Consider the following 87708-nt stretch of genomic DNA (forward strand, 5'->3'; position numbering starts at 1 on the left):
GCGAAGGGGATGCCGCCCCCAAACGCCCACGACGACACCAGCTTCCCCCGCTCACTCCCAACCTTTTCATGGCGGCAGCCCCTCCGCCGTTCACGCTGGCCTGTGCCCGACAAACGCCAGAGCCTCACACATGGATTGTTATACGGGTGATCCGTGCTCGGCGTCGCCCGTCCGCGGCATGTCGGTTCATGACGAGAAATGATGGTCGCGACGGGTCGAGCGGGAGAAGTATCAGGATTAGCTGTGGACCAATCGGCTCATCTGCGGAAGGGAAATGAACTTAGGTTTGTTTTAGAACCGGAGCGATTTGGCCAGGTGTTACATTGAGTCGGGCTTTGGACCGAGGGGGTTCGTCATGACAGCCCGTACTCGTGCGTTGGGTGCCGGTATGGTCGCGCTCTCTGTGATCGTGGGTGGCTGCGGCAGTTCCGCCAAAACCTCAAAAGGAACCGTATCGACAGCTACCTCAACCACTCGCTCGACCACCACGACGAGCACAACCACATCGACAGCTTCAGAGACAACACTCGTAGCCGGGGGAAACACTGGCGTGAACTTCACGGTCGACGGTACGTACAAGGGCCAAACCGTTACTGGCCCGGTTCATAGCGGCTCTCTGCGATGCACCCCGATCACGACCGGAGCCAAGCAAGGCGTGCAACTTACCTGGGGCGGGACTGTGAACGGGACGGGCCAGATCTCCGGCGATCTCATGTTCGTTGGCGGCCAACCATCAATCGCATTTGGTGACTCGCATTCGCAGGGCGAAGCCAGTGTTGTGATCAAGGGGGACTACGCGAACCGGTACGGGGCCTCGTCGGCTCTGGGTTCGGGAACCGCGAGCGCGAATGGCACCACCTCGGGCACTATCGATGCGGAACTCGACGGCGGAAGCGCAGGCATGATTCACCTGAAGGGTACCTGGACTTGCTGACCTCTGAGTTCGGCCTCGTCTCATAGAAGAAGTTCGATCGATGGTCCGCTCCAAGCGGTCGCGCCACGAAAACGTGAGCGCATCTGATTATGGATCGCGCCAACCAGGGCGCTCGCAGCCGGCGTTCGGTATCCGGACGGCCTGTCTGCCGTCATGGGTTTCAGTCGCTGCGAGGAGTTCGGTAGACCCCGTCCGCGATCTCCCGCAGAACATCCGCTTGTCTCAATACATTGCCGCGTCAACTTCCGAGACCGATTGTTCAGAGGAGAGCCCGGGCAACGCATACCGTGCCCGGGCTCGAGCCGGACCGCGAGCTAGTGGGTCGTGTTCTGGAAGCAGGCGATGTCGTACTCGGACACCGCGTGCGGGCTGTTTGAGTTGAGCGTCGACGGAGTGCCTGGGTTACCGGCGTAGTGATTGCCGGCGTTGCCGACCGGGTTGAACGGCGAGCCATTCGCGTTCACCGCGTTGCCGTTCTTCGTCGTATACACCGAGCATGTCACCACACCGACCGAGCCGGGCTGGCCGGGTCCGTTCGGGCTCGGAGTCGCTGATGCGACCCCGACCGCCAGAGGCGCGACTGATGCAATGCCGCCGAGAACAAATCCTGCGAGAAGTCGTTTCACTCCGGTCCCTCCTTTGTGGACTTTGCCCTATTTGTACGGGCGAAGGCGGCAAAGGGATTGCCGTTACTTGGTTTCGCCATCCCGAGGTACGAAATCGGCCCAACTAGGCGATCCGCTCGCCGGAGCCCGTCGCCGTCGCCGTCACGGCAGGGTCTACTTTTGCGGCGTGCCATGGTGGGGTTGGGTACTGACGGCGTCCGGCGCGACGTTTGTGATAGCGCTCACGTTCCGAAAGCAGCTCCTCTACCTGGTCAGGGTCGCAAAGGCGTGCGCCACCGACGATCGGCTGCCACGCCCGCTCCGGTGGGTGCTGGGAGTGGCGCTGGTCATCAAGGCCGTCCCGGTCCCCGACTTCGGGATCGACGAGGTCCTGCTGATCGTTGTCGGCATCCTTCTGGTAACCCTCTACCGCCCCACGTTCCGGGCAATCCTCGAAGAGTCTCGACGGGAGCCGCCGCCTTCCGAGTAGTCAAGGCACGCGCCGGAAGAAGACGGCGTTGGAACCGGCGAGGAGACGCGTCACCTAGGCCCTGGCGGAACCTTCACGGGTTAGCCATGGCCCAAAGACCGGGCGTGCCAGAAACGCCGCTGTGGGTCGCCCCAACTCACAGTGGAGTTCCCGTGCGCGGACCAGCGCCTCCTCGTCGTCAAAAGCCGTCACGCGTTCGACCTTCCAATCGGAACGCCCGGGCTGACCCCACACCACCAGCCAGGGGGCCGCGTCTGAACGCATCGGCGCCGCGTCAATCTCCACGTGGGTCAGCGTACGCTGCCGGCCTCTGATTAGGGCTCGTTCGTGGCATTGTGCCGCTCAACTAGCGGGCCGGGGCGGCCGACACAAGGTCCGTGGATATCAGGCGGCTCCGGGCGGCCGTGCGCGTCATTCTGACCGTCGCACTCGTCGCGCTCCCTTTCGCGTCTGCGCGGTCGCGCTCGGTTGGACCAGTGTCGCTGGCGTCCAGCGTCGACCCGCAGACGAACTTCTGGCTGGTCTCCCCGACGGGCGGGGTGTGGGCGTTCGGAACGGCGGCTGCCTACGGATCGCTCGACGGCGTCCACCTCAACCGGCCGATCGTAGACATGGCGCCCACACCCGACGGCAGGGGGTACTGGCTCGTCGCCTCCGACGGCGGCATCTTCACCTTCGGCGACGCCCCCTTCTACGGCTCCACCGGCAACATCCATCTCAACAAGCCGATCGTCAACATGGCGCCCACACCCGACGGCAAGGGGTACTGGCTCGTCGCCTCCGACGGCGGCATCTTCACCTTCGGCGACGCCCCCTTCTACGGCTCGGCGGGATCAAGCCCGACGCCGGACCCGGCCGAGAAGCTCGTCCCGTCTCCGGACAATGCCGGCTACTGGTTGTTCGACCAGAACGGGACCGCTAGGGCCTTCGGCGAAGCCTCGGGCAGTCCGCCGACCCAGGCGCTGATGTTTCGCCAGGTGACGCCGGGCGACAAGGCAGTGCTCTTCGCGTTTGCCCAGCTTGGCAAGCCTTACATCTGGGGCGGAAACGGCCCCGTAGGTTACGACTGCAGCGGCTTAACGCTCGCCTCGTGGGAGCACGGCGCCGGAATCGGGTTCGCCCGAGTGGCGAACGACCAATACCACACCGCCGGTGTGCCAGTCGCGCTGTCCGACCTCCAGGCCGGCGACCTGGTCTTCTGGGGATCCAGCCAATCCGATTGGACCTCCGTATACCACGCCGCCCTGTTCGTCGGAGGGGGCCAGATCGTCGAGTCCACCGGCACCCACGTCCAGTTGAACTCGCTCGACCAATGGGGCGAGTCCGACCTGATGCCCAACGGCCGCCGGCCATAGCCGCAGGCCAGATGTAGATGATTTGAACGTGGTACTCCTCAGACCCTGGCTTCAAGGATGAGATTCATCGGAGTCTCGGCAGCCCGGCGGAATTGGCTGAACCCGGCGTCTTTAAAGACCTGACGCAAGCGTGCTTCGCCGGCTTGGGCACCGAGACCGAGCCCGACATCTTGGGAAAGTGAGTTAGGGGTGCAGATCGCGGATGACACCGTGTAGAACAGTGCGGACATGGGATTGTCCGCAATGTTCGTCGGCTTGTCGTCGAGAGCGAAGGGTTCGACTAGTAGCACGGTCCCGTCAGCGTTGAGGTGCTCGCGGGCGTAGCTGGCTATGCCGATGGGATCGCCCATGTCGTGCAGGCAATCGAAGAAGCAGACCAGATCGAAGTTTCCTGGGTAGCCCTTGGCGTCAGCCACCTCAAAGCTGGTCCGCTCGGCCACACCGGCCTCCGCCGCGCGTTTGCGGGCGGTGTCTATCGACGAGGGGTGATAGTCGAAGCCAGAAATCGTCGAGTTCGGGTAGGCCTTCGCCATAACCACCGCGGATGCACCGTGGCCGCAGCCAATGTCGGCGACAGACGCACCGGCTTTCAGTTTGGCATCAACCCCATCCAGCGCTGGTATCCAATCAGTCGGCAAGTAGGCGCGATAACCGGTGCGGAAGAACCATTCGGTGCCCGAGAATAGGCAAGGGTGATGGTCACCCCAGGCCATGGCCCCGTTGCTGCGGAAGGCGTCGGCGATCTTGGCGTGGTCGATTGATATCGACAAGAAGGCGTTCATTCCTCGCGCCACAAAGACAGGCGAGGAGTCGTCCGCCAACGCGGCGATTCCCTCAGGTGAAAGCGAGTAAGTGCTGTTCGAAGGGTCCAGCTCGAGTAATCCGGCGGCGGCCTGACCGTCGGCCCATTCTCGGACCAGACGCGGGTGACAATTTGTGGCGGCGGCCAGAGAATCCGCGGTTCGCGGAACTCCGTCCGCCAGCGCTCGGTAGAAGCCCAACTCGTCTCCGAGCCATACGCCGAAGCACAGCGCTCCGCCGGTCATGAATCCGGCCATTCGGCCCATGAACTCGCCCAGCTTCGCCTCATCGATGCTTCCAGGCATCATCCCTCCCTTTAGTGGAGCCGGTCCTACCCTTTGGGGTCTAGCCAATCTCGCTTTCGGATCACCGTGGCCAAATTCTGGACGATCGACTACCAGGCACATACTCCGCGCGATCCGGGCGCTCTACGATCCTGGCCCCGAATGCAAAATGGCGACATCAGTTGATTCTCCAAGGCGGGTTCTTTCGGTTTTGGCCGCCACGGAAAAGGCACAACTGGTGACCGTCTGGATCGCGTAAACGCGCCTCTCTCCACAGCCAAGGCATGTCAGTCGGCTCCTGGTCAAAGGTCACTCCCTGCGTCCGGAGTCGCTCACACAACGCGTCAAGGTCAGCCGACTCGAAATAGATGGTCACGCTGCTACCTGGGGGAGGAGATGCACTCAACTCCACTGAGAAGGTCGAGTCCCCGTCAGGGCACTCGAAGCGCAAGTACCGGTCGTTGCGGACAATCAGACGCAGCCCGAGCGTCAGGTAGAACTTCTGAGCTCGCTCGAGGTCGGTCGATCCGATCGTCACCTGATTGAGATCCATGAAGAGATTCGAGCACAAGGCGGTTCGAAGCCGGGCCCTCAGCTCACGTGGTCAAAGGTCCCTCTCGTCCCATAGCGAGAGTCTGACACCCACAACCCCGACGTAGCCCTCCAGTGTGATCCAGTACAGAACAGGCGAGCTGTCACCACCCTGGCAGGGCAGATGGTAGGGGCCTCCGACGACCTGAGTCGGGATCAGGGCTAGGGTCGGCGAGTATGACGAGTTGGTCCAACTGGGCCGGCAACCAGCGCGCCGACGGCGTGACCGTCATTGAGCCGCGGGACACCGAGGAAGTCGCCAAGGCCGTGCGGGAAGCCGCCGAACGGGGTCAGAAGGTGAAACCCATCGGCGCCGGCCACTCTTTTTCCGGGATCGGCAAGCCCAAGGATGTGCAGCTGCTCCTCGACAACATCACCGGCCTCCGCCATGTCGACCGCGACACCGGGACCGTCACCGTCGAGGCCGGAACCAGGCTCCACCGGCTGAACGAGCTGCTCGCCGGCGAGGGTCTCGCCATGACCAACCTCGGCGACATCGAAGTGCAGAGCATCTCCGGCGCAGTGTCGACTGGAACGCACGGAACAGGCAGGGATTTCGGCGGCATCGCCACGCAGATCGTCGGCCTCGAGATGATTCTGGCGGACGGTTCTGTGGTCACGTGCTCGCCCGACGAGCGCCCCGAGCTCTGGTCTGCCGCCCGCGTCGGTCTGGGAGCCCTCGGAGTGATCACCGCGGTCACGTTGAGGACGGTCCCCCTGTTCGCCATCACAGCCGAAGAAGGCCCGATGCCGCTCGACGAGCTGCTCGGACGGTTCGATGAGCTGACCGAGGAGTACGACCACTTCGAGGCGTACTGGTTTCCGCACACCAGCTCGACCCTTACCAAGCGCAACACGCGCAGGCCGCTCCATCAAGGTCTCGACCCACTGTCCGGGTGGAAGGAATGGCTCGACGACGAGTTCCTCTCCAACACCGTCTTCGGCTGGACGATCGCGCTCGGCAAGCGACGCAAGTCTCTAATCCGGCCGCTCAACCGGATCGCCTCGAAGGCACTGGGGACAAGGGTGTTCACCGATCTGTCCTACAAAGTGTTCACCTCACCACGCCGGGTTCGATTCTGCGAGATGGAGCTTGCCGTACCGAGGGCGAGCGCAGTCGAATCAATTCAAACTGTCGTCAAGGCGATCGAAGCCAGCGGAATGGACATCTCGTTCCCGGTCGAGCTGCGGGTGGCTGCGGCCGACGACATCCCGTTGTCGACCGCCTCCGCACGCGAGTCGGCCTACCTGGCGTTCCACCTTCCCGCCGGGGAGGACTACACCGCGTACTTCGGTCTGGTCGCGTCCGCGCTGGACGAGTTCGAACCCCGCCCCCACTGGGGAAAGCTCCATGAAATGGACGCCGAAGTTCTCCGCTGCCGGTACCCGCGGTTCGACGAGTTCGTGGCGCTGAGAGACTCAGTCGACCCGCGGGGCGTGTTCACCAACGACTACCTCAACGGGGTGCTCGGAGCGCCGCCGGACCGGTGACATGAAAGGCGAGTGACTGGAGGCGATCACTGCTCCGACATGATCGCGTTGAACTCGGCTTTCGGATCGCGTGAGACCTGACCGTCAACGGTTATCTCCGCGTGGTGCAGCTCGCCGGTGAAACGGAAGGGCGCCTCGTAACCGTCTCCGATCGCCGGCCCCTGCTCCCACCCGCAGGTCAGCCCGCCGCCAGTGATGCTGTAACGCGAGAAGGCGGTTCGTTCGATGCGCCCTTCGGCGACGCGAACTCCGTCGACCGACAGGCGTCCGTGCCCGCCACAGTGAAACGAGCTGGATTCCAGCGGCTCGAATTCGAACGACAACGCGTGCCGGCCCTCGCGTAGCACCGCGCTGGACTCGATCACGTGCCGCTCGGCGCCGAGGAAGTTGTTGACATAACGGGGGCGGCCTTCGAGCAGATGGAGGCTCCACCCGCCCAATGCTGTCCCCATCGCGAGCATCACGCCCTCGGCCCCACCATCCGGAACGGTGACGTGCACGGTCAATACGTGGGCCCGGTTGCGCATGTTGACCACCTGTAGCTCCGGGACGATCGCTCCGTCGGGCCATATCAACTGTCGCTGGCGATCCGGCGGTTGGTGCCGGGGATCGACCAATGCATCGAGCAACCTGTTGTCGAGCGGGAGCACCTTGTGCCTCTCGGCTTCCTGCCACCAAATGTCGACCATCTCAGCAAGACGATCAGGCTCGGCCTCGGCCAGGTCGCGGGTCTCTGCGGGATCGTCGACGATGTTGAAAAGCTCCCACTGGTCCTCGTCGAACGACGCGTCCGGGTCGAGTCCCTCTCCGTATAGATCGACGAACGGATGAAACGTCACCGCCTTCCAACCTCGGTGGTAGATGCCCCGGCTGCCGAACATCTCGAAGTACTGAGTCGCGTGAACCCCATCAGACGACGGGTCGTCCAGCACCGGAACGAGGCTCACACCTTCGATAGGCGACTGCGCGATGCCAGATATCTCCGGAGGCGCGTCGATCCCGATGAGGTCGAGGACCGTCGGTGCGATGTCGATCGCATGGGCGAACTGCCGGCGGATGCTGCCGTCCGACGGCAAGCGAGCGGGCCAGGAAACGATGCACGGATCGGCTATACCTCCCTGATGGACTTCCCGCTTCCAGCGCTTGAACGGTGTGTTGCCGGCCATGGTCCATCCCCACGGGTAGTTGTTGTGCGCGGTGGGACCACCGAGCTCGTCGATTCGGGCGCGTAACTCCTCGGGCCCAGCCGGGGCGGCGTTCCAAGTCCTGACATCGTTGATCGAGCCGAGCGCGCCGCCCTCGGCGCTCGCTCCGTTGTCCGAGACAACTATGACGAGGGTGTTGTCCCACTCGCCGAGCGTCCGCACGAACTCGAGCACGCGACCGATCTGCGCGTCCGCGTGCGAAAGAAACCCCGCGAAGCACTCCATGAACCGGGCAGCGACCCGCCGATCGTCGTCGCCGAGCGAGTCCCATGCCGGCACCCAGTGAGGGCGCCGCGACATCGGCACGGACGCATCGAAGAGGCCGAGCTCGATCTGGCGTTTGAAGGTACGTTCACGCCACTGGTCCCATCCCGAGTCGAAGCTGCCCGCATACCGGTCGATCCACGGCCTCGGCGCCTGATGCGGCGAGTGGCACGCCCCGGTCGCGAAGTAAAGGAAAAAGGGAACGTCGGGGGCTGCGGATCGGATCTCCCCCAGGTAACGGATCGCCCGGTCGGCCAAGTCCTCGGTGAGGTGGTAGCCGTCAGCAATCGACCTCGGCGGTTCCACCGCGTGGTTGTCCTGGAACAGCGAGGGAACGAACTGGTGGGTCTCGCCCCCGTGAAATCCATACCACCGCTGGAACCCGCGCGCGCACGGCCAGGTGTCGCGAGGAGCGGCTTGGTGGGTTTCCCTGTCAGGAGTGAGGTGCCACTTGCCGACAGCCACGGGCGCGTAGCCGTGCCAGGCGAGCATCTCGGAGAGCAGGCCGTTCGACCTCGGGATGCGCCCCCAGTATCCCGGGAAGCCGGTCGACAGCTCGGCTATACGTCCCATCCCGTTCGAGTGATGGTTCCTGCCGGTTAACAAGCAAGCCCGCGTCGGAGAGCACAGCGAGGTGGTGTGGAAGCTCGAGAACCTCAACCCCGTCGCGGCCAGCGAATCCAACACGGGAGTGTCGATGTCGGAGCCGTAACACCCCAGCTGCGCGAAACCGACGTCATCGAGCACGATGATGACCACGTTGGGCGCCCCCGCGGGCAGCTCGGGTTCAGGCGGCCACCACGGCTTCGATTGCCGCCAGGTACGCCCGATCAATCCGCCGAATCCAGGTTCGCTCATCGCACGAGTATGTCCACCCGGTTCGGCCGACCGCGACATCAAACGGGTCGGAATGCCCCGGATGGGACAAATCCGTCAAACAGCTATAGAGTCTTGGCGCTCGAAGAGTTGTTGAGAGGCCGGTACTTGCTGAAGGTGAAGACGATCCTGGCGGGGACCGGAACCTTGGGATTCGCGTTCGCGCTATGGGTCACGGTTCTCTCCCCGGGGGCACAGTCTCAGTCCGCGCCGACCGTGTCGCTCGTCCAATCGACGTGGTTCTGGCAGGGTGAAGCGTCACCCCCGGGCGGGGTCAGTCTTCCTCAAACCGTCCCGGACCCCGCCGTCCCCTCCGGTGATCTGGCCGTCGGCGGACCCGAAGTGCAGGGTCAGGCGCCGGCGGAAACCTACTTGGAGTTCGACGTGAGCTCGATTCCTCAGGGTTCGACGATCTCGTCGTTCAAGATCTCGCTTCCTGTGGACCCCTCCGCCCAAAGCCTGGTGCCGGCCGGCACCGTTCCTCCCATCGTCGCCTGTTCGCCGCAGCAACCTTGGCCAGCGGCTCCGGGTCCCCAGCCCTACGGTCAGAAGCCGGCCGATCACTGCGATCCAGGCGCGCCGAAAGTATCGAGTGGTGACGGAGGCAAGACGTATACGGTCGACATCGCTTCAATCGCGTCCGCCTGGGTCGCCAACGGTCAGAACTTCGGCGTCGCCATCACCGATGATCCGTCGAACACTTCGACCGCTTATCAAGTCGTGTTCGGGCCGTCCTCGGCGGTAGAGAAGATCCAAGCCACCGTCGATTACTCCCCGCCGCCCTCGGGACTTGGCGGGAGTTCCATCGGGAATGAAACCCCTGCCGTGGTGAACGGCCCGTCGCCGGAGGGTCCTTCGGGGGTTGCAGCTCCATCGGTGCCGGCCTCCCCGATACTCCCCGCCACGGGAACCGGGGGCACACCGCCGGCGACTGCAACGCCGCCGGTCGCATCAACTCTTCCTTCCGCGACGACTCCGCAGCGGGTCAAGTCCGCGGCGGCCTCACACCACACCGCGACAAGCACGCCGCCCGCGGGTTTCTGGATAGTGGCCGCCCTCCTGGCTGCGCTGGTCGGCGTGTGCATGCTGGAGCTTCGGCGGCCTCCCGAGATGTCGCTCGCGACCACCGAGCGGGGCGTCGGAAAGTTGCTGTCGCACCTCGCCGCCCGGCAAGAAGACGGCCCGGCACAGGCGGATGGCGGGCCTTGAAGTCAGGAGACCTGGAGACAATGACCAACATGTTTGAGCGGCCGCGCCGCCGGAACGTAATCGCAGGGGTGGCAGCGCTCGGCCTGCTGTGCACCTCGTGCGGGCTGGCCTCAGGGTCCGCCGGCGACCTGAGCCGCTCCCTTACCGCTGGCGGGGGGGCCGGTGCATCGTCGATCGGCCCCGGCGGGGGATCCTCCTCGGGAGGCGGAACGGCTGCCGGTTCGGCATCGGCTAGCGGGGCCGCAGCTGCGAACGGAAGTTCAGCTGCGGGCGGCGGCACCGCGGCCGGCGGGTCGGGCGCGGCAGGAGCGAGTGGTGGCGGGGCCGCCACGGCAGGAGGCACCGGCGGCGGCGCGGCCGGCGGAGGAGCGGCAGCGGGCCAGGCGGCCTTCGAGACGATTGGCATCCGCAACGGGGTGATCTACTTGGGGCTTCACGCGCCCGAGACGGGGGCTGCGCCCATTCCCCTGCAGGCGTTCGCCACCGGCGTGAAGCTGTTCTGGGAGAACCACACGGTCTTCGGGCACCAGGTAGTCATGCAGTTCGCCGACGACCAGTACAACCCGTCGGTGGCTCGGCAGGTGTGCGAGTCGATGTCCCGCCAGGACCTGTTCGTCATAGGCGGGGCGGGCACCGATCAGATCCAAGCGTGCGGAACCGACCCGGTCCTTGCAAGCACCCATACGCCCTACTTCTCGGCGGGCGTCACGACCAACGGACTGAACGGATTGCCGTACTACTTCGCGCTCAGCCAGAGCTACGCGGCACAGTCCGCCAACGTCTTTGCGATGGCGAGCCAGCTCTACGGAGCTGACGTCAACCAAAAGTGGGCAATCGTCACGGAGAACACGCCCAACTTCGACGACACGACGAATGCGATCGTCCAGGTCCTTAGAAGCAAGGGGATCAGCTACTGCGACCCCAAGACCACGAGACCGCCGAAGTACTACAGCGACTCCGACGTGAGCCACTACACGAGCGCGATCCAGTCGTGTGGGGCCAAGGTGGTGTACCTCGACGTCGACCCGAACTTCTGGATCGCCATGGTCCGTGACGCTTCGACATCGCTGTTCACCCCCGACTGGGTCGGACCGGGAATCACCAACGGCGAGGACCTCGTGGCCACCCCGGTGTGCGGAGAGCAACCGAACATCAAGGCCGCGTTCTTGTCGCCCTACATGGGCCTGGACCGCCAGCCGGCGGACTTCAGCGGCCAGAGCAACCCAGCTCCCGATGCGCCCGCGGCCGAACGCGACATCGAGCTCCTCATCTACGGCGTGTCGCAGGTGGTCTACAACGCGATGCTCTCGGTCGGGAGCTTCGCCAACCTCACGAGGGACAACCTGATCGCCGCCATGTCGAGATTCTCGGCCGGCTACGGCCAGCAGCTCACCGTGTTCCCGACCGTGAACATGGCGGCGGGGCAGGGCCATTTCGGTGGTACTGGCATGTGGGAGCTGCAGCTGAGCTGCGCCCAGAGCCAATACGTCACCGCGGGAAGGCTGTAGGTAAGGGCGTTGATCGCATCGGTGGGAAGTTCGGTCGGCGTCCCTCTAGTCGCGGGGATACGCGACGGTTGCGTGTACGGGCTCGTCGCGTGCGGGCTGGTGCTCATCTACAAGTCCAACCAGATATTCAACTTCGCCCAGGCCGAATTCGGGTCGGTCGCCGCGTTCATCGCCCTCGCCTTCATCAAGGGTCTGGGCCCGTTCCCCAAGGTGCCCTACGGTCTCGCTCTCGCCTTCGGGATCATCGCCGGAGCGCTGACCGGACTCATAACCGAGCGGCTGGTGATCAGACCCCTGTTCACGGCCTCAAGGGCGGTGCTGCTCGTGGCCACCGCCGGCGTCGCCCTGCTCCTGATCAGCCTCGAAGCGGTGATTCTCGGGACAGAGAACCTGCACGTGTTCCCTCCGCTGGGGGCCCGTCACCACTTCGCTCTGTTCGGGAAGGTTGGGGGAGCCCACTCATTCACCTACGGCTTCACGGACATCGACCTCTTGATCGGGCTTCTCGCCATCGCGGTCCTCGGGGTGTGGTTCTTCAGGAGCAGGTGGGGCAAGAGCGTCCTCGCGGTGAGCCAAGACGTTTCAGCAGCGCGCGCTGTCGGAATCAACGTGAGCAAGGTTTCGGCGCTCACCTGGCTGATCGCCGGGCTCGTCGGAGGGGTGGCCGGGGTTCTTTATGCCCCTGCCAAAGGCGCGATACCTCCGGGCTTCATGACTGGTATCGGGGAGATCGGCCCGCTCGTATTCGGATTCATCGCCGCGGTCATCGGGGGGATGACCAGCCTTCCGGGAGCCTTCGTGGGCGGGGTGGTGGTGGGTATCGTCGGAGACTTCGCGCAGAAGTACGTTCCCACCTCGGTGCCTGGAGCAGAGCAGGTCGTGCTCGCTTCGATCCTGCTGATCGTACTCGTCGCCCGACCGACCGGACTCTTGGGCAGGGGAGTCTGATGGCCTTTCGGGTTGCTGCTCCTGCGCCCTCGTTATTGGCGCCGAAGGCCGCGGGCTTTACGGCGCGTGCGCTCGCCTGGGCGGCGGTTGTGGCGGCGGTTCTGATCGCCGGGTTGTCGGGAGCGAATACCGCGGCGTACGCGACCACTGCCGCGGTGTACGTGCTTATCGGCCTGTCACTGAACGTCATACTCGGCTACACCGGTCAGCTGTCTCTCGGCCATCAAGGACTCATGGGCTCCGGGGCACTCTTCGCCGCCTACATGTCGACCAAGCACGGCACTCCGTTCCCCGCTGCGGTAGCGATCGGTGGCGTTGCGGCGGCAGCCGTGGCCCTGCTCATCGGCTTCGCCGCGCTGCGGATACGCGGTCTATACCTAGCTCTGGTCACCTTGGTCGTCGGCATCACGTTGCAAGGTTCTCTTTTCGAGGTGCCTGCCCTCACCGGAGGAGGGGCGGGCGAAGCCGCCAACCGGCCCTCGGTTCTCTCGTCCAACGACCGGTACTACTTCGTCTGCGTCGCAGTCGTCGTCGCGGTGATGTACCTGGATAGCCGCCTGGTCGCATCGAAGGTCGGGCGGGCGTTCGCGGCGATCAAGGAGGACGAGAGGGTGGCGTCCGCCTTCGGAGTGAACGTCATGGGATACAAGCTGCTGGCGTTCGTCATCTCCGGGCTCGTGGCTGGAGTGGCCGGCGGGCTGTTCGCATTCTCCACTCAGCAGTTCAACGGAAACGACTTCTCCTTCCTTCTCGCGCTCACTTTCGTTCTGATGACGGTTGTCGGTGGCGCAGGCTCGCGTGCGGGCGTTGCGATCGGGTCGATCTTGTTCGCGGTCTTGCACACGTTCCTGGCGAACTTTTTCCTGTTCAAGGACTTCGCAGGGCTCTTCTCGACCAGTCTGCACAACAACATCCTGCAGTTCGGTCCTGACCTGATCAGCGCGTTGCTACTGCTGATCACGTTCGCCATAAATCCTCAAGGTCTCGCCCAGCAGATCGACCCGATTGTGCGCTGGATGACCGGTGGCCCTCTCCGGTTCCGTTCGCGCTCCGCCGTCCAGGGTCGGGAGGTCGTGAATGCCCGTCCTTGAAGTCCGGGATCTATCCATTCGCTTCGGAGGCCTCCGCGCCCTCGACTCGCTGTCGATGGTCGTCGACGAGTGGGAAATAGTCGGGCTGATCGGTCCCAACGGCGCTGGCAAGACGACCGCCTTCAACTGCATCACCGGTTTCTACCGCCCCGATACGGGCAAGGTGATTCACCGCGGCCGCGACGTCACCGGAATGAGTCCTCACCAGCGCGTCGCCCTCGGGTTCGGGCGCACCTTCCAGAACGTCGGGATGATCAAGAGCGCGACCGCACTCGACAACCTCAAGGCCGCCCAACACATCCACGCCGGCTACTCGGCGCTGTCAGGGATTCTGGGCACACCGGAGGCCGCCGAGGACGAGCGCGAACTGACCTTCAAGGCCGAAGCCATGCTCGAATTCCTCGGCCTCGGGGAGATCCGCGACTCTGTCGTCTCGAGCCTCCCGTACGGGCAGCTGAAGCTTCTGGAACTCGGCTGCGCCCTCTCCACCGACCCGGACGTTCTTCTCCTCGATGAGCCTTCGAGCGGGATGGGCCCGGAGGAAGCAGCCGATCTTGGGCGGCGTCTCCTTGAACTCCGGGAGCAAGTGGGGCTCACCATGCTGCTGATCGAGCATCACGTGCCGCTCGTCAGCGCAGTTTGCGACTACGTGTATGTGCTCAACTTCGGAAGCCTTCTCGCAGAAGGAGTGCCGGCCGAGATCCAACGCCACCCGCAGGTAGTGGAGGCCTATCTCGGCGGTTCGGCACGGCAAAAGAAGACGCCCACGGCCGCCCCCGACGACACCGTCGAGATGCCGAATCCGACCGAGGCGTCGGCATGAGCCTGCTGGAAGTGGATGACCTTCGCGTCGGGTACGGGGCCTTGCCGGTCCTGCACGGCATTAGTTTCTCTATCGAAGAGGGAACGACGGCGGTGCTGCTCGGTCTGAACGGCGCCGGTAAGACGACCACGGTCAACACCATCGCCGGGTTGTTGCGGTCGTGGTCGGGTGACATCCGTTTCGAGGGAAGATCCGTCACCCGGATGAACACGGACGAGATCGTGAAGGCGGGGATCTCGTTGTCGATGGAAGGCCGCCACGTCTTCTCCGGACTGACGGTTCGCGACAACCTCGAGCTCGGTTCGTGGACATCCAGGGATCGAATGCGCGAGACGATGGAGAAGGTTTTCGCCTACTTCCCCCGCCTGGAGGAACGGGCCGGGCAGGTCGCAGGGACTCTTTCGGGCGGCGAGCAGCAGATGCTTGCGATAGGCCGCGCGCTGATGGCCCGTCCGAGGCTGCTTCTAATCGACGAGGCATCACTGGGGCTGTCACCGTTGATGGCCGAGACGGTCTTCCAGGTGGTGGAGCAGATCAACACGGACGGCACCACGGTGATGCTCGTCGAGCAGAACGTGGGCGCCCTCGAATACGCAGACCGAGCGCTGGTGATGGAGAAGGGAACCTTGACTTTCGACGGGCTCCCCGAACGATTGGCCTCCGAGTCTTATCTCGAAGAGGTCTACCTCGGAGACGTCGCGGAGGCCGGGGCGGCCAGGAGCAAATGACAGGAGGAGCCGCATGAGCACCGATGAGCAGACCTCAACGGAGCACGAGCTGAGAGCCGGCGCCGCGATGCGACGCGCTCAGACGGGGATCCGCGGAGCCGCGGGCCGAGTGCTGGGCAGCGGCGGTAGCCGCCTGGGCCTGGTCGTCATTGCCATCGGGTTGGTGGTGATCGGAGTCGGCTGGAACGGCGCCGCGGGATCCGGCGGCGAGGTCAACCACGTACCGGTCGTCCAAGCTCAGCTTCCCTGGTTGCTGTCCGGCGGCTTTCTGGGTCTGGGGATCATTGTCCTCGGGGCGGCGATGGTCGTCGCCAACGCCTACCGCGAGTCCGAGGCTCGCCTGGCGGCGCGATTCGAACAACTTCTCGATGTGCTAGAGCGCTCGCCGGCCGCGACGGGCCCGGCAGCTGCCGCCTCCCGCCCGCGCGACGACGACCTTGTAGTTGCCGGCTCCGCGTCCTTCCATCGCCCCGACTGCCGCCTCGTGAAGGGCCGATCCGAGGCACGTCTCATCGACGTCGCGACGGCTTTGGATCTCGGGCTTACCCCATGCCGCATCTGCAAACCGGTCGGTGCGCAGCACGACTCGGCTGCGGCACGCCAGTACTCTGAGTCGACTCGAGGTTCGTGACGCGGTTCACCCGATCTTGACCTGCGTCGGGAGCTTGGCGAATCCGCGCACGTTGATCGAATGCACTCTTTCGGAGTTTTCCTCGTCGACGCAATAATCGGAGACCCTGCGTGCGAGCGCCTCGAGAGCTATCCGGCCCTCCAACCGAGCGAGCGGCGCTCCTAGGCAGAAATGACGGCCCGAACCGAAGCTGATCAGCTTCGAAGTATTCCGGTACGGGTCGTAGAGGTCAGGGTCGGGAAACGCTGCGGCGTCACGGTTGGCGGACCCGATCAGGAGCAGGACGGGTGCACCGTCCGGCACCGAGCTGCCAGCGAGTTCTACGTCCCCGGTCGCTACCCGGACGAGCATCTGGGTGGAGTTGTCAAAGCGCACCGTCTCCTCGACCCAGAGTGGAGCGTCACTGGGCTCGGCAAGTAACCGGGCTTTGACGTCGGGGAACCGCGAAGCCCAGAACCAGGCGTTGGCCAGCATCTTGGTCGTGGTCTCGTTCCCGGCGACAACCATCAGCAGCAGGAAGGACGTGACTTCCTCGTCGCTCAACCGGTCGCCCTCGACGTCAGCCTGGGTCAGCGCAGAGGTCAGGTCGTCGGCAGGTCGTGTCCGCCGATCGGCGATCAGCTCGGAGAAGTAGGTGATGAGCTTGATCGCAGCCTCGATGCCCGCCGGCGGGACATCGGTAACGCCTTTATCGCGGTGGACGAGCAGGTCGGCGAGGCGACGGAGCTCGGTCCTGTCGGTTTCGGGGACGCCGAGCATCGCCGAGATCACTTCCATCGGAAGTAGGCCGGCGAAGTCCGCGACGAAGTCGAACTCGCCGCCGGACTTCGATAGGGCTGCATCGAGATGCCGTTCCGCCAGGAGCCGGATGCTGGGCTCCAGGTCTGCCGCGCGACGTGGGGTGAATCCTTTTGACACGAGCGCACGCATTCGGGTGTGCTTCGGCGGATCCATGGCCAGAAAGGACATGCTCTTGTGTGCATCGGGGCCGTAGGCGATCGGGTCCAAGGACACACCGAACCTGCTCGACAGCTGGGCGGTGTTGCGGAAGCCGGCCGCAACGTCGGAGTGCCGGGATATCGCCCAGAACCCGCGTTCTTCGTTGTGGTACAGGGGTGCCTCATCCCTGAGGCGCGCGTAGGTCGGATACGGGTCTTCGTGGATCTGGTAGTCGTACGGGTCGTATCGGAGGGGCTCGCTCATAACTACTGTGGACCCCTGTCTATCAACAAAGGGGGATGCGGGTGGCCGCCGTTGGTGTTGTGGGCCTTGGCGAGATAGGCGGAAGCGTCGCTTCCGCGCTGGCCGCGGCGGGTCACGACGTATGTGTCTGTGACGTCCGTCCGGAAGCGTCGGCCAAGCTCTCGGACAGGTGCCGGGTGGTTGACGACCCGGCGGAGCTCGGTCGGTCGGTCGACGTCGTCATCGTCGCGGTCGTCGACGACGATCAGGTCCGAGCGGTGCTCCTCGGACCTTTGGGTGCGCTAACGACGATGCGCCGCGGGTCGACTGTGATCGTCGTGTCGACGGTTAGCATGGCGGCCTTGCGTGACGTCGCCGAAGCCGGGCGGCCCGGCGGGGTGGCCGTCGTGGATTGCGGCGTGAGCGGTGGCCCGTCCGCAGCAGCGGCGGGAAAGTTCGTCTCGATGGTCGGTGGCGATGATGGCGCTGTAGCGCGGGTCCTGCCGGTCATCGATTCGTTCAGCTCGCTTGTGGTTCGAATGGGCCCGCTGGGTTCGGGGCTGAAGGCAAAGCTGGCGCGCAACGTGGTGCAGTACGGATCGTGGCTGGCTGCTTACGAGGCCCAGAGGATCGCGGAAGCCGCCGGCATAGATCTTCAGAATCTCGCGCGGGTGATCAAAGAGAGCGATCGCATGATCGGGGGCGCTTCGGCGCTCATGTTCAGGGACACGGTGGCGCCCTTCGGACCGGGCGACGATGAGCGACTGGTCGGCGCCATGCGGTCGGCCGCTGCGTTGGCCCACAAGGACCTCGACGCCGCGCTGGATCTCGCGTGGGAGCTCGAGTTGGAGTGCCCGCTGACCGAGCTCGCCGAGTCGAACATCGGATCGGTCTTCGGAGTCGAACCTTGAGCGAACCTGACGCGGTGGGCCGGCGCCCACCCTCCGCGGATCGCGAAGCCGGCATGGCAAAGATGCACGAGGTGTACGGGTTCAGCGCGGATCCGGAACAGGCCCGGGGGACTTCGTCGCGTACACGGTCGACCATCTTTTCGGGGACGTGTGGTGCAGGCCGGGCTTGGACGTCCCCGCCCGGCGCCTCATCACTGTTGGCGTTCTCGCCGCGCAGGGACACGAGGACCTCCTCGAAGTTCAGTTCGCAGCTGCTCTGAGCAACGGTGAGATGGACGAGAGCACGCTTCGAGAGATCGTCCTGCAAGTCACGCATTACGTCGGTTGGGCGCTCGGCGCGAAGGCGAACAACGCTGCGGAACGAGCGATAGCGCGCCGCGCGTGAGCCGGCGAGCACTTCGGCGTCTCAGCTCGGGTAGACGAGAACACCCCGGATGTTGCGACCCGCCCTCATGTCTTCGTAGCCCTCGTTGATCCCGTCGAGGGGGTAGCGCCGCGTCACCATGCCTTCGAGGTCCAGTTGACCAGCCTGGTACAGCTGGGACAGCAAGGGGATGTCGACTCGCGGGTTGGCGGACCCGTACAGACACCCGAGGATCTCTTTCTCCATGAACACCAGATCGATCATGCTCAACTTGACGTCGACCTCGAACGCGCTGTGAACGTTGGTCATCACGGCTCTGCCTCGTTTGGCCACCAACGACATCAAGGGGGCCACGAGGTCTCCCCGGCCGACGCCCATGGTTGCGACGAGCTTGTGGCACATCCGCCCTTGGGTCTCTTGTTGGATGAGCGGGAACGCCTCCTCGATCGACGCCACGGTGTGAGTGGCGCCGAAGCGCCGGGCGGCCTCCCATTTCTCGGTCTGTGGCTCGACGGCGAAGATTCGCCGAGCGCCGGCTAACCGGGCCCCTTGGACCGCCGCCGACCCGAGTCCGCCGATTCCGACGATGGCGACGTCCTCGCCCGGTTGGACTTGCGCCCGGTGGACCGCGGAGCCCCATCCGGTCGTGAACCCGCAACCCAGGAGCGCAGCAAGGTCGAGGGGGATATAGGGATCGATCTTGATGAACGAGGCTTCGTTGCCCACGGTCCAGTGAGCGAAAGTGCCGACCATGCACATTGCCCGGAGATCCTGATCCCCGAGGTGATGGCGCGCTGTGCCATCGGATATCTGCCAGCCGTCGGCGATGAACGCCCCGAGATCGCAGAGGTTTTGGTGGCCGGCGCTGCAGGATGGGCACCGACCGCAGGCCGGTAGGAAGCTGGTGACCACGTGGTCGCCGGGGGCGAGATCGCGGACCCCGGGGCCGACAGCCTCGACCACCCCGGCGCCCTCATGCCCACCGACCATCGGAAGCGGCATCGGTGTGTCACCGGTCACGATGTGCTCCTCGGAGTGGCACATCCCCGATGCCGCCAGCCGTACGAGGACCTCACCCTGCCTGGGAGGGTCGAGTTCGATCCGTTCGATCTTCCAGTCGGTCCCCGGTTCCCAGAGAACCGCCGCGTCAGTCTGCACGTATGACTCCTCCCCCGGTGGAGCTCTCCGGCTCCAGTCAACCCGGATTGCCGCGCGCAGACCATATCGAACAGCCACTTCGGCCGTATCTTTGGCGCATGTGCCGGAACATCACGACCCTCAGAGGCCTCGAGCCGCCAGCAACCACCGAAGAGATCCGCGCGGCCGCTCTGCAATACGTCCGAAAGGTCAGCGGTGTTCAGACAGTGACGCCCCGAACGGCCGAAGCCGTAGATCGGGCAGTGGATCAGGTTGCGAGCGCAACGGCGGAGCTTCTGATGCAGCTTCCGCCGCGCCAGGTGCCTCCGGCCACCACCCCACCTCTTCGCCGGCTGGCCCAGAGATCCGGCCAGTAGCCCACAGATCCGGCCAGTAGATCGAGCCACTGGATCGATCAGGCCGTCCGCAGTTTCATCCTTAGGGCCGAGGCGCAAACCATCCTGAGATCGATGACACCGAGGCGCGGTCGGCGCACGCTTACACCAGTTGCGTCCTCGACCCCCGGAGGAATCATGAACCCCCACCCCACATCGACGGTCTCGCCGCTGGTTCTCCACGGCCGAATTGCGTTTGCGTCGTTCAGGCCAGGATCTGTGATCATCGACGGAGTCCTCGAGCCGGAGACGTCATATCCAGTCGATGGAGTCTTCTCCCTTCATGCCCGGCTCCCCTACTCCGCCTGGGCCGTGGCCGCCGCGGGCCTCGTCGAGACCTGGGCTGCCGCGGACGCGCCGATCGAACTCCGTTTCCGGTACTCGCACAGAAGGCAGCAGGTGCGAATCACCGACGGAGTGTCGTTCGTACTGTTTGACCTCCGGTCGGCTCCGGTTTTGCAGATAGGCGACGGCAGCGAATTTCGGCCGCCGATATGCGCGTGACGATGACAAACTGACCTTCGTGCCGGTCCCGCTGCCCTCTCTGGACGCGACCAACCTCTCTGTACCCGACGCGGCAGAGGTAGCGATCGTCAGCCGGGCAGTCGCCACCGCGGCGGCGCCGCCAGGCGGGCTGACCGAAACTCAGCAGCTACTTGTTCGCTCGGTGCTGCTGGCCATGACCGGGCATCCTGCCGCCCTGGACCAGCCTCCTGTCACTGCACCAGAGCTTGCCGCTGCTCTGCGGAACAGAAACGAGGCGTACCGGTCTCGGATCGTGCAGATCATGACCCTGGTCGGGCTTGTCCTTAGGCCCATCCCACAGGACGTGGCGGATCGGATAGCGGAGTACGCCGCGGAATTGTCGGTCGACGAAGGGATGGTTGAGGTCGCGCGGCAGTTCGCCGCTGGCAGCTTGGGTCTGGCGGCCTTCGACTTCAAACGCAACGGGTACACCGCGGGGTGGAGCTCCGAGGACGCCGCCAACCTTCACACCACGGTGGAGATCTCCGACGCCTGGGACTTCGACTTGAACGACCCCGATCTTGCAGCCCGCTGGCGTGCCATGGAGAAACTCCCGGAGGAGTCGCTCGGACGCCGGGTGACCGACTTCTACCGAGCACGGGGGTTCAACTACCCCGGACTCGCCGGCTCCGCTCCGCCGCTTCTCGCTCAGCACGACTGGGTGCACGTTCTCGCCGACTACGGAACGACCGTCGAGTCCGAACTCGAAGTTTTCGCGTTCATTGCCCGCGCCAACGACGACCCCAGGGGATTCTCCCTCCTCGCAATGGTCGTGTCCCTATTCGAGACCGGATACCTGCGATCGGGCGCCGGGCTCTTCGAGTCTTCGCCCGGTCATCTCTCCCGGACGGGGATGGCCGAACGGGTTGCCGACGCCATGTACCGAGGAGCGAAATGCTCGGGCAGCGTCGACTTCCTCGGACTCGACTGGTTCGAACTCGCAGATCTGCCGGTCGAGGACGCCTGCAGGCATTTCGGAGTGCTACCGAAGTCAGCCGAAGCTTTGAAGGCCGGGGCAGTCGGGCCCTGGGAGACGGGGGGAATCAGCCCGTTCCAGGTCCGGGCGGGCAAGATGTTGGCCGAATCCGACGGGCGCCCCTACGAACCATTCGGGGCGCGAGTGGCCGAAGTCACCTAACGAGCCGGATCAATCTCGGTGGTGTCTGCGGGTCGGCTCACGCCCGGGGGGCTGCGTCGGGCGGGGCAGTCGAGTTCGAGGAGGCAACGAACGGCGTTCGACGGCGTCGCTTGAAAGGCTTAGCTCCTCGTCGTAGTGCCAGATGGAAAGATCGTCGCCAGAGAGCAGTTCGTAAGACGCGTTTCCCTCGGAAAGGCTCACTTTTATCCGCCTACCCCTATAGGTGATCCGAAAATGAAGCGCCAGCAGGCTGTCGGGTAGACGCGGATGGAACACAATCCGGTTCTCCTCTATCCGTAGGCCTCCGAGACCCTCGACAAGCGCCACCCAGGAGCCCGCGAGCGATGCCATGTGCAGACCATCTCGGGTGTTGTGCTCCAGATCCATCAAGTCGACGAGAGCAGCTTCTCCGACGTAGTCGTAGGCAAGGCCAAGATGCTCGGTCTCCGCCGCCATGACAGCTTGGGTGCACGCGGACAGAGAGGAGTCTCGGACAGTGAGACGCTCGTAGTAGGCAAAGTTGCGCACCTTGTCCTCTGCCGTGAAGAAGTCCCCCCTCAGGTGCATCGCGAGCACTAGGTCGGCCTGCTTGGCGACTTGCTTGCGGTACAGATCGAAGTACGGGAAGTGCAGCAGAAGCGGGTACTGATCCGCGGTGGTGGCGGCGAAGTCCCAAACTTGGTGGTCGGTGAATCCGTCGGCCTGAGGATGCACCCCAAGCGTCTGATCGTAAGGGATGAACACGTCGGCGGCGGCGTCCCGCCACGAGGCGACCTCCTCGTCGGTGACGCCAAGCTTGCCGGCGCTCCCTGGATGACGCATGCAGGCGTCGGCCGCGGCGATGAGGTTCTGCTGCGCCATCAGATTGGTGTAGATGTTGTTGTCTGCGATGGCGCTGTACTCGTCGGGACCGGTGACTCCGTCGATCCGGAAGGTTCCGTCCATGTGATGGTGCCCGACCGTTCGCCAAAGCCTGGCAGTCTCGACCAGAAGTTCTACGCCGATCTCAGCTTCGAACTCGTCGTCCCCGGTGACGCGCACGTAGCGGACAACGGAGTGGGCAATATCAGCTCCGATATGGAACGCGGCGGTGCCGGCAGGCCAGTACGCCGAGCACTCGGCCCCGTTGATCGTCCGCCACGGGAACGCCGCACCCGATAAGCGAAGCTGCTGGGCCCGCTCCCGCGCAGCAGGCAGTGTGGCGTGACGCCACCTGAGCGAGTCCGCCACGGCTTCGGGGCGGGATAGACCCAACAGGCTGTGAACGTAGATCTCGGTGTCCCAGAACGCATGGCCCTCGTATCCGGTTCCGGTGAGCCCTTTGGCTGCGATCGGCCTGCGCTCGGCCCGCGCGGCAGCCTGGAGGATATGAAACATGGCGAACCGGACCGCTTGTTGAACCTCTGAGTCACCGTCTATCTCGACGTCCGCCCCCGACCAGAAGTCGTCGAGGAACTCGCGCTGTCCCTTGAGGAGGCCCTCCCAGCCGGTCCGGCTTGCAGCCTGCACGGCGCCACGCGCCTGGTCGTGCAAGGCGGGTTCGGACCGCTCCGCGGACCACCCGTAAGCCAGCATCTTCGTGACGACGAGGCTCTCGGACGACTGCAGGGTCGTCATCACGTTGGTCCTGGCGACGTCATCGATGGCCTCGGAAGTGACCTCCGTGTCGTCGGGGCCGGCGACGCTATGGTCCATTGTCGCCACCACGAGCAGGCCGCTTCGACGAACCCGATGAGCCAGCAAGGCCGACGAGCCCATTGCGAGCGCAGCGTGCGACTCCAGAGGCTGGTCGAGGATCGCCGAAACCCGCGGGTCCTCGGCCGGTCTTGCCGGCATGGCCTCGTTGGCAACAAGCTCGGACTGAACCACTATCTGAACCGAACGGTCGAGCGGCGTCACCTCATATCTGATGGCGGCCACCGAACGCTGAACGAGTGACACGAGCCGCGTCGAGGTCACCTGCACCCGCGCGCCGGACGGGCTGCGCCACTCGACCTCCCGGTGGAGGAACCCTCCCCTCAGATCGAGGACCCTGCGGTGGCTCAGCAGCTCGCCGTATCGAACGTCGAACGGTTCGTCGTCTACGAGCAGCCGGATCACTTTGCCATTGGTTACGTTGACCATGGTCTGCCCGGACTCGGGGTTTCCGTAGCCGGCTTCGGCGTACGGGAGGGGGCGCAGCTCGTAAACCGAGTTGAGGTAGGTGCCGGGCAGGCCGTAGGGCTCTCCCTCGTCGAGGTTCCCTCGCATTCCGATGTGGCCGTTGGACAAAGCGAACACCGATTCGGTCTGAGCCAGAACGCTCAGGTCGAGCGAGGATTCGGTTACCGACCAGGGGTCGACCGCGAAGGCAGGATGGGCAAACACAGCTAACCGATCAGCTCGGCGAGATCCGTGACCACGATGTCCGCACCGTGAGCGGCAAGTGCGTTCGACTGACCTACCCGATCCACCCCGACCACCAAGCCGAATCTGCCCGCGCGTCCCGCCTCGACTCCCGCCAGCGCGTCCTCGAATACCGCCGCGGCGGAAGGATCCACGCCGAGCCCCCGGGCCGCCGCCAGGTAGGTGTCCGGAGCCGGCTTGCCCGCCAAGTGGTCGCGTTCCGCGACGATTCCGTCGACCACCTCGTCGAACATTCCCTCCAGACCCCCGACCCTGAGCACTTCTGACGTGTTGGCACTGGAGGATACGACCGCCGTGGCCAACTGCCGGCGGCGGACTTCCTGCAGGAAACGAAGTGATCCGGGATACACAGTCACCCCCCGCTCCTTGATCAGATGCAACACCAGATCATTCTTCCGATTAGACAGCCCGTAGATGGTCTCGGTTCCCGCCGGATCCTGCGGTTTTCCCTCTGGTAGGTCGATCCCGCGAGAACGCAAGAACTCGCGAGTCCCGTCGAGCCGGGGTCGCCCGTCGACGTACTGGTCGTAGTCGATGACCGAGTCGAACGGGACGAAGGGCTCGTTGTTGTTAGTCGCACGCTTGCCCAGGTATTCGTCGAACATCTGCTTCCAGGCAGCTGCGTGAAGCTCGGCGGTGCTGGTCAGGACCCCATCCATGTCGAACAGGCAGGCCGTGATGCGTCGGGGCAGACGGACGGGCACAATGCGAGACTATGGCGGTCAATCCTCGCTCGCGCTCCCAACTGAACTCCCGTTCGAACGTTCCGGTGTCTGCAGACTCGCGTGAAGCACTAATCCTCGACAGGATCAAGGCGATACCTCAAGGATTCGTTCGCACCTACGGTGACATCTACCCGACGGCTCCGCGGCTGGTGGGCCGTGTGCTGGCAGCCACCACCGAGGATCTGCCATGGCATCGGGTGGTCCGAGCAAACGGGTCAGTCGCGAAGGGTTCGAGGCAGCTGAGGTTGCTCCGGCAGGAAGGAGTCCCGCTGCGGGGAGACCGTGTCGACCTCGCTCAGGCTCGGATGCCGTACTAAGCGGACCGGAAGCCCCGGTGACTTAGCTGCTCGCAGACCGATATGGAGTACTCCTCGTAGTACTTCTCGCGTCCGTGACGCTGGGCGACGACGTGCTCAGGGTCGTCTCGCCAAGCATCCTGATGTTCCCGCGTCTCGAAGGTGATGATTGACACGCGTTCACCGTCGGGAGCGGTGAACGTCTTCAAATCCACGAATCCCGGCATCGCGCGGGCTCGCGACTCCATCCGGGCGGCTTCTTCGCCGTATCCGAGTTGGTCCGCATCGGGCCGGAGCCTCGAACGAAAAATGGTCACGATGCGGCTGGCGCCTGCGGGTTGCATGCGACCAGATTGCCGGAGCCCGGAGGTGAGCGACGACTCAATACGCCGCCGCCTGCATCGGGGTTACAGCTGCCCGAGGTAGAAGCGGGTGCCCTGGTCGTCCTCGCACTCGGCGCTGATCCCGTAAGGCTGTTGCTCGGGATCGGTCGATTGCCCACCGAGGGCACGCACCCGGCCAACCGCACGCTGGATGTCGTCCACCCGGTACATGGGCATGATGAAACTCCGTTCGTGTCCCCCGCTCAGGCCGGTCATGGGCACGGGACCTTCGGCGCCCCAGCCGTCCTCGACCCGTCCAGGGCGCCACCGCCAACCGAGCACCGAACCGTAGAAGTCCCTCGCCGCTGATGAATCGGGCACGTACATGGTGATGTACGCCAGGTCGCCCGGTCGCCCGCTTTCGGGAGGCGGCGGGTCCCCAGCCCGTCCAACTCCCCCGGGCGGCTCGAACAGCGCGAACTCGAGACCCTGGTTGTCCCTGCACATCGCCGTCGGGCCCCATGGCTCGTTGACCGGCTCCGCGGCGGAACCCCCCGAAGCCCGAACCGCTTCGAGAGTGGGTCCGAGGTCAGCGACGGCGTAGCAGAGGAACAGCGTCGGGTCGGGATGGCGAGGGTCGATGCCGTGAGGGAGCGAGAGCCCCCGCACCGCCCACCCCCACGTTCCGTCGTTGGGCTCGAACTCCCAGCCGAGCACCTCGGAGAAGAACCGCGATGCGCGTTCGGCGTCGCGAACCCAAAGCGACGCGTACCCGACGTCGCCGTGCCTGATGCGAACGTAAGTACGAGGCGCCGAGGGCTCGGTCGAGATCAGCCACCTGTGCCCGAACGGATCTCGGATTACTCCGTTTCGTCCGTAGTCGTAATCGAGAACGTCACGTTCCAAGCTGGCGCCGGCGTCGACCGCCCGCGAGACCACTTCGTCGACGTTCGGAACACTGGCGTAGATGGTCACGGGGACTCCGCCCGCCGGTGATGGGGCCACGACACCGATCTCGGGGTATTCCTCGGAGAGCATCAGCAGGCCGCCGTTCGGGATCTCCAGCTCCGCGTGGCCGATACGGCCGTCCGGCATGACAATCGGCGAGCCGCGCAGGCGCGCACCAAGCGCCTCGCGATACCAGTCGATAGCGCGCTGCGCCCCAGCGACCGCGAGGTAAGGGAGGACCCGGACCTCCCCAGTTACAACGGCGGGGGACGGCGCAACTTCGACGTCTTCAAGGGTGAGATCTGACACGGTGACTCCTTTCGGGAGGTCGAACGCCTTCAAGAGGCGGGAACGGAGACGGTCGGAAAACTCCGGATCCGGAAGCTGAGCTTCGGACGGCACTCGGAGGGCATCGAAGGGGTCAGCCATCGCAGTCCTCCTGTTCGTAAACGCGGCGAAAGGCCGCCTTGGCACGGATGAGCAGCGTCTCAGTGGCATGGACCGTGCGGCCGAGCTCGCTTGCTATTTCAGGGACTGGCAGGTCGTCGAGGTAGCGAAGCGTGAGGGCCGCTTTCTGGAAGGGAGCGAGCTTGTCGAGCACCGACCGAGCTCTCATCGCCTCCATACGGACGTCCCAAGGATCTACGGCTTCAACCGTTCCGAATTCGTCGGCCAACGCACGCAGGCCGCGATCCTTCCGGCTCTCTCTGCGCCAATAGTCGACAAGCTTGTGCCGGGCCACGCCGATCGCCCAGGGCACGCCGATGGGCGTGGCGGGCTCTTTTCTCGCCACATCGACAGCCGTCAGGAATACCTCAGAAGTGATCTCCTCGGCGATCGACCGGCTCGGGCAACGCGCCGAGAGGTAGCCGTAGACGTGGGGCAAGGCGTTGTCGTAGAAGGCGATGAAGTCCTCCCTCGAATGGTCGCTTGCCGGCATCTGCTGGCTCACATCCCCTAAATCGTTCGGGGGAACCCGATTCCGACGCTCCGCCGGGAACTTTTTTTGACTTCTTTGATCGAGAGCACGAGGGAAATGATCGCTCAGACCCGGTTCTTGCTGATCCCGCCGCTTAGCAGACCTCCCGACCCTCCTTCCTTTTCGCCCTCTACGGTCGATAACCCTTCAGTTCTGGCCGATTTGCGCCGACACGTCGATCTGGACGGGTCCGCGTGAAGGAGACAACGGTGGACGATTCCGCATCGGCGGAGGACGATTTTGCATTGACGGTGGACGATTCCGCATCGGCCGTGCTGGTTATTGACGATGAGCCATCGATCGTTCGGCTTCTGCGAGTGCTTCTGGAAGCCGACGGTTTCGTTGTCTTCGAGGCGATGACCGGCCCGATGGGGCTGGGGTTGATCCCGGTCGTCGAGCCGAAGGCAGTCGTCCTGGATGTGATGATGCCCGGGATGGACGGGGTCGAGGTGTGTTCTCACATAACCGAGGAGTTCCCGGACCTTCCGGTGGTCATCCTCACCGGTCGCGACGATCGTGAGCTCGAGGAGCGCTGCATGGCTGCCGGCGCGAAGCGCTTCATGACAAAGCCGGTTCTGCCGGGGCAGCTCACCCGGGTTCTGAACGATGTCCTCGCGCCGGATGGGGACCGATCGCGAGGTCCTGCGGCCGTCGACTGAATAGGGTGCGAGCATGCGCATCCTCGAACACCCCGATTGGGTTCGACGGCTGAACTACTTCGGCGACGCCGTAGGGAACCCAGCTCGCATCGTCGGCCTTGACGCGCGCGAGATGCTGGACGTTGCCAGCTCGGCCTGCGGCCTAACCGATCTGGGCGAAGACGAATGGCCGGGCTGGACCGAGACCTACGAACGGCAGATCGCCTCGATCAACGCCGACTCGAATCTGCATCTGCTCGGTCGCGTCCTCACGCGGAGCGAGGTGCTGCGCGTTCTCGAGACGTGGCTGCGCCTTCAGCAGCTCTGGAAGGAGCACCCGTCGACCGGCACCACCGCGATCAGAGAGCCCGTCTTCGTCGTGGGACCTCCGCGTACCGGAACGACCATCCTGCTCGAGCTTTTGGCGCTCGACCCGCAACTCCGAGCCCCGCTGGCCTACGAGGCTCTCTACCCGTTGAAGCAGAGCGGCAGCATCGAGACCCGTCTCAAACTGTCCGAGTCTGAGCAGGAGCTGTGGGCCGACATTCATCCACCGTTCATGGCGATGCACGAGCTCGCCAGCGGTCTCCCCTGCGAGTGCGTGCACTTCCTGATGTACGACTTCTCCGGGCCGTACTGGGGGATGCTTTACGACACGCCGTCCTTCATGGGTTGGCAGCTGGAGCATCTCGAGACGCTTGGACGCGTGTACCGGCTTCATCGTCGAATGCTTCAGACCTTCCAGCATGAGACTCCTGACGCTCGCCCGCGTCGATGGCTGCTGAAGTCACCGTTTCACGTGTCGACCCTTCCCGCGCTGTTCGCCGAGTACCCGGATGCGAAGGTCATCCACACCCACCGCGACCCGCAGAAGTTCCTCCCCTCGTTGATCAGCATTCTCTCAGCGGTGCGTTTCATGCGCAGCGATGCTGTGGACGTTGGCGCGCTAGCAGGCGCGATGGAAGCCATGTACAAGATGTTCCTTGAAGGCACTATCCACGCGAGGGAAAACGCCGAGATCCCCGACAAGCAAATCGTCGACTCGCACTTCATCGAGCTGATGTCCGACCCCGTGAGCGCCTTACGCCGGATCTATGGCGAACTGCAGCTGGATTGGCCCGACAATCACGAGCAAGTCGTAAAGGACTACCTCGTCAACAAACCCAAGGACAAACATGGGGCTCACGCGTACTCATTACCTGACGTGGGACTCGAGCGGGAATCAGTGAGGCGAAGCTTCGCGCCCTACGTCGCCCACTACGGAATCGCAGAGGAATGACGCCTCAGAAGTCCGCAAGGTCGACCACTTGCGCGTCGGGAGTTTCGATCGGGCCGGCTGGGAGCATGTAGCGCCAGAACACGAGCCCAAATGGCCTGCCTTCCGTGTCAAGCCAATTCGGCGCGCCGGGATCCCGGTGCGACAGAACGATTCGAAACGTCCCGTCGGGTTCGACGTGGGTTTGAGCGCGATTGAGCGATACCTGGCGATGTGCGTAGTCGTAAGTCTGCAAATGCCGGTTCCAAAGGGACACGTTGGCGCAACGACACTCAGGCCAGCGACCGGTCATCAGCAGTGCCTGATCCGGACCGAGGAAATACGGAGCCATGCTGTAAGCGGCATCGGCCGCCGCAAGGGCATGATCACCGGGGGATACCGGCGGCGGGAAGACGTTGATCTCTCGGGAGACAAAGGCGGGCTGTTCACCCTCACCGGGTCTGGTCTGCTCCAGAGATCTGGACCTGACATAGCGCTCCACCCGCCGAAATCCTGCTGCGACAGAGGCATCGTTGGGCGCCGGCAAGGGCGTTGGGCTGTCCAGGAGATCGATGCGAAGGGCCAGGTCCGGAATCGGGGGCACAGCCGCTGAGGCCTCCTGCTCGAAATAATGGCGGGTCGTCACGCGCGTGGCATCGTCGTCCAGACCGATCCAGTTGCGGTCTCTTCTCGGCCCGCCGAGAAAGACCTCGAACCGACCTTCGGCGTCAATGTCGAACTCGGTGTCGTTGAGCACCCCCGCCGTTCGCTTGGGGAAGGCGCCGCCGACCCCGCCGGCCTCGACCGTGAAGGACACGTACACCGCACCGGCCGTCCGTCCGGTCACCCGATAGGCGAACCCAGGCGACACCGCGGCGTCGAAATATATGGCATCCGCGTTGTCGCCGAGGCTTTTCCGGGTCGACGTGACTATCTGTCGAAAGACCGGCTGGCTCGGGTCGTCCTCGAAATGGCCAACGAACCCGCCTTCCAGCAGATGGGCCACGACCCTGAGCCCTCCGGCCACATCGTCCGGGGACGACAGCCCCCACTCGAGGCCGCAGAATCGGTCGGCCACCTCTCGCATAGTGGAAAGCAACTCGTCGAAAGCTGCCCGGGCCTCGCTCACGCGGTTGGCGCTCAGGAAGAGCCGGGCGAGTCTTGACCGGGGTGATGGTCCTTCCAAGCCTTCATCCAGGCCATGACCATCTCCCCGAATTCAGCGGGGTTGTAGATGTCCTCCTCTTCCGAGAAAAGCCCATCGCCGGCATAGATCAACCGGGTCCAGTTCACGGCTCGGTACTCCTTGCCGTCCCCGGGGTCGGTCATAACGTTGGCGATCTGTCCGACTATCACCCCGTTCTCGGCGTCGATCACGTGCCAATCCCATGGATACGACTGCATCTGGTTGATCGGCCAGCGTGCCATTTCAGGGACGATCCATTCACGAACGGCTTTCTTGCCGTGGAACTCGCCGTAGTGATGCTCGACGTAGTGAACGTCGTCTGTGAAACAGTCGAGGAAGACTTCCCAATTCCCAGTTCGTCCGGCCTCGGCGGCTGCTGACCGATAGTGGTCGAAGGCCGCTTCGATATCCCCTCTGGTGTACGTCACGATCGAGAAGATACTCGGCGCCCGTAGGGTCTACCTCTCGCGCACTTCATTTCTGGTGATCCCACCAGATCGGGTGCCACCCGCTGAGAGCATCTCTCCCCCGATTGCGGGCATACTTGTCGCGTGAAGCGCCGCCTCAACGCGTCGCAGGTCGCCGAGCTAGCCGAACTGCTCGAAGAAGCCCCGGTTCGGGCCGGCGTAGTCGACCAAGTCCTCCAAGCGGCCGAGGAGCGAAGAGGAATGACCCCTAGGCTGGATGAAGACCGCAGGGAGCAGGAGGGTCCGGGCTAGCGCTTCAAGAAAGATCGAGCCTACGATTCGGGACCGATGGCTCTCGCGCTGCGGAGATCCAATCGGCTGATTGTGGGTCTCATTGGTGCCCAGGCGATGAACGCCGCGTTCGACACCGTTGCGCTGTACCCCGTGGCTCGATCATCCAAATGGGGCGTCGGTCTAAGCGTTGGGCCAGCGAGCATCTCGACCACCTCGGATTCCCAGATCAGCTCCGATTCGTCTTCCCGATAGTCAAGGCGAGTTCGGCACTCGGCCTCGCCGTCGGACTTCGGTCCCGAGCCGTAGGGAGGTTGACGGCCGCTTCGATCGTCGCCTACTTCATCATCGGTCTCGGCTTCCACGCCCGAGCCAAGGACGCAGCGACCGAATACGCCCCGGCGGTCGGCATGCTCTTGTGGTCGTACTTGGTGCTGCGTGCCTTCGGATCCGATGCAAGCTCCGACTGAACCTTCGGCGATCGCCAAAGGAAGCGATCTTCGAGTGGTTCCGTTCATCCCCGCGGCCGTCCTGACGCTTGTCACGGGCGGGATCATGATGACTGCCGGATACATCTTCGCCACCGACGGGTGGGCGCTGGCTGGACCAATCATGATTCCATCGGGTCCGCTCATCTCCGTAGCCTTCGCTCTCGCGAGACGACCCAGAAGACCTGCACGGTCTTCTGACATGAAGGTCCGAGTCCGACACATCGCGTCGATCGCCCTCGGGCTGCCCTCTCCGGGAGGCGATGTGACGTTGACGGTGACACTGCTGATCACCATCGTCACCCTCCTTGCTGGGGCAGTGATGGTCGTCGCCGGTTACGCCACCGCAGCGTGGAATCTCGCGATCGCGCCGCCGCTGATTGTGGCGAGCGGATTGATCATCACAGGAGCGTTCGTCATCGCCGATAGAGCGGATCGCTCAGGCAATCGTGATCAAGATCGGAGCGAACGGATTAAGGAGGAATAGTGGGCCAGCTGACCGGGAAAGTGGCGATCATCACGGGTGGGGCGCGGGGACAAGGAGCAGCCGAGGGTCGTCTTTTTGTCGCCGAGGGAGCGACGGTCTACCTAACTGATGTCCTCGCTGACGAGGGCGCCAAGACTGCCGCCGATGTCGGAGCGATCTTTTTCGAACATGACGTTGCCTCGCGTGACGCCTGGGTGACGGTCGTGCAGCAGGTCCTCAGCGACCAGGGTCACATCGACGTCTTGGTGAACAACGCCGGGATTCTGGAATGGAAGAACCTGGCCGACACATCGCTCGACACGTGGGATCGGATCGTCGCGGTGAACCAGACCGGGGTGTTCCTTGGCATGCAGGCTGTGGCTCCGCAGATGATCAAGCAAAAGTCCGGATCTATCATCAACCTGTCATCGATCGCTGGGCTCAGGAGTTCAGGGGCGTGCTTCGCCTACGGGGCGACGAAGTGGGCGGTCCGGGGCATGACCAAGAGTGCCGCCCAGGAACTTGGGCCTCATGGGATCAGGGTCAACTCCATCCATCCGGGCATCATTGACACACCGATGATGGCGGGGGTGCCCCTCGATCAGCTGACCGCCAACGTGCCGCTGGGGCGCTATGCCGCCGCCGATGAAGTGGCCAAGCTGGCGTTGTGGCTGGCGTCCGACGAAAGCGCCTACGCGAACGGGGCGGAGTGGGTGCTCGACGGAGGATTCACGGCCTAAGCCTCTCCACATCCGAACAGCACGCTAAAGCTTGGTCACGTTGTCGAAGGATCCCTCGATGTGGTGGCATGAGAGGGCGTGGGTGCTGCCTCGCTGTCCTCCGTAGCGCCATTCATCGCCGCGGTTGTTCCGACGCGGGCCCAGATGGCGGCGACCCTGGGATTCCACATCATCCTGGCCTGCCTGGGGATCGCCTTGCCGTCCATCGTGTTGCTGGCCGAGTTCGTCGGCTTGCGCCGGCGGGACGAGACAGCGATGAGGTTGGCACGTCGGTGGTCTCAGGCCATGGGCGTGCTGATCGCAGTCGGCGCGGTCACTGGGACCGTGCTGTCGTTCGAGATGGGCCTGTTGTGGCCGGGCCTGATGCGCCGGTATGGAGCCGTGCTCGGATTCCCCTTCGGGGTCGAGGGTGTGTTCTTCTTCCTGGAGGCGATCTTCGCTGGGGTCTACCTTTACGGCTGGCGGCGCCTGCCCGGGTGGGCGCATTTTTGGAGCGGGATCCCCATCGCCGTGAGCGGGATCTTCGGAGCGATGTCGGTTATCGCGGTGAACGCCTGGATGAACCAGCCGGGCGGATTCATCGAGCGTGCCGGCAAGGTTGTTTCGGTCAGACCGTGGCAGGTGTTCTTCAACCACGCGGCTCTCTATGAGATGCCCCACATGATCCTGGCCGCCTACATGGTCTCGGGGTTCCTCGTCGCGGGTGTGTATGCCGCCGGCGTGCTGCGCGGCCGCCGCGACCGCTACCACTACACCGGGTTCGCCCTGGGGTTCGTGCCGGCCGCCGTGTTGACCCCATTCCAGATCTTCGTAGGCGACACTGCGGCGAGGGCAATCGCCCGTGACCAGCCGGTCAAGTTCGCCGCAATGGAGTACGTAGCGCGCACCGGAAGGAACGTGCCGGAGTGGTTGGGCGGGGTGTACACCGGGGGTCATGTCTATGGGGGCTTGAAGATTCCGGACCTGGACTCGCTGCTCGTGGGCTTCGGGCCGGGCACCAAAGTCGTCGGCTGGGACACCGTCCGTGCCGCATATCGCCCCCCCGTCGCGTGGTTGATCCACCTGTGCTTCGACGCCATGGTGGGAATCGGCTTCCTGCTGCTGCTCGCCGGGTTGTGGTCCGCTTATGAGTGGTGGCGGCGACGGCGTCTACCCCCGCACAGGCTGTTCTGGTGGGTCGGTGCGATCAGCGGATTGGCCGCCATCGTGGCCATGGAGGCGGGCTGGGTCGTAACCGAGGTCGGTCGCCAGCCGTGGGTGGTCTACCGGCGGCAGACGACCGACGCAGCGGCCACAACCAATGGAGGCGTGCTCGTCAGTTTGAGCATCGTGGTCGTCCTCTATGCGTTGCTCGGCGCGGCGACGATCCTGATTTTGAGGACTCTGGCTCGGAGATGGCGTCGAGGTGACCTGGAGGAAGGCGCGGTGCCCTACGGCCCGTCGCCCGCTCCCGTTCTCGACCGAACGGAGATCGTCTGATGGCCGCGGACGCGGTGGGTGGGATCCTTCTAGCTGGGATCGCGTTGTACGCGATCTTGGGTGGAGCCGACTTCGGCGGCGGTCTGTGGGATCTCTTGGCCGGCGGGGACCGGCGAGGGTGGGCTCCGCGGCGCCTGATCGACGATTCGATCACGCCGGTATGGGAAGCAAACCACGTCTGGTTGGTCTTCGACCTGGTCATCTTCTGGACTGCGTTTCCCAGCGCCTTCGCCGACGTCATGAACACCGCCGCGCTGCCGTTGTGGCTAGCAGTAGGCGGCATCGTGCTGCGCGGATCGGGGTTCGCGTTTCGCAAGGAGGTCTCCCGCCTGAGTCTGGTCCGAGCGACCGGCGCCATCTTCGCTCTCTCGTCGTTGATGACCCCGTTCTTCATGGGAACCGTGATCGGGGCCATAGCCAGCGGCAGCGTCCACGCAAACGCGAACCACGCGAGCCTCTACGCCTGGACGAATACCACTTCGCTGTTGGCGGGCTTCTTGTTCGTCGCGGCTTGTGGCTACCTGGCTGCCGTCTACCTGACCGGCGAGGCCGCCCGCCGCGCTGACGACAAGTTGCGGGTCTACTTCTCACGTCGGTCCCAAGCTGCTGGGCTCGTGGCCGGAGCCCTTTCGCTGGGCCTCCTGGCCGAGTTGCACAGCTCGAATCGGGCGCTCTACAGACACCTAACTGGACGGGCGCTTCCCCTCGTGATCCTTTCGGGAGTGTGCGGTCTCGCCGTCATCGGTCTGTTGATGATTCCGCGAATGAGGCTGTGGGCACCTCGGGCGGTCGCCGCCCTCGGAGTTGCAGCCGTCATCTGGGGTTGGGGAGTCGCGCAGTATCCGGCGCTGCTTCCGGGCACGACGGTCACCTTGAGCAACGCCGGCGCACCGCACGCCGTTCTCGTTGCGCTGATAGTTCTGTTCGGCGCGGCCGTCGTCCTGATCGGTCCCCCGTTCGCCCTGCTCTTCAACCTGCAAGGCCGCCGCCTGCTGAGCTCTGACGAACCACCCCTTCTTTCGACCACTGACCCGCACGCGATGCAAGATCCTCAGTGAGCCCGGTGCCCGGCTCTACTCGTAATGAAGCGCTTCGACTACGGGGACGTGTGCGTTCCTCCATGCCGGTAGGAGCGACGCCACAGTAACGAGCAGGAGAGCGATCGGACCCCAGATGACCAGCGTGGCGAAGTCGAAGATGAGCGGATCTTTGAAACCAATGATGATTGGAAGAATCCAGTAGAAGCCTATGGCCGATATGACTGCACCACCGACGGATAGTGCGATCCCGATCAGCCCGGCTCCGGCGCCTTCGGCGAGCGTCATGCTTGCAAGCTGGTTGGGTTCCATTCCGACGGCCGCGAAGAGCCCCAGTTCTCGTCGCCGTTGTACCCCTACGAGGAGCATGGTCGAGAGCACGGCGACGAAGGCGACGATGGTCAGGCTCCGCTGTATCGAGTCGAATGCGGTGAGCTGTTGGCCGACTCCTTTTGAGATCGACCTGGCCAACTGGTGTGGCGTGTCGACGATGAGATCAGAGGCCAGGTGTGCCTCCCGAACATTTTGAGCAAGCTGCACCGGTGTGACCCCGGCAATGGGGATCAACCCGACGCTTTGAGGAGGTTGGTCGCCGTACAGGCGCTGGAATAGCCAGAGCGGCACGGTGACCGTGTTGCCGTTGACATTTCCGTCCTCCCATACTCCGCCCACGATCACCGACGCGAGTCCGGTCGGCGTGTCCAAGACGAGGTTCGAGCCGGGTCGCAGGTGACGCTTGCGAGCCAGCGCAGGTCCTACCAGGACCTGTCCGCCTTGGAATGCGCCGAGTGACCTGGTTCCCAGGATCAACGGAGCGTTGAGCCATGGATGGTCATAGGCCGACACTCCTACCAAGTCATCTGCGTTATGCCCGCTGAGTTCGAAGAACGCCCGGTCGATGCTTGCGGTTCCCGGAACCTTTGAGAGCTCTGCGACGAGTGAGGGGGGCGGTTTGGCGTCGAGGTTGAAGGTGTTGTTGGTCCCGACCGTCGATACCGCCACCTCTTGGGCATGTCCGGTAGTGAGACCGTGGGTGATGGCCTGGTCGGCCGCTTGATGGGTGCTCGATATCACGAACGCGGTGGCGACAGCCGCGCCAACCGCTACCGCCATGACACCGCAGCGGCGTGGGTCGCGGGCGAGGTTGGCCGCGCCCAGCGAGAGGGTCCCGTTCCACCTGCGAAGCAGTCCAGCCCCGAATCTCGCAACGACGGCCGCAAAGGAGCCGCTGGCGACGAGGTACCCGACGATGGCGATGAGCACCCCTATCGGGGCCACGCTTGCCTGCCATGGCTGGAGCGCTCCTTGGCGTTGGGCGATCCAGCAGATCAGCAAACCAAGCCCGCTCACGACCAGAAAGAGCATCCCGCGGGTGAGGTTCGGTCGGGTTTCGCTCTCATTGCGCCGCTCCCGCATGGATAGCTCGGCCGCCACGTCGATGCGAACCGACCGTCGAGCGGCCATCAGGGCGGCGATCGCCCCGACGGCGGCCCCGATCGCGCAGCCGATCACGAATGCCCCCAGTGTCATATGAACACCGATCGCGACGCCCACGTACGGTCGAGTGAAACTGGAGAGACTGTCGGTCAGGGGATGGGCCAGGAGGAAGCCGCCCAAGCAACCCAGCAGTCCGCCCGCCAACCCGATGACAGCGCCCTCGGTCATCGCTCCACCGATAACGGTCTGGGTCGTGCCTCCCAAGGCTGCGACTATGGCGAGTTCCGTTCGCCGCTCCTCCGCGCTGAGGGAGAGAATGTTGAACACCAATACGGCTCCAACGCCGAGCGCGAACAGGCCGAGCAAGGTGAAGATCGGCAAGAACGAGCTCGACGCAACCGAAACCCCCGGAGGAGGGTCATTTGCTTTGAGGACCCCATTCCAGTTGCCGACGTTCCGCTTCAGCGTTTGTGACAGGTCCGCCAGATTCACGCCGCGTGCCGGCAGCACATAGATGGCGTCGAGACCGTGGGGTCGATCGAAGAGACGCTGGGCCAGCGGCAGGCCGAGGAGTGCAACATTTCCATGATTGAAACTGTCGAGCGGACTGTGGGGCGGAGCGGCGACAACCGGACTGCTGCCGAGATCGGTCCGTATCGTCGCGTTCGGTCCGAGCCTTTCGGCGAGCGTCGAGCTGATGAGGACTCTGCCTTGGTTATCGAAGGCTGCCAGAGCTGGCTGCGAACAGCCAAAGTTCCCTGCCAGCGCCTGTATCCGACAGTCGACACCTAGAACAAGGGTCGTGACGGAACGTCCTCGGTCGCCATCACTGAGGGTCACCGCCTCGACGACGGGGACGGCCCCCGAAACACCCGGGGTCGCTTGGACAACGTTCACGACTGACTCCATCAAGCCGCCGCGCGACGTCGCCCCTACAACCCGCAGAGGCGCCGGTCCTGCCAAGCGGTTGCCGAAGGATCTCAGGGAACTCGAAACGCTCGAGGTCAAGACGACGACCGAAACGCCCAGCGAAACTCCAGCCGCGACGCAGACGACCGCAAGAACTAACCGCAACGGGTGCGAACGAAGCCGCCGCAGATTCAGCCAGCGGACGGCTCGGAACATGTCAGGGCGCCTAGGGCTTGACCGAGACTCGGCGCCGTGCGGGCCGCCGGGCTTCGAGATGACCATCCTTCAAGGTCAGGACCCGGTGTGCCCGGCCAGCCGCGTCGGGGTTGTGGGTCACCATCACCAGCGCGCTGCCCTCGCCAGCCACCCGGTCCGAAAGCATGTCGAGTATCTCCTCCCCGGTCGTGGAGTCGAGGTTGCCCGTCGGTTCGTCGGCCAGGATTAGTCGCGGATGGTTAACCAACGCACGAGCGATCGCGGCTCTCTGCATCTCCCCGCCGGATAGTTCCGACGGGCGATGGTCCAGCCTGGCGGTCAGCCCAACCGCCGCGATCGCGTCCCTCACTGTCGTTCCGACCGCGCGCCTGCCGTCGAGCACCAACGGCAGCGAGACGTTCTCTTCGACCGAGAGGGTCGGAATCAGATGAAAGAACTGGAACACGAACCCCACGTACCGTCGCCGCAGCCGAGCACGATCGGCGGCCGACAGCGTTGAGACATCCCTCCCGGCTAACCACACCCGACCCTTGTCGGGGCGATCCAACCCACCCGCGAGATTCAAGAGGGTCGACTTGCCAGAACCGCTGGGACCCACCAGCCCGATGAATTCCCCCTCGGCCACCTCGAGCTCCACATCCTCGAGCGCGACAACCACCTCACGCCCGCGTTGAAACCTCTTGGAAACCCCCTCTAGGCGAAGCACGCAGCCCGACTCTCCCAGCGGCACCGGGCAAAGGTTATCTTTCCGACAAATCGCCCGTCATACGAATTAGTCGGGCTGCCCCGATCAGTGGTCCCGGTAGAGGTCGCCGACTTCGAACGGCTCTACCGCTCGATTACCAGCTTGATGGCTGGTTCCAGCCAACTTCGGTGTGCCTGCTCCCAGTCGACGACGGTCGTCGGAATTGACATCGGGCTGACCTTTCCCTCGGCCACGAGGTCGAGAACCGCGGGAAGGTAGCGACGGGAGTCTGCTCGTGACACGTGGAATGTCACCCCTTTCGTGTACATGTCGAGCAAGGGGACCGGCGTCGTTGGCGTGAAGTGGATGGCAATCCCGGTGCAGACGCCATAGTCGTCGGTTGAGCGCAGCGTGCAAGCAAGGCCTTCTGGATCGCCGGAGTTGTCCACAGTGATTGGCGCGCGATCGAATCGGCGCGGCCAGGGTCCGTCGTGGAGGTGAACGTCGGCCCCGAGTTCGCTGGCGATAGCACACCGTTCGGGATCGCGGTCGATGTACCGGACGTTGCAAGCACCCAGTCCTGCCGCGAGCACGACTGCGTATAGGCCGATCGAAACGGCGGCGGAGCCGACGATCAACACCTCCGCTCCGGGTCGTTCTGACAAGGGCGGACCGACGGCTCGGTACGCGTCGACAAGATTGTCGGGCAACGTGCACAGGGCCGTCGTGGGAATTCCTTCGGGGGCAAGCAACAACAGGTGATCCGCGGACGGGACGGCGACGACGTCGGCGACGGCTCCCCCGTGGCCGCCACCGGCACTCCCGAATCCGAACGCTCCCCCGGCGGGCGCCCGATATCGGTGGCAGGCGGCGAACCTGCCTTGCTCGCAGGCTACGCAGCCGCCGCATGAGGGCTGGAACGGGACGAGGACGGGTTCGCCCACACGCCGTTTCGTCACCTGGTCCCCGACTGAGAGGACTTCCGCCACGAACTCGTGACCGACGGCGAACGGTGCCGGGAAGGTGCCCGCCAGGACCATCGGCAGGTCGAGGTCGCATCGGGCTACAGCCAGTGGTCGGAGGAGCGCCCCCGCAGGATCCGTCAGTTCGGGCTCGGGAACGTCCTGCCACTCGACCCGCCCGGCCTTCACGTATGCCAACTGACGCAAAACGACGGCTCCTTCGAACTGAGGCGGACGCACACGGTTGCACGGCATCCAGTCTTATCGTAACATGCATTCGTAACATGCGTTCACATCAAGGAGTGATAGTGACGCCTAGGGTCACCTACCAGCTGGAAGGCTCCGTAGCGACGATCGCGTTGGACGACGGCAAGGTCAACGTGATGTCGCTCGAGATGATCTGCGAGATCAACCAAGCTCTCGACCGCGCCAGTGACGATCGGGCCGTGGTGATATTGCGCGGGCGGGATGGAGTGTTTTCCGCCGGGTTCGATCTTCCTGTCCTTCGCGCCGGAGGGGACGAGGCTTTCCGGATGCTTCGAGCCGGTTTCGACCTAACCGAGCGAGTCTTGTCGTTTCCGCTTCCGGTCGTCATCGCTTGCACCGGTCACGCCGTAGCCATGGGCGTGTTCCTTCTCCTCTCGGGTGACTACCGAGTGGGCGCCACGGGTCCTTTCAAGATCACCGCCAATGAGGTGGCCATCGGACTCACGATGCCTCGCGCGGCCGTGGAGATCTGCCGGCAGCGGCTCGCGCCAGCACACTTCAACCGGGCGACGATCCTGGCCGAGCCGTATACGCCAGACACTGCCGTGGAGGCCGGATTCCTGGACCGGGTAGTCGACCCGTCCCAGCTATCGAGCGTGGTTGGTGAGATCGCGGGGCAGTTGACCCAGCTCGACCTCGATGCGCATCGAGCAACCAAACAGAGGGCTCGAGGCGCGACGCTCCAGGCGGTTCACGACGCCATCGAGGCGGACGCCGGCGACCTATCTCGAGCACGAGCGACGACCGTAGCGTGACGACGTTCCGGTATCGTCCCGAGCAGCATGCCCAGAGCGAAGCAGCGGACTCCTGAACTGCGCGAGAAGGTCTTGCAGGTCGCTGTCGAGATGCTTACCAGCGATGGTCTCGCCGGGTTCACGGCCCGCAAGGTTGCCGAAGGGGCCGACACGTCGACTCCAGCGGTATACGAGCTGTTCGGTGACAAGGCCGGACTTGTGCGCGAGGTGTTCTTCGAAGGTTTCCGCATGCTGTACGGGCGCCTTGAGCACCTAGAGCACCTTGAATCATCGGCGGATCCACGGGCCGACCTCGCAGAGGTCATGCTGGTGCTGCGTCGCTTCGCCAGGGACAACCCCACTCTGGCCGAGCTCATGTTCTCCCGGCCCTTCGCCGACTTCGACCCCCGGCCCGCCGACCGGAATGCCGGGGCCGCCGTTCGGGAGTTCATCGTCGCCCGTGTCCGTCGCTGCATCGACGCGGGGATTATCTCGGGCGACCCGACTGATATCTCTCACGTTCTGTTAGCCGTGGTCCAAGGGCTCGCCTTGCAGGAGACGGCTGGTTGGCTTGGTAGCTCCAAAGCTTCGATAGACCGCCGTTGGAGTTTGGCCCTAGACGCAGTCCTTCGCGGGCTATCCCCGGCAGGCGACAAGATCACGCGTTAGTCGCCGAGGCCGCTCTGATCTGCCGCGGCGCGCCAGAGCCGACCGTCGTGGTGACCGTAAAGCTGCTCGGGAGACCACCCGGTGAGGCCTGGAGATAGACCGCGCTGCCAGGGCTCGTGGGCACGCCGACGGTCACCGGATATGTACCTGCCGCGACGCCGGAGAGAACCGTCGTCTGCACCCCGGTACAAGTAGGGAGCACGACGGTTGTCCACGCGACGCTGCAAGCGGTGAGGGTCACTGTCGGGGCCACGCCGCCGTTGAAGGCGATGGAATAGGTGAGACCCGCAATCGTCACTGTTCCGGTGTTCCAGATGTTGAAGTACCAGGGGCTGAGCCCGGAACTGGTGAACGAGCCGCAAGACCCGGGGTTGCTCAAACAGGGAGGAGCTGATGTGACCGAGGTGGCAGCCGGAACGACGCCCCACGCGACCGCGGTCACCGAGCTCGTGCTCGAGATCGACCCGCCCGATGTCGCCGGCGCCGACGCCGGAAAGACGAGCACCGACAGGAGAAGGGCAGCCGCAACCGCGGCTGCCCTTCTTGCCTGCACGGCAACGAGTGGGAACATCGACCCCTCGAGGTTCAGAGAACCTTGCCTGGTTAGGCGTTGGTCGTGGTGGCAGTCCGCTGCTGCTCGGTGAAGGTCCAGGTGATCGTCGTGCTGAGACCCTGGATCGTCGAGGCAGGCAGCGTGCCGTTCGTCGATGTTTCCGTGCCAGCGAGCGTCAGTGTGAACTGAAGGTGGGCAAGCTGGCCGGTGCTGGCCGCCAGAGACGGCACGTTGGAAAGCGACTGCGCGCTCGAGAAGCTGGAGAGGGGCGTGCTCGCCAGAATTGTCGTCGTGGTACCCGCGCACGTGCCCGTGACTGTCCAGGCAAGGCTGCATTGGGTGATGGCCACGGAGAGGCCCTCGCCCGCGATGCTCCCGTTGGTGAGAGCGGTGACCGGGCTCGCCGCTGCTCCCAAGGTCATCCCTGCCGCTGAAGCGAGCGTGCCGGTGTTGTTCAAGTTCACATAGACGTTGTAGGTGTCTCCCGGGGCCATTCCGGTGATTGTTTCGGGAAGACCGCCGCTGGTTCCGTCATGGGTGAGTGTCATGAGTAGCGTCCCGGTGGTGACCGCAGACGTACCGGTCGCCGCCGCGCTGAGAGCGGCATAGGCACCGGCCCCAGTCAAGGACAGCGCGGACAGGACGAAGCAGGCCGCAAGGATCTTGCGGGTATTTCTCTTAGGACGCTGAGCGTGAGCTCCTCTAGTGGACATTTGTGTCTCCCTTTCTGCTGCGAGTAATGCGACGGACTGTTTTGATGGCTGGGTGTTACGAGGTGGGAAAGTGAACGTGTGCGGCGGGCTTTTGAGGATGCAGCGGAGCGCGACGTTTCTGCGACGGAGCAAGCAAGGCCCTTGCACCCCAGATGCTCACCGCAATCCCGACCAGGCCGACGAGTAAGGCGCGCATCCAGGTTTTCGCGCCGCCGGCGAGAAGCCAACCGAGCTTGGGGACCTGCGCGACAACCTTGTACGCGGACGTCCCTTTGAGTTGAGCCCGCCAAGGGTCAGCGACCGGGTTGGCGTCGCCCTTGGTGGTGATGATCGGGTGGTTCGGAGAACCCCCAACGCTGATCACCCGGTGGGCAAACGCCGCCGCTGATCCGGGCGGGTGGAAGAGCAGGATCTCTCCGGGCTTCACCTGAGAGACAGGTATCGGGCGGGTGACGACCATCCAACCCGGACCAAAAGTCGGTCGCATGCTCCCCGACAGAATCGGGTGGACGGCCAGATGGAACCAGAACACTGCAACCGCGCTGAGCACCATGACGAGCGCGAGTGCGGCAACCAATACTGAGGCCAACGCACGCCAGGCGATCCAAACGAACCGCGATGCGCGACGCACGCGTACCCCGTAGTGAGCTGCCACGATCGTCGACACGGGGATGCAGTCGGCCCGCCACAGACGGTTCTTGATGCGTTTTGTTGGAAAGGACCATTGCCAAAAGAGGCGAGGTCAGCTGGGGGTCATGCGCCCTTTTCCATGTACCGCGATGTCACTACCTGCGGTGGTCAGATGCAGCACTCACAGTGGCACACGTTCGACGAACTTCGCCGCGAACGCTCTTTTCTTGATACATATGCGAACGTATGCACCGCCAGCGTTTGCCGGCCGAGCCGGCTCGATGACAAACGACCAAAAGGTGGCAAGCGGCCAAACAGCGATTTAGGTATCAGCGAGAAATGATGGACAAGTGAGCACGTCCCTCAGACGCCAAAGCACTCCAGCACCGCCAGGAAATCGTCGCCGTCGAGATCGAATGCCGAATCGGTCCGCGCACTGACTCCTGCAAGGACTGCGGCGACCCGAGCAGGCGGGAGCACCGCGCCGGTTGAATCGCGCAACACCGAACCTGCCGGAAGTTCGACTCGCACCCGAATCGGCCCTGTCACGAGCTTCTCTATCTCCTCCGCCGGGACTGGCCGGCTGAAGAGATAACCCTGAACCTGGTCGCAACCCTGCTCTGACAGGAACTCGAGTTGGCCGACCGTTTCCACGCCTTCGGCCACCACCTTCAAGCCGAGGCTGTGGGCCAAGGCGATGACGGAACCCACTATCGGCGCTGCTCCAGTCTCGTTGTCGATCCGATGGACGAAGGAGGGATCGATCTTGATGGCGTCGACGGGCATCTCGGCTAAGTAGGTCAGCGCGCTGTAGCCGGTTCCGAAGTCGTCTATCGAGCAGCGGACACCCATCGAGCGCAGTTCGGCAAGGCTCGACGACGTCTCTTGCATGTGCTCCACGAGAACGCTTTCGGTTACCTCCAACTCAAGAAGTGTCGGATCGAGCCCGGTTCGTTCGAGAACCTTGGCAACGACTTGCACGACCGATTGGCGAACGAACTGCCGTGGCGACACATTGACGGCCACTGACAATCCTGACAGTCCTTGTTCCTGCCAGGACTTCGCCTGCAGGCAGGCCGTCTCCAGCACCCACTCCCCCAGCGTGGCGATGAGGCTGGTCTCCTCTGCCAGAGGGATGAAAGCCGAAGGCGGAATGAACCCAAGGCGTGGGTGCTCCCACCGGGCGAGTGCCTCGACGCCGGTTATCTGGCCGGTGGCGGCGGAGAGCTTCGGCTGGTAGTGGACGGTGAGCCGTCCTTGTTCGAGGGCGCCTCGGAGATTGGTCTCCAGAGCGAATCGCAGCTCCGCCTTGGCGCTCATGGCGGCGTTGTAGATCGAGTAGGTGTTTCGCCCTGCCGCCTTCGCTTGGTACATGGCGGTGTCCGCGTGTTTGAAGAGAGTCTCTGAATCCTCCCCGTCGTCGGGATACACCGCGACACCGATGCTGGTCTGCACGGGGAGCAGCTTCCCGCTGACGTTGATCGGCTCCGAGAAGGCGGCGAGGACCCGTTCGGCGAGGTTCGCTCCAGCCTCTTTCCCCTCCACTTCGGGAAACAGGATCGTGAACTCGTCTCCTCCCATCCGGGCGAGGGTGTCCTTGGGCCGGAGCCGAGACTGCAGCCGCTTGACGACCGCCTGTAGGAGTTGATTGCCGACCGCGTGGCCGAGGCTGTCGTTCACACTCTTGAACCGATCGAGATCCAGGAACATGACGGCGACGGAACGTCCGTTGCGCCGGGCGTCGACGATGGCCGCGTCCAAGCGATCGTTGAAAAGGACCCGATTGCACACGCCGGTCAGGGGATCGTGCTGAGCCCGGTACTCGGCGGCGGATCGTGCGAACACCTGATAGAGCAGGTACATGACCGCAAGCGCCGGCAGCAAGGTGAACCCGGCGGTGAGCACCGGACGGCTGAAAGGAATGTGGAACGCCACCTTCACCGCGATGACAACAGGCGCGACCAGGACGCTGAATATCACGAGGACCACCTGTGCCCATCCGGGGCGGGTCGAACGGAGGGTGGCTGGGTCAAGAGCGCGTCGCTGCGAGTTGTGCAAGATGGCGCAGCTCCACAGGCACGTGCCCCACAGGATCGCTGCGTTCAGGGGGACAGGAAATGAGTGTGCGCCCATAAACAAGAGCGCCGTCGCGGTGGTGCGCGCGGCTAACAGGCACATGAAGCCTCCGATCAGATACCGGTAGGCAACGGGATGGCGATCCGTCAGGGAGACGACGCTGGCTCCGAGCCAGAGCATCATGACCCCCAGTGCCGGAACCGCCATGGGCAGCAGCTCACGCCCCGGGTCCCACCCCATCGACGGAACGACCACAAGTGAAAGCAGCGGGAAGCCGGCCGTGGCGGTGGCAACGGCCGCCCCGATAAGCGCTTCTCCCCAATGGCCGGGCACCCGCTGGTTGATGATCAGGACGAGCCCTGCGATGGTGATCAGCTCTCCGACGCTCGTGACCACGAGCGGGACACGGCCCTCCATCGACAACGCACCGGGTTCGAGTCCGGCTATTGCGGCGCCGATGAGATTGACCGCAAGACCGACGGTGACGACCCCCCATGACACGGTCCAGCCACGCCAATGCGACCTTCCGTTGGAACGTAGCCCGTAAACCGCGGCGCCTATCGCAAGGATCCCCACGACCACAGCCGTCAACGCGGGTGCGGTCGCGGTAGTCACTCGTATGAGCGCCGCGATCGCCGCTATTACCAGAACTGCCTTCACGCCCTTGCCCCTTATCAGTTACTGACCCGCCGAAACGGTGAACGAGAGCCTCGCGTCCCGGACCCACGTCGCCATCAACGGACGGCCAATACCTCCGCAGTTTCGCGGAGGCCCGAATTCGATAGCCGAGCGCCTTCGGGGTCGGCGCGCAGCCCACACGACGCCATCCGACTCGGACATTTGCATACAACCTCCACGGATCCGAAAGGACAAGCAGGGACGATGCAGAAAGTCGACCCCTGTTGAGGCCCCATTGATCGATCCGTGAGGTTGACCGCACAACATCGGTAACCGCTATCGAGTTCTTTAGTCGAAGGGGCAGTGGGGCAGCGTGGGGCAGGGCAGGCGCCGCCACCGATGGGTGGAGGCGGCAGTCAGTTTGGTTGTGATGACGGCGGGCTTGGCGTTGCTGGCGAATGTCTGGCTCTACCGTGAGCACAGCGAGCGCGCCGCTTCGCGGCTGGTTGCTCGATTCGTCGGCTCCTCGGCGTCGCTCCAGAACCCGTCTTCGAAACTGGCGTCCCCAGCGCCGGCAGCGTCCGGAAACACTGCTCAACCGCTTTCCTGCGAGGGACCCGCACCTTCCTCGCGACCACTTGAGGGACAGGCGTCGATGCTCGTGGAGATACCTTCGCTCGGAGAGACGGCACCGGTGCTTCCCGGGACCAACGAGTCGGTGCTGTCGCAGGCGATTGGACATCTGGACTCCTCCGCGTGGCCCGACCAGGGCGGCACCGACGTACTCGAAGCCCACGACGTGACCTTCCTCCGATCGATCGGGGATTTGAAGGATGGTCAGCAGGTCGATCTGGTCGGACGCTGCAAGACCTGGATCTACCAGGTCTCGACTCACTTCATCGCTCGCGAGGGCGAACCGATAATCGCCTCCGCCCCGTCGAGCGTTGTCCTGGTGACCTGCTGGCCGACCGATGCGCTCTACTACACCAATCAGCGTTATGTGGTCGAAGCTGCCCTGGTGTCCAGCGTTGCCACTTCGCCGGTGCTCCTCGCTTCGACTTCGGCCGCGCCGCAGGTGCAGCCGGCGCTACCCGACGAACTGAAGGGAGCCAGTTTGAACGCCACCAAGGTCGGCATCCCCCTCGGCCGGCTCGAGTTCAAAGGAAGCTTCAGCCCTGGCTGGCTCAAGTCGCCCCGGCCCCTGCAAGCCTCTGACGCAGCAACCAACCTCCTCGAGGCCGCGGTCGTTGCAACTCGGGCCCACAATGACGCTTGGCTTCAGGTGATCGCCCCGAACCTCCCACCTTCTGAGCTGCAAACACTTGGTGTTCCGCTGAAGTGGACCGCTCCGGTGAACGTCGTCCTCTTCGGCGAGGGAACTCAGGTCACCGGAGCGAGCATGACGGCTTCGGTCAACATCGCAGGACGCGACGCCACGATGACTCTGACCACAACGGTCGGTCCTACTGGAATGGTCATCTCGGCGTTCACGCTGTCCTGACCGGCCGGAGCCTAGCGAGCCCGGACCTTTCTTCTACGGATCCCCAGGAACAACCCAGAGCCTCCGGCGATTAGCAGCGCCGCGCCGAGGATCTCCTCCCCGAGGAACGGCTTGCCGGTGTGGATGCTCGTCGCACCCAGGATGGCCTTTGACTGCGAGCCCGCTGGATCGGAGGTGTGGTTTGACCCCGACGGGATCGGTCCCCCACCGGGATTGTTTGATCCGGGCGTCTTGGAGCCAGGGCCACCGCTGCCAACGCCAGCGACGGGAGGGTTCGCGCCTGGCGTTCCGGAGCTGCTGGCCGGCGGCTGAGTGGCGGTGAACTGAACGCAGGATGACTGCGCGCTGAGGTTCTGGCCGTCGCCGCTGTAGACCGCGCGGTAGCTGTCCGGGCCAGGAGAGGGCGGGGTCAACGACGAGCCTGGAACGTTTCCCGAGCCGACCACCACCGTCTCGGTGGACACGGCGGGCCCGCCGCAGTTGCCGCCCGAATAGAGCGTGTAGGTAACTGTGCCAGACGCCTGGGGTGACGCGCCCGGAAGGATCGACCCGACCGGAGCGGCCGACTCTGCCTGCACCGAGGTGAGCCTGACGCCGCCGGGACCTTGTAACGACGCGGTGATCGACGGCACGAAGAAAAGGCTGTTCTCGTTGACGGACCGGTCCTGGCTCCCCAAGGATCCCCCGTCCAAGGAGATCAGGAACATGTGGAACGGCGCGCCATTTATCGAGCTGGACGAGTTACCTGCTCCCCAGTCCGCGGCGGAGGCCAGGTGGGCGCCCCACGCGATGACGATGTCGTTGCTCGACCCGCCTCCGGTGAGGGAGAACGACACGTTCACGATCACAACACAGCCTCCCCCAAATGGTGTCGCGGTGCCGAGGCTCATGCCGGTGATCCTGGAGTTGGCCGGGCCGTACAGCTTGATGGCACCGGGCAGCTGCGTTCCCGAGAACGTTCCGGTTGCATTGCATGACGGTGACTCGGCACCGGCCATGCCCGCTGGCACGACCAGCGATGATGCCGGTTGGCTCGTGACGCAGTCCGACGCCGCCATTTGTCCCGACGCAACCACGTCGCCGCAGGGGTCGCTCTGGTTGGCGTGGAATGCGGAAGGCGAGTTGGAGGTGCTCTCGGTGCTGTCGAACGAGCCCAGGTAGTCGAAGGCGTGCTTGCCCTGGTCGGTAACCCGGTAACCGAACTGCAGGGTGTGCGGCCCTCCGGAAAGGCCGGCGATCACCGTTCTATAAGGGACGAGTTCCCCTTCCTGCCAGTGGGCCTTGGAGGAGTTCAGGTCACCGGTGACCCAGTTGGCACCCGCGCACGGCTCGAGCGTGGGCGCTGCTCCCGCTGCGCCCTCTCCGCCGTTCTGGCACTGCTGGAGGTTGGCCCCGGCAGGCGGTTGTCCTGCCAATGCCGATGAGGCAATCGGGAGGGACAAAGCTGCGGACGTCGCAGTCACGAGTCCCACCCGCAGCGACCAGCGCCTCGCACATCCGATGGTTATCGACATCGTTCTGAGCCCCTTTCAACGACAGACCGATTGGTGGCCACGGGGACGCCCGCGGCACCGCTAAAACCGGGGAATCGGCACGCCGGGCGGAAACTGAATAGCCCCGGACGGACGTTGATGCGCTGTTGATAACCCGGTGATCCGGCTTGATGGCCCGGTGATCCGGGTCAACGATCATTTCTCCTATGACATCGGCGGTCTTGGTCAGCAGAACTGGCAAACCCATCCGTCCCGCGGACGACGAGCAGTTGGGACTGCTACTCGTTCAGGCCGGTTTGCTGGACGAGCAGGCGCTCGAGCGGGCGCTCGCGGCCGGAGCCGAGCGGGAGCTCAACCTGGCGAAGGTGCTTCTCGAGGACGGGTTGGTCCAAGAATCCGAACTCGTGTCGACCCTCGCGTCGCATCTGGGTCTCGACTACGTGGACCTGTCCGACTATCCGGTTGATGCGGCCGCCGCACGGCTCATAAGTACTGCCATGGCCAAGCGTTACCTCGCCCTTCCAATCGAATGGTACGAGGGCCGGCTAGTCGTGGCGATGGTCGACCCGTCGAACGTCTTCGCACTGGACGACATCCGCACCGTCACCGAGGCGGACATCCGGCTGGCAGTGGCCACCGAGACTTCGGTGCTGCAGGCCATAGCGAGATATCACCGCGTCGATGACGACGCTGAGAGCATCTCGGAGGAGGCAGCCAGCAGCTTTGAGGCCGAAATGGATCTGTCGGTTGTCCGACAGGTCACCGAAGAGTCCCCGATCGTCAGGCTGGTCAACATGATCATCACGCAAGCGATCGCAGACCGGGCTTCCGACATCCACATCGAGCCGGCCGAGGACGACGTGAGGATCCGCTATCGGGTCGATGGCGTCCTGCGCGAAGTGATGCGTCCCCCCAAGAGAATCCAGTCCGGAATCGTCAGCCGGCTCAAGGTGATGGCGGACATCAACATCGCGGAACGGCGAGTTCCTCAGGACGGGCGGATCACCACGAACATCGACGGACGTCACGTCGATCTCCGGGTGGCGACCCTGCCAACCGTCCACGGCGAGAAGGTGGTCATGCGGGTGCTCGACAAGTCGATCGCGGTCCTGCAGCTTGCCGACCTCGGGTTCCTTCCTGAGAACATGTTGCGTTACGAGGAGTCCTACCGCAAGCCGTACGGGACGATCCTCGTCACCGGTCCTACCGGATCGGGCAAGTCGACCACGCTGTACGCGACCCTGAACATCCTGGCGGAAACCGCCAAGAACGTGATCACGGTCGAGGACCCAGTTGAGTACCAGCTGCCGGGGATCAACCAGGTCCAGGTGAACCCTGCAGCCGGTCTCACGTTTGCCGCTGCGCTGCGCAGCATTCTCCGCTCCGACCCTGACATTCTCTTGGTCGGAGAGATCCGCGACCGCGAGACGGCCGTCATCGCCGTGGAGGCTGCCCTCACCGGGCACCTGGTCCTGTCCACGCTCCACACCAACGACGCCGCGTCAACACCGAGCCGGCTCATCGAGATGGGCGTAGAACCGTTCCTCGTGGGGAACGCGATCGACTGCGTCGTCGCTCAGCGCCTCGCCCGCAAGCTCTGCACCAAGTGCAAGCAGCCGTACACGCCGGAACGCTCGGAGTTGAGCACAGTCGGCTGGGACTTCGAGCGCAACGGGCTTGACACCAAGACGACCCTCTTCAGGCCGGCCGGCTGCGGCGCCTGCGGCGGAAGCGGCTACTACGGCCGTTTCGCCATTCACGAGGTCATGCAGGTGACCGAAGAGATCGAGCGGCTGATAGTCGAGCGCGGACACACCGACGAGTTACGCAAGCTCGCTACGTCGCAGGGGATGCTTCCGCTACGCCAATCCGGGCTGGCGGCCGTAGCTGCGGGGATGACCTCGGTCGAGGAAGTCCTCCGAGTCGTCGCTTAGAACCGCTCTTTTCGTTCCGCTGTACTTAGCGGACGCGGAACTTGTACCACTTGCCCCGCGACTTCGCAGGCAGGGCAGGTTCTTGCTCACCGAATTCCTTGGGCTCCCGAACTGCGGTTCGGCGGTCGCGCAGCCTTAGCTCGATCATCCGCTCGCGCTTTGCTACGGAAAGCATGCCGACCCTCGACATCCAGTGAAGGCGTCGCAGTTCGGCGTCTTCCTCCTTGGTCATCCCCTGATGGAGCGACGCAGTCTCGTCGACCTGCAACGAGGTCCGGATTTCGTCCACATTGATCCTTTCGGCACCAGATGTGACCGCCCTGAGTGGCGCTACCCGTTGAACATCGGATTGGTGACGAAACAAGAAACCTCGCTCCGCTACTACTTCTTGGCGGAGCCGCCCTGCCCTGAGGCGGCCGGCGACGGAGAGGTAGCGGGGGAAGCGGACTGCGCGGATTTTGCGGTCCCGTGTCCGTTGCCGTGCCCGTTCCCGGAGCCGCTGTTGGGCGGCTTGCCCTGGTTGGTTGACGGTGGACCGCCGGCGGTGGTTGGCGGCGATGTAGGCGGTGTTGTGATGGTCGCGGGGGCCGTGCTCGTCGCAGGCCCCGTCGACGGAGGAGTTGCCGGCGCGCCTGCGGGCGGGGGAGTGGAAGGACCGGTAACGAGCCGGTTGCTCGAGCCGCTCGCCGGCACGGGGCCGGTCGCGGGCAAGGTCTTCTGGTTGGACGCCACTGGCGTAAGGGTCGTTGCTGACGGGTTGGGTTGCATCGTCAGGCTTACCGTCGGCGCGTAACTCGGCGGAAGACTCTTGCCTGGCGCCGGCTTTACGACGCTCGCCAAGAAGAACAGTCCGACAACAGCAGCGCTACCGAACGCAAGCGGCAGCAGAGGCTTGCGTCGGCGACGCTCAGACGCTGGAGCCGCTGGGACCGACGCTGAGAGCGCGGCTGGGCTCGCAAGCTCAAATGCGGACCGGCGCTCGTAGTAACCCTCGTCGCGCCTCGACTGGTAGAGCCGGCCGTCGGCGAGCCCCAACAGGGAATCGAGATCTTCCGCTTCGAGGGGGAAGGTCGCAGCACCCCAGGAGAAGTCGGGAGCGTTGAAGCTCTCGGCTCTCGCCATCACCTTGGCGGCAGCCTCGCGGGACGCCCCGGGCAAGAGCAACACGAACTCGTCTCCGCCGACGCGGAAGAGACGGTCGGTGTCGCGCATGGCCGCGCCGAGCGACGCGGCGAAACCGGCGAGTGCTTTGTCGCCCGCGGCGTGCCCCTGGGTGTCGTTGATCTCCTTCAAACCCTTCAGGTCGATCACCGCGACCGACACCAATTCGCGCTTGTCAGAGGCCTCGCGCAGGATGCTCTGACCGGTGTCCTCCAGCGCTCGTCGGTTCCCGACGCCGGTAAGCGTGTCGGTCATGGCAGCGTCGGCGAGGGCTGCTGTGGCCGCTTCGGTCGCGACCGCGGTCACCAGGTCGAGAGCCCTCTGGAATCTGTCGTTCAGCTCGGGGAGGCGGGAGATGCCCTCATCGCTGAACAGCTCGCGCAGGGAGGCGAGCCGTCGCAGAAGGATTGCCACGGTTGGGTTGGCCCGCGCCCAGGCTTGTGAGGCCCGGCGGAGCCTGCTCTCCTCGCCGGCGACGATGTGCTGGCGGAGAGCCTCGAGGAGCTCGAACGCTTCCCTCGAAGGCCAACGCGCGTCGTCTCCCCCCTTACGGCAGCGGGCCTCCCAGCTCCGGACCGGCTCGCTGGCCGCTGGAACCGGGGAGAGCTCGTTTCCGATGCCGGTGGCAGGCGCGCGGCCTTCACCCACGATCATCGCTCCGGCCTCGTCATTTTCTGCCCCTTCGCACTGCCACCCCTGCCCCAAGTTGCCTTGTCCTCTCGAAGGAGGACGCCACTCAAAGTAGCTGACCTGACGCTCACGATGCCGGTATCGGTCGGCAAAGTGCGCGATTTTCTCAGCTGGGCTTCTAATGGCTTAAGGCGCTTTTTCCCATCCAAGAACACATAAATGCCGAGGTCAGAGCCAAGGTTTCGGCCGGACCGAGCCTTGGTCGCCCTGGAAACCCGCTTCCCGTAGTACTGGACAGCACAGGACTCATTGATAGATACTGTGAGGTGTCAACTCGCCGAGTGGTGGGTACAACACGGCCAGAGACAATTGCGGAGGAGCGAATAATGAAACGCGGGTGGATTCGATGGTCAATCGGACCAGTAGCGGCAGTTGCCTCAGCCGGCGCAGGCGTCGTCTTCGCCTCCCCGCTCTGGGCAGGAACAGCTTCCGCCTACGGGCCCACGGCCTGCACCCCAAGCGTCTCCACCGGCTCCTCCTCGGTGGCAGCAGGAGGGAGCATCACCGTTTCGGTGACCGGCTCGTGCACGAGCGACACCTTCACCGCCGTCCTTCACTCGACGTCGGCGACGCTGGGGACGCTGACCACTGGCACCAACGGAACCGGAAGCGCAACGTTCACAGTCCCCTCCAACCTCACCAGCGGTACGCACACGCTCACCGTGTCCGATCCGAACGGCAACAGCGCTTCTACGACCGTCACGGTCACGGGCGGTGCTGCGTCGTCGTCGGCGCCGCTGCCGATCACCGGCACGGACAGCGCTCCGCTGGTAGCGATAGGTGCCGCAGCCGTTGGCTTCGGTGGCCTTCTGGTGCTCGGAGCCCGCAGGCGCCGGCGCCATCAGTTCAGCTGACCGGCTGCAGTTCCCGTGGTACGTGGCTCGGTTGGTTCAGCGCGACCGAATACGATCGCCTGATCGTGAGGCCTAGTCAGCGGAAGGTCAAACTGGCAATTCATGGATGAGCTCGAGGTTGTCGAGCAGGCGGATATCCGCGCCTACTTGCATGTCCTAAATCGACGTAAGTACATAATCGCGTTGACAGTGCTGGTCGTTCTCGGGCTGACGCTCGCGTATTCGTTCGTCAAGACACCCACGTATACGGCGACGGCCACTGTTCTCGTTCCCGAACAGCAAGCATCGTCGGCACTGAATATCCAGAACTCCCAGTTGCCGGCGTCCGACGCACTCACCCGAGCGCTATCCGATGACCAGCAGTTCGCGAAGGGCGACACCGTTAAGCAAGCCGCCGCTAGCCAGCTCGGTTACCAGCCGAACGCCTCGGTTGGCATGTCAACGACGGCCGATGTGCTGACATTCACCGCTCATTCTTCCGAGAAGCAGGCAGCCGCCGCGATTGCTAACGCCTACGCCAAGGCCTTCATTAGCGCTCGGCGAGCTAATCAGGTCACGCAGTACACAGAACAGGTGTCAGCCCTGCAAGCGAGCATTAGCCAACTGCAGACAAAAGCGGCGCCTCTCTCCCCCAAGGATCCGCAGCTTCCCATCCTTCAACAGTCGATCAACTCGCTAGAGCAGAGCGTCCAGCAGGCCCAGGCCGCTAGCCAAGTGGCCGGTGAGGTCGGGCCATCCATAATCGATGCGGCCGCTGTCCCCACCTCTGCCTCGTCTCCAAAGCCAGTGCGAAACGGGATATTAGGTGGTGTCGTCGGACTCATACTCGGGCTTGGGTTTGCATTGGTCGCAGAACGCCTCGATGACGGAATCAACTCCCGCGATGCCGCGGAAGCGGTTAGCGGTGGGCTCCCGATCGTCGGTCTGGTTCCGATGGTCAACTCGTGGAAGCGCAAGCACGCTCGTCATCTAGCTCTGATCGAGGACCCGAGCTCCAACGTATCTGAGGCTTACCGAACAGTTCGAACGGCTATCCAGTTCCTTAGCTTGGATGATCCTAAGCGCGTCATTGCAATAACTAGTTCCGTACCGGGTGAAGGCAAGACGACAACAGTCGCCAATCTCGCTGTCAGCTTCGCGCGAGCCGGCCAAAACGTGATTGTCGTTTCGTGCGACCTCAGGCGCCCCCACCTTCACGAGTTCTTCGGCGATAACGACGGCCGCGGCCTCACCTCTGTTCTTCTTGGCCGGTGCGCCTTATCCGACGTCGTTCACTCCGTTTCTACAGACCACAACCTCAGAATCGTTCCGCCAGGCCCAATACCCCCTAACCCCGCCGAGATCCTCTCGCTGGACCGAGTTCGCGAGGTGGTGGATGCCTTAGCGCGCAATGCGGACCTCGTCCTGTTGGACTGTCCACCGGTGCTGCCGGTGAGCGACGCCTTACTTCTGTCTCGCTTGGTCGACGGGATGCTCGTTCTCGCGTCCGTCAAATCGACGTCGCGTCGCGACCTGCGTCGCACCATCGAGCTGTTAAATCAGGTTCACTGCCCCACCCTGGGGGTTATTCTCAACAAGGTCCCCATCGGCAGCGGGTACTCCTACGGCTACGACTACTACGGTCATTACTCCCCCTCAGGCACTTCAGACCAGCAACCACACAGCGGGAATCCCGACCATCAGGACTCGCCGCTTGGACAACCGACCATCTCCGAAAATGAGTCCGGCGTCAACGGAAGCGTGCTTCATCGACGTAAGGAAGCCAATATGGCGCAATCCAGCCTCTTCTCAGGGGAGGCTCAACGCGGCCCAATTCGCAATCGTCGCGACGAATTCTTCTCCGCTCAAGACTAGGGACCCCGCAAACGAAGTTCGGCTCTGGTAGCTCTCGATTCCACGGGTCCGAGTGTCCTGTCACGAACGTCAACGGGAAGACCTCTCGGTCTATCCCGTCTTCACTCCGGGGCTCGGTGGGCGAGTTCCTGCCAAATTGCGAGCAACTGTTTGGCGATCACACCCCAGTCGAATTTGGCGGAGCGTTTCAGCCCGTTGCGGGCTAGCTCGTCGGCGAGGTCAGGTGTGTCGCGAAGGCGGAGAAGAGCCTGAGCTAAACCGTGACAATCACCTGGGGCCACTAGCAATCCGCTATCGCCGACCACGTATGCAATCTCTCCAACATCGGTTGCTACGACCGGGATCGCGCATGCCATTGCCTCCACCAGCACACGGCCGAACTGTTCTCGAAGGGGTACCTTTATCCAGGGTAGAAAGTTCCGTTGAACGACAGGAATCGAAGGCAGGACCAGCACATCCATCCTGCACAGTTCTCGGGGCAACTCGCTGTGGGAGACCCACGGCAGAAGTTCGATTGCACCCGGTCGAATCCGCTGCTCCTCCTCAACGAGAGAACGCAACGAGCCGTTCCCCACGATCCGCAACTGGCACTCGACAGTCCGAGCCGCTTGCAGAAGTTGTCTGATCCCCTTGTGCTCCTCAAGCCGCCCTACGTATCCAGCCGTAAATCGTCGGCGCCGCTTGGCGCGTGGCATAAACAAGTCGCGGTCAACGCCGAGCGGTACGATCGAGCTTCGACCTTCGTAGCCCTTTCTTCGAATCACTGACTCCGCCGCGGGCGTGATGGGCAGCATCATCTGCACGTTGGCGAAGGCGTATCGCTCCAGAAGTGGGAAGGGCCACGGAAAACGTGTCAGAACGTTCTGAGCGGCATACAAGGCAATCGGGACCCCGGCCCAAGCCGCGGCCCTAAATCGGATAGTTTGCCAGGTACTAAGGTAGGCGGCCTCACCGATGATGTGAAGTACGTCTGGCCTTCGTCCCGCGCTTGCTCGATGAAGGCTGCCCCGTCGAAGTGCCACCGAGGCCATGTGCCCAGTCGCATCCTCACCCACTCGGTGCGGCAACAGTCGATAGCGAAAGAGTTCGTTCGTCGCTTCGAGTTTCTCGAACTCCTCCTGGGCGAGGGAGCTAACGTCTGCTGCGTAGACATCCAGCTCTGTCTGGCTACTCTGGACCACACGGCGGAACAAATCCACCCAATGCTCAGTCCGCTTCCCGACGGCGACTACGGCTATTCGCATTCGACAGATTGCGGGTCGGCCGAGCGGAGCGTCAGGCCCGCCACGCGCCACCAGGCTTGAGCACGGCGGCGGCCTTCTGGGACTTGCCCTCGCACTACCCTCAGCCCAGCGAGCACCAATCCGAGCACCGCTCTCGCGAAGACAACTGCCCTGACAATCGAGTAAGACTGCGGGTTGCGGAGCCGGTGGTACCTCAACAGGCTTCTGTATAGGTGCGGCCACAAATGAGCCGGGTCGCGGCTACTGGCACCACCCAGGTGCAGAGCTTCCGCTCCGCTGATCTGGGCGACGCGGAGACCCGCTTCGCGCGCTTGCCAGCAAAGTTCCACGTCCTCGTAGTACATGAAGTAGCCGTCGTCCAAACCCCCAATACCCTTCAATAGGTTCGTCCGCACCGCAAGACAAGCGCCAGATAGCCAGTCCACGTCAATCAGGACGCCATCGGAATCGGGCGGGCGGGACTTTCGTAGCCCGTTCAAACGAGCGATCTTGCGCTTCACACTCAGAGGCACCAGACTGCCGCCGAATCGGCTTACGATTAACCTCGATACCGTTTCGAATGGATGAGCGCTAACTACGAGGCGTCCCCGAGCATTCACCAATTGCGGTCCGACAATGCCTAGGGTTGGGTCCGCGCTCAGTGTGTCGAGCATCGCCCACGCCGTTGACTCGGGCAACACACAGTCTGGGTTGACTAGCAGCACCTCAGAGTGCTCCACACAAAGCAGAGCCTGATTAACAGCGGCGGCAAATCCGAGGTTCACGTAATTGCCCACAATCACGGCATCCGGCGCTACCCGACGAACGATGTTCACTGTTTCGTCGGTCGAGGCGTTATCGACGACGCAGAGCGAAATGCCGGTTCGCGCTAGCGCTGATAAGCACGTCTCGATCTCCGGGGCCGAGTTATGCGTCACAACGATGGCGGATGCGCTCATCAAGTTCGCCCCGGCATCGGCATGATGGATACCGCCGGTTCGTGGTTTCGCCCCAGAAGCGTCGCTGTGATCACGACCAAAGCTGGAAGCAACCCCAGATCCCAGTGACCGTCAGTGGGGCCTCCGAACGCAGCGCTGATCACAAAGCCAATCGTTAACGCGATAAGGATCCTCGTCCAAGGTACTCGCATCGAGATGCCGATTCGAATAGTCCGAATCAAGATCCATCCGAGAGCCAAGGCAAGCACTAGGCCTCCGTTGGCCAATATTGACACATACCACACGTGATATATCGGTCCGACGTCTGTTACCCGAAACGTCGGAAGAAAGACGTCGTGCCGCGTCTGCCCGAGCCCGTTTCCCAGTAGCGGGTTAGCCCAGAAGACATGTAGGCCGACATTGGCTTCGGCCGCGCGGTATCCCGCTGTTTGGTGCAACTCGTCCCTTAGTACCTGAAGTCGGTGGTCAAGACCCGGGCTGACGAGTACGCCGACGAAAATCGTCATCGCTGAGAGCACGATAACCTGAACGACCATTCGACGCAGCCGCCGGCCGGCTAGAGGAAGCATCAACAACAGAGCTACTGCAGCGGCCAACCAGGTCGCTCTATACGAAGCCAAAAGGGTATCGACTGCAAGAATCACGGCGATCGCTACCAAGAGGAACCGCCGAGCGCCGTGGCTTCGCCCCGCAGCAAATAAGACCACCGGAAGTGCGATCAGAGATGGGAACCCGCCGTGTCGTCCAGGAGAGGCGAAGCCAGTGACGGCCAAGGCTGTAGCCACGAAAACAAACAACCATGCCGCTTTCTGTAGCCAGCTCCTGCTCGCCAAGGTAACTGTGGCAACCAGGTAATAAGCGGGAATCACGCCTAACTCGTAGGTGGCCACGAGTAGCTTGTGGCTTTGATTTCCGACCGCTATACCCCACGCCGTGACCAAGAGAAGCACCACTGCGTATGACAGCATCGGCGTATCGAGAGTGGTGGCCACACGTCGAGGCACCGCTCCGAACGTCGCTCGGGTGCACCAACCCAGCATGCCGATCACGAGAATCCCCACGTGTACCGCTATGACGAACGTTACTGAGGCGTGCGGTCGCAGGCCTGCGAGAACGATGCCGCCTGCGACGCCAAGAGGCAATGTCGCCCACGGCCAAAACGCAAAGGCCGCCGTCGCGAACAGGCAGCCGATTATCAGAGCAAGGATTCGTGATGGGACATTTACAACGGCAGCTGCCGCGAGGACTGACACGACGAGAATGGCACCGCCCCAGATCACCTTGCCACGCGGCAGCTCAAGAGAGAGCATCATCTCAGGGTCGACGGCTTATCGGAATGTCCAGTTCGGACAATGCTTGCTCGAGAATTTCGCCGCGACGACTCCAACTGTTGGCGATGGCAAGCTGTCGCAATGTCGAACTAGACCAGCCGTTTCCGGCGTCCTGGGCGAGAATCGACTCGATCGCATCCACCAGTGATCCTGAGGTGGACGCAAACCACACAGGAACTTGGCTGGCTACTACGGCAGGCAGCGGCGTCGAGACCACCGGCTTGCCAGCCGCGAGGTATTCATAAAGCTTCTTCGGGTGGACGTAGCGCGTCCGAGAGCTGACCTTATAAGGGATCAGCGATACGTCGAAGGAGCGAAGGACTTCGGGAACGGCGTCGTAGCTCACCGAACCCAGGAGGTGGATGTTTTCCATGGCAGAAAGCCGCCGACAAACGGAGCGGCGCCCCGGCCCCACCAAGACGAAGGTCCAATTGGGACGCAATCTTGCTGCACCAAGGACAAGCTCAGTATCGAAAGCCCGCTCGTCGAGTGCGCCCAGATAGCCGATCCGAGGAGCCGCCAGATCGGCGACATCCGGGTTAAGGCCTCCATTGGGCGCGAAGTGCTCGGGATCGCACCCATTGACGAGTTCGATGAGTGCCGCGGGTTCGGCTGGTAACTCGAGGGCGAGTTGGCTGGAGGAAGTGAATACAATTTCTGCCTTCGCGAGGCACCGTTTACACGAACGACGCAGATAGCGGCGGTTCCACCAACGAGCGAAGGTCCAGTCAAGATCGCCAATGTCATATACGCGATGCCGCTCTTGGATCCGACCGCTCATCGGTTCCGCCAAGTCCTCGTCTAACCACAACAACCGCGGTCCAGGGTGCAGGTCTAGCCACCTGCGCAATATGCGACTGGCCACAACCCTATTGACGTAGTTGGCCACTGGGAGGTGACGGTAGAGCGGGAGAATGGTCGGGAGGGTTGCAGCCCAGATCCCTCGCTCTATTGGAACAACCTGAAACACCAGGCTGGGCTTCAACGAGGGAGGCTCGAGAAAAAGAACCCGGCGGGACCGGGCGAGCAGTCTGCTCAACGCATGCACTCTCTGACGGGGATCGTTCCAAGGCACTGGGCTGCACACAATTACCCAGGTGTCGCCAGGTGGTTGAGGAAGGGAGCCGGGCTCGCCCTTCAGGGCCGCCATAAGGTCCCCCAAGGGCATCCGGCCAGGCAATCGGGCCGCCAGTCTGAACACTCGATCAATAAAGGTACCGCCCAAGAAAAGCCACAGGAGAGGCCGACTCAGCGTTTGGCTTCTGCGCAAATATCGAACCAGCGAGGCGAGGTGGTGGCGCGCTCGAATGTGGTCAGGCAGTCGGAAGCATGAGGCGCCCAGCGCATGCATGACAGTAGCGGCCGGCTCTATCCAGAGTTGCCGTCCGGACAGGCCGATCCGGCGAGCCAGGTCGACGTCGTTGAAATAGAGCGGATAACCCTCGTCCATGAGCACGACGTCGGAATCATCGCGACGCAACAGCAGGCAGCTCGCGACCGGTTGAGGAACCGCGCGTGCGGCCGAAAGGTCGACATCCCGCATCTCGAAAGTGGCGTATTGCCTTCGAAACCATGGGAATCGCCTCAGCATGGCGATTGAGCCGAATACCGAAGCGGGTACCGGCAAGCGCCGGCAAGACAGTTGTAGGCTTCCATCAGGGTCGAAATGTGCCGGACTCACTCCGGCGGCGGCGGGATGCTTGTCCAGAAATTCAACCAATCGGCTCAGCGCGGTCTGAGAAACTTCAACGTCTGAGTTTAGGAGCAGAACGTACCTCCCCCGAGCATGACAATACGCTTGATTGACGGCAGCCGCGTAACCGAGGTTACGCTGGTTAGAGATGAGAGTAATGTCGGACTTTGCCTTCAACATGTCCCGGCTCCCGTCGCTAGACCCGTTATCAACGACGATTACCTCGAACTCAGTGCCGGGAGCCACGCTGGCCTGCAAGGAATCCAAACATTTCCGTGTGAGATCGCGGGTCTCCCAGCTAACAATCAGTACTGACACGTCGACGGGCCGGTCGTGCTTCACGGTGCCGTCCTCGCTAATAAGCGGATGTTGTCCCCATCGTGCGGGTGCACTCGATGGAATGTGCGGGCCCACCACAAGTCTCGAAACGTAGCTCTCAGCATCTCGGGAGAAACCCAGTGTTCCGGGGGCACGTACATCCTGGTGAATGCAGTATCCAACTGGCACACTTCAAAGCCCACCCTGTGAACTAAGGCGACCAGTGTTTCGGGGGTGAAGTGCCAGCGGTGATATCTAGGCTGCAGTGCCGGCCAAGCGGGTCCCTGATTTGCCGCAGCGGCGGACGCCAAGTTTGGTACCTCTAAGGCCAGATATCCGCCGCCTCCGAGTACCTGGCGTACCCGCGTAAGGAAGCGGCGAGGATCCTCCACGTGTTCAAAAACGTGGAAACCGCAGACAAGGTCGACCTCGGTGTCGAAGGATGATTCTTCGAAGGTTCCAGTCCGACAGTCAACCGCAAGGTCTCGTGTGGCGTACTCCACAGCTTCACCTGAGGGATCGATTCCAAATGCCGCGATTCCACGCTGAACGGCGGCCTCCACGAAGAATCCCCCAGCGGCTCCGACCTCAACCAGGGAGTGCGCGTCTAAATGGCTCAATATCCAGTCAAGCCGGCGACGAGCAATGAAACGCCACAATGGAGCCCGCTCGAAGTATCGCGAGTACCCTCCACTCTCGTAGTACTCAGCATCGTAGAGATCGGGTTGCGATGGTTCGGCAACAGCCAACCGAGTTGAGACTAAGCCACACCCGTCGCACTCTTCGATCACGTCTCCCCACGTGGGGTTCAGGCGACGCTCCATTGCTCCGCAGAGTGGACACGAACGCTCGACGACTTCAGCGGACTGCATCTGAGGGAACTCCGGTTGAGGAAGGCGAAGATCCTGTGGCACTACTCATCACGGCCTGAACAAGACTTAGGTGAGATGATCCGCGCAACCATTCGATCAATCCCAAAATCAGGAGGCTGGCTGCAACAACCAAGACGGTTCCACTCCCGAGGGCAAGGACCGTCACAGCGCTCGATAGCCGACCAGAGAAATGGATTTGTCGGGCGGCCAGGGCCATTGTCACGCCGGCCAGTGCCGACGACACGAACGGGATGCCAATGGCTCGCCACAAGAGGGCCGCTGGACGGTCTGGGTCGCGATGAAAGCGTGCCAGCAAGTAGACGATCCCTAACGCGCCCGCCAGAGACGTGCCGACGGGTGCTCCGATCGGACCCACGATAATTACCGCTGGCACAGTAATGGCAACGTTGGCTATCGCCGTGATAACTGAATAGCGCGCTGGTATACCCGGCCTACCCTCTGCCCAACAGAGAGTCGTTGCTGCGCCCCCAACTATGGCCAGAGTGCATCCGGGGACCAGTATCGTCAGGGTCTTTGCGGCGAAAGGGATCTGGCGCCCTAGCCAAAGCTCCACGAGGGGGCGGGAACAGACTATGAATACAGCTCCGGAGGTAAACGAGAATACCGCCAAGCGGTGGGTGGCCCTGTAATACAGCGCGGTCAACTCGTCCCGCTTTCCCTCTGCGACGAGTTGCGCTGCTAGGGGGAATGTGGTCGACAACGCCAAGAAGGGCAGCAGCCGAAGCCCGTTGACCAACTTTGATCCGAGATCGAACCATCCTGCGGTGGCCGCTCCCGCGATCCCTCCTACTACAAGTCGGTCTGTGTCGTTGTTGACGACGCTTGCGACATTCGAAACTTGCACTCTCGTGCCGTAGGCCAATAGCGGGTGCAGACGATGGCGAGGAAACCCCTTGAAACGGGATCTGAACGCCGCGCCATGACGCAGTGAGCGGCTTCGCAGGAGAGTCGCCTGCAGCGAACTCCCTGCGACCGCGACCATCCCCAAGCCCGGGAGTCCTTTGCTCAAGATGACCGCGAACGCGTCTCCGAGTGCAATGACCACAGCGGCCACCGTCGAAATCGCTGCGACGTCCGAGAAGCGTCTCTTCCCCTCGAGAACAGCGCGCCACGGGGCCGCGAAGGCGTCGATAGCAAAGGACGTAATAACGAATAGAGCGCAATAGCGGTAATCCGATCCGACTCCCAATCGCGGAACTAAGTCGGCCAGTACGGGCCATGTGGCCACGGTCAGCACCATCAATAGACCTGCGATTGCCAAACCCCAATACCTGACAAGCTTGAGCGCAAGAATGGCGACCGTCGGATCCGAAACTTCAACAGTCCGAGCCACCTCTCGGACCGCCGTCTTGGAGAGGCCGAGGTCAGCGAGACTGACCAGAGCAACCAATCCGGAAATGATCGACCAAGTGCCGAAACGGGCAGCACCCAAGCGCGATAAGAGAATCGGCGTTACGGCGACCGCTGCTAACAGGCCGCTGATCCGGGCAGCCGCCAACGCTGCGGTGTTGGCAGCAATCCCTCGTGCTACAGCGGCGCCGCTTCTGCCAACCCGAGATTCGGCCAAGTTATCGACCTTGAAAACGCAGGATGCTCGACAAGGTCATCAATCCGATCCTTAGATCGAGCCCGAGAGACTGGTACCGCATGTAATAGAGGTCGCGCTCAAGTTTTCGGGTCGCCTCGTCGAGCGACGAGCTGTACCCTTCGTGCACCTGCGCCCATCCGGTGATGCCGGGCTTCACGATGGTACGTTTATCGTAGAAGGGGATCAGTTTGCGGTAGATCTCAACCCACTGAGGACGCTCCGGCCTCGGCCCGATGAGCGATAGATCGCCCCGGATGAGGTTCAGCGCTTGCGGAAGTTCATCGACACGGCACCGGCGAATGACGCGGCCAACCGCGGTAACACGTTCATCTTTATGGCGGGCGAACTGGGGCCCATCCTGCTCTGCCGTGGTGGACATGCTGCGGATCTTGTGCAGCGTGAAGACCTTGCCATGCTGGCCCACTCGCCGCTGCGAGAAGAACAGCGGTCCTCTGGAATCGAGTTTTACTGCGACGGTGATGAACGGCAGCAACACCAACAAGACGACGCCGGCAGCCACGCCGAAGACTAGATCCACGATTCGCCTCGCGAAGCGATACCCGAGACGATGAAGCGGGCCGATATCGAAAACAAACCATGACCCATCGAGGCTCCCAAGGCGCACCCGGCTCAATTCTTCCTCAAAGAAGTGGCCAATAGAGGAGATCCGGGTTCCGTACTCATTGATCCGCGCGAGTTCGATTAGGAGTCTTTGATCGCCACGTACGCGATCTCCGACCACGAGCTTTGTCGGGCGCACCATCTTGCACCACGAGACCAAGTCGCCGGTGACCACCACGCCTCCCCGGTCCTTAGTCAGATCAACGCACTCTGCTCTAGTCAACGAGAGCCTGCTTGTCCCCACCTCCTTAAAGGCCGCCAGGACTTCCTCGAACTCTTCAGGTGCTGAGACCACAGCCACCTGGTTTTGGACCCGCCGCGAGCTGCTGGCCCGGTCGGCCAACGCGGCCGCTAGTGGCCTAAGGAGGAGCATCACTAGGGCAACGGACCCAAACAGGATCCGTGACAGACTTCGATCAACGAAGAACGCACCGGCTGACACCAAGACGGTCGCCCAGAAGACCGTCTTCATCGAAACGACGAACTCTTCGACGTAATTCCAAGCACGACGCACGTGTGTCGCGTCAATGACTGCGGCGATTGTCAGATATGCGGCCGCAAAGTAGACCTGGGAGGGACTGAAACCCCGATGTATCCGGCTGAATATCCCCAAGCCTGTTGCAACTGAGATCAAGTCGCTGGTCAGCCGCGGAACAACTCGGAGGGTTCTGAGACGCACCTCCTGAGACGGAGGAATGGATGCGATGGTTTGCATCTCGTGAGCCCCAGCGGCGAACCCCGTGACGCCGTCGTCCCTCATCTCCGAATCCAAATCGTAGGCACGTCGATCGGACTTCATCTGCCAGAGCATTTGGCCATCTCTATTCCGTTACTAACGAACGCAGAGCCCGCCCCTGGTAAGCGCGAATCGCATCAACGATGCACTTAAGTTGCCGGTCAACAAAACCGTACCCAAAAGCCCCATCAGCCAACAACGAATCCACCGACTGCATCGTGTTGCGGCGGGGATGTAATTCGGCCATGTCAAACCGCACGCAACGTCAACGATCTTCTCGCGCCGCGCACTTCGCAATTTTCTTCATTACGTTGACCTCGGCCGCGGTGGGAGTTCGGTCCGCGCAACGATCATTGTCGTTGCGTCCGTTGGGGCCGCCGCGAAACTGACGGAATCTCGCTGACCCGCGTGCCGAGTTAATGTCGTTCTACTGAGGGCAGAGTCTGCCCTTTCCCCGCGCGTAGCTTTCCACCCACCCATGAACTATCCATTGCCGCTGAACGCACCGTAGCAGAGGACCATACGGCCAACAACGATCCTTCGTGTTTCGTTAGATTGCCAAGCGTTGAGCGAGCACGATGAGCCACGCGGGGCGCTTGACACAAGTCTGTCGTGGCACGAAGAACCTTCTGGATATGCCCTACGACAACGTGCGCGATCTGTCAGACGTCGGCGAACCTCCCGCAGAGCAGCGTCTCTCATTGGCGCAATTGCTGTCTCTTCGGCCGTCGCCGGGGCGCTTGCTAACTGCCACCCCACGGGGAACGCCGCACTCGATCCGCTTTACACCGCCTTGCTTGCTGGCGTCCTGACAGTCGTCGCGAGCACTTGCAACCGCGCAACCATCATTGTCACTGCGTCGGTCGCAACTGCGTTGTCACGCGGCTGGCTGATCATCCCGGCGGGTCTGGCGCTGGGCTCCTCCGTCGCCTACAGCTTTCTTCGTCGCTCTTATCGCCGCATCTCGGCGGTCATCGGTGCCGTGGCCATCCAAGTCCTGCTCAGACTGCCATCGGTCGGATTTCACGGACTAACCGCCCTTGTTGCAGGCGCAGCCTTCGCCTTCGTGGCCGCATCGAGCTACCGGCATCTCACCCTTCGCTGGCGCCGGATCATGTCTCGGTCAGCAATCGGACTTGCCACTGCAGCTGTAATCGTGACCCTTCCTTTGCTCGCAGGTGCCCTGCTGGCCCGGCACGCTGCATCCCGAGGGGTGAGCCTCGCGCAGCAGGCCCTCACAGCGGTTGAAGGGGGAGACGCAGCCTCCGCGACCACGCAACTGGATTCCGCAATGTCGGCACTCCGCGCCGCCCATTCGCGCACCGGAGAATGGTGGACTGCCGGAGCACTCCTGGTTCCCGGTGCTGCCCAGCAACGGAGAGCGATCGCTGGCGCGACCGGGGCAGCGTCTGCGCTCACATCCGTCGCAAGCCGAGAAGCCCGGGGGCTCGACTATCACGGCCTCAGCTATGACCATGGGCAGGTCAATATGGCGGCTCTTGCCGCCATGGGCGGACCGATCGCGGCCTTGAACTCCCAACTTTTACGAGCGCAAGCTGACCTCGCCCACAGCGGATCCGAATGGCTCGTTTCACCGGTGGCCACGCGGTTCCGCCATTTTTCGACCGAAGTGCAGAAGGTCGAGCGCAACGCCAGCCTTGGCCAGCTGGCGGTCCAGGACGCCCCCGGCCTCCTGGGCGCCGCGGGTCCACGCCAATACTTCGTGGCATTCATGACACCCTCAGAGACTCGAGGGCTGGACGGCTTCGTCGGCATCTATGCGCTCATGACTGCCGACCAGGGCAGATTGACCCTCGGCCACGCGTCGACGATCCTCACTCTCGACAACGCTCTAGGAAGCCATCCTCCCCTCGTAACCGGCGTTCCCGAATACCTCGCCCGCTACGGAGCATTCCACCCAGAGTCGCACTTCCAGGATGTCACCTACTCACCTGACTTCCCGACGGTCGAGCGCGTCATCGCGCAGATGTACCAGAACACCACGGGCCGCCCGATTGATGGGGTGTTCGCTCTCGATGGCGACGCCGTCGCAGCGCTACTGCACTTCACCGGCCCGCTGAACGTGAAGGGACTGCCGTTCCCTCTGACCGCCGACAACGCCGGCGACGTCCTCCTGCGGCAGCAGTACACGCTGTTCCCCAACAAGGTCCAGCCGTCACGGGATGCCTTCTTGGCTGACGCCGTCGACGCTGCCTTCTCCCGCCTCAACGCGGGTTCGCTCCCTGGACCCAAGGAGTTGGGCGCCGTCTTGGGCCCCGAGGTGCGCCAGGGCCGTCTCTTGCTGTGGACCGGTCACCCCGCCGACTGGCCACTGCTTCAGCGTGCCGGACTCGCCGGCGGCTTTCCCAAGCGTGGACGGTCAAGCGACCTGCTGGCGGTGACGATGGCCAACGCCGGCAACAACAAGATCGACGCCTACCTGCGGGAGCACGTCGACGACCAGGTGACCTACAACCCCGCTTCCGGGCACGTCTCGGGATCGGTCACCATCCAATTCGAGAACACCGCTCCGTCGTCAGGTCTCCCCGACTACGTCATCGGGATCAATTCAGGCGCGCCCTACCCCCGGGGCACCAACGACATGTGGCTATCCGTTTATAGCCCATTCATACTCACCGACTCGTCTGTGAACGGCACACCGGTCGGCTTCTCGCCCGGCATCAAAGAGGACGGCGTAACCGCCTACTCCGCTTTCCTCGCGATACCGGCGGGCGGGACCTCCACCCTCAGGCTCAACTTCGACGGATCGCTGCGCCGTGGCTCGAGCTACGGGATGACCCTGCGAATGCAGCCACTGGCCGTTGCGCCGACTGCGGATGTTCGGGTGTCCACCAGTTCCGGGTCATCCGGCACGGCGTGGTCTACCGATGAGAGTGCCGGGGAGGTCCAGTCACGCTCCTGGCGGTTCAGCAGCTGATCAGGACCAGTTACTGCCCCGACGCCGCCGGCTAGCGAGCACCAGGAGACCACCGACGCCGACCGCTCCTGCACCCAACCCGGTGAGAATGTTTACCTGAGTACCCGTGATGGGAAGCAGCCCGCCGCCCTTCGCGGTACCTGCGGAAGCCGGCAGATGAGTCCCAAGTGGGGGTATCGCGCACGGGGCGCTGTAGAAGGCGGCGAGCACGATCCCCGACTGGCCGCTCCGGAACGCTGCCGGGCAGGGGTTGGGGTTGGTGGTGGCCAGCGGCAGCACGAAGTTGGTGGATCCAGAGTTGCCGCTGACCGTTCCGGTCCCGGTGAGCGTGTGCTGACCGGCGGCCAGTCCCCCAGGAAGGCTGAGGATCGTGCTGATCGTGCCCGAAGCCGTGCTTGTCGTCGCCCCTACGCTCTCGCCTTGCGAGAACACTTCGAACTGCACCGTCTCGCTGGGGCCGTATCCGCTCCCGCTCACCGTGAGGGTTGCCTGCCCGTTGGGCTGCTGCAAAACAGACGCGGACACCGATGCAGTTCCTCCGCCGGGTCCGTACGCCCATGCGTCTGAAGAACCGACAATCGCAAGCATCACGGCACCTGTTGCGAGGATCAGCCAGCCGAAGATTCTGATGCGCCTGATCATGACGTTCGCTTCTCCTCTCTGCCGCTACCCGTTCGCTGCCACGCCGACCACGGGCTTGTTCAGGACGCAGTTGCCCTTCGATCCGTAGAACCCGGCGTCACCGAAGTTGAAGATCCCACCGTCAGAGGCGACTAGCCAGTAACCGCTTCCGTGGAAGGTTGCCGCCATCCCGACCACCGGCTGGTTCAGACGAATCGCTCCGGTCGACCCGAAGAAGCCTGCATCCCCGAAGTTGAAGATCCCACCGTCAGAGGCAACTAGCCAGTAGCCCTTCCCATCGTTCGTCGAAGCCATGCCAACGACGGGCTTGTTCAGGTGGCTCGCTCCCATCGATCCGAAGTACGGAACACCAAACGTGAAGATGCCGCCGTCCGCCGCAACCAACCAATAGCCGCCGCCTGGAGCGGCCGCCATCCCGACAACCGGTTGGTTCAGATGGCTGGCGCCCATCGACCCTTGGAACTTTGCATCTCCAAACGTAAAAATTCCTCCGTCGGAGGCGACGAGGTAGTACCCCTTGCCATCAGGCGTTGCGGCTATACCGACGACAGGCCTGTTGAGATGCGAACCACCCATCGACCCCATGAACGCCGCGTCACCGAAGTTGAAGATTCCGCCGTCGGAAGCGACGAGCCAGTAACCGTGACCGTCGGGTGTCGCCGCCATACCGACGACCGGGGCGTTTAGATGGATAGCCCCCGTGGATCCGAAGTACGGCGCTCCTCCAAAGTTGAAGATTCCGCCGTCGGAAGCGACGAGCCAGTAACCGCCGGTGCCCACGTTGTTGAGGGCCGCGCGTGCAGCAGTGGGATTAACCGAAAGAACAAGTCCTAGTGCTGCGACGGCGCTAAGGATCAGACCTACAGCAATTCTCAACCTTCGCAACTTTCCCTCCCTCCCGGTAGCGGGTGTGTCGCGTCAGGGCTCCTACCCCAAAAACGTTTCGTGTTTAGCAGCACACGTTTACCCGCGCAACGCTTTCCGAAACGCGTCTTCCACTAACGAAGGCATGGATACATCACGAACGCTCCGAGCCCTTCTGGTATTGCTTCGACGAATGATCATTGCGGTCCGAGCGACACTGGCACGCCCAAAAAATGTGGTGAAGTTCGAACACCTGTTCGATAGACTACCACCATGTGCGACGACCCTGCATCAATGTCCGTCGATGAACTCGAGAAGGAGCTGTGCAGCCTTTCGGCCCGGATGGCAGAAGCAACTTGCGCTTTCCTCATGGCAGCCGGCGAGTTCGACCGCCGGCGGGGATGGGAGCCCTGGGAGTGCCACGACATGGCGTCGTGGCTGTCCTGGAAGTGCGGCATCAGCCCGGTGACCGCCCGCGAGCAGGTCCGAGTGGCGACCTCGCTGGGCAGCTTCGCCTTGGTGCGGGAACGCTTCGCCACCGGCCAGCTCTCCTACTCGCAGGTTCGGGCCATCACCCGGGTCGCCACGGCGGAAACCGAGGAGCAGTTGGTGGAAATGGCGGGATATATGACCGCGGCCCAGCTGGAGACCGCCTTGCGCGGCTACCGCAGATCGTCGAGGGCCAGCGACGAGCTCACGGAGAAGCGTTTGACGCGCATGGCGCTGAGCTACAGCTGGGATGACGACGGCAACCTGGTGGGACGGTTCTGCCTGCCGGCGGAGGAGGGAGCGCTCTTCGCCGCAGCGATCGATGCCGCGACAAGCCACGGGGATGTTGAAGCGGCGGATAGGGAAGGTGCGTGGAACCCGCCAGCAGCGGCTCGCGCGGACGCGCTCATGCAACTCGTGTCCGACGGCGCTAACACGGAGGCTTCCGGATCGGACGATGACCGTTACCTGGTCACCATCCTTGTCGAAGAGAAGACGCTCCAATCAGATGATGACGCGACCGATTCCGACCCCGGGGTTTGCCACGTGTCCGACGGCCCGGGGCTGTCGGCCGAAACCGCCCGGCGACTGACCTGCGACGGACCGACCGTCACCATCACCGAAGATTCCGCCGGCAAGGTCGTCGGTGTGGGTCGTCGGACCCGCAGGCCGAATCGTCCGCTCGAGCGGGCCCTCAGGCACCGGGACCATCATTGCCAGTATCCGAGCTGCACACGCCGAGGACACCTTCACGGCCACCACATTCATCACTGGATCAACGGAGGGCTCACAAATCTCGACAACATGATCCTTCTGTGCCACCGGCATCACCGCCGGCTGCACGAAGGCGGCTTCAAGATGGAGCGCTTAAGCGACGGGAGCCTTCGCTTCTTCAACCGGAACGGAGTCGAGGTTCCGGCAGTTCCCGCGCCGCTACCAACGGCGGTTCGCGATTCCGCGGAATCGTGGTCGGTAACGCCATATAGCTGCCAGTGGGACGGCGGCCGGCCGGACTACCCGATGATCGTCGACACTCTCCTCCAGTCCGACGGCCTGTTGGCTGCCACTGCGAGCTGACGGCAACCTCAGCCGCGTCTCTTCTCCTTGGAGTCTTGCTGGACGTTGACGACCGCAGGTTCGACCCGCTCGCCCCCATCGATCAACTCTTCACCGGCGGCGGTCTCAGCGTTCGTCGACCAGGACGTCAAAGTCGGCCGCGCTTCCGCGGAAGCGCGCAGAGCCTCCTGATATAGAAGGTCCGCCGATGCCATCGCCTCGTCGTGCTCGTGGGCAACCTTTCGCAAATCCTCGGCGCGTCTGCGGGCGGCCTGGCGAAGCGCCTCCTCGTACGCTGCGACAGCGAGGCGCAGATCAGCGGCTCGCTTCTCCCCTGCCATCTTGATGGCCTCGGCGCGCTCCATGCCGGCTTTGCGGATGGCCTCGGCGCGAGCAATCGCACTCTCTGCCGCCGCCTCGGCGGCCTTCAGAGCTTCCTCGTGCGCTCGTTGCGCGGCCGCCATCTCCTCCTGGTAGGCCTCCTCGACGGTGCGCGCCGTTGCAGCCTCGGCCGTCGAGAGCGACCGGCCGTAAGCGGACTCGGCCTCTCGTAGCGCGGACGCTCGCGCCGATTCCGCTCCTCTGAGTGCTTCGTCGTGTTGAGTCGAGACCCGTCTCAAGGCCTCCGCCCGACTGACCGTCGCAGCCCGAACCACCTCGGCCCTGGCAACCGTGGCCGCTCGCAGGGCTTCTGCTCGATCCCGCTCGCTGTTAGCCACCTCCTCGGCCACTCTCAACGCCTCGTCGTGAACCTGCTCGGCCACGCGGAGCGCCTCGTCCTCGGCGCCCACGCCCGCATCGAGTCGGACAACGTTGCTCGCCAATCAACCCACCTCCAGACGCTCCGATGCGAACTCCGCCTCAACAGGTTCGCCACCCCATTCAAGGCCCCACGAGTCCCGCCGGCAAGGGCCTCTCGTAGGCGCACGATCTCGGCCTGCTCCCGGTGCCCCCGCGCCCTGATCTCGTTCGCCGCGGGGAATGGAGCAGCGGGCGTCGAAGAGATGTTCCGTGTCGGCATCCCGATCGACCCGCGCGGAACGAATCCTTTTTGCTGCGTGCCTGACTTTGGCTCTGAGTCCGCTCCTGTCGGGTCTGGCCGGCGTGGGCAAAGGAGCTCAGGCCTCTCCGGTCCCCACCTGTTCGGTTCCACCACCCTCCGGCTGGCGGGCCGTCCTGCAAACCGCCGGCCGGACGGTCCTGCGCTGTCCTGGGTCGCTGCCCGATTCATCGCGACCGGCGGGCACGGACATGTTGCCGGGCATCGACCACATCGTGGTCTTAATGATGGAGAACCACACCTACGACAACCTGCTCGGGATGCTCGGGAAGGGCGACGGGTTCACTCTCGGGCCGGGCGGCCAGCCGACGGCCACCAACCCCTACCCGGCAGGAACCGCCTTTCCCGACGGGCACGTCCAGCACGCCTTCCACATGCCGACCACGTGTCAGCTGAACTCGCGGCCGAGCCAGGAATGGGCGGCGAGCCACAACGCTTACGACAAGGGGCGCAACGACGGATTCGTCAGGACACCGATCAGCCCCGCGACCAGCGAGATCGTCGGCGGGGTGGCGATGGGGTATTGGACCGGCCAGGATCTGCCGTTCACCTACAGCCTTGCGTCGCTGTTCCCCATCGGCGACCGGTGGTTCTCTTCGGCCCTGGCGCAGACCGACCCTGAAAGACGGTTCCTAATCGCCGGGACGTCCTCGGGGATGACCGACGACATCGGCACGGGGGCAGGCAACGCTGTTCCCGATGCTGGTCTCTTGGTGCCAGCCCCGACGGTGTTCAACGAACTGGATACCTTCGGGATCAGCTGGGCCGACTACGCCGACTCATATCCGACCGGCGCGACGCCGAACCTCTACCCCACGACAACCGGGGCGACCGAGGCAATCCACAACAAGCCGTTCACCCGGTTCTTCGTCGACGCTGCCTCCGGAACGCTGCCGTCGTTTTCTCTTCTCGACGAGAACTTCGGCACGCAGTCGCAGGAGAACCCGCAGAACATCGTCCTTGGGGAGCAGATGATGGCCCAGGTCGTGCACGCGATCGGAGCATCGCCAGACTGGCCGTCGACCCTTCTTGTCATTACTTATGACGAAGGTGGTGGCTACTACGACCATGTTCCTCCACCACCCGCACTAGCTCCCGATCTAATCCCTCCCCAGGTCCAGCCCACCGAGTCGACCTACGAAGGCTTCGCCAGGTACGGGTTCAGGGTTCCGGCGATCATCGTCTCGCCGTATGCCAGACCCGGGTTCGTCAGCCATGTCCTCCACGACGGAACGTCGATCCTGGCGATGATGGAGGAGAAGTGGAACCTTCCCGCCCTCACCTGGCGAGACGCCAACGCCAACGATCTGACCGACTTTCTAAAAATGGACGCGCTCGCGCGCCACAAGCCGACTTTCCCAACCCTGCCGCCATTGGGATCGCCCGCGGTGGACCAGGGTTGCCCGAACGCGACAATCCCGCCGGCGAGTTCGATCTCTTCAAGCTAGGCGAGGCCCGCAACGGGAAACGAATGACCGCCAGCCGATCGCTACGATGACGACTCAGAAATCCAGGCGTGAGGTGGTTCACTCGGAAGCACTGGTTGGTCAATGAACCGCAAGGGTCCCGTCCGCCGTCTCCCTCGGCTCGATGACGAGGAGTTGACGGAGCTCGACTCGTTGGACGACGAGGATGACCGCACCAGTGCCCTCGTCACTGGCGACTTCACTGGGGCGGACTTCTCAGACCTGACTCTTCGAGAGTCTCGTGTTACCGGTGCGACGCTGACAGGTAGCCATCTGCTGCGCGCCACCTTCATCGACTGCCTGGTCGCCGACTCTGACCTGTCCGGCGCGGTGTTGGGGGGATGCCAATTCGAGCGCGTCGAGTTTCAGCACTGCCGGCTCTCGGGTGTCCAGGCCCAAGGAACTCGATTTACCGACGTGGCAATGCTCGACTGCAAGATCGACGGCGGCAATTTTCGGATGACGGTGTGGGAGCGCAGCGAGCTTTGCGATTCGAACCTCGTGGAGTGCGACTTCTACGGCGCGCGGCTTCCCGGGAGCCGCATCCACGGTTGCGACCTCTCCAATGTCGAATTCTCCAAATGCGACCTTGCCGGAAGTCGCCTCCAGCGGTCCCACCTGGAAGGCATCCGCGGTGGCGACTCACTTCGAGGCGTCACAATCGGCAGTGACCAAGTCATCCCAGCCGCGCTCGCTCTCTTTGCTTCGATTGGCATCGCCGTGGACGACAACGACTAGCCGACTCGGTCGGAATTTCCGCATTTTCCCCTTTTGCGTAGGAGCTAATTCTTCCTCCTACAGCATCGGCGAACACGAGGCGAGTAACCTCCGATCGCCGCGCCTATGGGAGCAAGCTTGGCAAGTCAGGAGGGCGAGACGATGAAGCGACCCGCGGCAGCAGGTGGAGCCCTTCTTTCGGCAGCCTTCGTCGCGTCCGTCCTTGTCGGAGTGGCACCCTCTAGCGCGGTTCCGTCGAACGGCAACGGTCACTACATACATGTCTGCGCCAAGCCGACGCAGGGTCACGCCGCGTGCGACGCCCTCCTCAATACGGACCGTTCACACCGCACCGGGGCACAACCCTTCAGGCACCCCACGACGAGCACCACGAGGGCGTCGACTACCACGTCGGCATCAACGACAACCACTACGGCTCCGAGCACCACCACGTCTACGACGGCTACAACGACGACGACCACGACGACCACAACCACCGTGCCCACTACCACGACGACGTCGACCACAACCACCACGGTCCCCACCACCACGACAACGACGTCGACCACAACCACCACGGTTCCGACGACCACAACTTCGACCAGCACGACCAGCACGACGCTGCCGACGACCACGACCACGACGCCCCCGAATCCTCCGCCGTCGGGATTCGGACCCTCGGACCTCCGGGGCGCCTACGGCCTGGCTCCTTATTCGACCAACGGGACGGGCCAGACGGTCGCCATCGTCGATGCCTACAACGACCCCGGGGCCGCGTCGGACTTGGCCATCTACCGATCCCAGTACAAGCTTCCAGCCTGCGGGACCGGCTGTTTCACCAAGGTCAACCAGAACGGCGTCCAAGGCAGCTACCCGCAGAACGACGCATCCTGGTCGCAGGAGATAAGCCTCGACCTAGATATGGTCTCGGCGATTTGCCCCAACTGCAAGATCCTTCTCGTAGAAGCGAACAGCACCAGCTTCGCCGACCTTGGCGCAGCCGAGAACGAAGCGGTGGCGCTGGGAGCGACTGAAATCTCTAACAGTTGGGGCGGACAGTCATTCCTTGGGACCGATCTCCCGGACAGCAGCTACGGGGGCTACTTCAACCATCCGGGTATCGCCATCACTGCTTCTTCGGGAGACGGTGGCTATACGGGATATCCCGAGTACCCCGCGTCGAGTGACTTCGTCACCTCTGTCGGCGGGACCTCACTCAGCCAGAACGCGAGCGATCCGCGAGGGTGGTCCGAGACGGCTTGGTCTGGAGCAGGCTCTGGGTGTTCCGGCTACAACAACCAGCCTTCATGGCAAGCCAGTCTCAACACCGGTTGCTCGCTGCGCGCGGTCGCCGACGTCTCGGCTATCGCAGACCCGAATACGGGCGTCGCCGTATACGACAGCTACGCGTACCAGGGATTCCAGGGATGGCTGGTCTTCGGCGGCACGAGCGTCGCAAGCCCGATCATCGCCTCCATCTACGCGCTGGCCGGCAACGCCGCGACGGCAACGTCGACAGCCAACAACAACCCCGGCTACGGCTCGTATCCGTACTTGCACCGCAGTTACTGGTCGGGATCGGTGCCGGGCACCCTGAACGACGTGACCTCAGGGTCTAACGGGTCCTGCTCGCCGGCAGTGCAATGCGGCGCTGGAGTGGGATGGGACGGGCCGACCGGTCTCGGCACGCCGTGGGGAATCGGAGCGTTCTGACGCGGGCTCATATAGACGAGTCTCCTCGAGAGCGAGCGAGGAGCATCGAACTCGAAAACGCTGGATGATTTCGGGTGCGTGACGGCGTGGAAGAAGGCGCTCCGGGGCTCGGTGCGCGATCGCCAGGGACGCGGCGATCACGACCACGCCCGCCTCGCAGACGGTGGCGACCATGCTGAGGGTGTCAAAGGTTTCCGGGTGGAAGGCATCCGGACCGAAGGGTATGCCGATGCTTCTCGAAACGAAGTAGAGAGCTATCACCGCCGAGTTGCCGGCAGCGCCTGCGAGGAGTAGACGGCGGTTAGGACGGAGGAAGACGATTGCCGACCATCCGGCCTGAACGATCGACGCGGTCATGAAGAACACCCCGTAGAGAACCCATTCGTGAAAATGCTCGGGACACACCCACGCGTGAACGCCGCTAGAGGCCAAGCCGAGCGCCGCGACCGCAGACTCAGGGCGAAAGAAGCGAGTTATCCGGTAATCCCCCCTTCGCGACCAGTCCATGATCTTGATTACCAAGAAGCTCACTATTGCCGCTCCCGCGACGACGCCGAAGTGCCAAAGCGGGTGGCCGGGAGCTGCCGATGACTTGGCGACACCAAGGATCATTGGGATTCAACTCCTTCGAGCAACGTCGAATCTCTACTGACCAGGAGGCGCTCGATGTCCGCGGCCGGAAGCGGCTTCGAGAACAGATATCCCTGGGCGTAGCGGCAACCAAGGCCCTGTAGGACGACCGCCTGGTTCCTCTCCTCCACGCCCTCGGCGACACTGAACATCCCTAGCGTGTCAGCCAGGCTGAGTATGGTCTTTGTCAACGCAGTGTCGGTCACACCACTGGTTAATCCGTCGATGAATTCCTTGTCGATCTTCAAGATGTCGAACGGAACCTGCCGGAGGTAGCTAAGCGAGGAGTACCCGGTACCAAAGTCGTCGATGGCCAACCTGACACCCAGCTCCTTCAGCTCTTGGAGACGCCGGAAGGCCAGGTCAGTGTCGCGGACCATGACAGCCTCCGTAAGCTCTAGGACCAGCGACTCGGGGTCGAGCCCCGATTCGTCAAGAACGCGTTTGACAGAGTCGACGATTCCGGCCTGCAACACCTGAGTCGGCGAGAGGTTGACCGAAACCTTCAAGTTCCGTCCGCTCAATGAGCCGTTCCAAGCCATCACCTGCTGGCATGCGGTCGCGAGTACGCGGTCACCGATCGACACGATCGTTCCGGTCTCCTCGGCAATCTCGATAAATTCGCTGGGCAGCAGCAACCCACGAGTGGGGTGCTGCCACCGCAAAAGTGCCTCGAGGCCCAACACTTCGCCCGACACCATCTCGACCATCGGCTGGTAGAAGACGACGAATTCATCGCGTTCAACTGCGATCCGAAGTTGCTGGGCGAGCTCTACTTTGTCGACGACCGAAGAGAGCATCTCCATCGCGTAAAAGTCGTAACGAGCCCGACCACTTGCCTTCACTGAGTACATCGCGACGTCCGCGTTGCGCAGCAGGCTCTCGGTGTCGTCCAGCGATGTGTTCATCGCGATGCCGATGCTCGCCCCGACCATGGTGTCCCGACCGCCAATGACGAACGGAACCGAAAGCGCGTCAAGTATCCGATCAGCGACCGCAGCTGCATCGTCTGTTTCATTCAAATCCTCTAGAAGTACGGCGAACTCGTCCCCGCCGAGACGCGCGGCTGTGTCGGCGTTGCGCAAACAGCCTCTGAGGCGATCCGCAACCTCGCAAAGGAGATGGTCACCCGCACTATGACCCAGGCTGTCATTGACGTCCTTGAATCCGTCCAAGTCGATGAACAACACGGCAAGGGCGCCTGGATGCCGGTCCGTCCTGGCTAACGCGTGGGAGACCCGATCCTGGAACAAGGCCCGATTGGGAAGTTTGGTCAGCGCATCTCGGAACGCTTGCTCCTCATTGAGCTTCCAAGCCACCACGCTGGCCGCGCTGGCCGCGAGAACAAAGAAGCCGTGGATCAACGCCCACTCGAGTGGCTCGTTGATGGCCGAGGGGTGGTCATATACAGCTTTGGGATCGATCGCCCCGAACACCCCGTGGTGCACGACGACGAATCCGATCGCCAGGAGGAACGGAAGCCAGTCCTGGTAAAGCGTGAGAATTCCGACAATCACGAAAAAATGGAAATGCATCTCGATCACGCCGCCACTGAGATCCACCAAGACGGCAGATGACGTAACCAACCCAAGAGCGTTCATGGCGGACACGAAGCCCCGTCGACGTGGGTCCGAAGCCGACAACAGTGCGAAGACGGCAATGATCGCGGCATACACGCTCGCCTGACCGATGCTGTATCCGCGTGCCAGGGCAAACACGAGGACTACTGCGATATGAAACCGGAGCAGGTAGGACAACGTTCGGTGCCGAACCCGCCAAACGTCTTCGCTAAGCGATTGTCCCCTCGGCAGCCACTCCAAACCCGAACGGATCCACCGGGACACGGCAGAGACCGCCACTGACCGGCTAAGGCTTCCTATCCACGAGGGCGGATACGCCCGGGCGCTCAACCTCACCCTCGGACATTCGGTACAAACGAGACGGGAGTAAATAGCCATTGCGCGCATTTGTCGATTAGTTGGGGCTCAATGGAAAATCCCGAATTGGCTTCCTACAACGCGTGCTGGAGACCGCCTCGTGCGGGATCGGGCGGCCCTTCTCGCCAACCATCGACAGCAGCTGGGACAGGGGGACGGGCCCAGCAAACAGGTATCCCTGGGCCAGTTGACAGCCCGCTGCATGCACGACCTCTAGCTGGCGTTGGGTCTCGATACCTTCAGCGACGGGCGGAACCGGCTGGGGATGGCGATCGAAGAGGTCCGAGCTACGCCTCGATATGTGCTGCCGCGTGGTCGACCTCGTCAAAACTGCGAATGTCGACAGGCAAGGCGAGACATCGCTGACCGAACTGAGCGACATCCTTCGTCGCGCTTCGAGACCGACCTGGCCACGACGCGAGGACTGCCACGTCGAAGCCCACTTCGGAGAAGGCACGCACAACCGCCCTGCCGACCCCCGCGGTTCCGCCGGTTATGACGGCGACTCCGGGGTGCGAGCTCTACGGATCGCACTCTCCTTGCCGCCTAGCATCCCTCCGACGATCTGCCCGCGTTTGCGTCCTTCGCGCGCACGACGTCACCAACGGTACCAGCCTCGGCCGGAGCCAGCGGATGCTCCGCGTCCGAATCCCCAGCCGGCCAGCCAGAACACGAACACAACCGCCGCGACAACCCATAAGACGTGAACGGCGAAACCGAGGCCGGCGAAAAGAACCGCCAGCAGAAGGATCAACAGGATCAAGCCCATCTTTCCGTCCTCCTCGACGTCTAGAAAGTGCTAAGGCGTTCGACTGCTATCACAATGGTTTGTACCCGCTGTTGTTGCTCAACAACCCGTATCACCGAGCTGGCAGCGAGTCACCCGATCCGATACCTAGCCGCGTCAGCTTCGCGAACTGAGCGTGGAGGCTCGGGGCGCAGTGACCCGAAACCTGCAGTCCCGCGGCGAGGGCGATGCCCGCCGCACGCAGCCACGACGTATAGCCTCCGCAGCGGGTGACGTCTATCTGCAATCAATCGACTGCCCCCGCGGCGACCATCGTTGCGAAGTAATTCTCGGTGTAGCCGTATTCGCCGGCCGTTACATCGAGGGCGAGCCCATTTCGCAGGTGCGCCAATCCGGATAGGTCGTCAGAGGAAACCGGCTCCTCGAACCAAACTACTCCGTATTCATCGGCCGTCCGATGTCCCATGCGGAAAGCTTGCTTGAGGTTGTAGGCACCGTTGGCATCCACGAACGTCGTCGCGGTGCCGTGTAAACAGATCACAGAGTGGCGGGTCGAGCAGTCGGGCTTTTAGATCCCAGACGGCAATGTCCACCGCAGAAATGGCGTGGCCTCCAACGCCTAACCGTCCGATATTGCCGCAAGCGCGGACCATTTCGTCATGCACCCGTCCAACTTCGAAAACCTCCTTGCCGACGACGACGGGTGACAACTCATTCGTTGATGACCATGCTCCATCCGGCGCTGCCATAGGTCCAATCGAGCCCGGTGCGGTCGCCCGCGCTGACTTGCGCCACCACCACGGTGGTCTGTGACCAAGTCAGTGTGCCGTCAGACTCCGGCGTCTCGGTCGGCACCCGGTAAACACTGCTGGTCAGCGAGGAGACCGGCAGCCAGTCCAAGGTGACGTCCCTAGCGGCCGAGAGCGCGCGCCAGCTGGGACTTGTTCATCCTCGAGCGACCCTTCACGTTGCGGTTACGGGCTTCGTTGTACAGCTGGTCATAGGTCGGTCCGCCGGCTCCGCGATGGGACCGCAGACCGCCGCGTCTACCGGAAGAGATGTCCTGGGTGGACGTTCGGCTCGACGACCGGGCCTCCCCGGTGCGGGCACGCTCCTTGTTGACGGTACGAGCCGCAATCGACTTCGCCTCCCGTTCGGAACGGCCTCTCCCTTCGAGACCCTCGGCGATGTGCTCGTATTGCCGCTCCCTCTTTTTGTTCCAGGCGCTTTGTGGCATCACGGAACCCTTCTCGTCACGATTTCCTTCACCTTGGTCCTTCCCGAACGGACCCTCGACCAACCCCCCGAGCTTTTTCGCACAGGGGCGACCCAAGCCGTTTGATCTGCGAACCGAACGGTAATCACCTTCAAGGGGCAGACCACGAGTCGATGACGAGGGGTGGGGTATGGGCGATCGCACGCTGACTGTTAGCGCAGGAGGGCGAGGACGGCTCGGCGGGCCTTGTCAGGATCCGGGTTACCTCCGGTGATGATGTCGGTGTACATGAACGATTCGCCTAGCCGGATGATGATGTAGGCGAGGTCGTCGAGGCCCATGGGGGGATCGAGCCGTCCGGCCGTGAGTTCGGCGGCCAGCATGTCTCGCATCGTTTCGACCAGATGGCCTTGCAGGGCTGAGTTCTTGGTGGTGAGGACGCGCAGTGCGATCTCGGGTTCACGTTCGAGAAATGTGCGAAAGAAGGGTGCATCATGGACGGCCTGTAGGAAGTGGCCGAAAGCGTCGGCAATGCCCTTGCCGCCCCGGCGGCGGGTAGCTCCCCGGGCTTGACGCAGTGTCGGCTCGGCTAGTGACCAGAGGACCTCGCCCAGCAGCTGATCGCGGCTGCCAACCCATCGGTGGAGGGTGACCCGGGTGGTGCCGATCTCATCAGCTAGCGCGCCCATCTCGATCCGTTCACCGGCGATGAACCGCTTGCGGGCTGCCTCAAAGGCGTCCAGGGCGCTCGGCCGGTGAGGTCGATCTGTCGCGAGTTGGCGAGCCAGGGCAGTTTCTAGACGATACATATCGGGATCTGTTGCAGAGATGAGATATTTTCTATAATGTAACACTGCATGGGGATTGACCTCAATGAGGTCCGGCGAGGTATCCGCCGCCGTCAGGCCGTGAGGTACCTGCTCACTGGCGTTCTCGTGGTTCTCTTCCTGCCGGCTGCGGCCGCGCAGGGTGTCGAGAATGCGAGCTACGCGCCAGTGAACCGGCCTGGACCTGCGTTGAGCGTTCCCGCTGAGAACCTGGCCCAGAGCATGCGGTGCACCTCAGATCTGGTCGAGTCCGGCCGGGATCCCATCTTGTTCGTGGCACCTACCCTGGTCAACCCAGACGAGGCCTACTTCGGGTACGAGCGGGCGTTCGACGCCTTGGCCATTCCCTATTGCACCTTGACGATCCCGTTTTTCACGACCGAGGACATCCAGGTAAGCGCCGAATACGTTGTGTATGCGATCCGGACCATCCACGCCCATGCCGGTCGGCGGATCACGCTGCTGGGCTGGAGCCAAGGAGGCGGCCCTGAGCCGCGATGGGCCCTTCGCTTCTGGCCCGACATTCGACCGATGACCGCCAAGCTGGTCGATCTGGAGGCGCCCAACCACGGAACGGTAGTTGTCCACGACCTCTGCCCCGGTGGTATATGTGCCAACCCCTTGTGCTACGGCAGTTGCCCGCCGGCGATATGGCAGCAAGCCGACAACTCCCACTTCACTGCAGCACTCAACTCCGGTCAGGAGACCTTTCCCGGGATCTCGTACACCAACATCTTCTCCCACACCAGCCAGTTTGTGCAGCCGAACCTGAACGGCAACGGGTCGACCTCACTGCATTTCGGCGGGGGAGCTATCGCCAATATCGCGACCCAGGACATCTGTCCGCTCAACGTCGCCGACCATTTGGCCTACTACTACGACCCCGTCGCCTACGCCTTGGTCGTCGACGCGCTCACCCACAATGGGCCCGCCCAGCCAACCCGAATCGACCGGTCGGTCTGTTCGCGACTGGCAATGCCGTACATCGACCCCACCGATATCCCCACTTACACCGCGCACCTGTACAACGCGATCTTCGTCGATCGCTTCCACAACGTGCCTCAGACCACAGCCGAGCCACCACTCAAGTGCTACGTCACTGCGAGCTGTCAAGGGATGTCGCCGAAAAGCCCACGTTGACCGTCTAGTGCCCTTAGGCGCGAGCCACCAAGTTCACGCGACCGGGTTCGCTGCTGCATTCGATGACAGTTAGGCCCTGGTCCTCGACTAGACGAGGCAAGGAGTACGTGTCGTAGAACCGGACGACGCCGGGAACCAGGTGGAAGCACGCCGCGCGTAGCCGCCAGTACAGATTCTGGTAGGTGACCGGTCTTCTCTCTCGGGCCGGAGCGGTGATCATTACGTGCCCGCCGGGCCGAAGGCATCGCCGTATCTCGGCGATGAAGGCTCCGGGATGGGGGAGGTGCTGTACGACGAGGATCGCAAGGACACCCCCGACTGATGCGTCCGCGAAGCGCAACGGCGCTCTGACATCGTGAACGTCGAACTTCGCGTCGATCTTGTCGCGGGCTGCTCGTGTCCGAGCGACCTTGACCATGCGTGGTGACCCGTCGAGACCCACGACGTCATAACCGCGTCTCGCGAGTGCCAGGGCGTGCGCGCCGGGGCCGCAGCCGAGGTCGGCGACAGGTCCGGGCGGTGCGACCACGGTCGCGAGCACTTCTGCGGTCCGCTGGACCAACTCACGGTTAGCTGGCTCGTCGCGTCCCCGTTCCCAGGCTGCGCTCTCACGGTCGTACATGAACCGAAAGAACCAGTTCGGCGCGGGCACGGCGACGACGCTACCCGTGCGGTTGCCATTCCTGCCCCAAGGAGCGGTGTTGTGTTTCACGGAAGACGGCTCACCAGGAGCATTGAAAGGCTGGCACCTAATGCGGGCTCACCCGCTCAGGATGCTGGTTGCGGTGACCGCCGTGCGGGGGGGCCAATGTCTTCATTGCCGACCGCTTCCATCGCCTTGGCTAAGGCGGCGAGGTCGAGTTCCGAAAGGTGGTCCATCACGTGCCTGCGGGCACTTGCCAGGTGCGTGGGCCATGCGCGCTCGAGTCGTTGAAAACCGGTATCTGTCAGAACTGCCATCTGGCCGCGGCCGTCTGACTCGTCCCGGACGCGCTCGACGAGGCCCTGTCTAGAGAGACGGTCGACGACGCGAGTGAGTCCGCCGCTGGTGATCGATAGGTAGTTCGCCAGGTCACCCATTCGGAGAGACCGGTGGGGAGCCTCGGAGAGGTTGAACAGCACCGCGTACTCGGTGAGGTTCAGGCCGTGTGCTTCGAGGAGGTCGTTGTCGAGGACGCGGGGGATCACCAGTACAGCGCGGTTGATGGCGCGCCAGGCGGCCTCCTCCAGCGCCGTTAGGGGCTTGACCTCCGCTGTCGGCTTCGTCGCTGCCACGAACCCAGATTATCTGCTTGACGTAACAAGTATCCGTAATATAGTTGTTTGTACAGACAGCGAAAGGACGGCCATGCTTTCCACCCTCCTCCGTGAAAAGCGTCCCCTGCAGGAACTCGGCCGTTCCCCAGCGCCCGTCCTGGGGCCGGTGGCGTCTCGCGACTGGCGAGCAGCGACGTGGGCGCTGCTGATCGTGGTCAGTGGTGCCCAGCTGCTCGACGGTCTGGACGTGTCGATGGCCGGAGTCGCCATTCCGTCGATCGGCCGGCAGCTCCACCTACCGGCCAGCTCTCTGCAGTGGATCGTGAGCGGCTACGTGCTCGGCTTCGGAGGCTTTCTCCTTCTGGGCGGGCGCACCTCCGATCTGCTCGGACGGCGGCGCGTGTTCCTAACGGCGCTGACGGTCTTTGGTGCCGCGTCGGTGATCGGTGGGTTGGTGAGCAACGAATTCGCGCTCGTCGCCCTGCGCTTCGTGAAGGGGGTTTCGGCCGGGTTCACCGTTCCCGCCGGACTATCCATTGTCACTACTTCGTTCGCGGAGGGTCCGCCCAGAGCGCGAGCCCTAGGGATCTACACGGCGTTTGGGGCAAGCGGTTACACCCTCGGGCTCGTCGCCGGCGGGCTGCTCACCGGGCTCAGTTGGCGAGCGACGCTTATCACCCCTGGACCTGTGGCCTTACTCCTCGTCGCAGCGGGACTTCGCGTCATCCCCTCTTCGACGCGTGAGCGTTTCACGCTGAGCAGCTTCGACTTCGGCGGGGCGGTGACGGGCACTGCCGGTCTACTCCTCCTTGTGTACGGAATTGTCGAGGCACCATCGCATGGTTGGTCGAGCCCCTCCACGATCGGCGCACTCGCCGCGGCGGTGGTCCTGTTCGCACTGTTCGTTCTCTTGGAACGTCGACATCCGAGGCCGCTCCTACGGCTTCACCTGCTTCGATCGGCCTCCCTGGTGCACGCCAATCTCGTCGGAGGGCTCCTGCTGGGCTCGTACGTCGCGTTCCAGTTCATCCTGACGCTGTATGTGCAGAACTCGCTCGGGTGGTCACCGCTCCAGATGGCCCTCTCCTTCGCCCCATCGGGCGTGATGGCCTTCTTCGTGGCGCCGCGCGTAGGAGCCGTCGCGCCGAGATTCGGGACCGAGCGACTGCTGGTCGTTGGTCTCGCCGTCGCCGTCGTCGGCTACCTGCTATTGCTCCGTGTCAGCCCATCGATGCCCTACGTGGAGTTTCTCCTCCCCACGATCATCACAACCGGAACTGCATTCGCCATCGTTTTTCCCTCGGTCAACATCCAAGCCACGGCCCGGATCGCCAACACCGAACAGGGCGTGGCATCGGGCATCGTCAACACGAGCATGCAACTGGGCGGGGCCTTGATGCTCGCGGTCGCCACCGCCGTGCTCGGGACCTCGACGCTTGCGGCCCAGCACCGGCAGCTCCTTCCACACATGGACGCCGCGTTGACCGTCCCCGCCGTCGCAACCGGTCTCGCCCTTGCCGTAACGGTGGCACGTCTCGTCTTAGTAAGCCGCCGCTCCCACGCCGCCATCAACCCGCACGTCATGTCAACAACAACTGGCAACACAACCAAAGCAGAAGTGAAGTAGGTGGAGCACTTGATGGAAAGGTCGGCTTGTTTCGGGTGGGACGAGCATCCCCGGCGGGGCGAACCAGCACATGCTCGACGCGCCACCGTTTCTGTCGACCGGAAGCATGAGCAACCGCCAATTGACAGCCCCAACGAAGGGAGGGCCGCATGATGGCCTACAAAACCAACCAGGATCAGCGAGTCGCGGTCGTGACCGGCGGCGCCGGTGGCATAGGCAGCGCGATCGTCGCCCGGCTCGCGCCTGACCACACCGTGGTAGTCCTCGACCGAACTGGCGATTTCGCGCTCGACTTGGGCGTCGCCGACGACGTTCGCCGGGTGGCGGATCTCGTCCTCGACCGCCACGGCCGATGCGACGTGTTCGTCCACGCGGCAGCGATGTTCGCGTCCGGGCCGCTGGAGAAAATCGATCTCGATACTTGGCGCCAGGTTCAGGCGGTCAACGTCGAATCGGCCCTGCTCCTCACGCAGGCTTTCGTTCCCGGAATGCGCGAGCGCGCCTTCGGCCGGCTGATCTTCATCGTATCCAACACGTTCTGGACTCCACCGGACGGTGACATGCTTCCCTATGTGGCGTCGAAGGGCGCGTTGATCGGAATGACGCGGACCCTCGCCGTCGCACTCGGCGCCGACCGAATTGCGGTGACCGCCATCGCACCGGGACTCACTCGCACCCCGGCGAGCACTGCCCGTTCGGAGGCCGAGTTCTTCGAGACCAGGGCGCGCCAGTCGTTACCCAGAACCCTCATGCCGGACGACACCGCCGCTGTGGTGGCCATGCTCGTCCGCGACGATGCGGAGGCACTCACCGGCCAGACGCTCACGGTTGATGGCGGGCTGGTAATGCGATGAGTGCCACCTCGACCACCAGTCTCGAAGGCTTCCACGCAACAGCCACGGCCGAGCGCGCCGACCGGCTGGTGCGCGGATTCTTCGACGCCGTCAATGCGGGCGACGAAGCCGGCATCGACCAGGCCGTCGCACGATCGTTCTTGTCCTATGACAAGCACGGGGTCCGCAGCCGGACCGGGATAAAGCGCTACCACTCGGAGCTCAACGGGTCCTTCTCGGACCTGCGTTTCGACGTGCACGAGAATATCGGCGTCCTAGTCGAAGGCGATCTGGTCGCACTGCGGACCATGGTGACCGGCACCCATACCGGTGAGTACGCCGGTGTCCCAGCGACGGGCAGCCGCGTGCAGACGTCGGCCTCCCACATCTTTCGCGTCCGCGACGATCAGATCGCCGAACACTGGCCGGTCATGGACACCTACCGGATCCTGGTCGCCATCGGTGCCATCCCCGGAGTCGCGAACGTCTTCCAACGCGAGTACCTCCGAGTGGCCGAATCGCCGGGCGGATTGTTCCAGGAGCGGGTTGGCAGCCAGTTCGGCCCCCCGACCGGGCGACCCGTGACAGGCGAGGAGTCGCGAGCAGTCGTGCGCCGGCTCTACGACGGTGTGATCGCGACGGGTCGTCGCGAGGACTCCGACATGGTGGCTGACGACTACATCCAGAACTCGGGTTGGACGCCTGACGGCCGTGCCGACTTCGAAAGCGCGATCGCAATCAGTCGCAGCGCGGCACCGGACGGCCGAGCTGTGCAGACACACATGGTCGCCGAGAACAACCGGGTCGCCTCCAGGAGCGTGTGGGACGGCACGCTGCCGGGCGGCGGACCCGTTGACTTCACGACGCTCGACTTCTTTCGGATCGAGGACGGGCTCATCGCGGAGCACTGGGAGTCTGTCGATTGGACACGTGTCTACCAGTCCTTTGGACTGCTCAACGAGGAGGTGAACGATGCCTGAAGCTTCGACCGCAGCGATCGTCGGAGTCGGCAACATCGGAAGGGCCCTGGCCCGAGACCTGAGCCGGGGCAGTGACCCGATTGTTCTGGCTGGCCGCGACGCAGCCGATGCAAAAGCTCTTGCGGACGAACTCGGACCGCTTGTACGTGCAGCGTCAGTAGAAAACGCGATCGCGGACGCTGACGCCATCGTTTTCGCACTGTGGCTTGACGATATGAAGGAAGTGATCCCGCGCCACAGGCGCTTGCTCGAGGGAAAGGTCGTTGTGGACCCGTCGAATCCGGTCAGCTTCGCCACGGGCAGCCCGGTGCGTACGCTTCCCGAAGGACAGTCCTCTGCCTCAATTGTGGCAAGTCTGCTTCCGCCCAGTGCTCATTACGTCAAGGCGTTTGGAACTCTCGCTGCGCCCTCTCTGGCGGGAGCAGCGCTTCGACAGCCACTCCGCGCCGTCCTGTTTTACGCCACGGACGACGAAGTTGCAGCGACTACCGCCGAGCGTCTCATCCGCGCTGCCGGCTTCGACCCGCTGAAGGTAGGCGGTCTCGATGTCGCTGGCCGAATCGAAATGCCCGGAGGAGACCTTCACCAGTTCGGCCTCAACGGCGAAATCCTCGATCTCGACCAGGCCCGCGCCGCCCTGGCGAGCGGTATACAACCACAATGAATGCCCTCCCCCGAGAGCCGGCCGCAATGGGGGATCGGCTCCTACGCGCCCCGCCACTTCGCTGAGACCGAAAAAGGTCTTTCCGAGAGCGAGCGACGGGAATCGAACCCGCGTTCTCAGCTTGGGAAGGGGCTGACCCACCTGTCACGGACCAAGCTTGGAGGGCAAAAGGGCTGCTCAGCGGCCGTTTCGACTTGACCACGTACGACCGTAACTGACCCCCCATTGCCGCCCGATGTGGCACGACTGTGGCACGGAACCTCGCCCTCGAGGCGTCCCGTCAGTCCGGGCAACGCCTTGATGCGACCGGACCCGGTCATATGATTGGAAGCATGGCTGTGCCGCGCAAGCCGGACCGGGCTACCCATGAAGAACCTGATCTCGATGAACTCGCGGCCCGTGCCGCGCAAGATCCTGCAGCTCGCGCGTTTGTCGA

Annotated in this window: 81 protein-coding genes and 2 pseudogenes; 41 read left to right on the top strand and 42 right to left on the bottom strand. The window is 63.4% G+C overall.

Annotation, left to right across the window (positions count from 1 at the left end):
- Positions 1–355: 355 nt before the first annotated feature.
- A complete protein-coding gene (locus VFZ97_12215) occupies positions 356–934 on the top strand; it encodes a hypothetical protein (protein ID HEX6394200.1) in 579 nt (192 codons plus the stop codon).
- A 314-nt stretch (positions 935–1248) separates the two neighbouring features.
- Here the strand turns inward: VFZ97_12215 and VFZ97_12220 are convergent, their stop codons facing one another.
- Positions 1249–1560, bottom strand: a complete 312-nt coding sequence (locus VFZ97_12220; GenBank protein ID HEX6394201.1) for a hypothetical protein — start codon at positions 1558–1560, stop codon at positions 1249–1251.
- Positions 1561–1726: 166 nt separating this feature from the next.
- Here VFZ97_12220 and VFZ97_12225 point away from each other — a divergent pair, with 166 nt between their 5' ends.
- The gene (locus VFZ97_12225) at positions 1727–2029 is read left to right on the top strand and encodes a hypothetical protein (GenBank protein HEX6394202.1); all 303 of its coding nucleotides are present in this window, start codon (positions 1727–1729) and stop codon (positions 2027–2029) included.
- Between the two features lie 476 nt (positions 2030–2505).
- A complete protein-coding gene (locus VFZ97_12230) occupies positions 2506–3384 on the top strand; it encodes a C40 family peptidase (protein HEX6394203.1) in 879 nt (292 codons plus the stop codon).
- A 38-nt stretch (positions 3385–3422) separates the two neighbouring features.
- Here the strand turns inward: VFZ97_12230 and VFZ97_12235 are convergent, their stop codons facing one another.
- Together VFZ97_12235 and VFZ97_12240 are read right to left on the bottom strand one after the other, a co-directional pair.
- The gene (locus tag VFZ97_12235; GenBank protein ID HEX6394204.1) at positions 3423–4490 is read right to left on the bottom strand and encodes a class I SAM-dependent methyltransferase; all 1068 of its coding nucleotides are present in this window, start codon (positions 4488–4490) and stop codon (positions 3423–3425) included.
- 157 nt (positions 4491–4647) lie between these two features.
- Positions 4648–5022, bottom strand: coding sequence for a VOC family protein (locus VFZ97_12240; protein ID HEX6394205.1), 375 nt, complete (start codon positions 5020–5022; stop codon positions 4648–4650).
- A gap of 215 nt (positions 5023–5237) precedes the next feature.
- On the opposite strand from VFZ97_12240, the gene VFZ97_12245 reads away from it, so the two are divergent.
- On the top strand, positions 5238–6551 hold the full coding sequence (locus VFZ97_12245) for a D-arabinono-1,4-lactone oxidase (protein HEX6394206.1): 1314 nt from the start codon (positions 5238–5240) through the stop codon (positions 6549–6551).
- Between the two features lie 26 nt (positions 6552–6577).
- Here the strand turns inward: VFZ97_12245 and VFZ97_12250 are convergent, their stop codons facing one another.
- A complete protein-coding gene (locus tag VFZ97_12250; GenBank protein ID HEX6394207.1) occupies positions 6578–8878 on the bottom strand; it encodes an arylsulfatase in 2301 nt (766 codons plus the stop codon).
- Between the two features lie 93 nt (positions 8879–8971).
- Between VFZ97_12250 and VFZ97_12255 the strand changes: the two genes are divergently transcribed.
- Genes VFZ97_12255 through VFZ97_12285 form a run of 7 tightly spaced genes read left to right on the top strand, consistent with a single transcriptional unit; the run spans position 8972 to position 15834 of the window.
- Positions 8972–10105 carry a DNRLRE domain-containing protein gene (locus tag VFZ97_12255; GenBank protein ID HEX6394208.1) on the top strand — a complete coding sequence of 378 codons (1134 nt, stop codon included), beginning with the start codon at positions 8972–8974 and terminating at the stop codon, positions 10103–10105.
- Between the two features lie 29 nt (positions 10106–10134).
- Positions 10135–11613: an ABC transporter substrate-binding protein gene (locus VFZ97_12260; GenBank protein ID HEX6394209.1), complete on the top strand. Its 1479-nt coding sequence runs from the start codon at positions 10135–10137 to the stop codon at positions 11611–11613.
- Positions 11614–11622: 9 nt separating this feature from the next.
- Positions 11623–12561, top strand: coding sequence for a branched-chain amino acid ABC transporter permease (locus tag VFZ97_12265; GenBank protein ID HEX6394210.1), 939 nt, complete (start codon positions 11623–11625; stop codon positions 12559–12561).
- On the top strand, positions 12561–13652 hold the full coding sequence (locus VFZ97_12270; protein HEX6394211.1) for a branched-chain amino acid ABC transporter permease: 1092 nt from the start codon (positions 12561–12563) through the stop codon (positions 13650–13652). Before VFZ97_12265 ends, VFZ97_12270 begins: the two co-directional genes overlap by 1 nt.
- Complete coding sequence (locus VFZ97_12275) at positions 13639–14475, top strand: ABC transporter ATP-binding protein (protein ID HEX6394212.1); 837 nt, start codon at positions 13639–13641, stop codon at positions 14473–14475. Before VFZ97_12270 ends, VFZ97_12275 begins: the two co-directional genes overlap by 14 nt.
- Positions 14472–15203 carry an ABC transporter ATP-binding protein gene (locus tag VFZ97_12280; protein HEX6394213.1) on the top strand — a complete coding sequence of 244 codons (732 nt, stop codon included), beginning with the start codon at positions 14472–14474 and terminating at the stop codon, positions 15201–15203. Before VFZ97_12275 ends, VFZ97_12280 begins: the two co-directional genes overlap by 4 nt.
- Before the next feature lie 13 nt (positions 15204–15216).
- Entirely contained in the window at positions 15217–15834 is a 618-nt protein-coding gene (locus VFZ97_12285) for a hypothetical protein (protein ID HEX6394214.1), read from the top strand.
- Between the two features lie 6 nt (positions 15835–15840).
- Here VFZ97_12285 and VFZ97_12290 read toward each other — a convergent pair whose 3' ends face one another.
- Positions 15841–17037 (bottom strand): cytochrome P450, encoded by a 1197-nt coding sequence (locus tag VFZ97_12290; GenBank protein HEX6394215.1) that lies wholly within the window; start codon positions 17035–17037, stop codon positions 15841–15843.
- Positions 17038–17072: 35 nt separating this feature from the next.
- Here VFZ97_12290 and VFZ97_12295 point away from each other — a divergent pair, with 35 nt between their 5' ends.
- A complete protein-coding gene (locus tag VFZ97_12295) occupies positions 17073–17927 on the top strand; it encodes an NAD(P)-dependent oxidoreductase (GenBank protein ID HEX6394216.1) in 855 nt (284 codons plus the stop codon).
- A gap of 121 nt (positions 17928–18048) precedes the next feature.
- Positions 18049–18312, top strand: a pseudogene (locus tag VFZ97_12300) (carboxymuconolactone decarboxylase family protein).
- Between the two features lie 21 nt (positions 18313–18333).
- Here the strand turns inward: VFZ97_12300 and VFZ97_12305 are convergent.
- Positions 18334–19449 (bottom strand): NDMA-dependent alcohol dehydrogenase, encoded by a 1116-nt coding sequence (locus VFZ97_12305; GenBank protein ID HEX6394217.1) that lies wholly within the window; start codon positions 19447–19449, stop codon positions 18334–18336.
- A 98-nt stretch (positions 19450–19547) separates the two neighbouring features.
- Between VFZ97_12305 and VFZ97_12310 the strand changes: the two genes are divergently transcribed.
- From VFZ97_12310 to VFZ97_12320, 3 genes are all read left to right on the top strand, one after another.
- Positions 19548–19805, top strand: coding sequence for a DUF2277 domain-containing protein (locus VFZ97_12310; protein ID HEX6394218.1), 258 nt, complete (start codon positions 19548–19550; stop codon positions 19803–19805).
- A 156-nt stretch (positions 19806–19961) separates the two neighbouring features.
- On the top strand, positions 19962–20327 hold the full coding sequence (locus VFZ97_12315; GenBank protein HEX6394219.1) for a hypothetical protein: 366 nt from the start codon (positions 19962–19964) through the stop codon (positions 20325–20327).
- Between the two features lie 19 nt (positions 20328–20346).
- Entirely contained in the window at positions 20347–21486 is a 1140-nt protein-coding gene (locus VFZ97_12320; GenBank protein HEX6394220.1) for a hypothetical protein, read from the top strand.
- Between the two features lie 9 nt (positions 21487–21495).
- Here the strand turns inward: VFZ97_12320 and VFZ97_12325 are convergent, their stop codons facing one another.
- Both VFZ97_12325 and VFZ97_12330 read right to left on the bottom strand, forming a co-directional pair.
- Positions 21496–23853, bottom strand: coding sequence for a glycosyl hydrolase family 65 protein (locus VFZ97_12325; GenBank protein HEX6394221.1), 2358 nt, complete (start codon positions 23851–23853; stop codon positions 21496–21498).
- Between the two features lie 2 nt (positions 23854–23855).
- Positions 23856–24596 (bottom strand): beta-phosphoglucomutase family hydrolase, encoded by a 741-nt coding sequence (locus VFZ97_12330; GenBank protein HEX6394222.1) that lies wholly within the window; start codon positions 24594–24596, stop codon positions 23856–23858.
- An 11-nt stretch (positions 24597–24607) separates the two neighbouring features.
- Between VFZ97_12330 and VFZ97_12335 the strand changes: the two genes are divergently transcribed.
- Positions 24608–24934: an MGMT family protein gene (locus VFZ97_12335; GenBank protein ID HEX6394223.1), complete on the top strand. Its 327-nt coding sequence runs from the start codon at positions 24608–24610 to the stop codon at positions 24932–24934.
- Here VFZ97_12335 and VFZ97_12340 read toward each other — a convergent pair.
- The 3 genes from VFZ97_12340 to VFZ97_12350 all read right to left on the bottom strand — a co-directional run bounded on the left by VFZ97_12340 (position 24931) and on the right by VFZ97_12350 (position 27136).
- Positions 24931–25257, bottom strand: a complete 327-nt coding sequence (locus VFZ97_12340; GenBank protein ID HEX6394224.1) for an antibiotic biosynthesis monooxygenase — start codon at positions 25255–25257, stop codon at positions 24931–24933. The two genes, VFZ97_12335 and VFZ97_12340, sit on opposite strands and share 4 nt — an antisense overlap.
- 63 nt (positions 25258–25320) lie before the next feature.
- Positions 25321–26613, bottom strand: coding sequence for a VOC family protein (locus VFZ97_12345; GenBank protein ID HEX6394225.1), 1293 nt, complete (start codon positions 26611–26613; stop codon positions 25321–25323).
- A complete protein-coding gene (locus tag VFZ97_12350; protein ID HEX6394226.1) occupies positions 26606–27136 on the bottom strand; it encodes a sigma-70 family RNA polymerase sigma factor in 531 nt (176 codons plus the stop codon). The genes VFZ97_12345 and VFZ97_12350 overlap by 8 nt, the downstream gene beginning before the upstream one ends.
- Before the next feature lie 236 nt (positions 27137–27372).
- On the opposite strand from VFZ97_12350, the gene VFZ97_12355 reads away from it, so the two are divergent.
- Both VFZ97_12355 and VFZ97_12360 read left to right on the top strand, forming a co-directional pair.
- Entirely contained in the window at positions 27373–27822 is a 450-nt protein-coding gene (locus tag VFZ97_12355) for a response regulator (protein ID HEX6394227.1), read from the top strand.
- A 13-nt stretch (positions 27823–27835) separates the two neighbouring features.
- Positions 27836–29080, top strand: a complete 1245-nt coding sequence (locus VFZ97_12360; GenBank protein HEX6394228.1) for a sulfotransferase — start codon at positions 27836–27838, stop codon at positions 29078–29080.
- Positions 29081–29084: 4 nt separating this feature from the next.
- On the opposite strand, the gene VFZ97_12365 is transcribed toward VFZ97_12360, so the two are convergent.
- A complete protein-coding gene (locus VFZ97_12365) occupies positions 29085–30185 on the bottom strand; it encodes a DUF1214 domain-containing protein (protein HEX6394229.1) in 1101 nt (366 codons plus the stop codon).
- Positions 30186–30196: 11 nt separating this feature from the next.
- Positions 30197–30670 (bottom strand): nuclear transport factor 2 family protein, encoded by a 474-nt coding sequence (locus VFZ97_12370; GenBank protein HEX6394230.1) that lies wholly within the window; start codon positions 30668–30670, stop codon positions 30197–30199.
- Positions 30671–30793: 123 nt separating this feature from the next.
- Here VFZ97_12370 and VFZ97_12375 point away from each other — a divergent pair, with 123 nt between their 5' ends.
- From VFZ97_12375 to VFZ97_12400, 6 genes are all read left to right on the top strand, one after another.
- Positions 30794–30961, top strand: coding sequence for a hypothetical protein (locus tag VFZ97_12375; GenBank protein HEX6394231.1), 168 nt, complete (start codon positions 30794–30796; stop codon positions 30959–30961).
- Between the two features lie 149 nt (positions 30962–31110).
- Positions 31111–31410 (top strand): DoxX family protein, encoded by a 300-nt coding sequence (locus VFZ97_12380; protein HEX6394232.1) that lies wholly within the window; start codon positions 31111–31113, stop codon positions 31408–31410.
- Positions 31394–31915, top strand: coding sequence for a hypothetical protein (locus VFZ97_12385; GenBank protein ID HEX6394233.1), 522 nt, complete (start codon positions 31394–31396; stop codon positions 31913–31915). Before VFZ97_12380 ends, VFZ97_12385 begins: the two co-directional genes overlap by 17 nt.
- Positions 31915–32634: a glucose 1-dehydrogenase gene (locus tag VFZ97_12390; protein HEX6394234.1), complete on the top strand. Its 720-nt coding sequence runs from the start codon at positions 31915–31917 to the stop codon at positions 32632–32634. Before VFZ97_12385 ends, VFZ97_12390 begins: the two co-directional genes overlap by 1 nt.
- Positions 32635–32712: 78 nt before the next feature.
- Entirely contained in the window at positions 32713–34113 is a 1401-nt protein-coding gene (locus VFZ97_12395; protein ID HEX6394235.1) for a cytochrome ubiquinol oxidase subunit I, read from the top strand.
- Positions 34113–35171 (top strand): cytochrome d ubiquinol oxidase subunit II, encoded by a 1059-nt coding sequence (locus VFZ97_12400; protein HEX6394236.1) that lies wholly within the window; start codon positions 34113–34115, stop codon positions 35169–35171. Before VFZ97_12395 ends, VFZ97_12400 begins: the two co-directional genes overlap by 1 nt.
- A gap of 15 nt (positions 35172–35186) precedes the next feature.
- On the opposite strand, the gene VFZ97_12405 is transcribed toward VFZ97_12400, so the two are convergent.
- The 3 genes from VFZ97_12405 to VFZ97_12415 form a co-directional block, all read right to left on the bottom strand.
- Complete coding sequence (locus VFZ97_12405; GenBank protein ID HEX6394237.1) at positions 35187–37712, bottom strand: ABC transporter permease; 2526 nt, start codon at positions 37710–37712, stop codon at positions 35187–35189.
- 10 nt (positions 37713–37722) lie between these two features.
- On the bottom strand, positions 37723–38442 hold the full coding sequence (locus tag VFZ97_12410) for an ABC transporter ATP-binding protein (GenBank protein HEX6394238.1): 720 nt from the start codon (positions 38440–38442) through the stop codon (positions 37723–37725).
- A 98-nt stretch (positions 38443–38540) separates the two neighbouring features.
- Positions 38541–39614, bottom strand: coding sequence for an alcohol dehydrogenase catalytic domain-containing protein (locus VFZ97_12415; GenBank protein HEX6394239.1), 1074 nt, complete (start codon positions 39612–39614; stop codon positions 38541–38543).
- 53 nt (positions 39615–39667) lie between these two features.
- Between VFZ97_12415 and VFZ97_12420 the strand changes: the two genes are divergently transcribed.
- Positions 39668–40381: a crotonase/enoyl-CoA hydratase family protein gene (locus tag VFZ97_12420; protein HEX6394240.1), complete on the top strand. Its 714-nt coding sequence runs from the start codon at positions 39668–39670 to the stop codon at positions 40379–40381.
- A gap of 27 nt (positions 40382–40408) precedes the next feature.
- Positions 40409–41029, top strand: coding sequence for a TetR/AcrR family transcriptional regulator (locus VFZ97_12425; GenBank protein HEX6394241.1), 621 nt, complete (start codon positions 40409–40411; stop codon positions 41027–41029).
- Here the strand turns inward: VFZ97_12425 and VFZ97_12430 are convergent.
- The 4 genes from VFZ97_12430 to VFZ97_12445 all read right to left on the bottom strand — a co-directional run bounded on the left by VFZ97_12430 (position 41019) and on the right by VFZ97_12445 (position 45661).
- Positions 41019–41600: a hypothetical protein gene (locus VFZ97_12430; GenBank protein ID HEX6394242.1), complete on the bottom strand. Its 582-nt coding sequence runs from the start codon at positions 41598–41600 to the stop codon at positions 41019–41021. The genes VFZ97_12425 and VFZ97_12430 overlap by 11 nt on opposite strands.
- Positions 41601–41632: 32 nt before the next feature.
- The gene (locus tag VFZ97_12435; GenBank protein ID HEX6394243.1) at positions 41633–42295 is read right to left on the bottom strand and encodes a hypothetical protein; all 663 of its coding nucleotides are present in this window, start codon (positions 42293–42295) and stop codon (positions 41633–41635) included.
- 55 nt (positions 42296–42350) lie between these two features.
- Positions 42351–42962 (bottom strand): signal peptidase I, encoded by a 612-nt coding sequence (locus VFZ97_12440; protein HEX6394244.1) that lies wholly within the window; start codon positions 42960–42962, stop codon positions 42351–42353.
- A 326-nt stretch (positions 42963–43288) separates the two neighbouring features.
- A complete protein-coding gene (locus VFZ97_12445; protein HEX6394245.1) occupies positions 43289–45661 on the bottom strand; it encodes an EAL domain-containing protein in 2373 nt (790 codons plus the stop codon).
- Positions 45662–46049: 388 nt separating this feature from the next.
- Between VFZ97_12445 and VFZ97_12450 the strand changes: the two genes are divergently transcribed.
- The gene (locus tag VFZ97_12450) at positions 46050–47120 is read left to right on the top strand and encodes a class D sortase (protein HEX6394246.1); all 1071 of its coding nucleotides are present in this window, start codon (positions 46050–46052) and stop codon (positions 47118–47120) included.
- 11 nt (positions 47121–47131) lie between these two features.
- On the opposite strand, the gene VFZ97_12455 is transcribed toward VFZ97_12450, so the two are convergent.
- Positions 47132–48634, bottom strand: a complete 1503-nt coding sequence (locus VFZ97_12455) for a hypothetical protein (protein HEX6394247.1) — start codon at positions 48632–48634, stop codon at positions 47132–47134.
- A gap of 185 nt (positions 48635–48819) precedes the next feature.
- Here VFZ97_12455 and VFZ97_12460 point away from each other — a divergent pair, with 185 nt between their 5' ends.
- Positions 48820–50547: an ATPase, T2SS/T4P/T4SS family gene (locus VFZ97_12460; protein ID HEX6394248.1), complete on the top strand. Its 1728-nt coding sequence runs from the start codon at positions 48820–48822 to the stop codon at positions 50545–50547.
- 25 nt (positions 50548–50572) lie between these two features.
- On the opposite strand, the gene VFZ97_12465 is transcribed toward VFZ97_12460, so the two are convergent.
- Together VFZ97_12465 and VFZ97_12470 are read right to left on the bottom strand one after the other, a co-directional pair.
- Positions 50573–50836 (bottom strand): hypothetical protein, encoded by a 264-nt coding sequence (locus VFZ97_12465; GenBank protein ID HEX6394249.1) that lies wholly within the window; start codon positions 50834–50836, stop codon positions 50573–50575.
- Between the two features lie 92 nt (positions 50837–50928).
- Positions 50929–52362: a GGDEF domain-containing protein gene (locus VFZ97_12470; protein ID HEX6394250.1), complete on the bottom strand. Its 1434-nt coding sequence runs from the start codon at positions 52360–52362 to the stop codon at positions 50929–50931.
- 362 nt (positions 52363–52724) lie between these two features.
- On the opposite strand from VFZ97_12470, the gene VFZ97_12475 reads away from it, so the two are divergent.
- Positions 52725–53252, top strand: coding sequence for an LPXTG cell wall anchor domain-containing protein (locus tag VFZ97_12475; GenBank protein HEX6394251.1), 528 nt, complete (start codon positions 52725–52727; stop codon positions 53250–53252).
- Positions 53253–53354: 102 nt separating this feature from the next.
- Positions 53355–55106 (top strand): polysaccharide biosynthesis tyrosine autokinase, encoded by a 1752-nt coding sequence (locus VFZ97_12480; protein HEX6394252.1) that lies wholly within the window; start codon positions 53355–53357, stop codon positions 55104–55106.
- Positions 55107–55207: 101 nt separating this feature from the next.
- Here the strand turns inward: VFZ97_12480 and VFZ97_12485 are convergent, their stop codons facing one another.
- From VFZ97_12485 to VFZ97_12510, 6 genes are all read right to left on the bottom strand, one after another.
- On the bottom strand, positions 55208–55984 hold the full coding sequence (locus VFZ97_12485; GenBank protein HEX6394253.1) for a glycosyltransferase: 777 nt from the start codon (positions 55982–55984) through the stop codon (positions 55208–55210).
- Positions 55985–56340: 356 nt separating this feature from the next.
- On the bottom strand, positions 56341–57288 hold the full coding sequence (locus VFZ97_12490; protein ID HEX6394254.1) for a glycosyltransferase family 2 protein: 948 nt from the start codon (positions 57286–57288) through the stop codon (positions 56341–56343).
- Positions 57288–58598, bottom strand: a complete 1311-nt coding sequence (locus VFZ97_12495) for an O-antigen ligase family protein (GenBank protein HEX6394255.1) — start codon at positions 58596–58598, stop codon at positions 57288–57290. The genes VFZ97_12490 and VFZ97_12495 overlap by 1 nt, the downstream gene beginning before the upstream one ends.
- Positions 58599–58602: 4 nt before the next feature.
- Positions 58603–60654 (bottom strand): glycosyltransferase, encoded by a 2052-nt coding sequence (locus tag VFZ97_12500; GenBank protein ID HEX6394256.1) that lies wholly within the window; start codon positions 60652–60654, stop codon positions 58603–58605.
- Positions 60655–61488: 834 nt separating this feature from the next.
- A complete protein-coding gene (locus VFZ97_12505) occupies positions 61489–63090 on the bottom strand; it encodes an oligosaccharide flippase family protein (protein HEX6394257.1) in 1602 nt (533 codons plus the stop codon).
- Between the two features lies 1 nt (position 63091).
- Positions 63092–64543, bottom strand: coding sequence for an exopolysaccharide biosynthesis polyprenyl glycosylphosphotransferase (locus tag VFZ97_12510; GenBank protein ID HEX6394258.1), 1452 nt, complete (start codon positions 64541–64543; stop codon positions 63092–63094).
- 718 nt (positions 64544–65261) lie between these two features.
- Here VFZ97_12510 and VFZ97_12515 point away from each other — a divergent pair.
- Positions 65262–67406 (top strand): DUF4012 domain-containing protein, encoded by a 2145-nt coding sequence (locus tag VFZ97_12515; GenBank protein HEX6394259.1) that lies wholly within the window; start codon positions 65262–65264, stop codon positions 67404–67406.
- On the opposite strand, the gene VFZ97_12520 is transcribed toward VFZ97_12515, so the two are convergent.
- Positions 67407–68048: an LPXTG cell wall anchor domain-containing protein gene (locus VFZ97_12520; protein HEX6394260.1), complete on the bottom strand. Its 642-nt coding sequence runs from the start codon at positions 68046–68048 to the stop codon at positions 67407–67409. It abuts the gene before it with no gap.
- A gap of 24 nt (positions 68049–68072) precedes the next feature.
- Entirely contained in the window at positions 68073–68924 is an 852-nt protein-coding gene (locus tag VFZ97_12525; protein ID HEX6394261.1) for a hypothetical protein, read from the bottom strand.
- 282 nt (positions 68925–69206) lie between these two features.
- Here VFZ97_12525 and VFZ97_12530 point away from each other — a divergent pair, with 282 nt between their 5' ends.
- Complete coding sequence (locus VFZ97_12530) at positions 69207–70478, top strand: DUF222 domain-containing protein (protein ID HEX6394262.1); 1272 nt, start codon at positions 69207–69209, stop codon at positions 70476–70478.
- An 8-nt stretch (positions 70479–70486) separates the two neighbouring features.
- On the opposite strand, the gene VFZ97_12535 is transcribed toward VFZ97_12530, so the two are convergent.
- On the bottom strand, positions 70487–71281 hold the full coding sequence (locus VFZ97_12535) for a hypothetical protein (protein HEX6394263.1): 795 nt from the start codon (positions 71279–71281) through the stop codon (positions 70487–70489).
- Between the two features lie 187 nt (positions 71282–71468).
- On the opposite strand from VFZ97_12535, the gene VFZ97_12540 reads away from it, so the two are divergent.
- Entirely contained in the window at positions 71469–72965 is a 1497-nt protein-coding gene (locus tag VFZ97_12540; protein HEX6394264.1) for an alkaline phosphatase family protein, read from the top strand.
- Between the two features lie 102 nt (positions 72966–73067).
- Positions 73068–73721, top strand: coding sequence for a pentapeptide repeat-containing protein (locus tag VFZ97_12545; protein ID HEX6394265.1), 654 nt, complete (start codon positions 73068–73070; stop codon positions 73719–73721).
- Positions 73722–74005: 284 nt separating this feature from the next.
- Here the strand turns inward: VFZ97_12545 and VFZ97_12550 are convergent, their stop codons facing one another.
- Positions 74006–74341 carry a hypothetical protein gene (locus VFZ97_12550; GenBank protein ID HEX6394266.1) on the bottom strand — a complete coding sequence of 112 codons (336 nt, stop codon included), beginning with the start codon at positions 74339–74341 and terminating at the stop codon, positions 74006–74008.
- 142 nt (positions 74342–74483) lie between these two features.
- Between VFZ97_12550 and VFZ97_12555 the strand changes: the two genes are divergently transcribed.
- Positions 74484–75413 (top strand): hypothetical protein, encoded by a 930-nt coding sequence (locus tag VFZ97_12555; GenBank protein HEX6394267.1) that lies wholly within the window; start codon positions 74484–74486, stop codon positions 75411–75413.
- Here VFZ97_12555 and VFZ97_12560 read toward each other — a convergent pair.
- From VFZ97_12560 to VFZ97_12590, 7 genes and pseudogenes are all read right to left on the bottom strand, one after another.
- Entirely contained in the window at positions 75309–76025 is a 717-nt protein-coding gene (locus tag VFZ97_12560; GenBank protein ID HEX6394268.1) for a hypothetical protein, read from the bottom strand. The genes VFZ97_12555 and VFZ97_12560 overlap by 105 nt on opposite strands.
- Positions 76022–77902 carry an EAL domain-containing protein gene (locus tag VFZ97_12565; protein HEX6394269.1) on the bottom strand — a complete coding sequence of 627 codons (1881 nt, stop codon included), beginning with the start codon at positions 77900–77902 and terminating at the stop codon, positions 76022–76024. Before VFZ97_12565 ends, VFZ97_12560 begins: the two co-directional genes overlap by 4 nt.
- 676 nt (positions 77903–78578) lie before the next feature.
- Positions 78579–78749, bottom strand: coding sequence for a hypothetical protein (locus tag VFZ97_12570; GenBank protein HEX6394270.1), 171 nt, complete (start codon positions 78747–78749; stop codon positions 78579–78581).
- 91 nt (positions 78750–78840) lie between these two features.
- Positions 78841–79269: pseudogene (locus VFZ97_12575) on the bottom strand (enolase C-terminal domain-like protein).
- A gap of 170 nt (positions 79270–79439) precedes the next feature.
- Entirely contained in the window at positions 79440–79628 is a 189-nt protein-coding gene (locus VFZ97_12580; GenBank protein HEX6394271.1) for a hypothetical protein, read from the bottom strand.
- A 10-nt stretch (positions 79629–79638) separates the two neighbouring features.
- The gene (locus tag VFZ97_12585; GenBank protein ID HEX6394272.1) at positions 79639–79965 is read right to left on the bottom strand and encodes a hypothetical protein; all 327 of its coding nucleotides are present in this window, start codon (positions 79963–79965) and stop codon (positions 79639–79641) included.
- 191 nt (positions 79966–80156) lie between these two features.
- The gene (locus tag VFZ97_12590) at positions 80157–80753 is read right to left on the bottom strand and encodes a QsdR family transcriptional regulator (GenBank protein ID HEX6394273.1); all 597 of its coding nucleotides are present in this window, start codon (positions 80751–80753) and stop codon (positions 80157–80159) included.
- 48 nt (positions 80754–80801) lie between these two features.
- Between VFZ97_12590 and VFZ97_12595 the strand changes: the two genes are divergently transcribed.
- Entirely contained in the window at positions 80802–81911 is a 1110-nt protein-coding gene (locus VFZ97_12595) for a hypothetical protein (GenBank protein HEX6394274.1), read from the top strand.
- 13 nt (positions 81912–81924) lie between these two features.
- On the opposite strand, the gene VFZ97_12600 is transcribed toward VFZ97_12595, so the two are convergent.
- Positions 81925–82563: a class I SAM-dependent methyltransferase gene (locus VFZ97_12600; GenBank protein HEX6394275.1), complete on the bottom strand. Its 639-nt coding sequence runs from the start codon at positions 82561–82563 to the stop codon at positions 81925–81927.
- 116 nt (positions 82564–82679) lie between these two features.
- Positions 82680–83186 carry a MarR family transcriptional regulator gene (locus tag VFZ97_12605; GenBank protein HEX6394276.1) on the bottom strand — a complete coding sequence of 169 codons (507 nt, stop codon included), beginning with the start codon at positions 83184–83186 and terminating at the stop codon, positions 82680–82682.
- Positions 83187–83259: 73 nt separating this feature from the next.
- On the opposite strand from VFZ97_12605, the gene VFZ97_12610 reads away from it, so the two are divergent.
- From VFZ97_12610 to VFZ97_12625, 4 genes are all read left to right on the top strand, one after another.
- Entirely contained in the window at positions 83260–84795 is a 1536-nt protein-coding gene (locus VFZ97_12610; protein HEX6394277.1) for an MFS transporter, read from the top strand.
- A 149-nt stretch (positions 84796–84944) separates the two neighbouring features.
- Complete coding sequence (locus VFZ97_12615; protein HEX6394278.1) at positions 84945–85649, top strand: SDR family oxidoreductase; 705 nt, start codon at positions 84945–84947, stop codon at positions 85647–85649.
- Positions 85646–86608 (top strand): ester cyclase, encoded by a 963-nt coding sequence (locus tag VFZ97_12620; protein ID HEX6394279.1) that lies wholly within the window; start codon positions 85646–85648, stop codon positions 86606–86608. The genes VFZ97_12615 and VFZ97_12620 overlap by 4 nt, the downstream gene beginning before the upstream one ends.
- Complete coding sequence (locus tag VFZ97_12625; protein HEX6394280.1) at positions 86601–87272, top strand: NAD(P)-binding domain-containing protein; 672 nt, start codon at positions 86601–86603, stop codon at positions 87270–87272. Before VFZ97_12620 ends, VFZ97_12625 begins: the two co-directional genes overlap by 8 nt.
- The last annotated feature ends 436 nt before the right edge of the window (positions 87273–87708 follow it).

It is taken from the genome of Acidimicrobiales bacterium (genome assembly GCA_036378675.1).
Taxonomy (GTDB): Bacteria; Actinomycetota; Acidimicrobiia; order Acidimicrobiales; family Palsa-688; genus DASUWA01.

Coding starts and splice junctions, on each gene's coding strand:
- VFZ97_12245 (HEX6394206.1), top strand. CDS start 5,238: ATGACGAGTTGGTCCAACTGGGCCGGCAACCAGCGCGCCGACGGCGTG.
- VFZ97_12520 (HEX6394260.1), bottom strand. CDS start 68,048: ATGATCAGGCGCATCAGAATCTTCGGCTGGCTGATCCTCGCAACAGGT.
- VFZ97_12275 (HEX6394212.1), top strand. CDS start 13,639: ATGCCCGTCCTTGAAGTCCGGGATCTATCCATTCGCTTCGGAGGCCTC.
- VFZ97_12510 (HEX6394258.1), bottom strand. CDS start 64,543: ATGCTCTGGCAGATGAAGTCCGATCGACGTGCCTACGATTTGGATTCG.
- VFZ97_12590 (HEX6394273.1), bottom strand. CDS start 80,753: ATGTATCGTCTAGAAACTGCCCTGGCTCGCCAACTCGCGACAGATCGA.
- VFZ97_12595 (HEX6394274.1), top strand. CDS start 80,802: ATGGGGATTGACCTCAATGAGGTCCGGCGAGGTATCCGCCGCCGTCAG.
- VFZ97_12400 (HEX6394236.1), top strand. CDS start 34,113: ATGGCCGCGGACGCGGTGGGTGGGATCCTTCTAGCTGGGATCGCGTTG.
- VFZ97_12450 (HEX6394246.1), top strand. CDS start 46,050: ATGACGGCGGGCTTGGCGTTGCTGGCGAATGTCTGGCTCTACCGTGAG.
- VFZ97_12285 (HEX6394214.1), top strand. CDS start 15,217: ATGAGCACCGATGAGCAGACCTCAACGGAGCACGAGCTGAGAGCCGGC.
- VFZ97_12340 (HEX6394224.1), bottom strand. CDS start 25,257: ATGCAACCCGCAGGCGCCAGCCGCATCGTGACCATTTTTCGTTCGAGG.
- VFZ97_12295 (HEX6394216.1), top strand. CDS start 17,073: ATGCGGGTGGCCGCCGTTGGTGTTGTGGGCCTTGGCGAGATAGGCGGA.
- VFZ97_12405 (HEX6394237.1), bottom strand. CDS start 37,712: ATGTTCCGAGCCGTCCGCTGGCTGAATCTGCGGCGGCTTCGTTCGCAC.
- VFZ97_12430 (HEX6394242.1), bottom strand. CDS start 41,600: ATGTTCCCACTCGTTGCCGTGCAGGCAAGAAGGGCAGCCGCGGTTGCG.
- VFZ97_12615 (HEX6394278.1), top strand. CDS start 84,945: ATGATGGCCTACAAAACCAACCAGGATCAGCGAGTCGCGGTCGTGACC.
- VFZ97_12475 (HEX6394251.1), top strand. CDS start 52,725: ATGAAACGCGGGTGGATTCGATGGTCAATCGGACCAGTAGCGGCAGTT.
- VFZ97_12345 (HEX6394225.1), bottom strand. CDS start 26,613: ATGGCTGACCCCTTCGATGCCCTCCGAGTGCCGTCCGAAGCTCAGCTT.
- VFZ97_12625 (HEX6394280.1), top strand. CDS start 86,601: ATGCCTGAAGCTTCGACCGCAGCGATCGTCGGAGTCGGCAACATCGGA.
- VFZ97_12425 (HEX6394241.1), top strand. CDS start 40,409: ATGCCCAGAGCGAAGCAGCGGACTCCTGAACTGCGCGAGAAGGTCTTG.
- VFZ97_12335 (HEX6394223.1), top strand. CDS start 24,608: ATGGCGGTCAATCCTCGCTCGCGCTCCCAACTGAACTCCCGTTCGAAC.
- VFZ97_12480 (HEX6394252.1), top strand. CDS start 53,355: ATGGATGAGCTCGAGGTTGTCGAGCAGGCGGATATCCGCGCCTACTTG.
- VFZ97_12235 (HEX6394204.1), bottom strand. CDS start 4,490: ATGCCTGGAAGCATCGATGAGGCGAAGCTGGGCGAGTTCATGGGCCGA.
- VFZ97_12585 (HEX6394272.1), bottom strand. CDS start 79,965: ATGCCACAAAGCGCCTGGAACAAAAAGAGGGAGCGGCAATACGAGCAC.
- VFZ97_12570 (HEX6394270.1), bottom strand. CDS start 78,749: ATGGGCTTGATCCTGTTGATCCTTCTGCTGGCGGTTCTTTTCGCCGGC.
- VFZ97_12470 (HEX6394250.1), bottom strand. CDS start 52,362: ATGATCGTGGGTGAAGGCCGCGCGCCTGCCACCGGCATCGGAAACGAG.
- VFZ97_12530 (HEX6394262.1), top strand. CDS start 69,207: ATGTCCGTCGATGAACTCGAGAAGGAGCTGTGCAGCCTTTCGGCCCGG.
- VFZ97_12315 (HEX6394219.1), top strand. CDS start 19,962: ATGAACCCCCACCCCACATCGACGGTCTCGCCGCTGGTTCTCCACGGC.
- VFZ97_12240 (HEX6394205.1), bottom strand. CDS start 5,022: ATGGATCTCAATCAGGTGACGATCGGATCGACCGACCTCGAGCGAGCT.
- VFZ97_12610 (HEX6394277.1), top strand. CDS start 83,260: ATGCTTTCCACCCTCCTCCGTGAAAAGCGTCCCCTGCAGGAACTCGGC.
- VFZ97_12435 (HEX6394243.1), bottom strand. CDS start 42,295: ATGTCCACTAGAGGAGCTCACGCTCAGCGTCCTAAGAGAAATACCCGC.
- VFZ97_12455 (HEX6394247.1), bottom strand. CDS start 48,634: ATGTCGATAACCATCGGATGTGCGAGGCGCTGGTCGCTGCGGGTGGGA.
- VFZ97_12385 (HEX6394233.1), top strand. CDS start 31,394: ATGCAAGCTCCGACTGAACCTTCGGCGATCGCCAAAGGAAGCGATCTT.
- VFZ97_12560 (HEX6394268.1), bottom strand. CDS start 76,025: ATGATCCTTGGTGTCGCCAAGTCATCGGCAGCTCCCGGCCACCCGCTT.
- VFZ97_12460 (HEX6394248.1), top strand. CDS start 48,820: ATGACATCGGCGGTCTTGGTCAGCAGAACTGGCAAACCCATCCGTCCC.
- VFZ97_12280 (HEX6394213.1), top strand. CDS start 14,472: ATGAGCCTGCTGGAAGTGGATGACCTTCGCGTCGGGTACGGGGCCTTG.
- VFZ97_12545 (HEX6394265.1), top strand. CDS start 73,068: ATGAACCGCAAGGGTCCCGTCCGCCGTCTCCCTCGGCTCGATGACGAG.
- VFZ97_12270 (HEX6394211.1), top strand. CDS start 12,561: ATGGCCTTTCGGGTTGCTGCTCCTGCGCCCTCGTTATTGGCGCCGAAG.
- VFZ97_12495 (HEX6394255.1), bottom strand. CDS start 58,598: ATGCTCTCTCTTGAGCTGCCGCGTGGCAAGGTGATCTGGGGCGGTGCC.
- VFZ97_12260 (HEX6394209.1), top strand. CDS start 10,135: ATGTTTGAGCGGCCGCGCCGCCGGAACGTAATCGCAGGGGTGGCAGCG.
- VFZ97_12620 (HEX6394279.1), top strand. CDS start 85,646: ATGAGTGCCACCTCGACCACCAGTCTCGAAGGCTTCCACGCAACAGCC.
- VFZ97_12380 (HEX6394232.1), top strand. CDS start 31,111: ATGGGGCGTCGGTCTAAGCGTTGGGCCAGCGAGCATCTCGACCACCTC.
- VFZ97_12415 (HEX6394239.1), bottom strand. CDS start 39,614: ATGCCGTGCAACCGTGTGCGTCCGCCTCAGTTCGAAGGAGCCGTCGTT.
- VFZ97_12215 (HEX6394200.1), top strand. CDS start 356: ATGACAGCCCGTACTCGTGCGTTGGGTGCCGGTATGGTCGCGCTCTCT.
- VFZ97_12490 (HEX6394254.1), bottom strand. CDS start 57,288: ATGAGCGCATCCGCCATCGTTGTGACGCATAACTCGGCCCCGGAGATC.
- VFZ97_12290 (HEX6394215.1), bottom strand. CDS start 17,037: ATGAGCGAGCCCCTCCGATACGACCCGTACGACTACCAGATCCACGAA.
- VFZ97_12250 (HEX6394207.1), bottom strand. CDS start 8,878: ATGAGCGAACCTGGATTCGGCGGATTGATCGGGCGTACCTGGCGGCAA.
- VFZ97_12360 (HEX6394228.1), top strand. CDS start 27,836: ATGCGCATCCTCGAACACCCCGATTGGGTTCGACGGCTGAACTACTTC.
- VFZ97_12310 (HEX6394218.1), top strand. CDS start 19,548: ATGTGCCGGAACATCACGACCCTCAGAGGCCTCGAGCCGCCAGCAACC.